Raw genomic sequence first — 114814 nt, 5'->3', positions numbered from 1 at the left:
ACGCGCGCTCGACCACGTCGCAGAGATGGTCGGGCAGGGTGCCGACATCATCGACATCGGTGGGGTCAAGGCCGGCCTGGGCGAGGACGTGACGCCCAGCCAGGAGATCGCACGTGTCGAGCGGCTGGTCGCCGCCGTGCGGTCGGCCCATCCCGACATCGTGATCAGCGTCGACACCTGGCGGGCCGAGGTCGCACGTGTCGCACTGCCCGCCGGTGCCGACCTCATCAACGACGCCTGGGGCGGGTACGACCCCGGGCTGGTGGACGTCGTGGCGGAGTTCGACGCCGCGGTCGTCTGCACCCATACGGGTGGTCTCACCCCGCGCACCTATGCCCGCCGGGTCCGTTACCCCGATCTCGTCGGCGACGTCACGAGCTACCTCGTCGGCCTCGCCGAGCGCGCCCTCGCCGCAGGGGTCCGCGAGGACGGGATCATCCTCGACCCGGGCCACGACTTCAACAAGAACACCTGGCACTCGCTGGAGATCACCCGCAGGCTCGACGAGCTGGTGGGGCTGGGCCGTCCGGTGCTCGTGGCCACGTCGAACAAGGACTTCATCGGTGAGACCCTCGGGCTCCCGAAGTACGAGCGCCTGGAAGGCACGCTCGCCACGCTGGCCATCTGCGCGTGGCACGGAGCGCAGATCTTCCGGGTGCACAACGTCATGGAGGCGCGGCGCACCGTCGACATGGTCGCCTCGATCACCGGTCATCGTGTGCCGGAACGGGTCACCCGGACGTTCGCCTAGGGCAACCACCAGCAGATCGCAAACCTGCCTCAACCGGAAACGTGTTCGTAGCACGAGGTTGCGGTTTCGCCACCTAACGTCGGCATGACCGCTCCGATCGCGGGGTATCAACCCGTTCGTTCGAAGTGCTCGCGCTCCGCGCGACCGGCCGCGTCGTCCGCAACCGGCCGTCCGACCGGCATCGACCGCGTCATGGCAACGAGGCTGCCCCTTCGACCGTGCAGGAGGGTCCAATGGACCGCATCACCGAGGAGTGGTTCGTCCGTCGTACGTGGCAGGAACCGGCCTGGCGCATCGACGAACTGGTGGCCGCGAAGGCAGGCCGGCGGGTCTCCGTCGTGCTGCCCGCGCTCGACGAAGAGGCCACCGTCGGAGCGATCGTCGCCGCGATCGTGCCGCTGACACTGGGCCAGAGGCCGCTGGTGGACGAGCTGGTCGTCGCCGACTCCGGGTCGACCGACCGCACAGCCGAGGTCGCGGCAGCGGCTGGAGCCACGGTGGTGCTGCGCACCGACGTGCTCCCGGACCTGACACCCGTGCCGGGCAAGGGCGAGGTGCTGTGGCGTTCGCTCGCCGCCACCACGGGCGACATCATCTGCTACCTCGACTCCGATCTGGTCGACTTCGACGCCGGCTTCGTTCCGGCGCTCCTCGGCCCACTGCTCACGGAGCCCGGCGTCGCGCTGGTCAAGGGTTTCTACCGGCGTCCGCTGCGGCTGGAGACCACGGAGGTGGACAGCGGCGGCGGCAGGGTCACCGAGCTCCTCGTGCGGCCGCTGCTCGCGGCGCTGCGACCGGAGCTCGCCGGTGTCGTCCAGCCGCTGGGCGGGGAGTACGCCGGTACGCGGGAGCTGCTCGAGTCGGTTCCGTTCGCCGCCGGGTACGGCGTGGAGATCGGGCTGCTGCTCGACACCTACGCCACGGCAGGCCTCGATGCGCTGGCGCAGGTCAATCTGGGCGTGCGCAAGCACCGCAACCGATCGCTGCTGCAGCTCGGGGTGATGGCGCGGCAGATCCTCGCGGCCGCGCTGACCCGCTGCGGCGTGCCCGACACGGGTGCGGCGATCACGCAATTTCTGCAGGTCGACCGCGAATGGTTGCCGTCCGTTACGGAAGTCGGCCTTACCGAGCGACCCCCGATGCGTGAGGTGCTCGTGCGCTGACCGGGCCTGCGTGGTCTGATTGCCCGAGTGGGGACCGCGCTCATCTATCTGTTGGTCGTCGCCGCGGTGGCCGCGGCCGTGTTCGGGCTGGCCGCGGTCGTGTTCGGACGTGGCGAGGAACTGGCCCCGCTGCCTCCCGGCGCCACGCCCACCCGGTTGCCTGCCGGTGAGCTCGACGGTGAGGACGTCCGTGAGCTGAGGTTCCAGCAGGCGCTGCGTGGCTACCGGATGGACGAGGTGGACTGGGTGCTCGACCGGCTGGCCGACGAGCTGGACCGCGCCGGGGTGGAACGCGACGGGCTCTTGGCCCGGGTCGCCGAGCTGGAAGCGGAGCTGGCCGGCAGCGGGCTGTGGGCCGACGGGGACCGGTGAGCGAGCTTGCGAGCGAAGCATCGATACGGCGCCACCGCGGAGCGCGAGCGGTGAGTTCCCGGAGAGAGCTGACGGTTCCGGTCGACGTCGAGGCGCCGGCCGATGCGGTGTGGCGTGCCGTCACGGACTGGGAGGCGCAGGGCGAGTGGATGCTCGGTACGAGGGTCCACGTCACCAGCGGAGGTGACGGCCGGGCGCAGGGTGCGCGGTTGAGCGCGGTCACCGGTGTCGGACCCCTCGGGTTCACTGACACCATGGAAATCGTCGAGTGGACCGAGCCCCCTGGGAACGGGCCCCGCCGCTGCGTCGTGCGGCACACCGGCAAGGTGGTGCGTGGCGACGGGGTGTTCGAGGTCATCGCGCTGTCACCCACTCGATCCAGGGTCCTGTGGTCGGAGCTGCTCGACCTGCCGCTGGGCGCGCTCGGCCGGTGGGGCTGGCCGCTGGTGCGGCCCGCGTTCCGCGCAGGTGTGGCCCACTCCCTGCAGCGGATGGCCCGGCTATGCGAGGCGAGGTATCGCACCGGTGCCTGAGCTGGACGAACGGGTGCGCTGTGGCTGGGCCGGCAGCGCCCCGGAGTACATCGCCTACCACGACGACGAGTGGGGCTGCCCGCTCCACGGCGTCCACGCCATGTTCGAGCGGCTGAGCCTCGAAGCGTTCCAATCCGGGTTGTCCTGGCTCGTCATCCTGCGCAAACGGCCCGCGTTCCGCCGCGCGTTCGCCGACTTCGACCCCGCTGTGGTGGCACGGTTCGGCGATGCCGACGTCGCCCGCCTCCTGGCCGACGCCGGCATCGTCCGCAACCGGGCGAAGATCGAGGCCACCGTGCACAACGCGCGCCAGGTGCTGGAGCTGGACCAGCCGCTCGACGAGCTGCTGTGGTCGTTCGCACCCGAACCGGGCGTTCGCAGTCGCCCGGCCACGCTGGCCGAGGTGCCCGCCACCACGCCGGAGTCGACGGCGATGGCCAAGGAACTCAAGAGGCGCGGGATGCGCTTCGTCGGGCCCACCACGTGCTATGCGCTGATGCAGGCGGCCGGGCTCGTCGACGATCATGTCGCAGGGTGTTGGCGTGCCTCGTCCCTGTGACCACACCGGGCACACATAGGGGAGTTGATCGCTCCGGTTACACCCCTGTCCGGCGGATGAGGAAAGATGTTCGCAGCATCCCCGCCGCGCGCTTCCCCCGGCGCAGCGGCGCACCCTGCAAACGACGACGGAGGGAGCAGGAGATGGCGGCGATGAAGCCCCGGACCGGCGACGGTCCCCTGGAGGTGACCAAGGAGGGTCGGGGCATCGTGATGCGCGTCCCCCTCGAGGGTGGCGGCCGCCTGGTCGTCGAGATGTCGGCCGAGGAGGCAAGCGACCTCGGCGACGCGCTGAAGGCCGCATCTGGCTGACGAGCACGAGCCCCGCGCAAAGGGGGGTGCCCGGATCTCGAACGGCACCGGCGAACGGCCCGCACCCGTCCGCCGGTGCCGTTTGCGTTGTGCAGGTCGGTGACCTCGGATGCGGTGCTACCGCCGGCCCGCCGCCTCGGCCAGCGTGCCGCTCTGTCCGTCGAGCGTGACGAGCTGGATCGAGACTGTGCCGCAGACGCAGCGCCGATAGCGCACCCACCCCTGTGACGTCGAGTGGGTGGACAGGATCACCGCCTCGTCGACCGGCCATCCACAGCTTTCGCACTGCATCGGCGCCGCCTTCCTGTAATAGGTATCCTCGTTTGACAGGTTACAGCGGATTCGGGTGGGGTGTAATAGGTCAGTGAACTTCATCGGTTACCGCAGTGACGCGCTGGGCGCGGCCGTCGAGCTCGTCAACGAGGTCACCGCGAGCGGGGCGGAGGAGCCGGAGGCCGACGAGGAGTCGCCCGACCGGATGAGGACGGTGCTGGTGGCCAACGGCTACCTCGCAGGCGGAGCGCCGGCATCGGTGGAGCCCGCTCTACGCGCGTGGGCGCGCAGGCTGCGCACGGTGTTCGACGTGTCGGACGTCGAGGAGGCCGCCGTCGCGGTCAACGCGCTGCTCGCCGACGTCCGGGTCGAGCCGCACCTGTCGAACCACGACGGACAGGGTTTCCATCTGCACTACTCGCCGCCCGAGGCGGACCTCGTGGACCGGTTGCGCGCCAGCACCGCGTTCGCCCTGGCGATGCTCGTGTCCGAGTACGGCATCGACCGGCACGGGCGCTGCGCTGCCGAGGGCTGCATGAAGGTGTTCGCCGACACCTCGCGCAACGCGGCTCGCCGCTACTGCTCGCCGGCGTGTGCCAACCGTTCCGCGGTGGCCGCGCACCGGGCCCGGGCGCGCGCCGCCGGCACCCGCTCGCGCTGACGACGGCCGGCCTACAGCCCCTGGTAGATCTCCACGGTGCGTGCGGCGGCCTGCTCCCACGAGAACTGCCGCTCGGCCCGCGCCCGGCCGGCCGCTCCCATCGCCGCAGCCCGGTCCGGGTCGGCCAGCAGCGTGTTCACCGCCCCGGCGAGACCCGTGCGGAACTTCTCGACCTCGTGCTCGTCGAAGTGCACGAGCAGGCCCGTCTCGCCGTCGGCCACGACCTCAGGGATACCGCCGACGTCCGAGGCCACCACGGCGGTGCCGCAGGCCATCGCCTCCAGGTTCACGATCCCGAGCGGCTCGTACACCGACGGGCAGACGAACACCGTGGCGGCGGAGAGCAGTTGGCGCACGTCGGCAGTGGGCAGCATCCGGCGCACCCACACCACCCCGGAGCGCGCCGCGCTCAGCTCGGCGACGGCCTTCTCGGTCTCCTCGGCGATCTCCGGTGTGTCGGGGGCTCCGGCGCAGAGCACGATCTGGGCGTCCCGGTCGATCTCGTGGGCAGCGGCCACGAGGTGGACAAGACCCTTCTGCCGGGTGATGCGCCCGACGAACACGACGCTGGGCCGGTCGGGGTCGACGCCTGCCGCGCGGACCGCGTCGCGGGCGGGATCAGGGTGGTAGAAGACGGTGTCGATGCCGTTGTGCACCACGTGCACACGCGCCGGGTCCAGCGCCGGGTAGCAGTCGAGGACGTCCCGGCGCATGCCGTCGCTCACCGCGATCACGGCGTCGGCGTTCTCGTAGGCCGTGCGCTCCACCCACGACGAGAGCCGATACCCGCCCCCGAGTTGCTCGGCCTTCCACGGCCTGCGCGGTTCGAGCGAGTGCGCGGTGACCACGTGCGGCACACCGTGCAGCACCTTCGCCAGGTGCCCGCCCATGTTCGCGTACCAGGTGTGGGAGTGGGCGAGGTCGACCTCGGAGAGGGCCGCGACCATCGACAGGTCGACGCCGAGCGTCTGCAGAGCGGGATTCGCTCCGGCGAGCCCACTCGGCACCTCGTGCGCGTACGTGTCCGGCCGACCGGCGCGCGGCTCGCCGAAGCAGTGCACGTCGACGTCGACGAGCTCGCGTAGCGCCGGCACGAGGTGCTCGACGTGCACGCCGGCTCCTCCGTAGACGTCAGGGGGGTACTCGCGGGTGAGCAGGCCAATGCGCACACCCGGGACGTTAGGCCATTCACCGGCAATCGGAATGGGTCCATCCGAGGCATGAATGTTCGCTCGTTCGACGCTTCCACCGGTGGCCCGCCACGGTGGGAGAGCACTAGGGTCGGCGGCGTGACGATGCTGCCGGCAGGCCAGGGCCCTGTGCCCTCCCACGGAGCGCCGAAATGACCGCCGCCCGCCTGTCACTCGCCTCGCCGCGCGCGATGTCTGCCAACGTGCTCGGCATCGTGCTCGCCGGTGGCGAGGGGAAGCGGCTCTGGCCGCTCACCGCCGACCGCGCCAAGCCCGCCGTCCCGTTCGGGGGCCATTACCGGTTGATCGACTTCGTGCTGTCGAACCTGGTGAACGCGGGCATGCATCGCATCTGCGTGCTGACGCAGTACAAGTCGCACTCGCTGGACCGCCACATCTCCACGACGTGGCGCCTGTCCAGCGTGCTCGGGCAGTACATCACCACCGTGCCTGCGCAGCAGCGGCTCGGACGGCGTTGGTACACCGGCAGCGCCGACGCCATCTTCCAGAGCCTCAACCTCGTCTACGACGAGCGTCCGGACTACATCGCGGTCTTCGGCGCCGACCACGTCTACCGGATGGACCCGGGCCAGATGCTCGCCCGCCACATCGAGAGCGGTGCAGGGGTCACGGTCGCGGGCATCCGGGTGCCGCGCGCCGAGGCCAAGGCGTTCGGCGTGATCAAGTCCGACGCCAACGGCCGCATCACCGACTTCCTGGAGAAGCCGTCCGACCCGCCGTCGGTTCCGGACGACCCGGATGTCACGTTCGCCTCGATGGGCAACTACATCTTCACCACGGAGGTGCTGCTCGACGCCCTGCGGGCCGACGCCGAGGACGGCGACTCCGACCATGACATGGGCGGCGACATCATCCCCAGGCTGGTGGGCCAGGGTGACGCCGCGGTCTACGACTTCGCCGACAACGTGGTGCCCGGCGCCACCGACCGCGACTCCGGCTACTGGCGCGATGTCGGCACCGTCGACGCGTACTACGAGGCGCACACCGACCTCGTCTCGGTGCACCCGATCTTCAACCTCTACAACGACCGGTGGCCCATCCGCACGGCGATGGCACCCCTGCCGCCTGCCAAGTTCGTGGAGGGCGGCATCGCCCAGGACTCGATCGTCGGGGCGGGCACGATCATCTCCGGTGCCATCGTCCGGCGCTCGGTGATCAGTCCTGGCGTGCGCATCGACGCCGGTGCCGAGGTGTCCGACTCGGTGGTGCTGCCCGGGGTGCGGGTCGGGCGCGGAGCCGTGGTGCGGGGAGCGATCCTCGACAAGAACGTCGTGATCCCCGACGGGGCGCTCGTGGGCGTGGACCTCGGCCTGGACAGGGCCCGGTACACGGTCAGCCAGGGCGGGGTCGTCGTGCTGGGCAAGGGCGCCACCGCCCTCTGATCCCCCAGCTCAGGCGTGCGGTGTGGCTTTCACCGCCGCCAGCAGACCTGCGCCGAGGGGGAGCAGCACCGGCACGAGGCGGTCGTCGTCGCGCACCTGACGGGCCACCTCGCGCAGCGCCACCGTGGCAGCGTCGGTGGCGTCGGGCTCGAGCACGCCCGCGGTGAGCACGCCGTGGAGCGCGACGATGCCACCGCCGCGGAGCAACCGGACGGCCTCGTCGAGGTAGCGAGGCTGGTCGGCGGTGCCGGCGTCGACGAACACCAGGTCGTACGCGCCGTCGGTGAGCCGAGGCAGCACCTCGAGGCCGAGCCCGTTGATCAGCCGGAGCCGGGACGGCCCGTAACCGGCGGCCGTGAACGCCTGCCGGGCGGCACGTTGGCACTCGGGATCGATGTCGATCGAGGTGAGCACACCATCGGGGGCCATTCCGCGCAGCAGCCACAGCCCGCTGACGCCGACCCCCGTGCCGATCTCGACGACCGCTCGGGCGGCGGTGCTGGCGGCGAGGAAGCGCAGCCCGGCGCCCACCCCGGGCCCCACTGGGGCGCTCCCGCGGCGTGCCGCAGAGGCCCGCGTGGCGATGAGTACGTCGTCCTCGGTGAGGTACCCCTCGACGTGCTCGCGCAACGCCCACGGGTCGGGAGCGCTGTCCGGGCGGCCGGTCATGGTCAAGAGGCTACTGTGCTGGCTCTTTCCCGCGGTGTGGGCCCGACCGTCGGGTGTGTCGGCCTCCGGGGCGCCTGAAGTTTCACAGGTTTCTCTCAGTCGACTCTCACACCCTCTTCAAGGCCATCAGGCACGGTAGGTTGCATCGGTCGGGGTCGTCGACCGATGGGGGGCCGGGGAATGCACACGTCCGGCGCTTCGTTGGTCGGAGGCACACCCGCCGCAGGAGGTTGACCCACGATGACCGACGGCTCCGCCACGCTGATGAGCGGTACGGTGCTGCCTGGTGAAGGTGTCGACTGGACCCCGCCCAGCTGGGATGACGTCGTCCGGGAGCACGCGGATCGGGTCTACCGCCTCGCCTACCGGCTCACCGGCAACCCGCACGATGCCGAGGACCTCACCCAGGAGACGTTCGTCCGGGTGTTCCGGTCGCTCGCGGCCTACAAGCCCGGCACGTTCGAGGGCTGGCTGCACCGCATCACCACCAACCTGTTCCTCGACATGGTGCGGCGTCGGTCGCGCATCCGTATGGAGGCACTGCCCGAGGACTCCGACCGGCTGCCCGGCCGGGGCCCGGAGCCGGAGCAGGTCTTCTCCGAGACTCACCTCGACCCGGTTCTGCAGGCCGCGCTCGACGAGCTGCCGCCCGAGTTCCGCGCCGCTGTCGTCCTGTGTGACGTCGAGGGACTGTCGTACGAGGAGATCGGTGCCACCTTGGGCGTAAAGCTGGGTACGGTGAGAAGCAGGATCCACCGTGGACGGGCCGCTCTCCGCAGCGCCTTGGAACGCCACCGCGCGCTCGGGGTGCGTGACGGTTCCGCTGTCGCGGGGGACTCCAACGCAGGAATGCTGGAGGAGGTTCACGGGTGAGTGAAGGGCGCTGGCGCATCACGGTGACGCCCCCGAACTGGGGGCAGGATCATCTGTCGTCGGACGCCATCGTCGCCTACGTGGACGACGAGCTCTCCCACGGTCCTCACGAGCGGGCCGCCCAGCACATCGCCCGGTGTGCCGAGTGCGAGGCCCAGGTCATCGCCCAGATGCAGACCCGCTCGGCGTTGCGTACCGCGGGCGGGCCCGTGCTGCCGTCCGCGCTGCTACGCACCCTGCGCTCGATCCCGGAGAGCGCCACGCTCCCGCCTGCCCCGCCCGGGCTCGCCGTCACCTCCGACGGCCAGTTCGTCTCCGTGCTCCGCCCCATGCCCGACCACACGCAGATGGCGGCCGAGGCCGACCCGGCCCGGGGCACGTCCACTGCACACAGCGTCCACCGCAAGTCCGCCGGACGGTCCCCGGTCCAACGCCGCATCCGCGTCGGCACGGGCGTGGCGGTGTCCGGTCTCGCCCTCGGTGCGCTCGCCTACGGCCTGCCCTCCGCGTCCAGCAGCCCGGCAATACCCCCGGTGAGCGGCGCCTTCGGCGGCACGGTGCTCAGTGGCGGCACCACGAGCGTCGTCGACACGGAGGGCGCCGGAGTGCTCGACGCTCAGATGCGGCTGGAGCGTGCCGTCCCGCTGGGGCCCGAGAAGACGTCGGAGACCGACGGCGACTACCTCCGCAACCGGCTCGACGTGCTTCCTCGTTCCTTCCACGGCCTGCCCTGACCGCTCCTCGGCGACGTGACCCGTCCTGGCTACGCGGACTTCACCGCCGCTGGGGCAGGGTGGTGAGCGGTACGGTCGGCATACATCAGGAGCCTGCAGCGCGATGGACGAACGCAGCCCGGTGACGCGTTCGAATGATCGCGCGGGCGACGAGCCCCCACGGCTCGGGCCACGCCCGCTTGAACGCGTCCCCGTCGATCCCGGCGCAGCCGCGGTGTTCGGGCGCCCGGACGGCGTCGACGGTGGTTTCGCGGCTCCGCGGTCCGACTCGTCGAACGGCTCGTCCGCCACCCTCGCCACGCCTCCTCCCGCCGCTCTGGCCAGCGCCTTCGGTCGGCCGGCACCGGACTCGCCCACGTTGCAGCGGCCGCCGGGCGCGAGTGGGAACGGTTCGCGACCGGACGATGCCTTCTGGGCCGACGGCGCCGATCGCGATCCGTGGCGCGACCCGGAGAGCTCCGTCGCGCTCGGTCCGCCCGCCGCATCGGAACAGGCGGCACTTCCCGCGCCTGCCGGTGAGGGTCCGCGGCTCAGCCTGCGGGAGCTGTTGTTCGGCAAGCGGGTGGATCCGCGAGCACTGGCGGGCCTCGCCATCGTCGCTGTCCTGATCGGTGCGGCGGGCGGGTTCGTGGGCCGGTTGACGGCCGACGGCGCCAGCGGCCTCACCGATGCCGACCCGACGATCACCCAGACAGTCCAGGCGAAGGAGCGTCCGCCCGGCTCGGTGGCCGACATCGCGGCCCGCACCGTGCCCGCCGTGGTGTCGATCGAGATTCGTGTCGGCCAGGAGGGTGGCACGGGCTCCGGCGTCGTCATCGACCCAGCGGGCTACGTGCTCACGAACAACCATGTGGTCGCCCCCGCCGCCGACGCGAACGGCGCGCAGATCGAGGCGATCTTCCACGACGGCACGCGCAGTGCCGCGCGGATCGTCGGGCGGGACCCCAAGACCGACCTCGCCGTCGTGAAGGTGGATGTCGCAAACCCGGTGGTCGCCACGATCGGTTCGTCGGCCGGGCTGGTCGTCGGCGACGGCGTGATCGCCATCGGTTCACCGTTCGGGCTCGTCGGCACCGTCACGGACGGCATCGTGAGTGCCCTCAACCGCCCCGTCCGGCTCGACGGCAGCGGAGCCGACGCCAATGCGGTCATCGACGCGATCCAGACCGACGCCGCCATCAACCCCGGCAACTCGGGTGGTCCGCTCGTCGACTCCACCGGCGCTGTCGTAGGCATCAACACAGCGATCCGGAGTGTCGGGATGGGCGAGGGCGGGTCGATCGGCCTGGGCTTCGCCATCCCCATCGACGACGCCCGCGTGATCGCCGACGAGCTGATCCGCACGGGAGTGGTCACCCACGCCGACATCGGGATCAATGCCCGGTCGGTCACCGACGGCACCACCGACGGCGCCCAGGTGCAGAACGTGCAGCAGGGCGGGGCAGCCGCCGCCGCGGGCATCGTCGAGGGCGACGTGATCGTCAAGGTGGGGAACCGGCCGATCGCCGGGGCGGACGAGCTCGTGGTCGCTGTACGGGAGCACAACCCGGGCGACACGGTGCCGGTCGAGCTGATCAGGGAGGGCAGGCCGCTGACCGTGTCGGTGGTTCTCGCCTCCGATTGACCGTAAAGGCCGTGGTGCTCACATCGTGTTCGCCCGCCGGACGTATGGCGCCCGTACGATGGTCTCGTGTTCGACAGCGTCGGCTGGGGCGAGATCCTCGTGTTGGTTGTGGCCGGGCTGTTCATCCTCGGTCCCGAGCGGCTTCCGTCCGCCGCGGCCTGGGTGGGCCGCTCGGTGCGGCAGGTCAGAGAGTTCGCGAACGGGGCGCGTGATCAGCTCCGTGGCGAGCTCGGTCCGGAGTTCGACGAGCTGCGCAAGCCGCTCGAGGAGCTGCGCGGGCTGAGGGATCTCCATCCCCGCAACGCAATGCGGCGCGCCCTCTTGGACGACCCGGATCCCAAACCCAATGGATTCGCGCCTGCGCCGGGCCTGTCGGCGAGCAACGGCACCCCGCAGCCTCATCCGGCCGCGCCTCCGTCGCGTCCCACGCTGTCGAAGAACGAGCGACCCCCGATCGACCCGGACGCCACCTGAGCACCCGTTGATCCCAGCCTCGGGGATCAGCTTGCTCGGTCCCGAGAGCTGAGCGTCATGTCCCTTGCGGGGTCACGGCGTCGGCGATCGCGGCGGTGTCCCAGTAGAACGGGCGGATCTCGGTGATGCGGCCGGCTCTCACGGAGATGGTCTGCAGGATCGGGAAGCGGAGCTCGCGGCCGGTGGCGCGGGCTCGTGCCTCGACCTGAGTGAGCACGATGATCGGTGCTTCCACGGCCAGGAAGTCCTGCTGGAGCATCTCGAACACCTCCCAGGTCGTGCTCATCGCGACGAAGAACCGCTCGATGCCCTCGTAGCCGCGCCAGGTGCCGCCGTACGGGAGCCCGTCGGCCTGATACAGAACGACGTCCGGGGCGAAGAACGGTTCGAGCGGCTCGAAGCTCGCCGCGCCCGCCCCGCCTGCGGCGAAATACTCCGCTTCAGCGGCGTACATCCCCGTCAACACGGTCATGGCCTCGCTGGTCGCCGTGGTACCCATGGCGCCAGCGTGGCGGCTGCGGCAGGGCAGATCCGGCGGTAATCGGACGTCGCGGCGTTCAGCCGGTGGAGCGGCCCTGCCCCTGCTGGTCTGCCTGCTGGAAGGCATGGGCGGCCGCCAGCACCGCGTTGTCGGCGTGGCGCGGCCCCACGATCTGCAGTCCGACGGGCAGGCCGTCCGAGGTGAATCCGCACGGCACGCTCGCCGCGGGCTGCTGGGTCATGTTGAACGGGTAGGTGAACGGCGTCCACGACGTCCAGCGCTTGTGCGGCCACCCCGATGGGACCTCCACGCCTGCTTCGAAGGCGGGGATCGGCAGCGTCGGGGTGAGCAGGAGGTCGTAGCGCGAGTGGAACTCGCCCATCAGCGTGCCGAGCTCGTTGCGCACGGCCATGGCGTCGACGTACTCCAGGGCCGTGGCACCGGCCACCTGCTCGGCGCTCTCGACCAGCCCGGGGTCCATCGTCGCCCGCTCCGCCAGCCCCAGGTGCGCCATGGACTTCGCGGCGCCGACGAACCAGAGCAGTTCGAAGGCCTCCACCGGGTCGCCGAACCCTGGATCGGTCTCCTCGACCACGGCTCCCAGGGCGCGGAACACCTCGACCGCGGCGGTGAACGCCGCCGCGACCTCGGGGTGCAGGTCGACGTACCCGAGCGTGGGGCTGGCCGCCACCCGCAGGCCGGCGAGGGGCGTGTCCAGTGCGGCGACCGCCGAGTCGGTGGGCGCGAGTGCCCAGGGATCGCGTGTGTCGACGCCCGACATGACGTCGAGCAGCAGCGCTGCGTCGGCGGCCGTGCGTGCCATCGGCCCGACGTGGGCGAGCGTGCCGTACGGGCTCGCGGGGTGGGCCGGGACCCTGCCGTAGGTGGGCTTGTGCCCGGTGATGCCGCAGAACCCGGCCGGGATCCGCACCGAGCCGCCGCCGTCGGTGCCCAGGCTGAGCGGCCCCATCCCGAGCTGGATCGCGGCTGCGCTGCCGCCGGAGGAGCCGCCCGCGGTGCGGGCAGGATCCCACGGGTTGCGCGTCACGCCGGTGAGAGAGCAGTCGGTGACGCCCTTCCAGCCCAGCTCCGGCGTGGTGGTCTTGCCGAACAGCACGCCTCCGTGGGCACGCACGCGGGCCACCGGTGGCCCGTCGACCGTCCACGGACCTTTCGGGTCGATGGTGCGCGAACCGCGCAGCGTCGGCCATCCGTCGGTGAGCAGGACGTCCTTGATCGAGACCGGCACGCCGTCCAGCAGGCCGACGGGCTCACCCCGCGCCCACCGCTCCTCGGACCGGGCGGCGCTCGCGAGCGCGGCGTTCTCGTCGATCAGGCAGAAGGCGTTGACCTCGCCGTCCCGCTCCGCCACACGGTCGAGGACCGCCCTGGTCGCCTCCACCGGGGACAGCTCGCGTGCCCGGTAGGCAGCCAGCAGCTCGGTGGCGGTGAGGTCGGCGGCAGAGCGCGGCCGATCACCGATCGCCCCGCTGCCGACGGCGCCCGCGGTCGCTCCGCTCATGAGGTTCCTCCGGTCACGTAGCCCAAGGTCTTGTCGACGACGTTGCGCAGCGGTTCTCCCGCGCGGTAGCGGGCGAGGTTCTCGGCGAACACCTCCATGAGCTCCTCGCGCCACCCGAGCACGTCGCCGGACATGTGCGGCGAGACGATCACGCCGGGGAGATCCCACAGCGGGCTGTCCGAGGCGAGCGGTTCACGGGCGAAGACGTCGAGGGCGGCGCCGGCGAGGCGTCCGCTGCGGAGTGCGTCCACCAGATCGGGCTCGACGACGAGCCCACCGCGTCCCACGTTTATCACGCGCGTGGACGGGCGCAAAGCGGCGAGCGCGGTGGCGTCGAGCATGCCGCGGGTGGCTTCTGTGAGCGGTGCCGCGAGCACGAGCCAGTCGGCGCGGGGCAGCAGGCCGGGGAGCGCATCCGCCTCGTGCACGCCCTCCGACGCGCGCCGGCCGACCAGTTCGACCCGCATGCCGACGGCCGTGAGCAGCCGGGCTATCGCGCGTCCGATCGGTCCGCCGCCCACCACGACGGCGCAGGTGCCGGCCACACGCTCGCTGTCGCGGTGGCGCCATTCGTGCCGCTGCTGGGCGGCGAGGGTGGTGGGCAGGTCCTTGGCCATCGCGAGCACGAGCCCGAGCACGTACTCCGCCATGGGCACGTCGAACACGCCGCGGGAGTTGGTGAGCGTCACCGTGGAGTCGAGCAGCTCGGGGAAGATCAGCCGGTCGACGCCGGCGCTGGCGGTGTGCACCCAGCGCAGTGCGTCTGCTGCGTGCCACACGTGGCGCACGGCGTCCGAGGTGAAGTCCCAGACGAGCAGCACCTCGCTGCCGGGAAGCGCGTCGCTCAGGGTCTTGTCGGTCGCGAAGCGAACCTCGTCGCTTTCGAGGCCGGGCGGGCGATCCTCCGCGTGCAGTACGGTGATCGTCGGGTGCGGCCGCTGACCTGGGGAAACGGGCAAAACGGATACCTTCCCAGTCGGAGGCCGACTGTTGACACGCTAGGAAGCTCTCGTATTATTGTCAACAATCCGCGGTGTTGCGGGACCCGTCGGATGGAGTCGCTCATGACGAAGTTCCTCCGCATCACTCTGGCTCGCCGCGGCGTCTCGTGCGTGGCCGAGCTGCTCGAGAAGGATGCTCCGCGCACCTGCGCCGCGGTCTGGGACGCGCTGGCCGACGGGCCGCTCGGCGGCGAGGCCCAACACGCCAAGTACGCACGCAACGAGGTCTACACGATGGTGCCTCGCTTCGCGCAGATCGGCCGCGAGAACCCCACGGTCACCCCGATCCCGGGCGACGTCTGCCTGTTCGACTTCGCCGGCGGGATGCTCGACGCTGCGTTCAAGGCCGACCAGGGAATCGACGCCGAGGACGGCGCGATCGACCTCGCGATCTTCTACGGCCGCAACAACCTCCTGATCAACGGCGACGTCGGCTGGGTGCCGGGCAACGTCTTCGCCACGATCGTCGAGGACCTCGCGCCGATGGCGGAGGCGTGCCACGACGTGTGGCGCTCGGGCAGTGCCGGCGAACGGCTGACGTACGAACGCTTCGATCCGGACGTCCGGTAGGCAGCCGTGCCCACCGAGCTGTCGGTGGGGCTCGCCGAGCCTGCTCATCAGCACGGCATCGGCGTGGTCGCACCCTTCGACTTCGCGCTCGACCGCGAACTGTGGCGATGGGTCCCCGAGGACGTCTCGCTCTACCTCACGAGGCTCCCGTTCTTCACCACGCCGGTCACCGTCGAGATGGCGGTGGCGTGCGGCGACCGGCGCGCACTGCGCCGTGCCACGCGTGACGTCCTCACCCCGGAACCGGCCGTGGTCGCCTATGCGTGCACGTCGGGGAGCTTCGTCGACGGAGCCGCGGGCGAGGAGGTGCTACGCCGCACGATGATGGGCGCGGGAGCGCCCACGGCCTGCACCACGTCGGGAGCGCTGATCGACGCGCTCAAGGTCCTCGGAATCACGCGACTCGCGATCGCCACGCCGTACGTCGAACCGGTCACGCGCCGGCTCGTGAACTACCTCGCCGAGCACGGCGTGCAGACGGTGTCCTGCGAAGGGCTGGGGCTGCTCGGCAACATCTGGCGGGTCAGCTACGCCGAGATCGTCGAGATCGTGCGCTCCGTCGATGCCGACGACGCCGACGGACTGTTCATCAGCTGCACCAACCTGCCCAGCTACGACCTCATCGAGCCGCTCGAGCTCGCGCTCGACAAGCCGGTGCTCACCGCCAACCAGGTCACCATGTGGGCTGCGCTCCGGTCGATGGGCCGGGAGGCGATCGGCGGTGGACGTCTGCTGCGCGCCGAGGTGCCCCACCTGGAACCGGGAGCGGCATGACCTCACCTACACCGGCAGTGACTGTCGGCATCCTCTACCCCGGCTACTCGGCTGAGGACGACTACCCGTGCGCGGAGACGCTGCTGGGAACGTCGGCGGTGCGGCTGCCGCTCGTCCACACCGAGATGCGCGAGGACGCCCACCGCGTCGACGCGCTGCTGGGCATCGGCGCTGACGACGTCCTCGCCGCGGGGGTCAGGGCGCTGCAGCAGAGCGGAGCAGGTCCGCTCGACGCGGTGATGTGGGCCTGCACCAGCGGGAGCTTCGTGTTCGGCCGTGAAGGTGCGGCCGCGCAGGTCGCTGCGTTGGAGGCGGTGGCAGGCGTACCGGCGTCGAGCACCTCGTTCGCCTTCGTCGACGCCTGCGCGCGCCTCGGCGTCACCAGGGTCGCAATCGGCGCCACCTACCCCGACGAGGTGGCGGAGCGGTTCGTGGTGTTCCTCGCCGGAGCCGGCATCGACGTGCTCTCGCTGTCGACGCGCGGGATCGTCACAGCGGCCGAGGTCGGCACGCTCCCGCCCGCCGCTGTGCTGGAGTTCGCGGCGGCAGCCGACCACGCCGACGCTGAGGTCGTGCTGCTGCCCGACACCGCGCTGCACACGATCGCGCAGCTCGACGCGCTCGACGACCGCGTCGGCAAGCCGGTGCTCACGGCCAACCAGGTGAGCATCTGGCAGGGTCTGCGGCTCGCGGGTGCCGACACCCCGCGCGCCGGGCTGGGTAGCCTGTTCGCCCACACCGCCACCGGTTCGACCAGCCGGGCGTGATGGGGAGGACCGGGTGGACCTGAGTGATCTGGAGCCGGTGGAGCGCCGCTCCACCGCCGCGATCGTCGCCGACCGGATCCGGGAAGCGATCATGCGAGGCGCCCTGCCGCAAGGCGCCCAGCTGGGGGAGGTCGAGCTCGCCACGCGGCTCGGCGTGAGCCGGGGCCCGCTGCGAGAGGCCATGCAGCGGCTGGTCGCGGAGGGGCTGCTGCGCAGCGAACGCCACCGCGGGCTCTTCGTGCGTGACCTGGACGAGGCGGACGTGCGCGACGTCTACACGGCCCGCACCGCCGTCGAGCGCGCCGCGGGGCTGCTCGTCATGGCCGGTGACCGCACCGCCGCCGCTGACCGCCTGACCGCGGCCCTGGACGCGATGGAGGAGGTCGCGGACGACCCCGTCGCGCTGGCGGACGCCGACCACGCGTTCCATGCCGAGCTCGTCGCGGCGTCCGGCAGCCCGCGGCTGCTGAGGATGGCCGACGCGCTGCTCGTCGAGACCAGGATGTGCCTGGCCGCGCTGCAGGACACCGCGCCACCGGCCGACGCGCTGCTGGCCGAGCACCGCGAGCTGCGCGACGCCGTGCGCGACGGCGACGCCGAGCGACTCGCCGTGGTGCTGGAGGAACACATGGCCGACGCAGTGGCGCGCATCCTCGCGCCACGTGCCGCGGCGCCGTCGCTCGCCCAGGCCAAGCCGCCGTCGATCGCCACGGCCACGCCGCCGCCCGCGGTTCCCGCCTGACCTCTGCCGCTCGGTGACGGTCGACATCCCGGCGAACGCTCTCTTCGTCGGAGAGTGGCTGTAGCAGCGCTCCCGGATTCCGGGTGGGAGGACTATGCTCACTGATTGTCGACAATCGACAATTCTTGAGGAGGGCGCATGGCTCAGCTGTCCCCGGCTCTGACGCAGGCCACCCCGGTGCTGGCAGCCCGAGGTGAGGGCGTCCATCTGATCGACACGGAGGGGCGTCGCTACCTGGACTTCACGGCCGGCATCGGCGTCACCAGCACGGGCCACTGCCATCCCCGTGTGGTCGCGGCGGCTCAGGAGCAGGTGGCCACCCTCATCCACGGCCAGTACACCACCGTGATGCACCAGCCGCTGCTGCGGCTCACAGAGCGCCTGGGAGACGTGCTTCCGGCGGGGCTGGACAGCTTGTTCTTCGCGAACTCGGGCAGCGAGGCCGTCGAGGCGTCGGTGCGGCTGGCCCGCCAGGCCACCGGCAGGCCGTTGATCGTCGCCTTCGAGGGCGGCTTCCACGGGCGCACGATGGGCGCGGCCGCGCTCACGACGTCCGGGGCGAAGATCCGGGCCGGCATCGGGCCGATGATGGGCGGCGTCGAGTTCGCCCCGTTCCCCTACGCCTTCCGCTACGGCTGGAGCGAGGAGGAGACCGTCGCGTTCTGCCTGCGTGAGCTCGACCGGCTCCTCGTCACCGCGGCTCCCGCTGCCGACGTCGCGGCCTTCGTGATCGAGCCGGTGCTCGGGGAGGGTGGCTACGTACCCACGCCACCTGCCTTCCTCGCCGGCCTGCGAGAACGGGCCGACGCACGCGGGATCCTGCTGATCGCCGACGAGGTGCAGACCGGCTTCGGCCGGACCGGCCGGTTCTGGGGCCACGAGCACACCCCGGGCGTCCGTCCCGACATCCTGATCACGGCGAAGGGCCTCGCCAGCGGTTTCCCGCTCTCCGGGATCGCGGCCTCCACCGAGCTCATGAGCAAGGCGTGGCCGGGCTCGCAGGGCGGCACGTACGGCGGCAACGCGGTGGCCTGCGCCGCCGCGCTCGCCACCATCGACGTGATCGAGGACGAGGGGCTCGTCGCCAACGCCGCCGAGCAGGGAGTGCGCCTGCTCGAGGGAGCACGCAAGGTGGCGGCCGACCACGCAGGGATCGCCGACGTCCGGGGGCTGGGCCTCATGGTGGGCAACGAGTTCTGCACGGCGGACGGCTCGCCCGACACCGCAGCCGCCACCCGCGCCCATGCCGCGGCTGCCGAGGCGGGGCTGCTGCTGCTGACATGTGGGCCGTACACGAACGTTGTGCGGATGATCCCACCGTTGATCGTCACCAGTGAGCAGGTCGACGACGCGATCGGGATGTGGGCCGAGGCGCTGCGCTCTGCCACGTAGCGTTCCCTGCATGTGTGACGAACACGGTGGTCCGGCGGAGGCGCTCGCTGCCGCTCCGCGGCTCGCCGAGGGAGCCGCAGTCGATCCGATCGCCCTGCAGCCGGTGGACGAGGTGCGGATCACCACGCTCGTCGACAACGTGTTCGACGCACTGCTGAGCAGCGACGAGCGGGTCTCCCGGGTGAACCCTGGTCTCACCTGGGAGACCGCCGCGCAGTTCGAGGACAGCCGCACCGACCCGGGCCTGTGTGCCGAGCACGGGTTCGCCGCGCTCGTCGCGGTGCGCCGTGGCGCGAGCACCACCACCCTGCTGTTCGACACCGGGCTGAGCGTCGACGGCATGGTCACCAATGCGTCGCGGATGGACATCGACCTGTCCGACGTGCACGGGGTGGTCCTCAGCCACGGCCACTTCGACCACGCCGGGGGCCTGGTCGGGCTCGCCGGGCGGCGCGGGGCGCGGACACTGCCGATGGTGCTGCACCCCGGCGCATGGACGCGCAGGCGGCTCGCGCTGCCGAACAACCACACCTTCGAGATGCCGACGCTGAGCAGGCGCGCCCTGGAGGGTGAGGGTTTCGGAGTGGTCGAGCGCCGGGAGCCGTCGCTGCTGGTCGACGACTGCGTGCTGATCACCGGGGAGGTCGACCGCACCACGGAGTACGAGCGCGGGATGCCGCCGTCCCACCAGGCGTGGACGGGTTCCGGCTGGGAGCACGACGCCCTCGTGCCGGACGACCAGGCTCTGGTGGTGAACGTCCGCGACCGCGGGCTCGTGGTGCTCACCGGCTGCGGGCACGCCGGGGCGATCAACATCGTGCGGCATGCGCAACGGCTCACCGGGGTGGACCGCCTGCACGCGCTGCTCGGCGGCCTGCACCTGAGCGGCCCGTTCTTCGAGCCGGTGATCCCGCCGACGGTCGCCGCGCTCACCGAGCTGGCCCCGGCGATGGTGGTGCCGGGCCACTGCACGGGCTGGCGGGCGCAGCACGCGCTGGCCGCGGCTCTGCCCGACGCCTGGCTTCCTGGCAGCAGCGGAAGTACCTACCGCCTCGCGGCGTGAGCATCGCGGCCGCTGTGGTGTAGATCACAGTTGCTCGGTTACGGTGGCGCTTCCACTCCGGGAGGTGCCCGATGACCAGCAAGGACGCCGAGGTGCCGATGCACCGGGTCGCGGTCGCGTCGTTCGCCGGCACGACGATCGAGTTCTACGACTTCTTCATCTACGGCACCGCGGCCGCGCTGGTGTTCGCACCGGTGTTCTTCCCCGCGCTCGGGACGGCAGCGGGCACGGTGGCCGCGTTCGCGACGTTCGGCGTCGCGTTCTTCTTCCGGCCGGTCGGCTCGATCCTCTTCGGCCACTTCGGTGACCGGCTCGGGCGCAAGCGCACCCTCGTCGCCACCCTGCTGCTGATGGGGCTGTCGACGTTCGCCATCGGCCTGCTGCCCTCCGCCGAGACGATCGGCGTGCTCGCGCCGGTCGTCCTCGTGGTGCTGCGTGCCCTGCAGGGTCTCGCCGTGGGTGGCGAGTGGGCCGGTGCCGCGTTGCTCACCACGGAGTACGCCCCGGCGCACAAGCGTGGGCTCTACAGCATGTTCCCGCAGCTGGGGCCGGGTATCGCGCTGGCCCTTTCCTCGGTGACCTTCCTGGTCACCACACTCGCCATGAGCCCGGAGGCGTTCCGGGAGTGGGGTTGGCGGCTTCCGTTCCTGATCAGCATCCTGCTCGTCGCCGTCGGGCTCTACATCCGTTTGAAGGTCGACGAGACGCCGGTGTTCCGCCAGGTCGAGTCACGTAACGAGCAGGTTCGCCTGCCGTTCGTGACGGCGCTGCGCCACCAGTGGCGCGAGGTCCTGCTGACCGGCGGCACGCTCACCATGATCTTCGCGTTCTTCTACATCGGCTCGGTGTACCTCACGAGCTACGCGAGCTCCGCCCCCGGTCACGGTGTGCTCGGGCTCTCCCGGCCGACGGTGCTCGTCGGCGGGCTCATCGGCGCTCTGGTGTTCGCCGGGACGTGTGTGCTCTCGGCGTTGTGGTCGGACCGGCACGGCAGGCGGCGGGTGATCCTCGTCGGCAACGTGCTGGCCGTGGTGGCCGGACCGCTCGCGTTCGCGATCATGCAGCCGGGAAATGCGGTGTCCTTCGTGGCCGGAATGGTGCTGCTGATGGTGGTGGTCGGCATCCCCTACGGGCCCGCCGCCGCCTACCTGCCGGAGATCTTCGCCGCCCGGTACCGCTACACCGGGGCCGGGATGGGCTACAACCTCGCGGGGATCCTCGGCGGCGCCGTTCCGCTGATCGTGGCGCCGCCGCTGACCGCGGCGTTCGGCGGCATCGGCGTCGGGGTCTACCTGGCAGCATTGGGCCTGCTCAGCGTGCTGTGCGTCCTCGCCCTTCCCGAGACGAAGGACGAGGTGCTGGACGGCACGGTGCCGGCATCTGCTCCGGTCTGAGGGCTCCTACTTGCGGACAGGGCTGATGTTCAGGCTCATCCCCGCGAGTCCGCGCGCACGCGTGGTGAGCCTGTCGGCCACCCCGCGCAGGGCGACGGCCGCCGGCGACTCCGGCTCGGCCAGCACGATCGGGGTGCCGGAGTCGCCGCATTCGCGCAGGCGCGTCTCCAGCGGCACCTGACCGAGCAGCGGCACCGGGGCGCCCAGGGTGCGGGTGAGGGAGTCGGCCACCGTCTGGCCGCCGCCGGCACCGAAGACCTCCATGCGGGTGCCGTCGGGGAGCTCCATCCACGACATGTTCTCGACGACGCCGGCGAGCCGCTGGCGGGTCTGCAGGGCGATCGACCCCGCCCGTTCGGCCACCTCGGCCGCAGCCATCTGCGGTGTGGTGACCACGAGCAGCTCCGCGTTCGGCACGAGCTGGGCCGTGGAGATCGCGATGTCACCCGTGCCGGGGGGCAGGTCGAGCAGCAGGACGTCGAGGTCGCCCCAGAACACGTCCGCGAGGAACTGCTGCAGCGCGCGGTGCAGCATCGGGCCGCGCCACACCACCGCGTCGTTGCCGGGGGTGAACATGCCGATCGAGATGACCTTCACGCCGTGGGCCTGCGGTGGCATGATCATGTTCTCGACCTTGGTGGGCCGCGCGGACGTGCCGAGCATCCGGGGCACCGAGTGGCCGTAGATGTCGGCGTCGACCACACCGACGGAGAGGCCCTTGGCCGCCATCGCAGCCGCCAGGTTGACGGTGACGGACGACTTGCCGACGCCGCCCTTGCCGGAGGCCACGCAGTACACGCGGGTGAGCGAGCCGGGCTGCGCGAACGGGATGACCGGCTCGGCGGAGTCGCCACGCAGACCCCGGCGCAGCTGGGTGCGCTGCTCGTCGTTCATCACGTCGAGCTCGACGTCGACACCGGTGATGCCCTCGACGGCGGACACCGCTGCGGTGACCCGCTTGGTGATCGTGTCGCGCATCGGACAGCCCGCGACCGTGAGGTACACCCCGATCTGCGCACGACCGTCGGCGAGCACCACGACGCTCTTCACCATGCCGAGCTCGGTGATCGGGCGGTGGATCTCCGGGTCGTCGACGGTGGCGAGCGCCGCATGCACGGCCTGCTCCGTGGTGGTGGTGTTGCCGGTGGTGGACATCAGAGGTTCCGCTGCACCTTCCTGCGACTTTGCTTGCACGTGACCTTGCCACGACCATTTACATGTTACGTCTGTGCTCTTGCGGTGCGACGTCCGTAGCATCGTCCGCCGTGACGGACACCGCCGCCCACGCACCGCCCGCCGAAACCCCTGCGCGGACGGGCCGACACTCACCGACCCGCGAGCAGCTCGACTCGTGGCGCACGTTCCTTCGGGCACACGCCACGATCACCCGCGCCCTGGAGACCGAGCTGGTGGCGGAGCAGAAGCTCTCGCTCGCGGCGTACGACGTGCTGGTCCAGCTCGCCGAGGCCCCCGACCGGCGACTGCGGATGACGGAGCTGGCCGATGCCGTGCTCCTTTCGCGTTCCGGCGTGACGCGGCTGGTGGACAGGCTGGAGAAGTCCGGCCTGGTCGCGCGCTGCCCGGTGGAGAGCGACGGGCGTGGCGTCGCCGCCGAACTCACCCAGGCGGGCCTGCTCCGCCTGCGCACGGCGTCGCGCACCCATCTCTACGGGATCGTGCGGTACTTCGTCGAGAAACTGGACGGTGAGGAGCTCGGCGCACTGGAACGGATCAGTCGTCGGCTGGCCGAGTGACCGTGGCCGTGGCCCCATCGGTGTCCGGGCCACGGCCGGATCGGTCCGTGCTCGTCCTGCCGGGGCGGGCGTTGTCGGGGTGAGCCCTGTCCGGGTGGGCCTTTCCGTTGATCTTCTCGGCGAGCCTTTCCAGCTCGCTGCGCAGGTAGTCCCTGGTGGCCACCTCGCCCAACGCGATCCGCAGGGCGGCGAGCTCTCGCGCGAGGTACTCGGTGTCGGCCTTCGTCTGTGCCGCGCGAGCGCGGTCCTCATCGAGTGACACGCGGTCACGGTCGTCCTGCCTGTTCTGCGCCAGCAGGATCAGGGGCGCCGCGTAGGCCGCCTGGGTGGAGAAGGCCAGGTTGAGCAGGATGAACGGGTAAGGGTCCCAGCGCCAGGCGACGGCGCTGAGATTCAACGCGATCCACACGAGCACGATCAGGCTCTGGATCACGAGGAAGCGGCCGGTGCCGAGGAAGCGGGCGATGCGCTCCGACAGCCGGGGGAACCAGTCCGGGTCGACCTCGAACCTGGTCCGGCTGCTGCGCGGCTGGTCGAGCCTGCGGGACGTGATGATCTCAGGCATCCGCCACCTCGGAATCAGCGTCGTCGGGCTCCCGGTCCGACGCGACGTCGGGGTCGTTCAGCCGGTCGCGCCAGTCGGGTGGGAGCAGGTGGTCGAGCACGTCGTCGACGGTGACGGCCCCGAGCAGGTGCTCCTCCCTGTCGACCACAGGTCCCGCCACCAGGTTGTACGCGGCGAAGTAGCGGGTGATCTCGCCGAGTTTCGCGTCCGGGGTGAGCCGTGCCAGCTCGGCGTCCACCACCCCGGCGACGAGCTCGGACGGGGGCTCCCGCAGCAAGCGCTGCGCGTGCACGCACCCCAGGTAGCGCCCTGTCGGGGTCTGGGAGGGGGAGCGGCAGACGAACACCATGCTCGCCAGCGCGGGCGGAATGTCGGGGTTGCGGATCCGGGCCAGGGCCTCGGCCACCGTGGCGTCCGGGCGCAGGATGATCGGTTCGGGGGTCATGAGGCCACCCGCGGTGTCGGACAAGTAGCACATCAGCCTGCGCACGGGGGCCGACTCGTCGGGCTCCATCAGTGCCAGCAGCGCGTCGGCGTCGGCGTGGGGCAGCTCGTGCAGCAGGTCGGCTGCGTCGTCGGGTGACATCGCCTCGAGCACGTCGGCGGCGCGCTCGGCGTCGAGGTGCTTGAGCAGCTTGCGCTGCTCGTGCTCGGACATCTCCTCGAACACGTCGGCGAGCCGTTCGTCATCGAGGCCGTCGATCACCTCGTGCTGGCGTTTCGCGGGCAGCTCGGAGAGAGCGGTCGCGACGTCGGCGGGGCGCATCGTCTCGAAAACTGCCAGGAGGCCGGCGGTGCCCTGCCGGTCCGATAGCGACAGGCCGGTGACAGCGCTCCATTCCACGACCTGGACCGGTCCACGCCGGGCGAACCCGTGCCGGCGCGCGCGCACCGCGAGCCGCCCGACCACCCAGTCCCGCCTGCGGTTGGGCTCGATCGCGGCGTCGACGACGACGGCTTCCTCACCGCTGTCGGCCAGCTTGACCGGGGCGTCGATCAACTGGCCGACGAGCAGCGTCTCGTTCGGGCGCTGGGCGAAGCGACGCAGGCTGACCCGACCCGTGGCGAGTGTGACGGCGCTCGGGTCGATGGTGGTGACCCGCAGCATCGGGACGAAGATCCGCCGCCTGGTGGCAAGCTCAACCACCATGCCGAGCACGCGCGGCGGACTGGCGTCGACGCGCAATGAGGCCACGAGGTCACGCACCTTGCCGATGCGCTCGCCGTCGGGCCCGAAAACGGCCAGCCCGCTCAGGCGTGCGACGAAGATGCGTTCGGTGCTCACAGGGAAAGACTAGGGCGGATTCCGGATCCCGTTTCGGTACGACGTGCTCCACGTGCTCCTCGACAGGGGTTGAGCGCACGGTCACGCACCGTCGGGCCTGGTGCGGTGGGCTCGAATACCTCGATTCGCAGACGGGCGAAAGGCGTGCCGTCAGCACATTTCGAGGGCTTTGATTGCCGATCTCTTCCGCGCCCGGCGTCGCCCCGCGCTGTATTCGGCCCACCGGGCTTTCCGCCGGCGCCGGGTGGGCGTCGGCCAGACTGCACGCATGATCCCCATGCGGTACGACGTGCTCGACGTCTTCACCGACGCCGCGTTCGCCGGCAACCCCCTCGCGGTCGTGCACGGCGGCGTCGACCTCTCGTCCGTTCAGATGCAGGCGATCGCCGCGGAGTTCGGCCTCTCGGAGACCGCGTTCCCGCTCCCGCCGACCACCGCAGAGGCCGACTACCGGTTGCGCATCTTCACGCCCGCGCGGGAGTTGCCCTTCGCAGGCCACCCCAGCGTGGGCGCGGCATGGCTGCTCGCGCAGAAGGGCCTCATCAGCACCGGAGACGTCGTGCAGGAGTGCGGGGCCGGGCTGCTGCCGGTGCACGTGGACACGCACGGCGCGCAGGTGAGCGGCGGCGCTCCGGTCGTCGGGCCGGTGCTGGACGCTACGGCGCTGGCGGCCGCGGTCGGCCTGCGCGCCGAGGACGTCGAGCCCGGCGTGCAGGCCGGTGTGGCCGCGGCAGGCGTGCCCTACGCCGTTCTTCCCGTGCGTGCGGGCGCCGTGGTGCGTGCCGGCGTGCCCAACGCCGCCGCCCTGCGCGCCCTCGCGTCGGACCTGGTGGGCGTCGCGGTCGTGTCCTACGACCGCGCGGCCTGGCAGGCCCACATGCGGATGTTCGCCCCCGAAGCCGGCGTCACCGAGGACCCCGCCACGGGGTCGGCGGCCGTGGCGCTCGGTGTGTTCCTCGTCGATCGCGGGGTGCTCCCGGCCGACGGGCAGTCCGGCTTCCTCGTGGCGCAGGGCGTGGAGGTCGGACGGCCGTCGCACCTGGCGGTCGTCGTGCACGCAGCCGGTGGTGTGGCGCAGACGACGTCCGTGCGCGGCGGAGTGGTGGCCGTCGCCCGTGGTGAGCTGCTCGCGCTTCCCTGACAGGTATCAGCCACCCGACCGGTGAGAACCGGATCACCCCGCCCCGCACATCCGGCGGGGACGTGCCAGCATCGTCGGAACCCGGCCGTCTCAATGCCGACGTCGACAAGGAGTCGCCCGTGAACGAGCCCGCGAACGCAGGAGCCACTCCGGTTCGGTCCGGCGAGGGTGTGGCCGGCACGGGGATCCGGGCCCGCCGGTCCTGCCTCGCCGTGCCCGGCTCCAGCCAGAAGTTCATCGACAAGGCCCGCACACTGCCCGCCGACCAGGTGTTCCTCGATCTGGAGGACGCGTGTGCGCCGCTGGCCAAGCCGGAGGCCCGCAAGACCATCGTCGCGGCCCTCAACGAGGGCGGGTGGGGCGAGCGGCTGCGCGTGGTCCGGGTGAACGACTGGACCACCGAGTGGACGTACCGGGACGTCACGGAGGTTGTCGAGGGGGCGGGCGCCAACCTCGACGCCGTCATGCTGCCGAAGGTGCAGACGCCCGAGCAGATCGTGGCGCTCGACATGCTGATCACCCAGATCGAGAAGACCATGGGCTACGAGGTCGGGCGGATCGGTATCGAGGCGCAGATCGAGAACGCGCTCGGGCTCACCAACGTCAACGCGATCGCCACGGCGTCGCCGCGGGTGGAGACGATCATCTTCGGCCCGGCCGACTTCATGGCGTCGATCAACATGAAGTCGTTGGTGGTGGGGGAGCAGCCCCCCGGTTACGACGTGGGCGACGCCTATCACCACATCCTGATGAGCATCCTCATGGCGGCCAGGGCGCACGACAAGCAGGCGATCGACGGCCCGTACCTGCAGATCAAGGACGTCGACGGGTTCCGCCGGGTGGCCGGGCGGTCCGCGGCGCTCGGGTTCGACGGCAAGTGGGTGCTGCACCCCGGCCAGATCGACGCTGCCAACGAGACCTACAGCCCGCGGCAGGAGGACTACGACCACGCCGAGAACATCCTCGACGCCTACGACTGGTACACCTCGGAGGCCGGCGGGAAGCGGGGGGCCGCGATGATCGGCGACGAGATGATCGACGAGGCCTCCCGCAAGATGGCGCTGGTGATCTCCGGCAAGGGCCGCGCCGCAGGCATGCAGCGCACCGACCGCTGGACCCCGCCGGAGTCCTGACCAGGTCGGCCGCCCTCATCCGGACTCTGGTGAGGACGTTCACATCCCGACCATGTGCTCGGTATGTCATGCAGGGGGATACTTCTTCACCACCAGCCCAGCGCCGGGACGTCTGCATCCCCGGTGGCCCGAGACGCCTGCCAGGAGGAACGCCATGGCCCGGCTCGCCCAGACCGCCGGTCTCACCGAGATCCAGCAGGAGATCCTGTCCACCGTCAGGACGTTCGTGGACAAGGAGATCATTCCGCACGCCACCGCGCTCGAACACGACGACACCTACCCGCAGGAGATCGTCGACGGGATGAAGGAGATGGGCCTTTTCGGGCTCACGATCCCGGAGGAGTTCGGCGGGCTCGGTGAGTCGCTGCTGACGTATGCGCTGGTGGTGGAGCAGATCGCCCGCGGGTGGATGAGCGTCTCCGGGGTGATCAACACCCACTTCATCGTGGCGCACATGATCGCCCACCACGGCACCGACGAGCAGAAGCAGCGTTACCTGCCCCGGATGGCGACGGGGGAGGTGCGCGGGTCGTTCTCGATGTCGGAGCCGGATCTGGGCTCCGACGTTGCGGCGATCAAGACGAAAGCAGTGGCGGACGGCCCGGGCGACGACGCGGACTTCGTCATCGACGGCGCCAAGATGTGGCTCACCAACGGTGGCACGTCCAACCTCACCGCCGTGCTCGTGCGCACCGACGAGGGCGCTGACCGCCCCCACCAGAACCTCACCTGCTTCCTGGTGGAGAAGCCGGAGGGCTACGGCGAGGTCGCTCCCGGTCTCATCGTGCCGGGCAAGATCGACAAGATGGGCTACAAGGGCGTGGACACCACCGAACTGGTGTTCAAGGGCCACCGCGTGGCAGCAGGCCAGATCCTCGGTGGCAAACGCGGAGGCGGCTTCGCCCAGATGATGGACGGCGTCGAGGTCGGACGGGTGAATGTCGCGGCCCGCGCGTGCGGCATCTCGATCCGTGCCTTCGAGCTCGCCGTGGAGTACGCGCAACAGCGCAGCACCTTCGGCAAGCCGATCGCCGAGCACCAGGCGATCGCCTTCAAGCTGGCCGAGATGGCCACGAAGGTCGAGGCCGCGCACCTGATGATGGTCAACGCCGCACGGCTCAAGGACTCCGGGGAGCGGTTCGACGTCGAATCCGGCATGGCCAAGCTGCTGGCCAGCGAATACTGCGCGGAGGTCACGCAGGAGTCGTTCCGCATCCACGGTGGTTACGGGTACTCCAAGGAGTACGAGATCGAGCGGCTCATGCGGGAGGCGCCGTTCCTGCTGATCGGCGAGGGCACCTCGGAGATCCAGAAGACGATCATCAGCAGGGGGCTGCTGAAGGAGTACAAGCTCCGCTGATTCTGCAGTTGTGGCAGGGTCGGCGGAGACTTGAGGTGGTCGTCGAGACCACGTCGTGACACTCCAGGGCACCGGCCGCCCCGGTTTCGTGTGATCATCCGGGGAACGGGCACTTCGTCCCTGGTTCTGGCGTTGGCATGCTGTGGACCCATGACCGCCAGGAGTCCCGACATCGAGCTAGAGGAGGCCCCGTGACCACACCGTTCGGCGGCCCCGCGCGCACCGCGCCCGGCCTGCCCAATCTGCCGACCCCGCCCACCGGATGGCCGGTGGGTTCCTACGCCACGTACGAGGAGGCACAGCGGGCCGTCGACCATCTCGCCGATGCGGACTTCCCGGTCCGGGACGTCACCATCGTCGGTGTCGATCTGATGCTCGTAGAGCGGGTGATCGGGCGTCTCACCTGGGGCCGGGTACTCGTCTCCGGCGCCGCGTCCGGTGCGTGGTTCGGTCTGTTCGTCGGCCTGCTGCTCAGCCTGTTCACCGCAGGCGGCTCGTCCTTCGGGCCGATCCTGGTGGGTCTGGCCAGCGGTATCGTGTTCGGCCTCGTTTTCGCAGCGGTCGGCTACGGCGCCTCGAAGGGACGCCGCGACTTCACCTCGGCCAGCCAGATGGTCGCCGGCCGATACGACGTGCTGTGCCAGCCGCGCAACGCCGAGAAGGCCCGCGAACTGCTGGCCAAGCTGGCGATGGGCACCAAGCCCGCCTGACCTCCGCGGGCACATATCGTTCCCGTCTCGGAGCGCGTCCCCCGTTTGCGGGCTGCGCGTCACGCGCCTAGGTTCGGATCATCCGGTGCGCAGGGTGACCGGCATCACACGTTGGGCGACGTGGCCGACATCGACCGTCGGCCGGGACGGGAGCACGAATGCGGTATCCGGTGCGTCCGGAGTCGCGACGATCACGGCGCCGACCACTCATCGCCGGGGTCTGCGCTGTGCTGGCGGCAGCCGCGGTCGCGGGGTGCGGTTCGGGAACGACCGGCCCCCCGGTTCTGAACTTCTACGGTCCTGCCGACGGCGCCACGCAGTACGGCGAGGCGGCGCAGGACTGCACCGCCCAGTCCGGGGGCCGCTACTCCGTCGTCTACAACGGGCTCGCCAAGGGCGCTGACGACCAGCGACTCCAGCTCGCCCGGCGCCTTGTCGCAGGCGACCCCGAGGTCGACATCGTCGGCATCGACGTCACCTGGACCGCGGAGTTCGCGGCGGCCGGGTGGATCGAGAAGCTCCCCGAGGACGTCGCCGCGCAGGTACGGCAGGGCACGCTGGAGGGGCCGCTGCAGACGGCCACTTACCAGGACGCACTGTGGGCGGCGCCGCTCAACACCAACACGCAGGTGCTCTGGTACCGCAAGGATCTCTCGCCCACACCGCCCGCCACGTGGGACGAGATGATCGCCGCCTCCGAGCGGCTCGCTCAGCAGGGCCTCCCGTCCTACATCGAGGTGCAGGCCGCCCAGTACGAAGGCCTCGTGGTCTGGTTCAACACGCTGCTGGCCAGCGCCGGGGGCCAGATCGTCGACGAAGAGGGCAACGTGCTGCTCGGCCAGGGCGACGCGGCGCAGAAGGCGTTGTCGATCATGCAGCGGGTGGCGTCGGCGCCCGGCTCGGACCCGTCGCTGTCGGTCAACAAGGAGAACGACGGACGGCTGGCAATGGAAGCAGGCACGGCCGCCTTCCAGGTCAACTATCCGTTCGTCTACGCCTCCATCCACACTCCGCCACCCGACGGCGGGGGCGGAGGCACCTTCATCGACGCACAGGGCAAGCCCACCACTGCCGACACCGGCCGCCGTGTGGTCGACGAGTTCGCCTGGGCCCCCTACCCGAGCGTCGTCCCCGGCCAACCGGCCAAGCCCACGATCGGTGGCATCAACCTCGCCGCCAGCACCACCGGTGAGCACCCCGATCTGGCGTTCGAGGCCATCCAGTGCCTGCGCAACCGCGACAACCAGCTGCGCAACGCGGTGGACGGCGGTGTGCCGCCCACCCTCGCCGATCTCTACACCGACCCCGCCTTCCAGGCCAAGTACCCCGCGTGGGAGGCGATCAAGAACTCGCTCGACAACGCGAGCGTCCGCCCGCTGACGCCGGGCTACACGAGCATCTCGATCGTGCTCTCGGACCTGCTCAACCCGCCTGCTGCGATCGACCCGGCCACCGCCGTGCCGGAGCTCGTCGACAAGGTCCAGGGCGCGGCCAACTCCGAAGGGCTGGTGCCATGACCATCCAGAGTGGTGCTCTCGCGGCGGCCACCGAGCAGGAGACGCGCCGCCCGCAGAAACCCACCAAGGCGCAGCTGTCGGAGGGCAAGCGCGCGGAGCGGAACCTCGGGCTGCTGCTGTGCGCCCCGGCGGTGATCATCATCGTGCTGGTCGCCGCCTACCCGATCGGCTACGCGCTGTGGCTGTCGTTGCAGCGCTACGACCTGCGGTTCCCCGCCGAGCAGGCCTTCGTGGGGCTCTCCAACTACGTCACCGTGCTCACGTCGGGCTACTGGTGGCAGGCGTTCGGCGTCACCATGCTGATCACGGTGGTCTCGGTGGCGATCGAGTTCGTGCTGGGGCTCGCACTCGCGCTGATCATGCACCGCACGCTCGTCGCTCGTGGTCTTGTACGTACGGTCGTCCTGATCCCGTACGGGATCGTCACGGTGGTGGCGGCGTTCAGCTGGCAGTTCGCCTGGACGCCGGACAAGGGGTACCTGGCGGCTCTGCTCCCCGGCGGCAGCGCGCCGCTCACCGAGTTCGGGTCGGCGCTGGCGATCGTGATCCTCGCCGAGGTCTGGAAGACCACCCCGTTCATGGCTCTGTTGCTGCTCGCAGGCCTGGCGCTCGTGCCCGACGACCTGCTCAAGGCCGCACAGGTGGACGGCGCCGGCCCGTGGCAGCGGCTGACGCAGATCATCCTGCCGATGATGAAGCCCGCGATCCTCGTGGCGTTGCTCTTCCGCACGCTCGACGCGTTCCGGGTGTTCGACAACATCTACATCCTCACCCAGGGCTCGAACGGCACCGGATCGGTGTCGATGCTCGGCTACGACAACCTGTTCAAGGCCTTCAACCTCGGCATCGGATCGGCGATCAGTGTGCTGATCTTCATCTGCGTCGCGCTGATCGCCCTGTTGTTCATCAAGCTCTTCGGCGCTGCGGCGCCGGGCTCCGAGCCCAGCGGGAGGCGGTAGAGATGGCCACCACGACGACGGGCGATCCGCGCGCGAGGGTCTGGTGGGGGATCGCGGGTTTCGTGGTCGTGCTGTACGCACTGATCCCGGTGCTGTGGATCCTGAGCCTCTCGTTCAAGACCACCGACACGATCACCGACGGCAACTTCATCCCGCGCAGCTGGACTCTGGACAACTACGCGCAGATCTTCTCGCTCGACATCTTCACCAGGGCGCTGGTGAACTCGATCGGCATCTCGATCATCGCCACGGTGCTCGCCGTGGTGATCGGCACGATGGCGGCCTATGCCATCGCCAGGCTCGACTTCCCCGGCAAGAAGGTGCTGGTGGGGGTGTCGCTGTTGATCGCGATGTTCCCGCAGATCTCGCTGGTCTCACCGCTGTTCGACATCGAGCGTGCGGTGGGGCTCTTCGACACCTGGCCCGGGCTGATCCTGCCCTACATCACGTTCGCGCTGCCGCTCGCGATCTACACGCTCTCGGCGTTCTTCCGTGAGATCCCGTGGGAGCTCGAGAAGGCCGCCAAGATGGACGGTGCCACGCCGCTCCAGGCGTTCCGGTCGGTGATCGTCCCGCTGGCCGCGCCGGGCGTGTTCACCACGGCGATCCTGGTGTTCATCTTCTGCTGGAACGACTTCCTGTTCGCGATCTCGCTGACCTCGACGCTGCGGTCCCAGACCGCCACCGTGGCAATCGCGAACTTCACCGGTGCGTCGCAGTTCGCCGAGCCGACGGGCTCGATCGCGGCTGCGGCGGTGCTCCTCACCATTCCGATCATCATCTTCGTCCTGTTGTTCCAGCGGCGCATCGTCGCCGGCCTGACCTCCGGCGCAGTGAAGGGCTGAGATCTCGTGGCTGACATCGTTCTGGACCACATCACCAAGCGCTATCCCGACGGCACGGTCGCCGCGGACGACATCAACATCGAGATCGCCGACGGCGAGTTCATCATCCTGGTGGGACCGTCCGGCTGCGGGAAGTCCACGGCGCTCAACATGATCGCCGGGCTGGAGGACATCAGCGAGGGCGAGCTGCGGATCGGTGGCGAGCGGATGAACGAGCGCGCGCCCAAGGACCGCGACATCGCGATGGTCTTCCAGTCCTACGCGCTCTACCCGCACATGACCGTGCGCGAGAACATGGGCTTTCCGCTCAAGATCGCCAAGGTGGACAAGGCCGAGATCAACCGCAAGGTCGAGGAGGCCGCGAAGATCCTCGACCTCACCCAGCATCTCGACCGCAAGCCCGCCAACATGTCCGGCGGTCAGCGCCAGCGCGTGGCGATGGGTCGCGCCATCGTGCGCAGCCCCAAGGCGTTCCTCATGGACGAGCCACTGTCCAATCTCGACGCCAAGCTGCGGGTGCAGATGCGCACGATGGTCTCCAAGCTCCAGCAGCGGCTGGAGACCACCACCGTGTACGTCACGCACGACCAGACCGAGGCCATGACGCTCGGCGACCGCATCGTCGTGATGCGCGGTGGGAGGGTGCAGCAGGTCGGGTCGCCGCAGACGCTCTACGACGTGCCGGCCAACCTGTTCGTCGCGGGCTTCATCGGCTCGCCCGCCATGAACTTCCTGCCCGCGAAGCTGGAGGAGGGCTCGTTCCGCACCGCGCTGGGTGACCTCGTCCTGAGCGACGAGTTGCGCCGCACCCTCGAGGACGCCGGCTCGGCGCGCGAGGTGATCGTCGGTATCCGGCCTGAGCACTTCGAGGACGCGTCGCTGGTCGAGGACCACCAGCGCGCCCGCGGGTCGGTCTTCACCGCCCAGGTCGACGTGCTGGAGTCCATGGGCTCGGACAAGTTCGCCTACTTCAGCATCGAGGGCGAGCAGGCGATGTCCGACGACCTGGCCGACCTCGCGGCCGACGCCGGCACCGCCGACGTGCCTGGCGGCGACACCGGCACGCTGGTCACGCGCCTGTCGGCCACGTCCGGCGTCCGTGAGGGCGAGCAGGCCGAGGTGTGGGTGGACACGGGCAAGATCCAGGTCTTCGACCCGTCCAGCGGGAAGAACCTGACCGCGGGCACCGCCACGGCGCAGCCGGCGGCGGCCACGGCTGAGAGCACGGTCGCCTCGGACGCCGGGAGCTGAGGCCACCACACGGCGGAGCGGCCGGCCCGGTCACCGTCCCGGGTCGGCCCGCAGCCGGTCGAGCACGTCGTCGTCCCAGCGGTGCGTGCGCATCAGGCGGTAGCGCTGGCACGCCAGGTGCAGGTACGCCTCCGTCTCCGTGCGGTCGCCGATGAGGTCGGCATGTTCGAGCATCCGCACGACCGGGCGGTACTCGTCGGCGTACCAGCGGCGGGCCACGGTCGCGCGGTCGAGGTAGCGGGCCTCCTGCTGCATCAGCCGGAAGCCCCACGCCTCGACGGTCTCGCTGAGCTCGGCATAGGACCAGGCGTCCGTGACGAGGATCGTGCAGAGCGCCGGGCCGGGCAGGGGAACCCGGTCGAGGAAGACCCGCCGGAGGTCCTTGGTGATGAGATCACCGCGCCGGGAGATCCCGGTGGCGTCGATCTTCGTGGTGATCTCGGTGACGAACGCGTCGATCGACCGCAGTCCCAGTGCGTGGGCCACCGAGACGCGGTGGTGGCCGTCGCGCACGAAGTACAACTCGCCCACCTTGTAGGCGTCGATCGGCGGGATCGCCTCGCCGCGCCGCTGCGCCCGCGCCAGCCGCTCCCACCGCTCCCGGGTGCGCTGCGAGCGCGGCCGGAACAAGCGATCGAAGTCACGCGTCCTGTCGACGCTGCCGACGATCGCGTCCAAGGGCACGACCTGCAGACCGAGCCGGCGTTCGCCGGTGCGGCCCAACGCCGCCACGACCTCGTCGAAGGGCAGGATCTCGTTGACGTCGTCCGGCTCGCGCCGCAGCCATGCCGCGAGGCGGGAGAGCACCTGCCTCCGGCGGACGCGCAGGAAGTCGTTCTCGGCGTCGGCGGTGGGGAAGCCGGTGGCGGGCATTCACGCCTCCTCACGCGGGGGTCGCTGCTGCCCGGCCTCGACGCCGTCGACCGTCGCCGGTGCCCGGGCCGCGCTGGCAGCCTACGGGTCGTGGCCACGGTGGGGCCGTATGCACGAAGATGCTGAGTGTGTCCTCCTCGTCGAAGCCGAGTCCCGTCGAGCGCGGAGGTGTACCGCGCTCGTTCGACGCCCATGCCCGCTCCTACGACAAGCTCGTCGCCGCGAACCGCGGCTACCACGAGCACCTGCGGATGTCGGTGAGACGGATGGGAATTCCGAATCAGGGGGCCGGGTTGCGGCTGCTTGATCTGGGCTGCGGCACCGGCGCATCCACTGCGGCGCTTCTCGAGGGGGCACCGGAGGCGCAGATCACCGCTGTGGACGCGTCGGCCGAGATGCTGGCACAGGCCCGGGCGAAGACCTGGCCGTCCAATGTGGAGTTCGTGCACGGCAACGTCGAGAACCTGGCGATGACCGGGATCATCGGGCCCTACGACGGCATCCTGGCGGCCTACCTGGTGCGCAACCTCGTGCACCGCGACGCCGCGTTGCGTCAGTTCTATCGACTGCTGCGGCCGGGCGCGCCGATCGCCGTGCACGAGTACTCGGTGCGCGACTCGCTGCGCAGCCGCGCGGTCTGGACCGCGGTCTGCTGGGGCGTGATCATCCCGATGGGGAAGATCCGCGCGGGCTCCGCCGACCTGTATCGGTACCTGTGGCGCAGCGTCATGCAGTTCGACGGTGTGCCGGCGCTCTCCCAGCGGCTGGCCGCGGCCGGTTTCGAGGACCTGCGGGTGCAGACCGTGCCGGGCTGGCAGCAGCACATCGTGTACACGTTCCTCGGACGGCGGCCCGCCGTCGACGAGACGGCGATCGACGACGCCGCTGCCCCTGCGGCCCCCACCCCATCGGTCGATCCCGACGCCGCCACACCGCCCTCAGGCATCGAGGTGACGACGCCCACGACGGGCACCTGAGGCCGATATCGGCGTGCCCCTGCGGCTTCGCGTCGCTAGCGTGGCGCTCGTGCATCGCATGTTCCCGATCACCCCGCCGCCCCGCTTCTAGCGGGGCCGCCTCGGTATTCGCCCCTCCGGGGCGACGTGCGCTCCACGGTCGTCCGGCCACCGGCGCCTCGCGCCGGTAGCGCGCCTGGATCGGCCCCGCTTCCGCGACCCCTTCCTTCCTCTGTCGCAGGAGCGCAGCACAGTCATGCCCATCGTTCGCACCACCCGGGTTTCCGGGGTGTCCTTTCTCGTTGTCTCCGGGGTCCTCTGGGGTACCGGCGGGTTGCTCGGTCGCATGCTGGCCGACACCGCAGGCCTCTCGTCGTTCGCGGTGGCGACCTACCGGCTCGGCGTCGGGGGGCTGCTGATCGTCGGATACCTGCGGGTCACCGGGCGCCCGCTGCCCCGCCGCCGCGCCGCTTGGCGACGCATCGCCGTCACCGGTGCACTCGTGGCGGTCTTCCAGGCCGCCTATTTCACGGCCGTCACCCTGACCTCGGTCAGTCTCGCCACGCTCGTGACGATCGGCTCGTCGCCGGTGTTGGTGCTGCTGGCCCGCCGCCGCTCGGCGGGCCGGCGTCAGGTCGCGGGGGTCGTTCTGGCGATGCTGGGTCTGGCCATGCTCGTCGGGCTGCCCGCCGGCCACGGCACGACGACCGCAGGCCACGTGCTGATCGCCGCCGCGTTCGCGGTGCTCGCCGCGGCCGGCTTCAGCGTGATGACGCTCATCGCGGAGCGACCGGTTCCCGACCTGGACGATGCGGCCACCGCCGGTCTCGCGTTCACCGTCGGTGGGGCGTTGCTCGTCCCGGTCACCCTCGCCACGTCCGGGCTGTCGTTCGTGCCCGACGCCCGTTCCGTCGGCCTCCTCGTCGCGCTCTGCATCGTCCCCACAGCGGTCGCCTACACGTGCTATTTCCGCGGGCTGCGCACCGCGCCTGCTGCACTCGGCGCGTTGATGGCTCTGCTGGAACCACTGACCGCTGCTGTGCTGGCCGCGGTACTGCTCGGTGAGCGGCTGGGTGGTGCCGGTATCGCGGGAGCGCTGCTCCTCGGGGCCGCGGTCGTGCTGGCCGGAGCGGGTAACGGAACCGAACGGAGCCGCAGCCCGGCGGCGCGTGAGCGGTGCGGCGTCGCATCGTCGAGAAGGGTCGATGTCGCACAGCGGGACGGTCAAAGGGAGTTGGCACCGCTCTGACCTGCACTTTGTGTTGCTCACGGGTATTGACGCGTGGGTCTATCTACAGGACTCTCGGTGCGAGGGGGCTGTCCAGAGGGGTCGGAACCCACGGGTCCCGGAGGACAGCCCCCTCGGAACCGGCGCCGAACCTGTGGCTGCCGGATTCGTCTGCACTGGAAACCAGCGTCGCCATCAGCGAGGGCCGCGGCCGATCTCCACGGCTCCTGCTGTGTCCAGTTCGCAGGCGAGGCCACGACCCGGACCGGCTCGATCGCAGGAGGAAGCAGCAGTGATCTTCCGCAGCCCGTATCCCGATGTGGACATCCCGGACGTCGCACTCCCGGAGTTCCTGTTCGGTCAGCTCGACCCCGCGGACGCCGGCCGCCCGGCGGTGCTCGCCGCCGACACGGGGCGGGGATACACCTTCGGAGAGCTCACCCGCACCGTCTCGGGTGTGGCGGCGGCCCTCGGTGAGCGGGGACTGGGACGAGGCGACGTCGCCGCGATCTTCGCCCCGAACACGCCCGACTTCCCGGCTGCCTTCCACGGGGTGCTCGGGGCGGGTGCGGTGGCGTCCCCGGCCAACGCGCTCTACACGCCCGACGAGCTCGCCCACCAGTTGCGCGACTCGGCGGCACGCATCCTGTTCACCACGCCCGAGCAACTGGACCGGGCACGGGCGGCCGTGGCGCACGACGGCGTGCAGGTGAGCGAGATCGTGGTGCTCGGCGAACCGACCGGGCGTGGCGGGGCGGTGCCGGAGACGTCGCTCGACGAGCTGGTCGGCGGTGCGGACACCAGCCGTCCCGCCGCGGCGGTCGTGCCGGACGATCTCGCCGCCCTGCCCTACTCCTCCGGTACGACGGGGCTGCCGAAGGGTGTGCAACTCACCCATCGCAACCTCGCCGTGAACCTGCTGCAGGCGAATCCGATCGACCGGGTCGGGCCCCACTCACGTCTGATCGCGGTGGTGCCGCTGTGCCACATCTACGGGATCACCGCGATCATGAACCAGGCGCTGCAGCACCGTGCCCTCGTCGTCACCATGCCGCGGTTCGACCTGGCGACGTTCCTCCAGGCGATCGCCGAGCACCGTATCGACCACATTCACGTGGTTCCACCGATCATCCTCGCGCTCGCGCGCAGCCCGCTCGTCGACTCCTACGACCTGAGCAGTCTCGACCTCGTCGTGTCGGCCGCCGCGCCACTCGACCGGAATCTCGCCGATGCGGTCGCCGACCGGCTGGGTGTCACTGTCCTGCAGGGCTACGGCATGACCGAGTCCAGTCCCTGTACCCACGGCATTCCCCTCGACCGGCCCGACATCGACCGCGGGAGCATCGGCGTGGTGATGCCGAACATCGAGGCCCGGGTCGTCGACACGATGACGGGCACGGACGTCGCCGCGGGTGAGCCCGGCGAGCTGATCTGCCGTGGCCCGAACATCATGCGCGGCTACCGCAACAATCCCGAGGCCACGGCGGCCACGGTGGATGCGGACGGGTACCTGCACACGGGGGATGTGGTGACTGTCTCCGAGGACGGCGTGTTCCACGTGGTCGACAGGGTCAAGGAGCTCATCAAGTACAAGGGCCATCAGGTCGCGCCCGCGGAGCTGGAGGCCCTCCTGCTCAGGCACGAGGGGATCGCGGACGCGGCGGTGGTCGGCCTGCCCGGCCCGGACGGCGATGAGTGGCCCACGGCGTTCGTCGTCCGCCGGGAGTGCACGGAGCAGCTCCCACCGGAGAAGTTCGCCGAGGACGTGATGAACTTCGTCGCCGACCGTGTGGCGCCCTACAAGAAGGTGCGCGCGGTCGAGTTCGTCGACCTCATCCCGAGGTCCGCAGCCGGCAAGATCCTCCGGAAGGCGCTTCGCGCCGCCTCCCGCGGGTCCGAGTAGCGAATCAGCCGCGCGCCCGCAGCGTGTAGCGGCGTTCGGCATAGGCGATGTCGTCACGCCAGAGCCGGCGGGCGGCCACGGCGATGAGCGGGCGCAGCGCGCCGACGACGTGGCGTGCGTGGCCGAACCCGGGACGGTCGGAGTGGGCGACCACGGCCTCGATCACGGCGGTACGGGGGAGCCCGTCGGCATCCGGCCGCAGCGGCGTCGCGTGCGTCTCGACGACGCTCCCGGCGCCCTCGCCGTCGACGATCTCCATCGTGATCGTCCGCGCGTCGGGGCAGCTGAACTCCGCGCGCACCGGAACACCGAGGCGCTTGCCCACTGTGAACGTCACTTCGACGAGGAAACGGTCCTCGGCAGGCGGAGCGTCGAGCGGTGGTGCGCTGAGCACGCGCAACGCCGTGAAGGAGTACGGGTGGAGCCAGGCCCCGTGCCACGGGTCGAGCCGGTTGGCGATGACGTCCTCCGGCTCGCACCGGCCGATCACGGTGGCGACGGCGGCGAGTCCCTGGTCGGCGGGACGGGGGCCGAGCACGGGCGCGTCCGACGGGCGCTCGTCCGCGCCGAGCGTGTCGTCCAGCCGCACCCAGGCGAGGACACCGTCGTCGTGGGCCGGTGCGGGTCGCCAGCCGGGCCGCCCGGACGGGCCGAGTGCAAGGCCGTGCCAGCGGCAGACGAGCCGCCCCTCGTGCACGGGGGCGTCGCACAGCGGGGCCCCCAGGTGCGGGCAGGCTCCCGGTCCGACGTGCAGCGCCCCCGCGTCGTCGCGCCACGCCACGAGCTCGCGACCGGCGACGAACCGACCGAACGCGCGCCCCGGACGGATCTCACGGCTGCCGGCGAGCACGAACCACCCGCCGGGCGAACGGCGTTGCGCCCGCTGCAATGCGGCCGCGATGAGCCCGGGCGCCGCGTCGCTCCACGTCGGCCGCTGCTCGGCCCACGGGGGGCGGTGCAGCCGGCGCAGCGGATTGACGGAACGGTGCTCGTTCACCGCCTCAGGCTAGGACCGGCAGGCCGAGCCCGCCGGTCGATCGCCCGGCCCGGTCGAGTGGTGGGTGTGTGGCGGTCTCACAGCCATTCGTTGCGGCGGAACACCCGGAAGAGCCCCAGACAGGTGAAGCCGATCACGAGCAGCACGAGCGGGTAGCCGAAGCGCCAGTGCAGCTCGGGCATGAACTCGAAGTTCATCCCGTAGATGCCGGCGATCATCGTGGGCACCGAGATCATGGCGGCGTAGGCGGTGATCTTGCGCATGTCGTTGTTCTGCCGCATGGTGATCTTCGCCAGCGCCGCGTCGACGAGCGTGGTGAGCAGCTCGTTGAAGCCCGCGATCCGCTCCGTGACCGTGACCATGTGGTCGTCGACATCACGGAAGTAGGACCGCACGTCGTGCGGCACGAGTGAGCTGTAGCCCTCGGTCAGCTTCCGCACCGGCGCCCCCAGCGGCACGACGGCGCGTCGCAGCTCGAGCACCTCGCGCTTCATGACGTAGATCTGCTCGGAGTCGACCGCCGACCGGGGTTCGAAGACCTCGGTCTCGAGCTCCTCTATGTCGGTCTCGATCGCCTCCGTGACCTCGAGGTAGGCATCGACGATATGGTCGGCGATCGCGTGCAGCACCGCAGCGGGCCCGAGCGCCAGCTGCTCGGGATCGGTCTCCAGCTGGGCCCGCACGTCGCTCAGGGACGAGTGCTCGCCGTGGCGCACCGTGATCACGAAGTCGGGCCCGAGGAAGACCATCACCTCGCCCGTCTCGACGATCTCGTGCTCCGGTAAGTGCTGCGGCGTGTAACAGACCGTCTTGAGCACCATGAAGAGCATGTCGTCGTAGCGCTCCAGCTTCGGACGCTGGTGGGCGTGCACAGCGTCCTCGACGGCGAGCTCGTGCAGGCCGAAGACGTCGGCGATGCCGGTGATCTGCTCCTCGTCGGGCTCGTGCAGGCCGATCCAGACGAAGGCGTTGTCACGCATGCGCACCTCGTCGAGCGCGCGTTCGTGCGTCCAGCGGCCGGGGAGGCGCTTGCCGTCGACATAGACGGCGCAGTCGACGACGTACGCCGAGATCGGGACGTGCAACTTGGGCAGCAACGACTCGCTGCCCTTCACGGACGACAGGCGGCCGGCCGCACGGATGGCGGGCCGGAGCGAGGACAGGGGCGGCACGAGGTACCTCCGGGAGGTTCGGGACGCGCGTGCAGTGCTCGTACGCGCGAGCGTGGAGCGTGCGTCCCGACCGGGGTGACCGTCAGCAGGTCGCCATGTCGGGAACGCGGCGACTACTACAACCGGGTGCCGTCGGCACCGCGCTCACCTCCTGGTCCTCTGCTAGCCGGTGGTGATGACCGTCCGCGTTCGACCCTCTGGGTCGACTGGGGGGCTCGCGGCTGGCCGTACGGCTAGATTACTCCCGTCCTGATATCGACGACGGAGGCGGCGGCGTTGCAGTTCGGTCGGTACTACGAGGAGTTCGAGGTCGGGGCCGTGTACAAGCACTGGCCGGGCAAGACGGTCACCGAGTACGACGACCACCTTTTCTGCCTCCTGACGATGAACCACCACCCGCTGCACCTCGACGCGAACTACGCCGAGGAGACCACGGAGTTCAAGCGCAACGTCGTGGTCGGCAACTACATCTACTCGCTGCTGCTGGGCATGTCGGTGCCCGACGTCTCAGGCAAGGCGATCGCCAACCTCGAGGTGGAGTCGCTCAAGCACACCCGCCCGACGTTCCACGGCGACACGATCTACGGCGAGACCGAGGTGCTGGGCAAGACGGAGTCGCGGTCGAAGGACGATCGCGGCGTCGTGCACGTCGAGACCAGGGGTTACAAGCAGGACGGCACGGTCGTCTGCACGTTCCGGCGCAAGGTGATGGTGCCGAAGCGCTCCTACGGCGAGGCGCGCGGCGGGGAGCAGCCGGGCCGGCCGGAGCCGCAGACCTGAGCGCCGGCAGGAAAGTCAGCGGGGTAGAACTCCCCATTCGGACAGTGTCTCCATGAGGAGCTCGGCGAGCGGCAGTTCGGCGAACGCCGCGGCGTCGCACCATCGGGCGTCGAGCGCGTCGTCCCCGGCCCGTAGCTCACCGCCGACCACGGTGCAGTGGTAGTCGGCGATGGAGTAGCGCCCTCGCTGCACGCGGCCGACGAGTGTTCCTGGACACACCACGAGCCCGGTCTCCTCGGCCATCTCCCGCACGAGCGCGGTGGCGTCATCCTCTCCGGGCTCGACCCGGCCACCAGGGAGGGACCACAGCCCTCGACCTGGCTCGTTACGCCGCTGGATCAGCAGCAGTCTGCCATCGGCGTCGAAAGTCAAGCCCCCCACACAGGGGATTTGTTCACCTTCTCGGGTCATCGCCATCGACCATACGGCCCCGCGTGCCGGATACCCTGGGACACGCGGGTGCGGTACAAATCAGTGGCAACCGGTCCTTCTACGCCAGAACGGTGGGTGTGGTGAACCTCAAGAAGATCGTCGGGTTCCTGGTGATCGCGTTGGTCGTCTTCTATATCTTCACCCAGCCGGATAGCGCTGCCGGTTCGCTAGAGAGCATCGGCACCACCCTCCGTAACGGAGCCGAGTCCGTAATCCGCTTCTTCAACCAGCTCGTCCAGTAGTCCGATGCTGGCCCCCCGTGAGATCGACGAGTACCTGCTCCCGACCGAGCGTCGGGTCATCCGTGTGCGGCAGCACTGGGCCTTCATGTGGAAGCCCGTCGCCCAGACCGCCCTGTTCCTCGTCGCGATGGTGGTGCTGGAGCGCTTCCTGCCTGACAGCGTGCTCATCGACAACCTGACGTTCTACCTGGCACTCGTGGCGGTGCTGCGGTTCACGGTGCTCACCATCCTGTGGTGGATCGAGCGCATCGTGATCACCGACAAGCGCGTGATGCTCGCCCAGGGCATCGTCGTGCACAGCGTCGGCATGATGCCGCTCGGCAAGGTCACCGACCTCACCTTCGAGCGCTCGCTCGGTGGCCGGATCATGGGCTACGGCACCCTGATCGTCGAGTCCGCCGGTCAGATCCAGGCGCTCAACCGCATCGACTACATGCCCCGCCCCGAGGAGGTCTACGAGGCGCTCTCCGAGCTGGTGTTCGGCGAGAAGGGCAAGACGCGGGCCACGGGCATGCTGTCCCGACCGCGGGGCTGGCGGCGGTAGCCAGCGGGTTAGCCTCGGGCGTGGCCAGCCTTCGCATCGACCTGCACACCCACTCGACCGCCTCCGACGGCACGGACAGCCCTGCGGGGCTCGTCACGGCCGCGGTGGCCGGGGGTGTCGACGTCATGGCGATCACCGACCACGACACCACCGGGGGCTGGGCGGAGGCGGCAGGCGCCCTACCCAACGGATTGACTCTGGTACGCGGCGCAGAATTCTCGTGCATCAGCCCAACGGGCCGGGGCGACCGTGACGTGTCGGTGCACCTCCTCGGCTACCTCTTCGACCCGGAGCACCCCGCGATCGTCGCCGAGCAGACCAGGCTGCGGGCGGAGCGCGTCGAGCGGCTCCACAAGATGATCGAGAAGATGGCCGCCGACGGCTACCCGGTCGACGTCGAGACGGTGTTCGCGCTGCTGCCTACCGGTGCCAGCGCCGGACGGCCGCACCTGGCGCGCGCACTCGTGACGGCCGGCGTGGTGGAGTCGGTGAACGAGGCGTTCGCGACGCTGCTCTACAACGGAAGCCCCTACTACGCGCCCAAGGCCGACACCCCGATCCGTACCGCGATCGAGATGGTGCGAGCCGCGGGTGGCGTCACGGTGTTCGCGCACCCACTGGCCCGCAAGCGCGGACGGGTGGTGGAGCCATCGGTCCTCGTCGAGCTGTCGGCGGTCGGGCTCACCGGCGTCGAGGTGGATCATCCCGACCACGTGGGCGAGGACCGCGACCTCCTACGCGGCCTCGCCGCGGACACCGGGCTCGTGCCCACCGGCTCCAGCGACTACCACGGCACCAACAAGACCATCCCGATCGGCGCCGAGACCACCGGCGAGGACGCCTACGCGGCGCTGATCTCCAGGGCCACGGGGGCCGAGATCCTCACCGGCTGACCACGCTGGGCGAGGAGAGGTTTACGGTGCTCGGCGTGAACGGCGGTGTGCAGCTCGGGTTCGACTTCGCGGCCACCCGGCTCGTGCGGGTGACGCCGTCGCGCCTGGCCACCTGGCGCGACTGCCCCCGTCGGTACCGGATGACCTATCTCGACCGCCCGGCCCCGCCCCGGGGCGGCGCGTGGGCGAACAACACGCTGGGCGCAGTCGTGCACCTCGCGTTGCGGGCGCTGTTCGCGCTGCCGGCAGCGGAGCGCACGCCGCGGGTGGCGGCGGCGCTGGTCGGCCGCCACTGGACGAGCGAGGGCTTCCGCGACGCCGCCCAGGCCGCGGAGTACCGCGGCCGGGCCAGGGACTGGGTTGCCGACTACGCCGTCCGGCACGGATCGGACCCGGACGGTGCCCCGGTCGGGTTGGAGCAGTGGGTGTCGGTCGCGACCGACAAGATCGTCGCCGAGGGGCGGGTCGACCGCATCGACCGTCGCGGAGCGGAGTTGGTGGTCGTCGACTACAAGACGGGGCGGCGCACCCCCACCGACGAGGAGGCCAGGTCCTCCCAGGCGCTCGCGCTCTACGCCGTCGCCACCGAGCGCACCTTGCGCAGCCCGTGCACTCAGGTGGAACTGCACCATCTGCCCAGCGGCGAAGTGCTGACCTGGCGGCACGATCCCGCCTCACTCGGCGAGCACGTCCGGCAGGCCGAGGCGACGGCGGGAGAGCTCGCCGCGGCCACCGACGAGCTTTCCGCCGGCGGCGATGCCGAGGCGCTCTTCCCGCCCCGCCCGGCGCCCCGGTGCGGCACGTGCGACATGCGACGCAACTGCCCCGAGGGCCGGGCCGCCGCTACGGAGCCGGAGCCATGGGCTCTCCTCGCGCCGTGAGCACCCGCGCCGGGCGGCTGCTGCGCGGGCTGTCCGGCCTGCTCGCCGGCGGGCTCGTCGTCCTGGCGGTGGCGCTGGGGGTCGCCTGGTACGTCGCGGATCGGGCCGGGTCGTTGGGGCCCGGCGCACAGACGCTCGTATGGCACGCCGTTGCGGCCGTCGGCGCCGTGCTCGCCCAGCGGTATGCGGACCGTCACCGGGACATGGGAGGTGTGCTCGCCGCCTGCGCGGTGATCGTGATCGCCGCGGTGCTGCTGACCGTCGAGTGGCTCGCCTGACCGTCGCTCGTCGTCGGAGCAGGTCACCCGGTGGGGCGCAGGGCGACGACCTCGGTGCCGCGTTGCTCGATCAGCATCTCGCCTGCGGTGGAGAGCCGGACGGGTGCCGCTCGATCGGAGCGGCTCACAGGAATCGTGCGCAGTACCGTGCCACTTGCGGCGTCGAGCACCAGAAGCCCGGCCGGGGAGGGCACGAGGAGGCCGCCCCCGTAGGGCTGGGCGGGCCCGAGCGTGCCGTCGACCGTCCACAACGGGGTCAGGTCGCTGTTCAGGGCGATCGTGCGGGAGCCTGTCCACCAGTAGATGCGGTCGTCCTGCCCGTCCGTGCCGTTGGTGGTGCCTTGGGCGGTGCCGATCGTCGCGGTCGGGGCGGTGGCGTCGGCCGTGAGGTCCGTGTCCGGGACGGCGAGGGGGATCAGACCGACCTGCACTCCGGCGGCGTCGAGCAGGAGCAGGCGCGGAGGGCCCGGCAGCGCGACCGCCGCTCGGCCTTCCGACAGCGCCACCAGCGTCGCTCCGGCGGTGGGAAGCGGCATGGAGTACTGCACCTGCGGCGTCTCCGCGCCGTCCTGACCATCGGCGGTGAGCACGGTGAGCCGATCGGTCGGTTCCCCCGGGCAGCGTTCGATGACGCCGATGCGGCCGAAGGCGACCGCGGCCGAGCCGTAGGTGCAGTCCGGCCGCGGCTGCCGGGCCGGCTGCGCGGGAGTGACGACGTGGCCGTACTCGAGGGTGCGTACGAGGTCGCTGCGCCAGACCTCCAGGTAGTCGGTGCCCGTGGCGAGCACGTAGGTGTGGTCGGCCAGCAGCCTGGTGCCCGGCTTCAGGTCGGGGTTGCTCGCGCCGATGCGTGTGCCGGTCTCCGGGCTCAGCGCGGTGAGCTCGCTGCACCAGCCCGTGTTGCTGTCGTAGAGCGCGAGGACCCGTCCCGTGCTGCCCTCGGGGAACCCGGAACCGACCGTGCAGAGCCGCCGGTTGCGGGTGTAGCTCCAGCTTTCGGCGCCGGTGGTCGCCGTGCGGCCGACGACCTCGGAGCCGTCGGCCGTGATCACGGCCGGACCGGCCACGACGGGATGGTCGGTGGCGCCGCTGGGCGCTTTCCACGCCTCCGCGAAGCCGGCCGGCACACCGATGGCCGGTGGCGGAGGCGCGATCGGGGTGGCGGCCAGCACGTCGGTGGTGCCCTCGACGCCGCTGGTGCGCCACACGGCGACTCCGGCGCCGACGAGCAGCAGCGCCAGCACCGCCGCCGCCACGACGTCGCCGCGGCGACGACGCTCGGGCGGCAGGCGCACCCGTTGCGGCTGCGGTGACCGCAGCCGCTCCCTGGGCTGGAGAGGCACCTGGGCGCCGGTCAGCTGGCGGCGGCGGTGTCCGCTGCGGATGTCTCGCCGCCGTCGGCGTTCTCGCGACGACGGGCACCGCCACGCCGACGCCGACGGCGGGGGCGGTCGTTCTCGTTGCGTGGACCGGCAGCGTTGTCCGGACCGGTGCCGGACGGCTGGGCGGTGGCCGCCTCGGTGGCGGTGGCGGCCTCGGAGCCGGTCTCGGTGGCGGCCTCGGTGGTGGACGCGCTGCCACCGACCGTGACACCGGACCTGCTGCGGGTGCGGACGCGGCGCGGCCGTGGCGCCTCGACCACGCCGTCGCCTGCGGGGCCGGACCGCCCGCGGCTGCGGGACCGGTCGTTGCGCTTGCGGCTGCCCTGGTGGTCGCCCTCGGTGTCGACGTACTCGGCGTCCAGCCCGGCGCGGGTGCGCTTGGAGCGGGGCAGCCGGCCCGTGGCACTGGTCGGGATGGTGAGGTCGGAGTACAGGTGGTCGGACGTCGAGTAGGTCTCGACGGGCTCCGGCATGTCGAGAGAAAGCTCGTCGCTGATGAGCTTCCAGCGCGGGATCTCGTCCCAGTCGACCAGCGTGACCGCCACGCCCTCCTTGCCTGCGCGACCGGTGCGGCCGATCCGGTGCACGTAGGTCTTGGAGTCCTCCGGGCACTGGTAGTTGACCACGTGGGTGACATCGGAGACGTCGATACCGCGCGCCGCGACATCGGTGGCCACCAGTACGTCGACCTTGCCGGAGCGGAACGCGCGGAGGGCCTGCTCGCGCGCGCCCTGGCCCAGGTCGCCGTGGACGGCCGCGGCCGCGAAGCCGCGCTCCGCCAGGTCGTCGGCCACGCGCTGCACCGTGCGCTTGGTGCGCGCGAAGATCATGGTGAGACCGCGCTCGTCGGCCTGGAGCACGCGCGTGAGCAGCTCCACCTTGTCCATCGCGTGGGCGCGGTAGACCAACTGCCGTGTGCGCTCGTGAATGGAACCCTGGTCGGCCTCCTCCGCCCTGATGTGCGTGGGCCGGTTCAGGAACGCTCTGGACAGGGCGATGATCGGGCCGGGCATGGTGGCGGAGAACAGCATGGTGTGCCGCTTCTCGGGCAGCATCCGCATGATGCGCTCGACGTCGGGCAGGAAGCCCAGGTCCAGCATCTCGTCGGCCTCGTCGAGCACGAGCGCGTTCACGCGTCCGAGCACGAGGTGGCGCTGTTCGGCCAGGTCGAGCAGGCGGCCGGGCGTGCCGACCACCACGTCGACGCCCTTGCGCAGGGCGGCCAGCTGCGGCTCATAGGCACGGCCGCCGTAGATCGCGGTGACCCTCACTCCGAGGTGCTTGCCGGCGTCGGCGATGTCCTTGGCGACCTGGACGCACAGCTCGCGCGTCGGCACCACGACAAGCGCTTGGGGCACGTCCTTCGTGCGGTCGGCGGCCTCTCCGTCGGCGTCGGCCGCGGGCTGCTCCGCAGGCGGGACGAGGCGCTGCAGGAGCGGAACTCCGAATCCGAGCGTCTTGCCCATACCGGTGCGGGCCTGGCCGATGATGTCGTCGCCTGCCAGCGCGAGCGGAAGCGTGAGCTCCTGGATGGCGAACGTGCGCTCGATGCCGGCCTCGGCCAGCGCTCGCACGATCTCCGGGCGCACCCCGAGCTCGGCGAACGTGGGGGAGTCGGACCGAACGGGCGCGCCGGCCCTGAGCGGGTGCGCGTCGACGACCTCGTCGACGGCGGCGGCTTCTGTGGAACTGTCTGCGGTCTCGGGGGACTCGCTGGATGTGTCGTTCTGAACGGTCAGGATGATCGCCTCTCTCCGCGCACAGAAGCCGGGGCCGGCTCATCGACCGTCGGCTGCGTTGTTCCGTGCGGATCACAGCGCGCACTGACGGGAGAACCGACGAGGCGCTGCACGCACCAGGTCGTTGCGGCTCCGCTGCTGCTCCCCGTGAAATGGGAGCTGCGGTCGGTGGGCCGCGGCTAGACGCGCACCCCATCTGGGCGCTGCGCTGCTGACATCTTACCGGGTACCCGTCGCGGGGGGCAGTCCGGCGCGCCGACCGGTAACGGTGACGTACACCGCCCGATGGAGTCGCTTGACCTCTAGGCTCAGCGCATGGTGACTGCGCGGGCGACGGAACCCGCCGGAGCGGGCCAGGCGACGATCGACCTGCTCGGCGTGCTGGCCTACGGCGAGCTCTCCGCGTTCGACCGGTTGGCCGAGGACGCCCGCACCGCGCCGACGCTCAGTGGGCGGGCCGCGCTGTCGGCCATGGCGGCCGCGGAGATCGGGCACTTCCGGATGCTCGAGGAGCATCTACACGGGCTCGACGTGCCGATCGAGGACGCCATGCGGCCCTTCGTGGCGCAGTGGGACGCCTACCATGCGTCCACCGCGCCCCGCACGTGGCTCGAGTCGTTGGTGAAGGCCTACCTCGGCGACGGGCTCGCGGCCGACTTCTACCGCGAGATCGGCGGCTGGCTCCCCGGACCAACGGGGGAGTTGGTGCAGCAGGTCCTGGCCGACACCGGGCACAGCGCGTTCGCCGAGCGCGAGGTCAGGGCGGCGTGCGCGAGCAGCAGGCAGGTGCACGACCGGCTCGCCCTCTGGGGCCGGCGGTTGCTCGGGGAGGCCGTCACACAGGCGCAGAGCATCGTCGCCGAACGCGACGAGCTCGCCGAGTTCATCGTCACCGGCTCCGGTGATCTCTCCGGGCTCGCCGCCCTGCTGCGGCGGCTGCAGTTCAACCACGGCAAGCGCATGGCCAAGCTCGGGCTGAACTAGCGTCCTCCGCCCTCGTTCGCCGAGGGCGGAGCGCCCGTGGCGGCTCGTGCCCGATTGCTGCACTAGCCTTGGCCAGGCCAGTTCGACAACGTGACCAGGAGGTCAACCGGTGGAGGTCAAGATCGGCATCGCGGAGAGCGCGCGCGAGCTCGTGGTGTCCAGCGACCAGACGCCGGACGAGGTCCAGGCTCTGGTCGACGATGCGCTGAAGAGTGACGACGGGCTCCTGCGACTCGTCGACGACAAGGGCCGCCGCTACCTGGTGCGCTCCTCACAGATCGCCTACGTCGAGATCGCGCCCGCCACCGCCGGGCGCGTGGGCTTCGCGATCGGCTGAGCCGTCGTGACCGGCCGCGTGCTCCACGTCGGGCTCGCGGCCGAGTCAGTCCTCGTCGAGGGGCGGCTCGTCGAGCGGAAACGGGGGAGTGCCCAGCCCCGTCACCCGGTAGCGACCCCACGGATCGACGTCGCCGATCCTGGCTGACGCCCGGCGCTCGTCCCCGACACGCAGTTCGATGCGGCTCGTCGCCGTGGTGAGTGCTCTGTGCAGCTCAGGGCCTGCCGCGGCGTCGAGCACGGCCCGTCCGAACCAGTGCAGGCGGCCGTCCTGCGGCTCGTGCCGAGCGTCGAGCACCACCTGCACCGGCAGGTCGCGCCCGTCGACGCTGAGTATCGCGGGCCCGCGGTAGCCCTCGTCGTGATCGTCAGCCACGGCGTCCTCCTTGACCGCGTTCGTCGTTCGCGCGAGGGATCAGCCGAAGTGCCGACGGCGCGTCGGACGCCGCGCCGAGCACGCCGGACACCCCACCCCAGATCAGGGTGGTCAGGTAGTCGGTGAGGGCGTGCCTGCTCATCGTGCGCCGCTCGAGCCACCAGTCCCCTGCGCTCTGCACCATCCCCACGAGGCCCTGCGCCCACGCCTCCGCCCCACCGGAATCCAGGCCGAGGCCGCGCAGCCGCTCCCCGAGGAGCGCGGTCAGCATCCGCGCGATCTGTTCACGCGCGTCGTCGACGACCTCGGCGCCCGGTGCCCGTTCGATCGGGTGATGCACGACGAAGCGCCAGAGCTCGGGCTCGTCCTCGATGCCGGCGAGGAACGCGTCGACGACCCCGCGGATGAGCTCGACGGGCTCGCGCTCCGGGTCCAGCTCCGGGGCCATCCGTGCCATCAGGCGCGCGGCCGCCTCCTGGCCGACGGCGCGCTGTAGGTCGGCACGATCGGTGAAGTGCCGGTAGAGCACGGGTTTCGTGATTCCGGCCTGTGCGGCGATCTCGGCTACGGAGACGCCGGGGCCGAGCGTGCGGACGGCGTCGATCGCCGCCGCGACCATCTCCGCACGTCGTTCGGCACGGCGCAGCTGCCGGTCCGGCCGGGGTGCGCGCTTGACAGCGGGCTCGTCGCGAGGCACCGTACCAGTGGTAACAGTTACCGCCGGTAACAGCAACCGTCGAGGGGGCACGATGGCCGCTACCGGGACGTCAGCGAGCACGGGGCCGGGTATCGGCGCAGGCAACCGGGTGATCGTCACCGGTGCCGCGGGGGGCCTGGCCTCCCCGGCGGTCGCCCGATTGCGCGAGCGGGGCGTGCAGGTCGTCGGGCTCGACGTGATCGGCGACGAGCACACCATCGCCTGCGACATCACCGACGACGCCGCTGTCTCGCGAGCCGTCGCAGAGGCCGCGCAACGACTCGGCGGCCTCGACGCCGTGGTGCACTTCGCCGGCATCGGCACACCGAACGACGCGGGCGCGTCCCTCGTCCCCGACGCCCTCCGGGTGATCGACGTCAACCTGCTCGGCGCCTGGCGCGTCACCGCGGCCGCGCTGCCCGCTCTGCTCGACGGGCGCGCCACACGTGGCGGCCGCAAGGGCCGGGTCGTCTTCGTCGCCAGCGAGCTGGCCTACCTGACGCTGCCGTTCGTGTCCGCCTACAGCGTGGCCAAGCGGGGGATGACGGCCTACGCCGACGCGCTGCGGCTCGAGTACGGCACCGACCTGCACGTCACCACCGTCTGCCCCGGCTACGTCCGCACCCCGATCCACGACGCGGGCAGGCAGGTCGGCCTGGCGCTGGAGGGTCAGGTGCGCCGCGAAGAGGTCGAGGACGTCGTGGCCACCGTGCTGCGGGCGCTCACCGCGGCCAGGCCGCGCCGGGAGACCGCATGCACCCCCGGTGGGGCCGTCGAGCTGTGGGTGGGGCGGCACCTGCCGGGCCTCCTCGGGTCCGCCGTCGCCCGGCGCATCCGCAGGCGTGCCGCCGCGGGCCACTTCGACAGCTCACCGGCCGCCGCGGGCCTCGTGCGCAGACTGACCGGCCGCGTGAACGTTCCCGCCACCAGCACCGACACCACCGCCCCGGCCACCGAGAGGAGCGCGTCGTGAACGTGAAAGCCCGCAGCGACCGGGAGGCCACCGCCGAGCGGTTGCTCCGCTCGTCACTGGACCACTCGTACGAGCCGGGCATCGACATCGACTGGGATGCCCCGCTCGTCGACGGAGCGTGGGGCATCCCGCCGCACCGCGTGTCGCTCTACGGCACCGAGCTGTGGGACGGCCTCAGCGAGGAGCAGCGACGCACCCTCTCGGTACACGAGCTGTGCAGCATCGCCCGCATCGGCATCTGGTTCGAGATGATCCTCATGCAGATGCTCCTGCGGTACTCCTACGACCGCGACCCGCGCCGCCGGCACATCCAGTACGCGCTCGTCGAGATCGCCGACGAGTGCAGGCACTCCGTGATGTTCGCGAAGATGGCCGAGCGCTACGGCGTGCCCGACTACGCGCCCCGCCGCCTCACCCACGAGCTCGGCAGGCTGTTCAAGACGGTCGCCACGGGGCCCGCGATGTTCGCCGGCACGTTGTTCGTCGAAGAGATCCTCGACCAGCTGCAACGCGAGGCCATGCGCGACGACACGGTGCAGCCGCTGACCCGGATGGTCAACAAGATCCATGTGACGGAGGAGGCGCGGCACGTGCGCTACGCCCGTGAGGAGCTCATGCGGATCATGCCGCATACGAACGCCCCGCAGCGCGCCCTTGCCCGTTACCTCTCCGCCCGCGTCGCGTTCGTCGTCGCCCGCAACCTCGTCCACCGCGACGTCTTCCGGTCCGTGGGAGTCGACCCGGACGCCGGGCACGAAGTCGCCCTGCAGAACCCACACCATCAGGCGATGCTGCGCTGGTCAGCCCGCAAACTGGTGCCGTTCCTGCGTGAGCAGGGCATCATCGGAGGGCCTACGGAAGCTCTCTGGCGGAAGGCGCATCTCATCTGATGTCCATACGGCGATCCGTACCGGCAGCCGACGGCGCGGTCCTGAACGTCGAGCTCGACGGGCCGGCCGACGCGCCGGTCTCCATCGTTCTCGCCCACGGTTGGACGCTGGACGTCCGCCTGTGGGGACCGGTTGCCCGCTTGCTGGTCCAGGAGCGCGGCCCGGTCCGGGTCGTCCGCTACGACCACCGGGGCCACGGATGGTCCGCGGCTGTGGACCCGGCTTCGATGACCATCGAGCAGCTCGCCGACGACCTCGCCGCCGTGATCGCCGCGGTCGCACCGGACGGCCCGCTGGTGCTCGCAGGCCACTCGATGGGCGGTATGACGCTGATGGCGCTGGCCGAGCGGCATCCGTCCATTGTGGAACGCGCTGCCGGGATCGCGCTGGTGTCCACCGCCAGCGGTGGTCTGGCCGGCCGTGTTCCCGGCATTCCAGCGCCGGCGAGGACGTTGTGGCGCCCGCTGGAGGAGCGGCTGTACGCGTCACGCCCGTGGTGCACGCGGCCCCGGCTGGGCTACCGCCGGCTCCTCGCGCCCGCGCTGCGCCGGCTGCTGCTGGGGCCCGACGCGAGCCCGGAGGCGCGGCGGATCACCAGCGAGATGATTGCGGCCTGCCGTCCACTCACGATGTCCGGCTTCCGGCCCACCCTGGAGGCTCACGAGCGGGACGCCGCGCTGGAGGCGTTCGCGCCGATCCCGACGGCGGTGCTCGTGGGGTCCCGCGACCGGCTCACACCGGTGGCGGCCACCCGGCGCATAGCGTCCGCGCTGCCTTCGGCCGGGCTGACGATCTTCCCCGAGGCGGGCCACATGCTTCCCGTGGAGCGGGCCGCAGGCGTGGCCGGACGGATCAGGGCACTGGCGGCAGGGGCGGTGCCGGCCACCCGCTGAGCCGTCGCACCGTGTTCACCAGCGTGTTCGCTGTGGGCGAAGGTTTTCGCCCGCCGTGAAGAAACGGTCTAGGGACCGAGCGTCGCCGTTAGCGTCCGCCGCCATGACCACTTCGAACGGAGCTCTCACCCTCGACGACTCGGTGTACGACCGGCTTCTGCAAGAGCGGATCGTGTTGCTCCGCGGCGAGATCGACGACGCGGTCGCCACGAGGGTCGTCGCTCAGCTCCTGCTGCTCGCCGCCGAGGACCCGACCGAGGACATCACGCTCTACATCAACTCGCCAGGAGGCTCGGTCTTCGCCGGCCTGGCGGTCTACGACACGATGCACGCCATCGAGCCCGACGTGTCCACTGTGGCCACGGGCATGGCCGCCTCGATGGGACAGTTCCTGCTCACCGCGGGCGCACCCGGCAAGCGCCTCGCCCTTCCGCACGCCGACGTGATGATGCACCAGCCGTCGAGCGGCGCGGGCGGCACCGAGTCCGACATCGTGATCCGGGCCGGGATGCTGACCGTCCTCAAGCGCCGGATCGCCGAACTCACCGCCCGGCACAGCGGCCAGGCCCTCGAGAGGGTCGAGGCGGACTTCGACCGTGACCGATGGTTCACCGCGCGGGAGGCAGCCGACTACGGCCTCATCGACCGCGTGATCGCCCGGCACTGAACGGACGAGGGCGTGCCGGGCGGGCGACTCGCGGCGCTGGGGCGACTCGCGTCCGGAAGCGGGCGACTCGGGGGGCCGGGGGCGGCTCGGCACGGGAAACGGGCGACTCGCGGACCCGAGGATGACTCGCGCACGGGAGCGGGCGGCTCACAGGCTCGGCGCGGACGATTCGGGCGCGGAAGGCCGGCGGCTCGCGGGCCCGGGGGGCGATTCCCGCACGGAGGGTGGGCGACTCGCGCAATCGGAACGGGCGGCTCGCGGTTCCGAGGTGCGGGGCCGGGCGGAGGGCGAGGTCGCCGGGTTGATCACCGCTTCGGGACCGCAGACGGCACCATGTGCCGCTGCCGGGCCCGAAGTGTCGATCATGGGCGCTGGAGCCCCTCGGGACGGCCAACCAGCTGGCCAGGCACACGGCTCCGTGATCATCGTTCTGGTGCCGAGGACCGTGCGGTGCGCCGTTGCCGGGTCCGAATCGTTGATCATGGGGAGTCCCGGGTCCCCGGGGCCGGCGGGCGGCGCGGCTTCGGTGGGTGATCATCGCTTCGGGGTCGCGGACGGCAGCATGGGCCGCTGCCGGGCCCGAAGTGTCGATCATGGGCACGCGAGCGCCCTCAGGGGGAGGTCAGCCGCGGGGCCGCCGGGATGATCGCCGGTTCGGCGCCGCGAGCCGCGCCCTGCGCCGCTGCCGGTCCCAAAGCGGTGATCATGGGTCCGCGCCATCCGGTTCATGGGCGCGGCTACGTGATCACTGTTTCGGGACCGAGGACCGGGCTCTACGCGGCTGCCGGGCCCGAGTCGTTGATCATGGAGACGGCGATGGGCGTACGGGACCGGCGGAGCACGAGGCCGCAGGCATGATCATCGCTTTGGGGTCGCGGACGGCAGCATGGGCCGCTGCCGGGTCCGAAATGTCGATCATGGGCTGCCCCCGGGGCGGGCGCCCAGGGGTCAGCTCTGTACCAGTGGGAAGCCTGCGAGGCCGCGCCAGGCCAGGCTGGACATCAGCGCGACGGCCTCGTCACGCGGCACTGCCTGGTCGGAGTCGAGCCAGTACTGGGCCGCCACCTGGCTCAGTCCGACGAGGCCCACGGCCAGCATGCGGGCGCGGGGTGTGTCGAGCCCGGCGTCGGTGGTGACGGCTTCGGCCACGATGTCGATGCAGCGGGTGAGGGCGGTCTCCACCACCGCCGCGGCCTCCGGCTCGCCGCGCAGGTCGGACTCGAAGATCAGACGGTAGGCCTGGCCCTCGCCCGCCACGAAGTCGAAGTACGCGGCGACCGCGGCGTCGACGCGCTCCTGGTTGTCGGTGGTGCCCCCGATGGCCTGCTGCACGCGGTCGACCAACTCGTCGGCGTACGTGGTGAGCAGCGCACGGTAGAGCTCGAGTTTGCCGGGGAAATGCTGGTAGAGCACCGGCTTGCTGACGCCGGCCCGCTCGGCGATGTCGTCCATCGCTGCGGCGTGGTAGCCGTGGGCGGCGAACACGTCGCGGGCGGCCACCAGTAACTGGGCCCGCCGGGCTGTGCGGGACAACCGGCTACCGCGCTGCACCGGCGCCGACGTCTCGGACATGCGGATCCCCTCCGTTCGTCCACCCTGCTGGGCGGAGTGCACACCCTACCGGTGGGTAGGCAGAAAACTACGCAACCGAAGGCTGTTGGTCACCACGAACACAGAGCTGAACGCCATCGTGGCACCCGCGATCATCGGATTGAGCAATCCGGCCGCAGCCAGCGGCAGCGCTGCGACGTTGTAGGCGAACGCCCAGAAGAGGTTGCCCTTGATCACCGCGAGCGTGCTCCGGGCCAGCCGGATCGCGTCGACGGCGGCCAACAGGTCGCCGCGCACAAGGGTGAGGTCGCTCGCCTCGATCGCCACATCGGTGCCGGTGCCCATGGCGAGTCCGAGGTCGGCGGCGGCCAGCGCGGCCGCATCATTGACGCCGTCGCCGACCATGGCGACCACCTTGCCCTCGCCTCGCAGCCGTTGCACTACCGCGGTCTTGTCCTCGGGCGCCACCTCGGCGATCACCGCATCGGCCTCGATGCCCACCTCGGCTGCCACGGCCAGGGCAACGGCCGTGTTGTCGCCGCTGACCAACATCACCGCGAGCCCCAGCTTCTGCAGTCCGCGCACCGCGTCCGCGCTGGTGGGCCGGACCGCGTCGCCGACGAGGACCAGTGCCCGCGCGACGCCGTCCCAGGCCACCGCGACGGCCGTGTGGCCCTCGGCCTCGGCAGCCTCCTGAGCCGTCACGAGGTCCGCAGGCAGCGCGATGTCGTGCTCCGCGAGCAGCGACGGCCTGCCGACGAGCACCGCGTGCGCCACCACCTCCTCCGCCGTGTCCCCGGTGACGAGCTCGGCGACCACGCCGCGGACGCCGAGCCCGGGAAGGCTGTCGAACTCGGCCACTCCGGGGAGTGCTCCGGTGGCGGCCTCGGCGGCCGCGGCGATCGCCCGGCCGATCGGGTGCTCGGAGGCGGCCTCGACCGCCCCGGCGAGACGCAGTGCGGTGTCGGCGTCCACGCCGTCCGTGGTGCGTACCGCGTGCACCTCCATGACGCCGGTGGTGACCGTGCCGGTCTTGTCCAGCAGCACGGTGTCGACGCGGCGGGTCGACTCCAGCACCTCCGGGCCCTTGATGAGGATGCCGAGCTGCGCGCCACGGCCGGTGCCGACCAGCAGCGCCGTCGGCGTGGCCAACCCCAGCGCGCAGGGGCAGGCGATGATCAGTACGGCGACCGCTGCGGTGAGTGCGGCCGCTGTGCCGCCGCCCGTGCCCAGCCAGAACCCCAGCGTCGCCGCGGCGATGGCGATCACGACCGGAACGAAGTACCCGGAGACACGGTCGGCGAGGCGCTGCATCTCCGCCTTGCCGTTCTGCGCGTCCTCGACGAGCCGGGCCATCCTCGCCAGCTGGGTGTCGGCGCCTACGCGCGTGGCCCGCACGACGAGCCGGCCCCCGGAGTTGACGCAGCCGCCGATCACGGTGTCGCCGGGCCGCACCTCGACCGGCCCGGACTCCCCGGTGACCATCGAGGCGTCGACGGCGGAGCTGCCGTCCTCCACCGCGCCGTCCGTGGCGATCGTCTCTCCCGGCCGTACGACGAAGCGGTCGCCGACGGCGAGCCGGTCGATCAGGACGCGAACCTCGGACCCGGCCCGGAGCACGGCGACGTCCTTCGCACCCAGATCGAGCAGCGCCCGCAGGGCGGCCCCCGCCCGGCGCTTGGAACGGGCCTCGATGTAGCGCCCGGCGAGGATGAAGGTGGTGACCCCCGCGGCGACTTCGAGGTAGATCGCACCGGTCCCGCCGCCAGGCGCGATGGTGAGCGTGAACGGGTGGGTCATACCCGGCACGCCCGCCGTGCCGAACAGCAACGCGTACACGGACCAGCCCAGCGCGGCGAGCGTGCCCACCGACACGAGCGTGTCCATCGTGGCGGCGCCGTGGCGCAGGTTCGCCAGGGCCGCGCGGTGGAAGGGCCACGCACCCCAGGCCACGACCGGCGCGGCGAGCGTCAGCGAGATCCACTGCCAGTAGGTGAACTGCAGCGCCGGCACCATCGAGAGCGCGATCACGGGTACGGCGAGGACCGTGCACAGCACCAGCCGCCGGCGCAGCGCGCGCGCCGGGTCGGTGCCCTCCGCCGGCCGTGCGCCGGGCTCGGACGCCGGAGAGGGAAGCCGCGCGGTGTAGCCGGCCGCCTCCACCTGCGCCACCAGCTGGGCGGTCTCCAGCCCGGCCGGGTAGTCGATGCGGGCCTTCTCCGTGGCGTAGTTGACCGACGCCGTGACACCGTCGAGCTTGTTGAGCTTGCGCTCCACCCGGTTGGCGCAGGACGCGCAGGTCATGCCCCCGATGCTCAGCTCGATCCTGCGGATCTCGGCAGGAGCTGCGACGGCGGCCGCGTCCTCCGCGGTGGCACTCATCGCAGTTCCTCGCTGCGCCGGCGGGGGCTGTGTCGAGAGCTCGCTCACGGCACATCCCTCGTCATGACGGTGAACTCCACGGTGCGGACGGTGCCTGCGTGCCGGAAGTCCAGGAAGAGCCGGTAGGTGCCCGCCGAGGGCACCTCGGTCGTGAAGGCGATGCCCGGTCCGGAGCGGTCGGTGGGAGCCGGGGTGGCGGCGTCGGGATGGACGTGCAGGTACGTGAGGTCGCTCTGGCGCAGGGCGACGAGGTGGCCGAAGGCACCCAGGTAGGGCTCGAGGTCGGTGACGGCGGCGCCGTCCCGGCTGACCGTGGCGAAGATCTGCGACGGGCTGCCGGGGATGAGCTCGCCGTCGAGACGCACCTGGTAGTCGCCCACCTGCGCTACCCGGGACGGCGGGAAGGAGACCGGGTCGAAGTCGCCCGGCGCGAACATGTCGGTGCCGAGCACGAGCGGGGGGCCGCCGGTGGGGACGAAGTCGGCGTACACGCGGTAGATCCCGGGCACGGGGAGTATCAGCGGCACGCGCCAGACCCCGTCGGGGGCGAGCGTGGGGTGCAGGTGCTGGAACCAGGCGCTGTCGCGACGCACGAGGATGAGGTGCATCTGCTTCTCGTGCTCGACGTCGAACCTGGTGACGGGCCTGCGGTCCGAACCGGTGATCGTGAAGGCGAGCTCCGCGGGCACCCCGGGCCGATAGGTCGTGAGCTTGGGGACGAACGTGTAGCCGGCCGCCGTCGCCACGAGGCCTGCGGAGTCGACCTCATCGGCGCCGTGCCGGTGGGCATGTCCGTCGTCGGCGGAGCCGGCTCCCATGCCGTCGTGGGGAACGGCAGATGCCACGGGAGCCGCGGGCGGGGGTGCGATGGCGGGCGCGCCCACGGCCGCGCCGACGCCCCATGCCGCCGCGAAGACCAGCGCCAGCACTGCCGTGTAGCCCGACAGCCGCAACGCTGCGTTCATCCGCCGCCTCCCCTCGCTTACGTCCGTACAACGGCTGGGGGCCGATTGGGTAGCGCCACTGATCCGAAAATACCAGCGGGGGGTATGGCACCCGGGCTGTTCTGTGCCCCTCGCCGGTGGAGCCGTCCTTCTCTGGGGTGGTCACGGCGGGGCGCGTCAGGTATTGCTCGACTGGTGTCCTCCGCCGTGTACGCACTTGTTCGCCCGCTCGTTACCCGGGCGACCCCCGCCCGGGTGGTCCCGGACGGACTCCCGCTGGCCGACCCCGCCACGATGCCCGCGCGGGATCCGCTACGGCGGCCGTGGCCGGGCCGCGAAGTCACATCCGGCGGCGTGACACTGCACGTGCGCGAGACGCCGGGCCCTGACGACGTCGACGCCGTGTACGTCCACGGGCTCTCCGGTTCGGCCACCAACTGGACGGACGTCGCGGGCCTCCTGCGCACCCGGGCCGCCGGCACCGCCGTCGACCTGCCCGGATTCGGGCTGTCCCGCCCGCTCGCCTCGCGCGACTACACCCCGGCAGGCCATGCCGACGCGCTGCTGTGCTTCCTGGCCGGGCGTGGCCGTCCGGTCCACCTGCTCGGCAACTCCTTCGGTGGTGCCATCGCGCTCACCGTCGCGGCGCGGCGCCCGGAGCTCGTCCGCACGCTCACCCTGATCTCTCCGGCGATGCCGGACCGCAGGCCCGACCCGCGGCGGGTCTCGGACCCCCGGATGCTGCTCGCGCTGCTGCCGGGGATCGGCAGATGGGCCAGGGCGGGAATGACGGTGCCGAACGCCCGCGACCGTGCCGAGCAGATGGTCCGGTTGTGCTTCGGCGACCCGAGCGCGGCGTCGGAGCACCGGCTCGCCGAGGCCGCCGAGGAGTTCGAGGCGCGTGCCCGCCTGGAGTGGGCGAAGGAGGCCACGGAGCTCACCGGGAAGGCGATGGTGGCGAGCTGGCTGTACGGCGAGTCGCTGTGGGCGAGGGCGGCCCGGGTGCAGGCGCCGACGCTGGTGGTGTGGGGCGATCGGGACAAGCTCATGGCGCCCCGGCTCGCCCGTCGCACGGTGTCTGTCATGCGGGGATCGCGGTTGTTGATGCTCCCCGGCGTCGGCCACGTCGCGCAGATCGAGGCTCCGGACGCTGTGGCCCAGGCCGTTGCGGGCATGTGGGACGCGGTAGAGGCCGGTCGGTGGCAGGCTGGACACCGGGAAGACAGCACCCGGTCGTGACGTTGTCACAGGACGGGAACCACCGCTGACGCACGACGACCGAACCGAGGAGTTCGAACCATGGCGCTTCCGCCGCTCGTTGAGCCGGCCGCCGAGCTGACCAAGGAGGAGGTGGAGCGCTACAGCCGCCACCTCATCATCCCGGATGTCGGGATGGCCGGTCAGAAGCGGCTGAAGAACGCGAAGGTCCTGGTGATCGGGGCCGGTGGGCTCGGCAGCCCCGCGCTGCTGTACCTGGCCGCGGCAGGTGTGGGCACGCTCGGCATCGTCGAGTTCGACGTGGTCGACGAGTCGAACCTGCAGCGCCAGGTCATCCACGGCCAGTCCGACGTCGGCCGCTCGAAGGGCGAGTCGGCGCGCGACTCCATCAAGGAGATCAACCCGTTCGTCGAGGTGCGGCTGCACGAGACGCGGCTCGAATCGTCGAACGCGCTCGACATCTTCCGCGACTACGACCTCATCCTCGACGGCACCGACAACTTCGCCACCCGGTACCTGGTCAACGACGCCGCGGTGCTGCTCGGCAAGCCGTACGTGTGGGGCTCGATCTTCCGCTTCGAGGGCCAGGCTTCGGTGTTCTGGGATGACGCCCCGAACGGCAAGGGCCTGAACTACCGCGACCTCTACCCCGAGCCCCCGCCGCCCGGAATGGTGCCCTCGTGCGCCGAGGGTGGCGTGCTGGGCGTGCTGTGCGCGTCGATCGGCTCGATCATGGTCAACGAGGCCATCAAGCTGATCACCGGTATCGGCGAGCCCCTGCTCGGGCGCCTGATGGTGTACGACGCCCTCGAGATGAGCTACCGCACCATCAAGATCCGCAAGGACCCGAACTCCCCGAAGATCACCGAGCTCATCGACTACGACGCGTTCTGCGGCGTGGTGTCCGACGACGCGCAGTCGGCCGCGGCGGGCAACACGATCACGGCGCTCGAGCTCAAGGAGATGATCGACGCGGGCAAGGACTTCGCGCTGATCGACGTCCGTGAGCAGAACGAGTACGAGATCGTCAGCATTCCGGGCGCCAAGCTCATCCCGAAGGACAGGATCCTGTCGGGGGAGGCCCTGTCGGAGATCCCGCAGGACAAGCCGGTGGTGCTGCACTGCAAGTCGGGTGCCCGGTCCGCCGAGTCGCTGGCCGCGCTGCACAAGGCGGGCTTCAAGGACGCCGTGCACGTCGGCGGCGGTGTGCTGGCGTGGATCAAGCAGGTCGACCCCTCGCTCCCGACGTACTGATCGGGCTGTTCGTCCACAGATCGTGACTGCGGCACCCGGGGCATTGCCCCGGGTGCCGCAGTCGTTTCGGGCCGGCTTTGTGACTGATGGGCCGTGAGCTACGGAGAGTGACTACTCGCTGGCGCTGAGCGCCGGATGGAGCAGTGACAAAAGATCGACTTCCCCGGTACCGTGCCGATCTTGAAATGATCAAGGCGGATCCTGCGGTGCCGCGGCGTGGGGTGCGCGAGCGTGCGCCAACGGTGGCCTGACGGAGCGGCGCCGGGCTGAGGTGCGCCGCCCGTCGATCCAGCGATGGGGGTCGCACTGGTGGACGACAACGCGAGACTCTGCGCCCTGCCCGGGTGCGACATCGCGATCGAGGACATTCCGGGGCGTCCTGCCCGGCGTTACTGCTCAGCAGCGCACCGCTCCGCTGCTCGGCAGGCCAGGCGGGCAGCGTCGCTACGGTCCGAGCAGAGCTCGCGTCTCGCGGAGACCTTGCCATGGCTCATCGAACCCGCCGACGAGCAGCCCCGCGCTGACGCGCCCCCGCGCGCCGTCCACGTCGAGGTGGTCCCCGCGACCGCCGACCCGACGCACGGCACGTGGCGGCGCAGCGGCATCGCGCGGGTGCTGGCCGGAAGGGGCCGCAGCACCGAATCGGCCGGACCGCCGACGCGCAGGCGGCGGGCCGTGGCGGTGCTGGGGGTCGCCGGGATCCTGGCCGGCGGCTACGCCGTCACGGCTTCGGAGCCGGTCGGCTCCCTTCCGACGTCCGTGCCGGTACCCGGGCCGGAGTCGGAGGCCGAGTGGGCGGCCCGCGCCCAGGTCACCCTGACCTCGCTGAACCGGCAGCTCGACACCATCGCCCAGACCGAGGAGGCCTGGAGCCGGCAGCCGCAGGAGCTCCAGGCGACCGTGCCCCCCGCCCCCGTCCTTGCGCTGCGGGATCGCAAGGCGCTGCTCGAGCGCCGCAAGGCCACGCTCCAGTCCCAGATCGACACCTACCGCTCGCTCGACCGCACGAAGGGCGACCTGGAGGTCACCGAGCAGCACCTCGAGGCCGTCGAGAGGGCCTTGGAGGACGCTCCGACCGACCCACGGCGCTCGCCCGAGCAGGCATTGGTGCTCGCAGCGCTCGATGAGCAGCGGGACCTGCGCCTGCGCCAGCGCGACGCGAAGCGCGAGGAATTGGAGAACCTCGAGCGAGGCGTGAAGAGCGCCGTGCGCACGCCGTTGCCCGACGACGGCCAGGAGACGGCGGCGGTGAGCAACCAGGTTCTCGAGGCCATCCGGGCCGACCGCCGCAGCGACGAGCGCGACGAGCGCGACGAGCGGAAGCGGAGCGCGGCCCCCAGCAGGCCCGACGTGCTCGCCCGTGAGGAGCGGCAACAGCGGGAACGACAGGACATCTACACCGGCGGCCCGCCCGACCCGCGTGGGCCTGGCGACGACGCGGTGAAGTACAGCCACGACCCGGACCGCCGGTCCGCGGGTGGCGACCGTGTCCCCCGGGAGCCGGCTGGTGGATCGAGCTCGCTGGCCCAGGTCGGCGGCACGGTGGTGGATCTGGTGACCGGCGGCGACGGCCCCCGCGACAGTGCCAGGCCGGGTCGCGGCGGCGATTCGCGTGGTGGGGGACCTGCCGCGGACGCATCGCGCAGTCGCGGCGGCAATGGCACCGATCGTGCCGGCGGCGGGGACGGTGGTGCGCAGTCGGTCGCGGGTGGTGTTGTGAGTGAGGTGGTCGGCTCGGTCGGCGGTGTGCTCGGCGGGGGCGGGGCTCGGGCCGACGATGCAGGCCGCGCCGATTCCGGTCGGGATGCCGCCGACCGGGAAGACAGCGGGTCCGACCGTGCCGAGGACGATCGGGCTCGTGGGGGTTCGGGGTCGTCGGGTGGCGACAGCGGCACTCGCTCCGGCGTGGTGGGTGACGTGGTCGGCTCTGTCGGCGGCGTGCTGGCCGGGGGCGGCAGTCGTGCCGAGGACGCCGGCGCCGGGGACGGCCGCGACAGCAGCGGGAGCCGGAGCGGCGAAGCTCGGGAGGACAGCGGGAACGGCGGCTCCTCGGCCGGCGGCGAGCGCGGCAGCGGCCTGATCCGGCGGGTCAGCCAGGTGGTCGACGGTGCCGGGGGAGGCGGCTCCGACGCGGGGCGATCCGGTGGCGATCGATCCGGCGGCAGCAGCGACGACCGCAGCGGCAGCGATCGCGACGACAGCAACCGGAGCAGCGGTAACCGCTCCGGTGGGCTGCTCGGTCTCGGCGACCGGAGCGACAGCGAGGACAGGAACGGCGGCGAGGACGGGAGCGACAGCGACCGGAGCAGCAGCACCGAGCGGAGCGGCGGCAACCGCTCGGGCGGCCTGCTCGGCGTCGTCTCACGCAACGGTGGCGACGACGGCGACGGCTCTGACGACGACCGCAACAATGACCGCAGCAATGACGACCGTAGTAACGACGACGACCGCAGTGACTCCGGAGGGGAACGGAGCAGCGGCCGGTCCGCTGGCTTGCTCGGCGGCAGCAGCCGGAGCGACAGCGATGACGACGACGGTGACCGCAGCAGTAGCGGCCGGTCCGGTGGGTTGCTCGGTGCCGGCGACCGGAACGACAGCGGCGACCAGGACGATGAGCGCCGCGACGACAGCGACGACGGCGACCGCGACGGAAACAGCGGTTCCAGCAGCGAGCGCGGCAGCACGAAGCGGTCCGGCGGGGACCGCAGCGGTGGCGAGTCCTCGAGCGAAAGCAGGTCAGGGGGCGGACCGTCGGCGTCGCGCAGCTCGGACGGGAGTGGCGCTCGCGATGGAGGGTCGTCCTCCGACGCGCGCAAGGCCCGGGCCGCGCTCGGGATGGTCGCGGCAGCCTTGCGCAGCAGCGGGGAGTCCGGTGGCTCCCAGAAGTCGGATCGCTCCAGCGGCGGCGGTGACAGCGACCGGTCGGGGCGGAGTGGGAGCGGCAAGGAGTCGTCGTCGAAGTCTCCGCAGTCCAAGTCCCAGCGGCTGAAGTCCCAGTCCCAGGAGTCGGGTTCGCAGGGGAAGTCGTCGGATCGGAAGTCGGATCAGCGCAGCGAATCGAGTCGCAGCTCGCGCAGCAGTGGCTCCGACGACGATGGCGGCGGCTCCGGTACGAGCAAGCGGTCCTCGTCGGCGAAGTCGTCCGAGAACGGGAAGTCGTCCCAGAAGTCGGATGGCGGCGGCGGTTCGCGGTCCTCTAACTCCGGCGACTGAGGGTAGGCCGGGATCGTGACATCGCTGCCACGACGTCCGTTTCCCCTCCGCGTGGCGGCCCCGATGACGGACGGGGCGCAGGTAGCGTGCGGAGCGTGACAGGAGTCCCCGTCCTTCCGCAGACCGCGATGGCCGGGACGGTACTTCCGCAGCACGTCCGCACCGCCTTCGGAGTGGGCAACGAGGAACCACGGCCGGTCGTTTGGGCAGGTCGGCGGGCGTGGCACTGCGGAGACGTCCTCGTGAGGCCGGTTCCGGACAACGCGGTCGCCGCCTGGTCGGCCCGCGTGCTCGACGGGCTCGAGGTCGAGCGGTTGCGCCTGGCTCGGCCGATCCGCTCCTCGGACGGGCGGTGGGTCGTGGCGGGCTGGGCCGCCTGCCGGTTCGTGTCGGGCACCATCGAGCCGCGGCACGACGCGGTGCTCGAGGTGGCCGGTCGCCTGCACGCGGCCACGGCATCGCTGCCCCGACCGGCCTTGCTCGACGGCCGCGACGACCTGCTCACGCGTTCCGCAGCGGCGGCGTTCGGCGAGCGCAGGCTCGTGCTGGACCCCACCACGGGCGGTGAACTCTTCACCGGGCTGGCTCCCTACCGCTCGCCCATTCGCAGCGAGCCGCAGATCGTGCACCCGGAGCTGTTCGGCTCCGTGCTCTTCGACGACGACGGCACACCCGCGCTGATCGAGCTGACCCCGTGCTGGCGCCCGAAGGCGTGGGCCGCCGCCGTGGTGGTGGTCGACGCGCTGGCGTGGGGCGGTGCCGACGACGGCATCCTGCAGAGGTGGGCCGACCAGCCGGAGTGGCCGCAGATGTTGTTGCGTGCCCTGCTGCACCGGCTCGCGTTGCACGCCCAGCACCCGGAGGCGTCGGTCCGCACACTGGCCGGGCTGGAACGGGTGGCCCGGCTGGTCGCGCCCCTGCTTTGATCATCCGCACTCAGCGGGTCAGCACCTCCCGCGAGGTGGCGAACCGGATGATCGTGCCCGCCATGGCGTCGGTGAAGTCGTCGAGCGCGGTGCGGTTGATCGTATCGACGCGGTCGCAGGCCTGGTGGTAGCAGACGTCGAAGACCACCCCGGGTTGGCCGCCCCACGCCGCGGCCTGCTCGGGCGTCTTGGTCTCCCCGTCGCCGGCGTAGACGCCGCCGGTGGGGATGTTCGCCTCGACGAACGGGACGTGATCCGAGCCGCGGTCGAAGCGGACGAGCTCCGCCGCGACGCCCTTGGCGGTGAGCTCCTCCATGAGCACGCGCCCCACGGTGGCGGAACCGGGCGGGCCTGAACGGCTGCCGCGACCTGCGGCTCCGCCGTTCACGAAGTAGCCGGCGTTCGGCGAGGCCGCCATGTCGATGTTGATGTAGAGCGCGATCGCGTCCCGCTCCGCCGGAGTGAGCGCCTCAACGTAGGCAGTGGACCCGTTCAGGTCGATCTCCTCGGCGCCCCAGAAGCCGAAGCGCACGGCGTTGGTGATCGGCGGGGATCCACCCATCCGGGTGCCGATCTCCAGGAGCGAGGCCACGCCGGTGGCGTTGTCGTTGATCCCCGGGCCCTCCGGCACGGAGTCGAGGTGTGCTCCGGCCATCACCACGTGGTCGGGCGAACCCGTACGCGTCTGCGCGATCACGTTGCGGACGGTGAACTCCTGACCGCGGCGGCGCATCGTGAAGGTCGGCGTGGTCACGTCGAACCCGGCGTCCCGCAGCACGCCCGCCACGTAGTCGACGCTCGCGTCGTAGCCCGGTCCGGGGGTGGCCCGGTTGCCGCCGTTGTTGTCGGCGATGCGCTGCAGCGCCTCCAGGTGGGGCATGGTCCCCGCCCCGCTCACGCCCGCGACGAGTTCGGAGTGCAACGGGCTCGTGACCGGCGGAAGCTGGATCTCCGTCGGCTCGCTCGAGGAGCAACCCGAGAGAACGGCGCCGGTGGCGGCCGTGACGGCTGCGGCCATACGCCATCTGACGTGGCGGCGCCGGGGTTTCGCCGGGCGCACCTGCACCCGTTCATGGTCGTCGGTCGGTAGACGCACTGTGCCTCACATCCGCGCCCGGGGTCAGTGAGCGCTGCTTTGCGTTCATGTCACACGGAACCGATTGGCGGTAACGCGCTCTTCCTAGCGTTGCTGCGACGGCAGCGACGCCTTCACGCACGCCGCTCGACGGCGACGTCCACACCCCCTCGATGAGCCCCCCGGAGGCCTGGCGTGACGACGTCACCTGACGAACATTCTGCCCGATTCGGGCTTGCTGGGCGGTGGATCGATCATTGGGAGCCCGAGAATTCAGCCTTTTGGGAGCGTGTCGGGTCGAGAATCGCCAACCGGAACCTGTGGTACTCGATCGTCAGCGAGCACATCGGTTTCTCGATTTGGTCGATCTGGTCGGTGCTGGTGTTGTTCATGGGCCCGGAGTACGGCATCGACGCGGCGGGCAAGTTCGTCCTGGTCGGGGTGCCGACGCTGGTGGGGTCGGTGTTGCGGCTGCCCTACTCGTTTGCCGTCGCGCGTTTCGGCGGCCGGAACTGGACGATCATCAGTGCCGCGCTGCTGCTGATTCCCACGATCTTCGCCGCGATCGTCATGCATCCGGGCACATCATTCTCGACCTTCCTCGTGGCAGCCGCCGTCGCCGGGGTCGGCGGGGGCAACTTCGCATCGTCGATGACGAATATCAACACTTTCTTTCCCGACGCCCGCAAAGGGTGGGCGCTCGGGCTCAACGCGGGTGGCGGGAACATCGGGGTACCGGTGATCCAGCTCGTCGGCCTGCTGATCATCGCAACGGCGGGTGCGGGCGCACCTCGAATCCTGCTCGGCGTCTACATTCCGCTGATCGTGGTGGCCGCAGTGCTCGCCGCGCTGAACATGGACAACCTGACGTCGGTGCGCAACGACACCGGCGCCTTCCGGGAGTCGATCCGGGAGCGCCAGACCTGGGTGATGTCGCTGCTCTACATCGGGACGTTCGGCTCGTTCATCGGCTTCAGCTTCGCGTTCGGGCTGGTGCTGCAGAACCAGTTCGGTCGCACGCCGCTACAGGCCGCGGCGGTGACGTTCATCGGCCCGCTGCTCGGATCGGTGATCCGTCCCTACGGCGGGAAGCTCGCCGACGCCCACGGGGGCGCCTGGATCACGTTCTGGAACTTCATCGCGATGGCCGTGTCGGCCGGCCTGGTTCTGCTGGCCTCGGCCATGCACTCGCTCGGGCTGTTCACCGCCGGTTTCGTGCTGCTGTTCGCGTTCAGCGGGCTGGGCAACGGTTCGACGTACAAGATGATCCCGGCGATCTTCCGCGGGCAGGCAGGCACGGCGATCGCCGCCGGAGCCGACGAGGAAGAGGCCCTGCTGCGGGCCCGGCGAATCTCGGGCGCGGTGATCGGCATCGTCGGCGCGATCGGCGCCATGGGTGGGCTGTTCATCAACCTCGCGTTCCGCGAGTCGTTCCTCACCGCGAAGTCCGGCGATCCCGCGTTCTGGTCCTTCCTGGCCTTCTACGTCGTGTGCACGGCGGTCACGTACGTCGTCTACCTGCGTCCGGCCGCGCCGGCCACCACCAGCGCGCCACTCGCGCACGCCGGGGTATGAGCCTTCTGCCGGTCGTGGGGGGATCGACAGGAGTGGCCACGAGGGTGGCCACCCACTGCCCGTACTGCGCGCTGCAGTGCGGGCAGTGGGTCGGCCCCACCGGCGACGTGGACGCGCGCGAGTTCCCGACCAACCGTGGAGGGCTCTGCCAGAAGGGGTGGACGGCGGGCGCGCTGCTCAACCACCCGGAACGGCTCACGGCGCCGCTGCTGCGGGAGTCACGGTCCGCCGAGTTCGCGACCGTGGGCTGGGACAGAGCACTCGCGTACGTGGGACGGCGGCTCGCCGATCTGCGGGCCGAGTACGGCCCCGACTCGGTCGCGGTCTTCGGCGCAGGCGGCCTGACCAACGAGAAGTCCTATCTGCTGGGCAAGTTCGCCCGGGTGGCGCTGGGCACGTCGCAGATCGACTACAACGGCCGGTTCTGCATGTCCTCGGCAGCCGCTGCGGGCAACCGCGCCTTCGGCGTCGACCGTGGGCTGCCGTTCCCGGTCACCGACCTGGACGACGCCGAGGTCGTGGTGCTCGCCGGGGCGAACGTCGCGGAGACGATGCCGCCGCTCATGGGTCACCTGGGCGGGGCGCGGCTCGTGGTCGTCGACCCACGGCGCACGCCCACCGCCGAGCGGGCGATCGCGTCCGGCGGGCTGCACCTGCAGCCGGTGCCCGGCACCGATCTCGTGCTGGCCCTGGGGATGCTGCATGCCGCCGTCACCGACGGGTGGCTCGACACCGGCTACCTCGCCGAGCGGACCTCGGGCTTCGACGACGCCTGGCGGGTGGCCGCGCAGTGGTGGCCCGAGCGGGCCGAGCGGGTCTGCGGGGTGCCGGCAGCCGACATGCGCACGGTCGTGGCCTGGCTGGCCGCGACGTCGCGGCGCTACGTGCTCACGGCCAGGGGTGCGGAGCAGCATGCGCACGGCGTCGACACCGTGACCGCGTGGATCAACCTGGCGCTCGCGCTCGGCCTGCCGGGCCGTCCGGGCTCGGGGTTCGGGACGATCACGGGGCAGGGCAACGGGCAGGGCGGGCGCGAGCACGGCCAGAAGTCCGACCAGCTTCCCGGCTACCGCTCGATCAGCGACCCGGCCGCCCGGGAGCACGTCGCCGGCGTGTGGGGCGTGGCGCCCGACGCGCTACCGGGACCGGGACGCAGCGCGACGGAGCTGATCGCGGCGCTGGGGCGCCCCGACGGCCCGCGCGCGATGCTCGTGTTCGGCTCGAACCTGCTGGTCTCCGCGCCCGACGGGAACGCGGTGGCCGAGCGGCTCGCGGCGCTCGACCTGCTCGTGGTCGCCGACGTCGTGCCCGGCGAGACGGCGATGGCTGCCGACGTCGTGCTTCCCGTGGCGCAGTGGGCCGAGGAGGAGGGCACGATGACCAACCTGGAGGGCAGGGTGCTGCGGCGGCGCCGTGCCCTGCGGCCACCCGAGGGCGTGCGCACCGACCTGGAGGTGATCTCCGGGCTGGCCGCGGAGCTGGGCGCCGCTGGGTTTCCCGCCGATCCGCGTGCCGTGTTCGACGAGCTGCGCGCGGCTTCGGCGGGCGGCCCGGCCGACTACTCCGGGATCAGCTACGACCGGCTCGACGCGGGGGAGGCCCTGCACTGGCCGTGTCCGGCTCGCGCGCCCGGCGAGACCGCCCACCCCGGCAGCCCGCGGCTGTTCACCGAGCGGTTCGCCCACGCCGACGGCCGGGCGCGGTTGGTGGCTGTCGATCACACGGATGCCGCCGAGCTGCCCGACCCCGAGTATCCGCTGCGGGCGACGACAGGCCGGGTGCTGGTGCACTACCAGTCCGGCGCGCAGACCCGTCGCGTTGCGGAGCTGGCCGGGATCGCGCCGGAGTCGTTCATCGAGGTGCACCCGGACACGGCCGCCCGCGCCGGGCTCGCCGACGGCGACTGGGCACGGGTGGTGTCCCGGCGGGGCAAGGCGATGGCCAGGGTGCGCTGCGTGCCGACGCTGCGACCGGACACCGTTTTTCTGCCGTTCCACTTCGGCGCAGGGCAGGCCGCGAACCTCCTCACCAACCCGGCCCTGGACCCGATCAGCCGCATGCCGGAGTTCAAGGTGTGCGCGGTGCGGCTCGAACGGTCGTCGTGACGTGTGGCTCGGTCACGGCCTTCCCGCCGCCGGTGGCTCCCCGGCCTGCTCACGGCTGCAGCCTGGCGATGTGCGATCCGGTTTACGCATGCGTCACGCAGCGTCCCGCCGGTGTAACTGGGGCTACTTACCGTCGGGTGCCGTGAGTAGACGCGTGGTCGTCGTGGGGCACGGCATGGTCGGTGCCCGGTTCGTCGAGGAGGTGCGGCGCCGGGACCCGAAGGGTGCCCGGATCCGGCTCACCGTTCTCGGCGCGGAGCCGCGCCCGGCCTACAACCGTGTGTTGCTGTCCACGGTGCTGGCCGGTGGGCTCTCGGCGCCTGCGGTGGAGCTGCACCCGGCCGGATGGGCGGCCCGGTTGCGGGTCGACCTGCGTACCGGCGTCACCGCCACCGCGATCGACCGCGAGCGCCGCATCGTGCGCACCGACGCCGGCAGCGACGTGTCCTACGACGAGCTCGTGCTCGCCACCGGCAGCCGTGCCTGGCTCCCCCCGATCGACGGGATGGCAGATCCGAACGTCGTCACCTTCCGCGATCTCGCCGACTGCGAGCGGATCATCGACCTCGCCCGGCCCGGCGCGCGGTTCGCCGTGCTCGGCGGTGGGCTGCTGGGATGTGAGGCGGCGCGGGGGCTGGTCGCGCGTGGTGTGGACGTGACGCTGGTTCACCCGAAGCCGCACCTGATGGAGCGCCAGCTCGACGGCGGGGCCGGCGAGGTGCTGGCAGGCACGCTGCGCAGGCTCGGCGTCGACGTGCTGCTCGGGCGTACCGCCGTCGCCTGGGAAGCGGGCGCCGGGCTGCGCTGCACCGGTTCCGCCGTGCCCGGGGGCGAGCTCGTGGCCGCCGACGCGCTGGTCGTCGCGGCGGGGGTGCGGGCCGAGACGGGCCTCGCGGCCGATGCCGGTATCGCCGTGGACCGCGGAGTGCTCGTCGACGACCGCCTCGGCACGTCGGACGTGCGGGTGCACGCGATCGGCGACTGCGCCCAGCACTCCGGCGCGGCGGCAGGCCTCGTGCAGCCCGGCTGGGAGCAGGCGGGCGTGCTCGCCGACCTGCTCACCACGGAGGATCCCGGTGCCCGTTATCGCGGCACCCCGCCCGTCACCCGGCTCAAGGCCCGCGATGTCGATCTCGCCACCGTGGGCGAACCGGGCGCTCTCGACGGCCCCGGGGCGGAGGTGCTGCGCTTCGCCGATCCGGTCGGCGGTCGTTACGCCAGCCTCGCACTGCGCGGCGACCGTGTGGTGGGCGGCGCCATGATCGGGCTTCCCGACGCGGCCGCGTCGATGATCCAGTTCTACGACACCGGCATGCCGGCCCCCGCCGACCGGCTCGGGCTGCTGCTCGGCAGGGCGCTCCCCGGCGCACCCGAGACCGCGGACCCCGGACATCTCCCGGCATCCGCGGTGGTCTGCCGCTGCAACACGGTGACGAAGGGCGCGCTCGTGACCGCGTGGCGCGCGGGCGCCACCGACGTTCCGGCGCTGAGCCGCGCCACCCGCGCCGGCACCGGTTGCGGGAGCTGCGGCGACACCGTCCGCGGGATCTGCGCGTGGCTGGCCGAGAGCGACCCGCCGGTGATCAGCCCCGTTCGAGAGGAGGGAGCCGCATGAACAGCGTCAACCGCCGCGATCTCGTCGTGGTCGGCAACGGGATGGTCGGGCACCGGCTGGTCCAGGTCGTGCGGGACCGCGACACCGAGGCCACCTGGCGGATCACGGTGCTCGGCGAGGAGCGCAGGCCGGCCTACGACCGTGTCGCGCTCTCGTCCTACGTCGACGGGGTGAGCGCCGAGGAGCTGACGCTGCCCGTACTCGACCCGCTGGTTGACCTGCATCTCGGCGACGCGGCCGTCGAGCTGGACCGCGACGCGCGGCTCGTGCGCACCGCGTCGGGCCGGGAACTGCCCTACGACGCCCTCGTACTGGCCACCGGCTCGGTTCCGTTCGTTCCGCCCGTCCCTGGGCGCGACCTGCCGGGCTGCTTCGTCTACCGCACGCTCGACGACCTCGACGCGATCACAGCAGCCGCCCGCGACGCCATGGCTGCAGGCCGGCCTGGCCGCAGGTCGGCCGTCGTGGTCGGGGGTGGCCTGCTCGGGCTCGAGGCGGCACGGGCCTTGCGATCGCTCGGGCTCTCGCCGCAGGTCGTCGAGATCGCTCCGCGACTCATGCCGGTGCAGGTGGACGAGGGCGGCGGAGCGCTGCTGCGGCGGCTCGTGGAGAACGAGGACCTGGCAGTCCGGTGCGGGGTGTCGGTCACCGGGATCGCGGAGCACCGTGGCCGGCTCGTCGCGACCCTCTCCGACGGCATCGAGCTCGACGCCGACGTCGTGGTGTTCTCCGCCGGGATCCGCCCGGCCGACGCGCTGGCCCGCGCCGCCGGCCTGCCGATGGGGGAGCGCGGCGGGGTGCTGGTCGACAGCCGGTGCCGCACCGCCGACGAGCACGTCTGGGCGCTCGGTGAGGTGGCTGCGCTGGAAGGCCGCACCTACGGCCTGGTCGCCCCCGGGTATGCGATGGCCGAGGTGGTGGCCGACCGGCTGCTCGGCGGGTCCGCCTCGATGACAGCGGCTGCCCTGGACATGTCCACGCAGCTCAAGATGCTCGGCGTCGACGTCGCGAGCTTCGGCGACGCCCACGCCACCAGCGCCGGTGCGCTGGAAGTGGTGGTCAACGACCCGGTGGCCGGCACCTACGCGAAGCTCGTGGTGAGCGACGACGCGCAGACGCTGCTGGGCGGCGTGCTGGTCGGCGACGCGTCCAGGTACGCCACGCTGCGCCCGCTCGTCGGGAGCCCGCTGCCGGCCGATCCCGTCGCGATGATCGCGCCGGGCGGGGTGGAGCTGGGCGCCGACGCGTTGCCCGACACCGCGCAGATCTGCTCGTGCAACGCGGTCACCAAGGGAGCGATCTGCGGCGCGATCAGCAGTGGCGCTCACGACGTCGGTGCTCTCAAAGCGTGCACCCGGGCCGGCACGAGCTGCGGGTCGTGCGTCCCGGTCCTGAAGAAGCTGCTCGCGCAGGCGGGCGTCGAGCAGTCGACGGCGCTGTGCGAGCACTTCGCCCACAGCCGCGCCGAGCTGTTCGAGATCGTCGCGGGTGCCGGAGTCCGGACGTTCTCCGAGCTCGTCGAGAGGCATGGGACGGGCCGTGGCTGTGACATCTGCAAGCCCGCCGTCGCGTCGATACTGGCGTCGCTGGGCCGGGGCCACGTCCACGACGGCGAGCAGGCCGCGTTGCAGGACACCAACGACCACTTCCTGGCGAACCTGCAGCGCAACGGCACGTACTCGGTGGTGCCGCGGATCCCGGGCGGTGAGATCACGCCGGAGGGCCTGATCGTGATCGGCGAGGTGGCCCGCGACTTCGGCCTCTACACGAAGATCACCGGCGGGCAGCGGATCGACATGTTCGGTGCGCGTGTCGAGCAGCTCCCGGCGATCTGGCGCCGGCTGGTCGACGCGGGGTTCGAGTCCGGCCACGCCTACGGCAAGGCGCTGCGCACGGTGAAGTCGTGCGTGGGCACCACGTGGTGTCGCTACGGTCAGCAGGACTCGGTGGGCCTCGCCGTCGAGCTGGAGCTGCGTTACCGGGGGCTCCGGGCCCCGCACAAGTTCAAGTCAGGTGTCTCGGGCTGTGCGCGTGAATGCGCGGAGGCCCGGTCGAAGGACTTCGGGATCATCGCCACCGAGCAGGGCTGGAACCTCTACGTCGGCGGCAACGGCGGCTTCACTCCGCGCCACGCCGAGCTGCTCGCCTCCGACCTCGACACCGAGACGCTCGTGCGGCTGATCGACCGGTTCCTCATGTTCTACATCCGCACCGCCGACCGGCTGCAGCGCACGGCGGCGTGGATCGAGGCGATGGAGGGCGGCCTCGACCACCTCCGCGCGGTGATCGTCGACGACTCCTTGGGGATCTGCGCTGACCTGGAGGAGGCGATGGAGGCACACATCGAGGGCTACGCCGACGAGTGGCGCGGCGTGCTCGACGACCCTGCGAAGCTCGAACGGTTCGTCTCCTTCGTCAACGCGCCCGACGCGCCGGACCCGACGATCAGCTTCGTCACCGAACGGGGGCAGCCGGTGCCGGCACCGCGCGAACCGGTCGTCGTCGGGATGCCGGGGGTGCGAGCATGACCCACACGGTGGAGATCTCGACGGCCGTCGCACTGCGGTGGCGGGCGGTCTGCCGGTACGAGCGGCTGCAGCCCGAGCGCGGCGTCGCCGCTCTGTTGGACGATGTGCAGGTGGCCCTCTTCCGCACCCACGGTGGCGTCGTACACGCCATCGGCAACATCGACCCGTTCTCCGGTGCCGCGGTGCTCTCGCGCGGCATCGTCGGCGACCGCGGCGGTGTGGCAACCGTCGCATCGCCTGTGTACAAGCAGGTGTTCGACCTGGTCACGGGCCGATGCCTGGATGATCCACGGATCACCGTGCCGGTCTATCCCGTCCGGGTCGCGGACGGGCTGCTCGAGGTCGGACTAGCGTGAGCAGCGCTGTGACCACCGTGCCTCCTCGCGCCGAGGTGCCGCCCCTGGCGGGCTTCACCATCGGTGTTACGGCTGCGCGCCGCGCCGACGAGCTCGCCACGATGCTGGAGCGTCGGGGAGCCGTCGTGCAGCACGGTCCCGCGTTGCGCATCGTCCCGGTGGCCGACGACACGGAGCTCGCCGACGCCACGCGCGGCCTCATCGCCCGTCCCCCCGACATCACGGTTGCCACCACCGGCATCGGCTTCCGGGGTTGGGTGGAGGCGGCCGACGGCTGGGGGATCGGTGAGGACCTTCTGGCCGCGCTCGGCTCCGGCAAGCTGATCGCCCGTGGCCCGAAGGCTCGCGGCGCCATCCGCGCGTCCGGGCTGGTGGACACCTGGTCGCCGCCATCGGAGTCGTCCGCCGAGGTGCTGGACTATCTGCTCGACGGCGCTTGCGACGGCCGCGGCGTCGACGGGCTGCGCATCGCCGTCCAGCTGCACGGCGAGCCTTTGCCCGACGTGGTCGAGGCGCTCACGGTGGCGGGCGCGGAGGTGGTCGAGGTCCCCGTCTACCGCTGGATGCCGCCCGTCGACATCGGGCCGCTCGACCGGCTGATCGACGGGGTGCTCGCCTCCTGCGTCGACGTCCTGACGTTCACCAGCGCCCCTGCCGCGGCAAGCCTGCTGGCCAGGGCCACCGAGCGCGGGGTGCGCGAGGAGCTGCTCACCGCCCTACGGGGCCCGGTGCTGTCGGTGTGCGTCGGTCCCGTCACCGCGGCACCGTTGGAGGCCGTCGACATCCCCACCGTGCAGCCGCAACGTTCGCGGCTGGGCGCCATGGTGCGGCATCTGGAGGCCGAGATGCCCGGGCGGGTGCGCAGCCTTCCCGTGGCCGGGCACTGGCTGGAGCTGCGCGGGCACGCCGTGCTCGTCGACGGGGCGCTGCGTGGCGTGCAGCCCGCCGGGATGGCGCTGCTGCGTGCGCTCGCCCGCCGGCCCGGCCGGGTGGTGGCGCGATCCGAGCTGTTGCAGGCGCTCCCCGGTGGGAGCGGCGACGAGCACGCCGTCGAGACGGCGATGGCACGCCTGCGCACCGCGCTGGGCGAACCGAAGCTCGTGCAGACCGTGGTCAAGCGGGGATACCGGCTGGCCCTCGACCCGGCCGTCGGCGCCGGCCCGGGCGGGGGCCACTGCCTGAACGGGGAATCCCGGTGAACCTCCTGCTGGTCGCGCACGGCACGCGGGATCCGGCGGGTGCGGTCGTCACCGAGCGGGTGGCGAGGCAGGCCGCCACAGCGCTGGGGGTGCGGGTGGCGTCCTGTTTCGTCGACGTGCGGAGGCCGAGCCCGGCCGACGCGCTCGCCGAGCTTCCGGGCCCCTGCGTCGTCGTGCCGATGTTCCTGGCCGCGGGCTACCACGTGCGCGTCGACGTGCCGGCGCAGCTCGCCGCCACCGGCCGCCGGGACGTGCTGCTCGGCCCGGCGTTCGGCCCCGATCCCGCGCTGGTCGCCGCGGCCGCCGACCGGCTCGCCGAGGCCGGCGCAGGCCCGGACGATGCCGTGGTGCTGGCCGTGGCCGGATCCAGCGACCCGTACGCACAATCCGACGGTGCGAAGGCCGCGCGCCGGCTCGGGCTCGTGCTCGGGCGTCCCGTCACGCTCGCCACCATCGCGACCGGCGGGCCCCGGGTGGGCGAGGCCGTTGCCGCGCTGCGGGCCGGCGGCGCGCAGCGCGTGGCGGTGGCGTCCTGGCTGCTCGCTCCGGGGCTGTTCCAGCGGCACCTGCACGAGTGCGACGCCGACGTGGTCGCCGCGCCCCTGGCCGACCACAAGGCGGTGCTGAACCTGGTGATGAACCGCTACCGCGCGGCACTGTCCGCGCGTCCCCGCACCGCCTGACCCTCCGCGCCGCCGCCCCACCCCACGACATGGACACATGTCTCTGGTTCACGCGCGTCCGAACAGCGACACGTGTCCATGTCGCGCCGGGAGGATGGTCAGCGGGCGCGGCGGGCAGGGCGGGGCAGGCGGCCGTCCACCAGCAGGACGCCTTCGGCGCGGAGCCGGGCGCTCTGCTCCACGGCGATGTGCGGCGCACACGTCCCGTCCGCGCGGAGCACGCGGTGCCAGGGCAGGTCGTGGCCGTCCATCGCGAGGATGCGGCCCACGAGCCGGGGCGAGCGCAGGCCCGCGCGGGCGGCCACCTCGCCGTAGCTCGCCGTCTCACCCGGCGGGATCGCGAGCACGATGGCCCGTACCCGCTCGACGGTCTCGTCGTCCACGCGATCAGGGTGTCAGGAACGCGCGCATCGCGTCGGCGACCTCGGCGGTGCGTTCCAGGTAGACCATGTGACCTGCGTCGATCTCGGTGACGGTGAGTGCATCGCCGAGCTCGGCGCGGCAGGCGTCCACCCAGGACGGGCTGACGAAATCGGCCTTCGTGGCCGGCAGCAGGAGGGTCGGCGTGCCGGCGGGCGGAGTGAGCGCCGCCCTGGCCATCTCGCTCCAGGCGACGACCACAGCCGAACCGCAGTAGCGGTACCGGAAGCGGTCGCCGTCGGCCACGAGGTGCTCGGCGAGCTCTGCGTCGACGAGCTCGTCCGCGATGCCTTCCCAGCGCTGCGCCCGGTCCGCCCGCGCGGAGGCGAGGTCGGGGAAGGACTGGTCGGCGCGGCTCTCCTCGGCCGTCTCCAGCATGTCTTGGGGGTCGAGGCCGATCGCCGGGTCGAGCAGCACCAACCGCTCCACCCGCTGCGGCGCGGTGCGGGCCAGGTGCACGGCGATCGCGCCGCCGAAGGAGTGTCCGGCGACGGCGACGCGCTCGAGTCCCAGGGCGTCGAGCACGGCCAGCGCGTCGGCGACGTGCTGCTCGATGTGCCACGGCGGCGTCCAGGGGGAGCGCCCGTGGCCGCGCAGGTCGACCGCGATCAGCCGCAGCTGTGGCAAGGCGTCGGCGAGTACCTGCCAGCGCGCGGAATGGCCGGTGACGCCGTGGAGGGCGAGCACGGGCACCCCGTCGGAGGGGCCGAAGGCGCGGACGTGGAGCGGCGCGGTGGTCACACCCTGATCGTGCCAGCCGCCCTCCCCACCGGCGGAGCTCGACCCGGCCCCGGTTGGTGCGACGGTACTCGCCGTGCGTACCGGCGATCCTGTCGGAAACGTCGATGATCTTGTTCATTCTCGGAGCGGCCGTTTCGAAGATGTGGAACCGCCGCCACGACAGATATGCCGGGGGGAGGCACTCCTATCTGGGGGGACGGCACTCCGCTCCTCGGGGGTTCACACGATTGTCCGCCGCTTCCGCTGGCTGCACTGTATGGCCGTAGCCGTGGTCCTTCGACCGGCGCCACCCATGTTTCAGAGGAGCGCACGAGTGAGCAAGTTGAAGATCCGGACCCGTGTATTGCTGGGCCTCGCCAGCCTGATGACGGTCGGCGGTGTGATCGCTGCCCCGAGTGCTTCCGCTGCACCCTGCGCCGCGGGCACGCCAGGACAGTACGTCGATGGCTTCGCGACCGAGGGCCAGGAGATCCCAGGTTCTCCGAAGCGGTACGAATTCGGGGACAGTCCATATGTCGGCGTACGGTACGACAGGTGCTTGCAGACAATTAAGGTCTACTTCGGCGGATACACGGGAATCACCCACTACAACATCAGTCCGGGATGGGGACCGCAGCTCGAGCTCGCACCCCTTGAAAGGGGTGTGTGGACGGCTGGAAGGAATTTCCGGCCGTTGCCGCCGAGAGATACGCTGCACTTCTCGGTCCAGGCCTGTAAGCGCGGGGGCTTCCTGGGGAGATCCACGTGCACCGCGTGGTCTCCTGTGGTTTGGCTTGAACCCTGACACCGACAGACGGCGCCGGCGGCCCGTCGCGGCGGTGGGTCTCCGAGCCCTCACGGCGCCGCGGGCCGTCGTGATGGAGGCGCCGATCGAGGTGGCGCAGGTGACATCGAACGAGGGCGAGCAGCGGTAGAGGGCTTGCCGTGCGGTAGCGCCGTGGTCGATGTCGCCTCACTGCCAGACGCCACTGAAGGTGCCTGAGCCGCGATCAGAACGACGGAGCCGCGGAACTTGTCGTCGGGGGTTCGTGGTTGCATCGCTCGCGTGTCCCGTCCTGATCGCCCCGCCGGGGCCGCCGCGCTCGCGCTCGCGCCCGGGCTCGTCCGCAGGCCGCGTGTGGCGCCGGGTGAGCTGGTCTGGGACGACGCCGCACGGCGGGTGCTCGGCCACGCTTCGGGGCCGTTGCGGGTGGTCGGCGGACCGGGCACGGGCAAGACCACGCTTCTCCTGACGAGCATCGCCGCGCGGATCAAGGCGGGTGCCGATCCCGAGCGCACGCTCGTGCTGGTCGGGAGCAGGCAGGCGGCAGGGGATCTGCGCGAGCGCCTCGGCGAGATGATCCACGGCGACGGCGGCGAGGTCGAGCGCACTTCGCGCGAGCCGCTGGTGCGCACCGTCCACTCCTACGCGTTCGGGGTGCTGCGGCTGCACGCAGCACGCAACAGCGACCCGCCACCGCGGCTGCTGGCGAGCGCCGAGCAGGACGCGGTCGTGCGCGATCTGCTGGCGGGCGAGATCGCCGGTCCGGACCACGGGGGAGTGGCCCACTCGGGCTGGCCCGTGCGGCTGCGTCCCGCTCTCGGTCTGCCGGGCTTCGCCGCCGAGCTGCGGGAGCTGCTGCTGCGGGCCGCCGAACGCGGCCTCGGGCCGGACGAGCTCACCGAGCTGGGCACGCGCCACGACGTCGCCGAGTGGGCCGCGTCGGGCCGGTTCTTCCGTACCTACGAGCACGTGATCCTGTTGCGCGGGGCCGCGGGCCGCGGCGCGCCTCAGGCCACCGCCCCCGCGCTCGACGCCGCCGAGCTGGTGTCAGCGGCACTGGACGCACTCGCGTCCGACCCCGAACTGCTCGCGGCGGAGCGGGAGCGCGTGCGCCACCTGGTCGTCGACGACGCCCAGGACCTCGACCCGCAGCAGATGGAGCTCGTGCGCGCCCTGGGCGCCACGGCGAGCAGCGTCCTGCTCGCCGGCGACCGGGACCAGGCCGTGCTCACCTTCCGCGGCGCCGACCCCGACGGGTTGCGAGCCGTCGACGCCGAGACGGTCGTGCTCACCGCCGACCACCGCAGCGCACCCACCGTGCGGGCCGCCGCCACGCGGTTGGCCGCGAGGCTGCCCGGCTCCGGTGAGGGGCGCGGCCGGTCCGCGCCCCCCGGGGAGCCCGACGGCCCGGAGGGGTCGGTGCTGGTTCGGGTGTTCGGCTCCGCGGCCCAGGAGGCGGGGTGGGTGGCCGACCAGCTGCGCCGCGCCCACCTGACCCAGGGCGTTCCGTGGTCGCGCATGGCGGTGCTGGCGCGCTCCACCCGGCTGTCGCTGCCCACGCTGCGGCGGGCGCTGCTGGCCGCCGGCGTGCCGGTCGCCGCGCCGCCCGACGAGCTACCGCTCGCCCGCCAGCCCGCCGTCGTCCCGCTGCTGATGGTGCTGCGTTGCGCCACCCGTCCCGACGAGCTGGACGCCGACGCGGCCACCGCCCTGCTCACTTCCCCGCTCGGGTCGGCGGATCCGATGCGGCTGCGCCGGCTGCGCCGCGGGCTGTTGCGGTTGCACGCCGGGAGCCGGCCCACGGCTTCCGCGCCGGCGTCCGACCCCGATGCGGAACAGCCCCAGCGCCCGGTCGACGTCGAGCGGTCCGGGAGCGACCCGCTGCTGGTCGAGGCGCTGCAGTCGGCGGCGCACGGGCGTCCCGACCCACTCGTCGCGCTCCCGCCGCAGGAGACGGCGCCGCTGCGCCGGGTCGGCACGCTGCTCGCCGTCGCCGGGCACGCAGCCCGCGACGGGGAGAGCGCGGAGGAGGTGCTCTGGCGGGTGTGGCAGGCCTGCGGGCTGGGGCCGAGGTGGAGCGAGGCGAGCGCGCGCGGCGGCCCGGTCGGCGCGGCGGCCGACCGCGATCTCGACGCCGTGCTCGCGCTGTTCGACGCCGCCGCGCGGCACACCGACCGGCTGCCCGGGGCCGGTGTGGCGAGCTTCCTCGAATACCTCGCCGACCAGCAGCTTCCCAGCGACACACTCGCTCCGCGGGCCCCGCGCGGGGAGGCGGTCGCGCTGCTCACGGCACACGCCGCACGCGGGCGTGAGTGGGACGTCGTCGCCGTGCCCGGGGTGCAGGAGGGCAGCTGGCCTGATCTGCGGCTGCGGGGAAGCCTGCTCGGCAATGAACGGTTGGTCGACCTCGTCGCCGGCGTGGCCGAGCCGGGCCGGGAGACGGTGTCGCGGCTCGCGCCCCTGCTCGCGGAGGAACGGCGCCTGTTCTACGTCGCGTGCACGAGGGCGCGGCACACGTTGCTGGTCAGCGCCGTCCAGGGTGATGACGAGCAGCCCTCGCGCTTCCTCGACGAGCTCGACCCCGTGCCGGCCACCCAGGCCGACCGGCCCGTGCACCGGCCGGGCCGCTCGCTCGTGCTCGCCGAGCTGGTGGGCGAGCTGCGCAGGGCCGTGTGCGAGCCGGACACCGGTGACGACCCGGCGGTCGCCGAGCGGCGGCGCCGTGCGGCCGTCCAGCTGGCCCGGCTCGCCGCCGCCGGCGTACCCGGCGCACATCCCGACGACTGGTACGGGCTCGTTCCCGTCTCCAGCGACGCCCCGCTGCGCACGCCGGGGGAGATCGTGCCGGTGTCGCCGTCGGACGTGGAGAAGATCGTCCGGTGCCCGCTGCGGTGGGTGCTGGAGCGGCACGGCGGCAGCGAGGTGGGCGCGCTGGCCGCCGTCACGGGTTCGCTCGTTCACGCACTGGTCCAGGCGAGCGCGGCAGGCGCCGACGGCGCCGAACTGGAGGGTGCGCTGCGCTCGGCGTGGTCGCGTCTCGACGCCGGGGCGCCCTGGTACGGCCGCCGGGAGCTCGCCAGGGTCCGCGGAATGCTGGCGGCGTTCGACGGCTGGGTGCGTTCGAGCCGGGCCGAAGGGTTGCGGCTGCTGGCCGTCGAGCAGCCGGTGCAGCTCGACCTGGCGGGCGACGAACCGGGCGGCGACGGGGCAGGCGCCGTCGGGCCGTGGCTTCGGCTGCGCGGGCGCGTCGACCGGCTCGAGGTCGACTCCGCCGGGCGTCCGGTGGTGGTCGACGTGAAGACCGGCCGCACGGCAGTGAGCGGGCGGGTGGCCGCCGGGCATCCGCAGCTGGCCGTCTATCAGCTCGCCGCCGCGCTCGGTGCGTTCGGCGAGCTGCTCGAGCCCGGGGCCCGCCCGGGTGGAGCACGGCTGGTGTACCTGGCCGACCAGAAGGCCGACGGGCAGGCGAAGGAGCCGGTCCAGCCACCGCTCGACGACACCGAGCTCGCCCGCTGGGAGGACGTGCTGCGCCACTGCGCCGACGAGACGTCCGGGGCGCAGTTCATCGCCCGCATCGGCCCCGACTGCGACCGCTGCCCGGTGCGGGTCGCGTGCCCTGTCAATGGGTCCGGCCGCCAAGTCACCCAGCCGTAGTTCCGTCCACCGAATGCCGCGCTGACCTGGACACACGCAGTGAGGTAAGTGGTACATCAGGGGCCCCTGTGACTCTCTCGGGTGGGTGCTTCGAGGAAGATCGCCACTCCCGGTAGGGTCGTCCAGCACGCTGGCGCTCTTGATCGCTCCCCTCTCCCGCGTGCCGCAGGAGGTGCGGTGTCCCGGTTAGCGAGACGGATTCGGCTTTTCGTCGTTTGGGCCGGGCTTGCCGTCCTGCTGGCGGCGTGCGCGAGCGGCCCAGGGCCGAGCACCGCCGCACCCGACAACGCGCCCGACCTGTTCGAGGCGCTGCCGACCACCACCGTGGCTCCGACTCCGACGGCCGCCCCCACCACCACCCCGGCGCCCGACGCCGCCCGGCCCGCGGCCAGTCAGGGCCGCGCAGGCGGCCACGGCGAGGGCTCGGGGTCCGGCGGCTCCGGTGCGGGAGGCAAGGACCCCAAGTGGGCATCGTCCGGGGGCGACGAGTTCAGCGGCTCCGAGGTGGACCTGAAGAACTGGACCCTCTACGACAGCGAGGGCGGCTTCGGCAACGGCTACCGCAGGCCGGAGGCGATCAGTCAGTCCGACGGCTCGCTCAAGATCACTGCCAAGGATGATGTCTCCGGGGGCATGGCCCAGAACGTCGGGCAGCTCTACGGGCGCTGGGAGTTCCGGGTCCGCACCGAGAAGGGCCGGGGTTTCGGCTCCGCGATCCTGCTCTGGCCCGACTCCGAGCAGTGGCCGGCGGACGGCGAGCTGGACATCATGGAGGTGCCGGGGGAGAACCGGGATCTCGCGCACTTCGTGGCGCACTGGGCCGACGCGAACGGCGACGACACCGTCAACGGCAAAGCGATCCCCGGCGACTTCTCGCAGTGGCACACGTTCGCGCTCGAGTGGCTGCCCGACCGGATCACCTGGTACGTCGATGGCGTCAAGCAGTACGAGAACAAAGACAAGACAGTGATCCCGACGAAACCCATGCACCTCACGATCCAGCTGGACCAGGGCCCCAAGAAGGACTGGATCATGGCCCCCGACGACACCACCCCGGACGAGATCAACCTCGAGGTCGACTGGGTGCGCGTCTACAAGGCAGACCTCCCGACCCCGTAAGGGACGGGCCGATCCGGCTGGGACCGTACGACCGGCGCGCCGGTCCAACGCTATGGGACGAGCGTGCCGCTCGTCCGGAGCGGGATAAAGGCCCCGGGGCGTGCCTGAGGCGGATCCGCTGCGCGAGCGGCCCGTTCGTGCGGACCCATCGTGCGGCTGCGCCGCTCGTCCGACGTGGGACGACGGGGGCTCCGCCTCCGGGGGTGTCGGAGCGCTGAGGTAGAACACGGACGTGGAGCTCACCCCGCATGCGCTGGCCGTCGCGCTCGGGGTGCCCCCGCCCACCGAGGAGCAGGCCGCGGTGATCGCGGCGCCTGCCCGTCCGGCGTTGGTCGTCGCGGGGGCAGGGGCGGGCAAGACCGAGACGATGGCGGCGCGGGTCGTCTGGCTCGTCGCCACCGGCGAAGTGCTCCCGGAGCAGGTGCTCGGCCTCACGTTCACCCGCAAGGCCGCCCAGCAGCTCGGCGCGCGCGTGCGTTCCCGGCTGCGCCGCCTCGCCGGCTCCCGGCTGCTCGACGAGCTCGACCCGAGCGGCGAGCGGCGGGTGGCGGTGCTGGCCGGCGAGCCCACCGTCTCCACCTACCACGCCTACGCCGGGCGGCTGGTGGCCGAGCACGCCCTGCGGCTGCCGGCCGAGCCGGCAGCGCGCCTGCTCGGCCAGACCGCGTCATGGCAGCTCGCGCACCGGGTGGTCACGAGCTGGGCGGACGACCTCGAGGTCGACCTCGTGCCGGCCACCGTGACCGAGCGGCTGCTCGCGCTGGCCGGAGAGCTGGGAGAGCACCTGGTCGACCCCGAGGCGGTGCGGCTGCATGCCGAGCGGCTGGTGTCGGTGCTCACGGCGGCCCCGCCGGGCAAGCGGCAACGGGCAGAGCCGTCGCAGACCTACCAAAGGTGGGTGGCCGCCCAGCGGCAGCGTGCGGCGCTGCTGCCGCTCGTGGAGGCGTTCGGAGCGCGTAAGAGGGCAGAGCGGGCCGTCGACTTCACCGACCAGCTCGCGATCGCCGCGCACGTCGCCGCCGAGCATCCCGAGGTGGGAGCCGCCGAGCGGGCCCTCTACCGGGCGGTGTTGCTCGACGAGTACCAGGACACCGGCCACGCCCAGCGCGTGCTGCTGCGTTCGTTGTTCGGCACCCCAGAGGGGGAGGAGGTGCGGGCCGGCGGGCCCGCGGTCACCGCCGTGGGCGACCCCTGCCAGTCGATCTACGGCTGGCGCGGGGCCAGCGCAGGCAACCTCGTCAGGTTCCGCACCGACTTCCCCGCCCCCGACGGCCTGGCGGACGAGTACGGGCTGCTCACGAGCTTCCGCAACCCGGCGGAGGTGCTGGCGCTGGCCAACAGGGTCTCCGCGCCGCTGCGCTCCGCGCCAGGGGCGGTCGGCGTGGGGGAGCTGCGGGCCGGACCTGCGGCGCGAGCCGGGCACGTGCGGGTGGCGCTGTTCCCCGACGTCGCCTCCGAGATCGACTGGATGGCCGACGGCATCGCCGACCAGTGGCGCCACGCGGAGGACGCCGGTGAGCAGCCGCCCACGTCCGCCGTTCTGGTGCGGCGCCGCGTCGACATGGACCCCATCGCGGCGGCGCTGCGGGCCCGCGGGCTGCCGGTGGAGGTCGTCGGGCTCGGGGGGCTCCTGGACACGCCCGAGGTGCGCGACCTGGTGAGCGCCCTGCGGCTGGTCGCCGATCCGCTCGCCGGTGCGGCGGCCGTCCGGCTGCTCACGGGGGCGCGCTGGAGGCTCGGCGTCGCGGATCTCGCGGCGCTGTGGCAACGGGCCCGGGAGGTCGTCCCCGCGCAGCCGCCGCGTCCCGGCCCGCTCTCTCCCGCCGAGCTGGCGCTCGGGGCGTTGCCCGGTGAACAGGCCGAGCAGGCCGGCCTCGTCGATGCCCTCGACGACCCCGGTCCCGCCGCGCGGTACACACCCGAGGGCTTCGAGCGGATCACCCGGCTGGCGCGTGAGCTCGGCTGGCTGCGGGCCAGGGCGGCCGCCCCGCTGACCGACCTCGTGGCCGACGCCGAACGGGTGCTGCTGCTCGACGCCGAGAGCATGGCGCGTCCCGGGCCGGTCGGCCGCGCGCACCTGGACGCGTTCGCCGACGTCGTCGCCGACTTCACCTCCGGCGCCGAGGTGGCCACCCTGCCCGCGCTGCTGGACTTCCTGGAGACGGCCGAGAAGGCCGAGGAGGGGCTCACGCCGGGCGAGGTCGAGGTCGCCCCGGACCGCGTACAGGTGCTCACCGTGCACGCGGCGAAGGGGCTGGAGTGGGCGGTGGTCGCCGTCCCGCACCTGGTCGGGCAGGTCTTCCCCGGACGCAAGATCAGTGGCATCTGGCTGACCAACGCGGCGGAGCTGCCCGTCGAACTGCGTGGCGACTCGGCCGACCTGCCCGAGCTCCATCTCCCCGAGGGGGGCGACCGCAAGCAGCTCGAGGACGCCCTCAAGGCGCACTCCGAGGCCCTCGACGAGCGGCGGCTCACCGAGGAGCGCCGGCTGTTCTACGTGGCGCTCACCCGCGCCGAGCACGTCCTCCTCGCGTCGGGACACCGGTGGGGCCCGACCGGCGATCGTCCGCGGCAGCCCTCGGAGTTCCTCGAAGAGATCGCAGCGGTCCACGAGGCGGAGCACTGGGCCGAGGAGCCGGGGCCGGGTGAGGTCAATCCGGCGAGCATCGAGCAGCCGGCAGGGCTCTGGCCCGACGACCCGCTCGCCGCGCGAGCGGAGGCGGTGCACGCCGGGGCGGCGCTCGTGCGGTCGGCCCTGCGCGAGCTCCACGACGTGCGATCCGCCAGGGCCGCGGCGGTCGAGCCCGGGGCCCAGCTGGCGTTGCTGGCGTCCACGGACCTGCCCGACGAGCCTCCGGAGGACGAGGAGTCGGCCGACCCCGAGGGTTGGGCCGCGGACGTGGACGTGCTTCTTGCCGAGAGGGCGGCGGCCCGGGCCCGGCCCACCGCAGCACTGCCGCCGCAGTTGTCCGTGAGCCAGCTGGTCGAGCTCGCGGCCGACCCCGCAGCGCTGGCCGCCCGGTTGCGCCGTCCCCTCCCGCTTCCACCCAATCCGCACGCGCGCCGCGGCACCGCGTTCCATGCGTGGCTGGAGCAGCGGTTCGGGGCAGCGCAGCTGCTCGACATCGACGAGCTGCCCGGAGCGGCCGACGAGGGCGCCGCTCCCGACGACGCGCTCGAGGAGCTGCAGGCAGCGTTCCTCAGCTCGGAATGGGCGGACCGGCGACCCGTCGAGATCGAGGTGTCCTACGAGACGGTGGTGGCGGGCATCGCGGTGCGCGGCCGGATCGACGCCGTGTACGCCGATCCGGACGGCGGCTTCACGGTGGTGGACTGGAAGACGGGCGCACTTCCCGACGAGTCGCGGATGCCGGCGCTCGCCGTGCAGCTGGCGGCGTACCGGCTGGCGTGGGCCGCGCTGGCGGGATGCCGGCCGGAACAGGTCAGGGCGGCGTTCCACTTCGTGCGTCATCACGTCACGCTGCGACCGGTCGACCTGCTCGACGCCGCCGGCCTGCGGGAGCTCGTGCTGTCGGTTCCGGCCGTGCCGGTGTGAGGCCGAGCCCCCCGGTTTTCTGAATCATCAGTAGCGGGCCGGCGCCGCGTGTGATCGACGCGCCCCCCGCCCGGCGTTGTCGTGGCCGCCGTTCGGGCGTCGATCGCTGCCGACAAATGCGCGCTCGATATCCGCCGGCTGCGCAACGACTTGCACGTCCGTCAAGGAAGAGTAAACATGTGGGGTGTCACCAGGGGGGACGACCATCAGTAGTGCGTCTTTCGCTGTGGGTTATGCCGAGTAGCTCGGAGCGACCGACACACCGAAAAGATCACGAGACGTCCAGGGTGGGGAGCAAAGCGAACTCCACGGATCGCGATTCGGTCAGCCATCATATCGCCGATCGCGAGCCGGACATCTGACGAGATCGCGGCGGTCGGCGCCCCGAGTGGCGGGCCGTGCGCGTCCGATTCAGCAAGATTCACCGATACCGCCGCTCGCAGCAGTTCATGCACATTGGCGTCGCAAGCAGGGCCGCTGCGGCTTCGCAAGTAGTCGATATTGGCCACGCCCTGTGGCGGAAGCCGGTTTCGACCACCTGTCCGAGAGGTATGGATGCAACAGCTTGGGAATATCAATTGTGGTTGTCGCACCTGCGGCGTGGTCGATCTCGGGTTGTCGCCCGCCGGGCTGACATGACCCGCGCGGCCGTCTATCTACCCGACGGGTACGGAGCGTCCGAGGGGCGCGCCGGGCCGGGACGGCTCGGAGAGGTCGAGTTGGATGTTCTGGAGGTCGGGTCGGCGCAGGTGGTGATGCGCGAGGCCACGGTCCGAGACGAGCGCGACGGGGCGTTGTTCACCGGCGGCAGCGGAGGGTTGGTGTTCGATCCCTCCGCCGGAGGTGGTCCGTGGGCCGATGCGGCGGCCGAGCGGGCGGCGCGGGCGTTCGGAGTGGTCAACACGGCGTTCCACACCCAGCGGGCGCTGCGGTATGTCAGCGGGTTGCTGGGGCATCCGCTGCCGCATCTGCTGGTTCGCATCGGAATGCACGAGCAGTCGCGCCCGTGGGGTGGCGGGCACTACCGGCTGCCCGGCCAAGGGGTGGGGGCCGACCCGGACGCGACCAGCCCGGCCGGAGAGGTACATATGGGTGGCGGCGCGGGCTTCGTTTCCCGCCCCGGCGTCGACCGGTATTTCCGCGTGCCCGCCCACAACCCCGCCATCATCTGCCACGAAGCCGGCCACCACGTGTGTCGGCACACCGCGGATTTCCGGCTGAACCGGTTGCGCTCATCCGGGCGGCATACCAACAAGAAGACCGCCCTGGACGAAGGCACTTCCGACGTCATCACCGCGATCCTGCTGGGCACTCCCGACATCTACGGCTGGCACCGCCACGCCGTCCCTGTGACCGAACAACGACGCCGCAGGCTCGGCTCCCGCTGGACGATGGCCCATTTCCAAGGCGGCCCCGGGAGTGACCCCCACGCCGATGGCACGGTCTGGGCCTCTGCCTGCTGGAGCGCCCGCCGGCGCGTCACCGAGGCGGGCGCCGACCCGGTCCGCTTCGACACGCTGCTACTACTCGGGATGGAACTGGTCGGACGTGACCATCCTGCAGACCTGTCCACCGACGCCCTGCGCGAACGGCGCCACTTCTCCTGGCTCTTGGCCGCAATGGCGCAGGCCGACACCGCCCTCGCCCCCCACGTTCTTGCCGCCATGGCCGAGCACGGCATTCATCTCGGCGTCAGCAACAACGACCTGTCCCGAGCCGCCCGAACCGGCCCCACCCGGCTGGTGGACGCATGAGTGGCGGCGTGTCGAGCACAAGGGAACCGGGGGTTTCCGTGACGGAGCAGTGCCACCCCACGGCGGATGAGAACCATTCCGACGAGTACCTCGGGCTGGCCGACGGTTGGCTGCGAGAGTATGTCGCCGTTGCCGATCGGAGAGTCGGACGGTCCGGGCCGGTGTGCCCCTTCATGCCTCGGGCACTCGATCAGCAGGCGGTGGAAGCCCGCGTTCGATACGACATCAACGGATCCAGCGAGCAGGAACTCATCAACGAGCTGGGAACCGAGATCAGTGAGTTCGGCAGCACGGGCCGACCCGCACGTAAGAGTGGGGTACTTCTCGACAGCAGGCTGATAGTCATGCCGAACCTGGGTCCCGAGGGGTGGGAGCGTCTGGATGCTGCGTATGCGCATTTGAAGGGCTTCGCTGTCGAGTTGGGATTGATGGTCGGGCAGTTCCATCCGCGTTGCGACGAGCGAGCAGTCCGAAACTCGGATTTCCGCGTCTCCGTCGCTCCGGTCGCCATGTTCGCGATAAGGCACATGGCGCCGCATGACGTCCTCTTCCTGCATCGTTCCGAGCAGTGGTTCAAGGAATACGACTCGCACTTCCGGTCACACTTCGAACGGGGCCGGATACGTGACTCGCTGCTGCTCTCGCTGTATGGCAGTGCACGTGATCGTTTCGATGCCACCGGGTGGCCGACAGATGTCTGACGAGCTTCCCGACTTCACGATCCACGATGTCTGGGATGCGCTGCCCACGGGGCTTCGGGACGAGTTCCTCGACCGCCGCTCCGCGTCGACCGGATGGAGAACCCACCCGCGCCGGGAAGTGCACGGTAGACGCTGGGAACCGCTCCGGCCGATGGTGATCGGAGAACGGGACTACCACGGCCTGGAGTACGTCGCCGCTCGGCTGTTGCACCTGGCCGTGGACGCGTGCCGTCGCCGTGCCTCGACGCTGGGCGAACTCCACCAGCTACTCCGCTTTCCCCATGAGCTCCCCCTGATGGATCCTGATCGCCCGCTGGTGACCGAAGAGCTCACCCGGTTCGCGCGCCCCGATCTCCTGATCGAGCAGGCACGGCCCCGGCTTCTCGAGTTCAACAACAGCACCCGGCTCGGTGGCGGCACTACGACGCCCAAACTCGCGGAGGCCTACGCCCAGCTGTGTCCGCAGAGCGGAATGCGCCCGCCGCCCTCCACAGTGACCGCGCGTTCCGCCGCGCTGGCCCGGACACTCCGAGCCGGGAACGGGAACGGCCACCCGGGCCGGCTGCTCATGCCCGCGTATCGGGCGATCAACAGAAACACCGGCACGGTTCAGCGCGGCAAGACGGTCACGCGAGTCATCCTGGCCGATGCCCAGCGGGTGGGTATCGACGTGGTGCAGGCCGACCTCGCCGACCTACGCCTCGACGCCGCTGGTCGACTGCTCGCCGCCGATGAGCCGGTCGACGTCGTGCTGCTCCGGTGGGGCAGTGACCGCATCGTGGACGACGGAGGCGGACTCGCGGCGCTGCGCAGCGCCGACGATGCCCGCACGGTCGTGTTCTTCCCGCGCACGGAGTCGGCGCTCATCTCCTCGAAGGCGATCCTGTCCTGGCTTCACGAGGACTGTGATGCGGGCTTGCTCGCGGCGGCCGATCGCGCGTTGGTGCGCGCCCACGTTCCGTGGACCACATGCCTGGGCCTGGACGGCGATCCGGCCGCACAGCGGAGATTGCTCGGCATCGCGATCGACGAGCGTCATCGGCTGGTCGCAAAGCCGGCCGTCGGCAGGTCTGGCACGAATGTGTTCTTCGGAAGCCAGATGTCGAAGCAGGACTGGGCGTCACGCGTCATCGATGCCGCCCGCGAGTCGCCGGTTGTCCTGCAACAACGCGTCGTATCCGACCGCATGACGATGCCGTTCCACGATCGGGACTCCGGACGGCAGGTCACCGCGCAGGTGCCGTTCGTGCTCGGCCCGTACCTCATCGACGGCGCGGCAGCCAGCGTCGCGGTACGCCACATGGGCCCGGACGTCCCTTCTCGGGACGTGGTGATCGGTGCGAGTCGAGGCGGATACCAGAGCGCGGCCGTGCTCGTGCCGGACGTTTCGACGGATCGACCGACGCAGCGTCACGAGCAACCAAGCGTCCTGAGTCACTAGAGAAGCTCGACGAGCCTCGTCATCGTGTTCCAGTTGCGGGCGGTGGCTGTGATGGGGAAGCGCTTCTCCGGGAAACCGACCGGTGGTGCAGCCATCAGGCCGTCGGGGCACCACTGGTAGATCACGCGCTCACCGAGCCGCGCATTCTCGGGGTCGAGCGCGATCGGGTCGTGCTCGGCGAGCAGAGCCGGGCCGGGAACGGGCTCCAGGACGTGCACCATCATCCGCGACCCGTTCGTCACCACGTCGGCGAGCGGGTTGCCGTCGACGATCGTGCGAAGGTCGTCGGCGGTGAGCACGACGCACCGCACGTCGAGCCCGAGCCGCTCGGTGATGGCCGCCTCGATCCGCGCCGCGTGCTCGGCCGGATCGGCGTCCCCGCCGGTGAACAGCGCGTTGCCGCTGTTGAGGTGCGTGCGGACGTCCGTGTAGCCCACGGCGCCGAGGAGTTCGCGCAGGTCGGCCATCGCCACCCGCTTGGCCTTGCCCAGGTTGATCCCGCGCAGGAGTGCGACGTATCGGGGCACGCAGGCACGGTACCGGCGATCACGGCGTATACACCGGCGATCTGCGGCAGGATCGGTGGGTGCAGCTCATCGATCTTCCGGTGCCCGACTCCGCGGCGGCCGTGGCGGCGCGCGAGGTCGCCGCCCAGTACTGCTCGACCGCCCTGCTGAACCACTCGGTGCGCGCCTACCTGTGGGGAGTCTGGTACGCCCGCGACCAGGGCATCGTGGTCGACGAGGAGCTGCTCTACGTCGCGGCGATGCTTCACGATCTCGGCCTGGTGGACGCCTTCGACAGCCACCGCGTCGACTTCGAGTACGCGGGTGGGCACGTCGCCTGGGTCTTCGCCGCAGGAGCCGGCTGGCCGGTGCGCCGCCGCGAACGGGCAGCGGAGATCATCGTGGCGCACATGCTCGCCGAGGTGGACCCGGCGATCGACCCGGAGGGCCACGTGCTCGAGGTCTCCACCGGGATCGACATCTCGGGCCGCTCGATCGCGGTGCCGAGCGGGCTGCGGGCGGAGGTGCTCGAGGCCTACCCGCGGGCCGGTCTGGCGCAGGAGTTCACCGCGTGCTTCGCCGATCAGGCCGCCCGCAAACCGGCCAGCACGGCCGCGGCCGCGATGCGCAGCGGGCTCGCCGAACGGATCGCGACCAACCCGCTCGACGCGGAGGAATGAAGACGACCTCGTTTCCTCGGCACTAGGGTCCGGGCGTGACCGCGAGGATCGCCCTGTTCGGCGCCACCGGCTACACGGGACGGCGCACGGCTCAGATGATGGTGCAGCGGGGACTGCGGCCGGTGCTCGCCGGGCGCGACCCGGCGCGGCTGGCAGCCCTCGCCGAGCGGCTCGGGGGCCTCGAAACGGCCCGGGCGGACGTCACCGAGGAGAGCTCGGTGGCCGCACTCGTAGGCCGGGGCGACGTTCTGGTGAGCACGGTCGGGCCGTTCCTGCAACTCGGCAGGGCCGCAGTGGCCGCCGCCGTCGGTGCGGGTGCGATCTACCTGGACTCCACCGGTGAGCCCACGTTCGTCCGTGAGGTGTTCGAGCGGTACGGCCCCGAGGCGGAGCGTTCGGGAGCGGCGCTGATCACCGCGTTCGGTGTCGACTACGTGCCAGGCGTGTTGGCGGGGGCGCTGGCGCTGCGGGCGGCGGGCGCAGCCGCCTCGCGCGTGGACATCGGCTACTTCATCCTCGGCGGCGGACGTGGTCAGGCGTTCTCGCGGGGCACGCTCCGCTCGGTGATGGGTATGGCGCTCGAGAAGAACCACGCCTGGCGCGACGGCGAGTTGCGGACCGAGTCCGCAGGCGCCCGGCTCCGCACGTTCGACGTGGCCGGCAGACCGCGTCCAGGTGTGACGATCGGCGGCAGCGAGCAGTTCGCGCTGCCCCGGTTCGCGCCCGAGTTGCAGTCGGTGGACGTCTACCTCGGCTGGTTCGGCGCGGCGAGCCAGGCCCTGCACGTCGCCTCGCGGGTCACGCCGATGCTGGGGCGCGTGCCGGGCGCCGCGCGGGCGTTGGCCGCGGTGGCCGGGCTCGTCACCCGCACGGCGTCGGAAGCACCGTCGGAGGAGGCGCTGGCGGGGATGCGCTCGCACGTCGTGGCCGAGGTGTTCGACGGCTCCGGCACGCTGCTCGCCCGCACTCGCCTGGTCGCGCCGGACGCGTATGCGCTCACCGCGAACCTGCTGGCCTGGGCGGCGGGCCGGGCGGCCGAGCACGGTGTGCGGGGTAGCGGGGCTCTGGACCCGGTTGCGGCCTTCGGTCTCGACGAGCTGAGGGCGGGCGCCGCGGAGTCCGGGATGGTCGAGGAGACGTCCTAGAGGGGCACGATCCGGTCGAACTTCTGCAGCCCGGCGACGTGCGAGGTGCCCACGCACCGATGACGCGTTGCCGCATGTCGCGGTCGTCCTCGCATCGCCAGATCGTCCCGTAGCAGCACGATGACCCTGGACACGGCGGGGTCGGTCGCCGAGCGTGTCCCCACCTCCTGCGGCTACTCTCCGCGCCGTGACCGATCAGCGCCGGCCGCTGGCCGACCCCTCGCTGGTGGGGCTCATCCGGATGCCCGACACCTCCGCGAGCCCGGTGGTGTCGCTGCTCCGCAGGCTCGCCATCGCGTTCGGGGCCCTGGCCGCCGCTGCGCTGGTCGTCTACTTCAGCGGCGACGGGTACGTCGACAACAACAGCAGCACCCCGATCTCGCTGGGTGACGCCTTCTACTACGCCACGGTGTCGCTGTCGACCACCGGCTACGGCGACATCGTTCCCGTCACGCCGGAGGCGCGCCTGCTGACGACGGTGGTCATCACGCCGCTGCGGCTGCTGTTCCTCATCGTGCTGGTCGGTACCACGGTGGAGCTGCTCACCGAGCGTTCCCGGCAGTCAGTTCGCATCGAACGCTGGAGGTCTCGCGTGCGCGACCACACCGTCGTCGTCGGTTACGGCACCAAGGGCCGGGCCGCCGTCGAGACCTTGCTGGGGGACGGGGCAGAGCCCAAGGACATCGTCGTCGTCGACACCGACCGCACGCGCCTCGACCAGGCATCGGCGCTGGGGCTGGTGACGGTCACCGGCAACGCCACCCGCTCCAGCGTGCTCCGGATCGCAGGCCTGCAGCAGGCCTCGGCGATCGTGGTGGCCACCAACCGCGACGACACGGCGGTGCTGGTCACCCTCACGGCCCGCGAGCTCGCACCGGACGTCCGGATCGTGGCGGCGGTGCGGGAGTCGGAGAACGTGCACCTGCTGCGCCAGTCCGGCGCCAACTCGGTGATCGTCTCCGCGGAGACGGCCGGGCGCCTGCTCGGCATGGCCACCACCACCCCGAGCGTCGTCGATGTGGTGGAGGACCTGCTGACCCCGGACGCCGGTTTCGCCATCAGCGAGCGGCCGGTCGAGGAGTCGGAGGTCGGCGGGTCGCCGCGGCACCTGCCCGACATCGTGCTCGGCGTGGTCCGGGGCGACAACCTCTTCCGCGTCGATGCCTCGGCCGTCGACGCCCTGGAACGCGGCGACCGGCTGCTCTACGTCCGCAAGGCCACGCTGCCCGACGAGCGCTGATCCTCTTCTAGCCCCTGGGGAGGGTGAGGGCGAACGCCGCGCCCGTACCGGCGGGGGGATCGACGCAGCGCACGTCGCCCCGGTGCGCCCACGCGATCCCGCGGGCGATCGCGAGCCCGAGCCCGGCGCCGCCGTCGTCGCTCGTGCGGGCCTCGTCCAGGCGGACGAGCCGGTCGAAGATCCGTTCCCGGTCGGCGGGCGGCACCCCCGGGCCGGTATCGGTCACCAGCACCGTCGCGTAGGCCGACGCCGTCACAGAGACGGTGATGCGGCCGCCGGCGGGCGTGTGGCGCCGCGCGTTGTCGAGAAGGTTCCCGAGCACTTGGCCGAGGCGTGCGGCGTCACCCGGCACGACGACGGCCTCGCCGCTCACCTCGATCGTCCGGTCGGGCGCGAGCAGCTGCACCCGTTCCGCCTCCGTGCGGGCCAGATCCAGCAGGTCCACCGGTTCCCGGCGCAGCTCGATCCCGGCGTCGATCCGGGCCAGCGCGAGCAGGTCGTCCACCAGCCGGGCCGCTCGGCGGCTCTCCCGGAGCAGCAGGAGGTTCAGCCGGTCACGCTCCTCGCCGCCGAGGTGGGGGGCGATCGAGGCCTCGGCCACGGCCTGCACTCCGGCGAGCGGGGTGCGCAGTTCGTGCGCAGCGTCGGCGACGAACTGCCGCGTGCGTGCCTCGGACGCGCGCGCCGTGGCCTCCGCGCCCTCCAGCTCGTCGAGCATCGCGTCGAACGCGGACGCGGTGCGCCCCAACTCCGTGTCGGTTCGCGACGGGGCGAGCCTGCGGCCGCGGTCGCCACGGGTGATCGAGCGGGCCAGCGCGGTCATCGAGTCGAGAGGAGCGAGCGCGACCCGGGTGGTGAGCAGTGTGACCACCCCGGCGACGGCCAGTGCCCCGAGGCTGAGCAGCAACAGCGTGCGCCGCAGCAGGTTCTGCGCCGCGGTGCTCGGGCCGGCGTCGGCCACGAGAGTGAGCCGCGACCCGTCGGCCAGCGGCTGCTGCAGCACCTGGTCGCCCCGCCCGCGGTCCTCGCCCTGGCCGCCACCCCAGCGGCCGGGGAACCCGCGTTCTCCGGGCCCGTGCCGCCACGGTGGGCCGGGGGGTTCGTCCTCGTCCGCCTCACCGTCGTAGACATGACCGTCGGGTGCGACCACGACGGCCCGGACCCCGGGTGCCTCGACGCGCCGGGCCACGTCCTGAGACGGCACCCCCTGTGCCACGAGCTGGCCGGCCAGTGCAGCCCGGACGGTGAGCTCGTCGCGAAGACCGGCGCGGGTCTGGGCGGCGAACACGACGTCGGTGAGCACGGTGACGACCACCAGCACCGTGGCCAGCACCAACATGCTCAGCGCCGTGACGCGCCGGCGGAGGGAGACGGTGCGCAATCGGGACCCGGCGGGTGGCCTGCCCCTCACTCGGGCGCCCCCGGCCGGTCTGCGCCCGCGTCGGCGGCAGGGGCGGTCCGCAGCACGTACCCGAGGCCCCGCACGGTGTGCACCAGCCGCGGCTCGCCCAGCTTGCGGCGCAGCGCCGAGACGTGGACCTCCACCAGGTTCGGGTCGTAGTCGGTGTAGCCCCACACACGGGTGAGGATCTGCGCCTTGCTGACGACCCGGCCGCGTTGTGCCGCGAGGTAGTCGAGCAGGCGCAGCTCCGTGGCCGTCAGCTCGATCGCGACACCGCCGCGCCGCACCGAACCCGCGGTGGCGTCGACCAGGAGGTCGCCGACCTCCACGGTGGACGGGGTGCGTCCCGTCCTGCGGAGCACGGCGGTGACCCGTGCGACCAGCTCGGCCAGCGCGAACGGCTTCACGACGTAGTCGTCGGCTCCGCCGTGCAGACCACGCAGGCGGTCGTCGACGGCGTCCCGGGCGGTGAGCATCACGACTCCGGCGTCGCTGTGCCGGCGCACCAGGTCGAGCAGCGCGAAACCGTCGCGTCCGGGAAGCATGATGTCGAGTACCACCAGGTCGGGCCGGAAGGCCTCGAGTTCCTCCTCCAGCGCGCGCCCGTCGGCGCGTCCGCGCGCCACGAAGCCCGCTTCGGCGAGTCCGGCGAGCACCGCGGTCCGGATCGCCTCGGCGTCCTCCACCACGAGTACGCGCGCGGTCACCGTCCCATTCTGCGCTGACCGTCCAGTTGCCCCGCTGAAGATCGGCTGAAGGTGTGGTCCGGCTTCAGCCCCGGTTCAGCATGCGCCGCGACCGTCGGTGGTGTCAGACCGATCCGATCCGAGGAGGAATCGTGAGCACTTCGGAACCCCCGACCGTCCAGGATCCGCCGCCACAGAGCCCGCCGCCGCCCGCCGGAGGGCCTGCCCCGCGCCGTCCCTGGCGTTCCCGGCTGCGCAGCCGTGGCGTGATCATCGGCGCCGTGATCGTGGCCGTCCTGGTCGCCGGAGGTGTGGCGGCGGCGCTCCTGATCCCCGATCGGCACCGCGGCTTCGACCGCATCGGGCCGGTCGGGGAGCGTGGCAGCTGGGGCGCGCCGTGGCAGGGCTCGGGCGGACCGGGGGAGGGGCCGGGGGGCGGCGTCGGTCCCGGCTGGGGCCCGTGGGGGCACGGCGGCCGGTTCAGCGCTCCCGGCGGTCGCGGCGATGAGCGCGGCCCGCGCGGCATGGGGGACGCGCCGGTGCTCACCGGCACCGTCGCCTCGGTCGCCGACGGCACCCTCGTGGTGAACGTCGACGGCAGCGGCCAGCGCTCGTTGCGTACCGACGGCGACACCCGCGTCCGCGGCGGGCAGAACAGCGGGCTGGGCGACCTGCAGACCGGCGAGCGTGTCGTCGTCCAGGTGCAGGGGGCGGGCGCGACCGCCACGGCCCGTGAGGTCTGGACTCCGCAGGCCCGTGTCGTCGGCACCGTGACCGCACTGACCGGCGACCGCGCCACCCTGACCTCGATCGACGGGCTCACCGTCACCGCGGATGTGACCGCGCTGTCGCAGAAGCCGGTGGTCGGCGACGTCGTTGTGCTGACGGGTGTGGCCGCCGACCCGAGCACGATCCGGGCGGACGGCATCCGGGTGCTGCCGCGCGCTCAGTGATCGCCACGAGATCCGTGTCAGCGCCCCGATAAGGGCGGATGCGCGGATCTCGCGACGATCATGGGGTCGGCCAGCAGGTCGTGCACCACCGCCGTCGCGGCGCCGCGCAAGGCCGCGTCGGCGCCGAGTGCGGAGAACCGGACGTCGACGGCCGGGCGGGAGACGACCCGCACGGCCAACTCGGCGCGCACCGCGTGGAGCAGCGGCTCTCCGCACCGCGGGTAGATGCCGCCCAGCACCACCGCGGGCACGTCGAGGAGGTTGACCGCCCCGGCCAGTGCCACCCCCAGCGCCCGTCCGACGGTCGCGAGCACATCCTGGGGACGGGCGGCGACCAGATCCTCGAGGTCGGTCGTGCCGGCAGCGCGCAGCAGGGCCGTCAGGCCGGCCACGGTCTCGAGACAGCCGCGGCCGCCGCAGCTGCACGGCCGGCCGTCCGGCTCGACGACGACGTGGCCGATCTCGCCTGCCCGGCCGCTCGCGCCGCGGAAGAGCCGTCCGCCCAGTAGGATGCCCGCCCCGACCCCGATCCCGCCCGAGACGTGGACGGCGTCGGCGGGGCCGCCCGACCACAGCTCGGCCAGCGCCGCCAGGTCGGCCTCGTTCCCGGCCTGGACGCGCAGCCCGAGGCGCCCGCCGAGTTCCTCGCCCACCGCGACGTCCACCCACCGGGGCAGGTTCGGCGCCCGTACGAGTACGCCGTCCGCCCCGACGACGCCGGGCAGTGCGACCGCCGCCCCGGCGATCGGCAGCCTGGCCTCGGCAACCACCTCCGTGGCGAGCGCTTCGGCCGTCGCGAGGCCGGCGGCGGGCAGCTCGTCCCGGTGGTCCGAGTTGGCCACCCGACGGGCGCGTACTGCCCCGGTCAGGTCCACGACACAGGCGCCGACGGCGTCCACCCCGATCTCGACGCCCAGCCCGGCCGGGCCGGAAGGATCGAGCTGCAACGGGCTCGCCGGCCGTCCGGTGGCACCTCGGGCGGCGGCGAGCTCCGTGACGAGCCCGGCCGAGATCAGCTCTTCCACCAGCGACGACACGGTGCCGCGGGTGAGCCCCGTGCGCGCCGCGACCGCCGCCCGCGACACCGGGAGCGGCCCGGCGACCTCTCGCAGCACGAGCGCCAGGTTGTGCCGCCGCACCGTGTGCTGCCCGGCCCCGTGCCCGCGCCCCGGCCCGCGAGCCGCCCGTTCCCACCCGGCGAGTAGCCCGCCGGGTAGGTGCGGGTCACCCGTCCCGCCGGGGGTCGTGCTCACGCGAGTTGGTGCGCCGTCAGCTCGCGGACCTGCGCGTACCGCTCCCGCACCGCAGGCGTCGGCTCCGCCTCGAACGTGACGGTATCGGCCGCGGCCCAGCGCGGAGGGGCCGAGGTGCCTGCCAGTACCCACGCCGCCTGCCGGGCCGCGCCGTCGGCCACGTAGTCGCCCGGGGTGGGCAGCAGCACCGGCCTGCCGAGCACCGCGGGCGCGATGCGCGCCACCGCGTCCGACCGCGCCCCGCCGCCCACGAGCAACGCCCGCAGCACCGGAACCCCGGCCGCGACCAGCGCGTCCAGTGCGTCGGCGAGACCGCAGAGCAGCCCCTCGACGGCGGCACGGGCGATGTGGGCAGGTGTGGAGTTGGTGAGCGTGAGCCCGTGCAGCGCGCCGGTGGCGTCCGGCCGGTTGGGTGTGCGCTCGCCCTCCAGATACGGCACGAGCACCAGCCCGTCCGCCCCGGCCGGAGCGGACAGCGCGAGCCGGGAGAGCTCCGCGTGGTCCACGCCGAGCATCCGCGCGGTGGCGTCGAGCACGCGTGCGGCGTTGAGCGTGCAGACCAGCGGCAGGTGCTCGCCGGTGGCCGAGGCGAAACCGGCGATGATCGCGGTCTCGTCGGCCGTGGTCGTGGTGGTCACCGCGGAGACCACGCCCGACGTGCCGATGGAGATCACCACGTCACCGCGCTCGGCGGCCAGGCCCAGCGCCGCCGAAGCGTTGTCGCCCGCCCCCGGGCCCAGCAGCACGCCGTCCGGTGTGCGGCCCGCGGGCTCGGCAGGACCGAGCACCCGCGGGAGGATCACGTCCGAGCGGCCGAGCGCGCGTTCCAGCAGGTCCGGCCGGTACTCCCCGGTGCTGCCGGAGAAGTAGCCCGTGCCGCTGGCGTCGCTGCGGTCGGTGACGAGGTCGCTCAGCACCCCGGTGCCGCGCAGCTTCCAGGTGAGCCAGTCGTGCGGAAGGCAGACCGCAGCCGTGGCGGCGGCGTGCTCCGGCTCATGGGTGGCGAGCCAGCGCAGCTTCGTGACCGTGAACGACGCCACCGGCACGAGGCCCGTTGCCTCGGCCCACTCCTTCGCACCCAGCTCGGCGACGAGGTCGGCGGCCGCGCCTGCGGAACGGGTGTCGTTCCACAAGAGCGCGGGCCGCACGACCTCGCCGTCGGCGTCGAGGCAGACCATGCCGTGCTGCTGCCCGGCAACGGCCATCGCCTCGACGCCATCGAGACCGCCCGCGTCGGTGATCGCGCCCTGTAGGGCGTCCCACCACGCGTTCGGATCGACCTCCGTGCCGGGCGGATGTGGTGCCCGGCCGGAGCGGATCAGTTCGCCCGTCGTCGCGTCGCGGATCACGACGGTCGACGACTGCGTCGACGAATCGACACCCGCGACGAGGCTCATGACCGGGCGCCCAGCAGGTGCTCCACCGCCAGCTGGTTGAGCCGCACGAAGCCGTAGCCGCGCTCGCCCGCCTTGACGGCGTCGTAGTCCTCGTACGCGGAGCGGTCGGCCTTCAGGTCGGCCACGGTCTCGCCCGCGTTCAGCGTGGGCTTCGCGAGGTCGGCCACGCCGGCCACGGCGAGTGCCTCGGCGACCTCCGGGTCGGCCCGGAACGCCGCAGCGCGCTCCTTGAGCAGCAGGTAGGTGCTCATGTTGGCCGCCGCCGACGCCCAGACGCCCTCGACGTCCTCGGTGCGCAGCGGCTTGTAGTCGAAGTGGCGCGGGCCGTCGTAGCGCGGGCCGCCGCCGGGGGCGCCGTTCTCCAGCAGGTCGACCGTGGAGAACGCGTTGAGCAGGTCGCCGTGGCCGAACACGAGGTCCTGGTCGTACTTGATGCCGCGCTGGCCGTTCAGGTCGATGTGGAAGAGCTTGCCCGCCCACAGCGCCTGGGCGATGCCCGCGGTGTAGTTGAGCCCGGCCATCTGCTCGTGGCCGACCTCGGGGTTCACACCCACGATGTCGCTGTGCTCCAGCTCGGCGATGAACGCGAGCGCGTGGCCGAGGGTGGGCAGCAGGATGTCGCCCCGGGGCTCGTTCGGCTTGGGCTCGATGGCGAAACGGATGCCGTAGCCCTGCTCCTTGACGTACGCGGCGAGCAGGTCGATGCCCTCGCGGTAGCGGTCCAGCGCGGCCGCGATGTCCTTGCCCGAGTCGACCTCGGCGCCCTCACGACCGCCCCAGAACACGTAGGTCTTCGCGCCCAGCTCGGCGGCGAGGTCGAGGTTGCGGATCACCTTGCGCAGCGCGAAGCGGCGCACGCCCCGGTCGTTGCTGGTGAAGGCGCCGTCCTTGAAGACGGGGTGGGTGAAGAGGTTGGTGGTCATCATCGGGACGACCAGCCCGGTCTCTTCCAGAGCGGCCTTGAAGCGCGTGACGATGCGATCGCGCTCGGCCGCGTCGGCGCCGAAGGGGATGAGGTCGTCGTCGTGGAAGGTGACGCCCCATGCCCCCAGCTCGGAGAGCTTGTGCACGGTCTCCACCGGGTCGAGCGCGGGCCGGGTGGCGTCGCCGAACGGGTCGCGGGCGGGCCAGCCCACGGTCCAGAGTCCGAAGCTGAAGCGGTCCTCGCGAGTGGGCTGCGGCATCGCCGGCTCCTTTTGTTCGGGCATCGTACAAACTCGATCACGGTAGCCTCCCCGAGGTGCGTCTGGCTACGTGGAACGTGAACTCCGCCCTCTCCCGGCTGCCCCGGCTGCTGCCGTGGCTGGATGAGCGCGCTCCCGACGTCGTCTGCCTGCAGGAGACGAAGCTCTCCGACGAGGCGTTCGCCGAGGCGTTCGCCGAGCCGCTCCGGGAGCGCGGCTACGCCGTTGCCCACCACGGGGAGGGCCGCTGGAACGGCGTGGCGCTGCTCTCGCGCGTCGGGCTCGACGACGTGATGCGCGGGCTGCCGAGCGAGCCGCGGTTCCCCGCGCCCGACTCGCCCGCCGAAGCACGGGCGATCACCGCCACCTGCGACGGCCTGCGGATCACCTCGGTGTACGTGCCGAACGGCCGCACCCCCGAGGACCCTCACTACCTCTACAAACTGGAGTGGCTCGCGGCATTGCGGGAGTCGATCGGCGCGCCCGCCACGGCCGTCGTCGCGGGGGACATGAACATCGCCCCCACCGACGAGGACGTGTGGGACCCATCGCTGTTCGTCGATTCCACACACGTGACGCCCGCCGAGCGCAAGGCGCTGGCGGAGATCAAGGGCCGCGGGCTGCACGACGTGGTGCGCGACCGGTGGCCGACCGAGCGCGTGTTCACCTATTGGGACTACCGCGCCGGCCGGTTCCACAAGGACCTCGGGATGCGCATCGACCTCGTGCTCGCCGGTGCCGACCCTGCCGGGCGGGTCGCGGCCACGTGGGTGGACCGCAAGGCACGCAAGGGCAGCGGGCCGAGTGACCACGCTCCGGTGATCGTCGACCTGGACGTCGCACCCGACGGCGACATCGGCCCCGTCGTGCCTCCGCCCTCGACGCCGGCGCGACTGCCGCACCGCTCCTGAGTTCCTCCAACTTTGCCGGTCACCGCCCCGCCTGCGACACTCGACCGATGTCGGGGCCGTACGCACACCCGCAGACCGGCCCGCCACCGCCCAGTCTCGGGGCTCCGCGCCTGATCGCCGCGGCGTTGCTGGTGGTGGCGGCGGCGCTAGCCGTGGGCGGAACCTTCCTGGCCCTGTCGGTGCGTCGCTACGACTTCGGCCTCCCCGGCGACACGGTCGTCTCCACCACCGGGTGGGCCGTCACCATCGAAGGCGCCCCGGGGATGACGAACCCGCCGGGCGCGGCTCCCCTCGGCATTCCGGTCGTCGTGGCTGCGGGGCTGGCGGCGGTGGCCGCGATCCTGCTGCTGCTCTCCGTACGCAGATCGGGTGACCACGTTCTGGCCCGGATCGCCGGCATCGGCGCGGTGGGGCTGCTCGTGGGCAGCGTCTGGATCATCTGGATCGAGCTGTTCACCCTTGCCAGCAATGCAGCGGTGGCTGTGAGGGACGGTTCGGACGGCGGGTTCCACCCCGTCGTCGTCTTCGGTGCGGGGGCCTGGCTCCTCCTTGCGGCCGCGCTGCTGGCGCTCGCCTGCATCCCGCTGCTGGCGATGCCCCCCGCCGATGCCGTTTCCGCGCAAGGCCGCGTCCCGTACGGGGTGGACCAGGAGCCCACCTCGCCGTGGTCCCGGTCGCCGGCTCCCGCCGCCGCGCCGCCGGTGACCCCGCCGGCCGGCGTCCCGTCGGCCTCGCTGGAGACCCCGCCGGCCGGTGCGCCGCCGATTCCGCCGGACACCCCACCGGGTGACGTTGCGCCGGTCCCGCCGGGCACCCCTCCGACCGGTGCTCCGCCGGTGCCCGGCGACTCGCCGGCGCACGAGCCGCGTCAGCCCTGACCGAGCCTGTCCGGCGCGACATGGACACGTCTCGCTGAACCGACGCCCGCGGAACAGCGACGTGTGTCCATGTCGCGGCCAACGCGCCTACGTCAGCGCGGGGCGCCTGCTCGGCCGGCTACCAGCGTGCCCAGCACGCCCATCACGGTCAGCACGGCGACCAGCAACGGGAGTGCTGCCGCCGGCGTGCCGAGCAGCGCGAGGAGCGCACCGCCCGCCCCGATCATCGCCGCGGTGGTGAGCTGGTCCGCGATCTGGGCCGCCGACGAGTGGAAGCCCACCTCACCCGCCGCCGACTGCTGCAGGAGCAGGAAGGACATCGACGAGAAGCCCAGCCCCATCCCGGTCCCGGCCACCACCCAGAACGGGAGCGCGAGCCACGGCAGCCCCCACGACGGTGAGACGAGCAGCATGCCCGCCGTTCCCACCGCGAGCAGGAGGAAGCCGATGCGCAGCAGGACGGTGCGGGACAGGTCCGGGTGCCGTCCCTGCCACGCCGAGGCTGCCGACCACCCGAGCGACCCCACGATCAGCGGGACACCCGCCATCGCCAGCGACCAGCCGTGGGTCCCGTTGAGCATCAGCGGCAGGTACGCGTTGACGGTGAAGAAGATCCCGGCGAGCAGGCCGCGCGAGAGCACGACGGTCGGGATGCCGCGCCCGGCGCGGAACACCCCACGGGGGAACAGGCGAAGCAGGGCCGGCGCCAGCACCACGATCGCGATTCCGGCGACGACCGCGGCGATCACGCCACCGTGCTGGGAGGCCCAGCTGAGCGCGGCGACACCGGCGGCGGCGCCCAGTGCGGCGGGCACGAGTCCGCGTCGCACCGGGGCGACCTCGCGCTCCGGGTCGGGCGGCTCCAGCCGGCGCACGGCCGGCACGACGAGGGCCACCGCCAGCAGCACGAACGGCACCAGACCGAGGAACACCCAGTGCCACGACACCGTCTCGGTCACGAGGCCCGAGATGGGCGGGCCGAGCAGTGCGGGCAGCACCCATGCCGAGGAGATCAGCCCGAAGACGGCCGGCCGGGCCCGTTCGGGGTAGACGGCAGCGACCAGGACGTACACGGCCACCGCCTGCGTGCCGGCGCCGAGACCCTGCAGGACACGTCCGATGAGCAGCTGGGTCATGCCGGTGGCCGTACCGGCGACGAGCAGACCGAGGCCGAACAGCAACGGCGCCCCGACCAGCGGGACCCGTGGGCCTGCCCGGTCGCACCACCGGCCGCCGAGCACCGTGGCGAACACGGCGGCTGCCATGAACGCGACGAAGGGCCATGCGTAGAGGGACACGGCTCCGATGTCGGCGACGAGCGCGGGCATCGCCGTGCCGACGCCCATCGACTCGAATGCCACCAGGCTGATCAGCAGAACGATGCCGATGGTGGTGGCACGACGGTCAGGTCCGAACAGCTCGGTGCGGACGGCGCTGGGCGCGGCGGCTGTGGTCACGGCGAGAATCGTGCAACCTCACCTCGGGTTCAGGTCAACAAGGTTGGTGTGGCCCACAATCGGACGAACGGCATTTCGTGCCGTGAACCATGGCGGATCCACCGTTCGCGCGGGCCGGGTGAATTTCGCTACCCCCGCGTGGCAACCTTTCCCCGTGAGTACCGGCACCGCAGCGCACCGAGAGACCGCCGAGGCCACCTCCGTGCGGGAGGCCGCCCTGCGTGCCGCCGCCGCGGCACCGGGTGTCCGCGCGGCAGGCGCCGCGGCTGTCGATGCTGCGCTGCGTACGGCAGCGGAGCTCATCCGGGAGCGCAGCGCCGAGCTTCTCGCCGCCAACACCGCGGACGTCGAGGCCGCCGAACGGAACGGGATGGCCGCCGGCCTGCTCGACCGCCTGCGCCTCGGTCCCGAGCGGCTCGCCGACATCGCCCACCAGCTGGAGGTGCTCGCGAGCACGCCGGAGCCGCCCCTGCAGCGTGAGGTCCGGACCCTGCCGAGTGGTGAGCGCGTGTTCGAGCGGCGCGTGCCGGTCGGCGTCATCGGTGCGGTGTTCGAGGCGCGCCCGAACGTCACGGTCGACGTCGCCTCGCAGGTGCTCAAGGCGCGCAGCGCGGCGGTGCTGCGCACGGGGTCGGCAGCGCTCGGGTCGGCCCGTGCTCTCGTCGATCTCGTCATCGCGCCCGCGCTCGAACGGCACGGTGTTCCGGCGGGCGCCGTGCAGCTCGTCCCGACGCCGGGGCACGCGGGGGCAGAGGCGCTGGTCGGGCTCCCCGATCTCGTGCCGCTCGTGGTGGTGCGCGGCAGCGGCGAGGTCACCCGCAAGCTCTCCGCGCTCGGCGCGGCCGCGGGCACACGGGTGTTGGCCCACGCCGACGGCGGCGGCGTCCTCTACCTCGACGCCAGCGCCGACGAGGCCGAGGTGACGCGGCTGGTCACCGAGAGCACCGACCGGCTCGGCGTCTGCAACCGGCTCAACCTGCTCCTGATCGACCGTCCTGCCTACGACCGGTTGTGGCCCGTGGCCGAAGCCGCGCTGAAGGCCAGGGAGATCACCCCGAGCCTCCCTCCGTACGAACACCCCCTCGGCCACGAGTGGGCGCTCGACTCCGGAGCCGAGGCCCACGTCACGGTCGCGGCGGTCGACGGGCCGGTCGACGCCGCCACCACCGCGGCGCGGGAGACGTCCGGGCTCGCCGCCACCGTGTGCGCCGCCGACGAGGCCGCCGCCACGGCGTTCATCGACGCCTACACCGGCACGGGCGTGTTCTGGAACGCCACCACCCGGCTGCTCGACGGCTACAAGCTCCTCGGCCTGCCCGAGACCGGCATCAACGTCGACCACACGCCTGGCCCGCGCGGGCCGGTCACCTACCTCGACCTGTCGTTGCGCCAGTTCGTGGTGCTGCCCCCGGCCTGACCGAGGCGGACGTCGCGGGCCGTGCAGCCGAACCGCGCCTTGAAGGCCCGGCTGAAGTGCGACGCGTCGACGAACCCCCACGAGAACGCGAGGTCGCCGATCGTGCGATGGCGCAGCGCGGGGTCGCAGAGATCGGTGCGCACGGCATCGAGCCGTTGCGCCCAGATCCACTCCGAGATCGAGCACGGTTCGCCGGCGAAGGCTCGGTGCAGGGTGCTCACCGACGTGTGCAGCCCCGCTGCGATGGCGGCCACGGTGAGGCCCGGGTCGCGTAGCCGGGCACGGACGCACGCTTTGATCTGCTCTCGGCGCGCCGCCAGTTCGGGTTCCGGCACGGGCGCGTCCGGGGCGAGGGAACTGAGGCCTGCCACCACGATGTGCTCGACGCTCTGTGCGACCGCCGCCGCCGCGGCCGGCTCGAGCACCCCGATGTCGTCGGCGAGCGTCCGGATCATCTCGATCATCAGGTGACCGGCGCCGCGTGAACCGTGGACTCCTCGCGCCGTGAGCTCCGGTGCGGCGCGCAGCTGCGAGCGCAGCGTCGGACCAGGAAGCATGAGCACGTACTGCTGAAAGTCGGAGTCGAAGCGCAGCTCGTACGGACGGGTCGAGTCGTAGAGCGCGAAGTCGCCCGGCCGGAGAACCGCGGTGCGCCCGTCCTGGACGATCGCGCCGACGCCCTCGGTCTGGATGCTCACCAGGAAGTAGTCCTCGGCCGCGGTGGCGATGAGCGACGGCGTGCGCCGCACGTGCTGCGCCGTGGCCGAGACACGGGAGAGCTCCAGGGTGGCGAGGGAGTCGACCCGGATGTCACCGACGACGTCGCGGCCCGGGGCGTCGCAGGTGAGCCGCACGTAGGCGTCCGAGACGGCCTCGTTCCAGTACTCCAGCCGTTCGCGTGCGTGCACCGTCTCGGTGGTCAGCACCCGCGCCATGGTCCGACGGTAGGGAGGTGCGGGGGACCGGACAAGATACTGCGCCGCAGAGTCAACACAACGGACACGCACGAACCATCGCAGTGCCGCCGGAGTCGGCACTCTTCGCGGCATGAGCATCGAGCACCCGCGCTTCCGCGCCGCCGCCGTGCAGGTCGCGCCCGCATTCCTCGACCTGGACGCCGGCGTGGACAAGGCGGTGTCGCTGATCGGGGAGGCCGCCGCGAACGGAGCGCAGCTCATCGGCTTCCCGGAGACCTGGCTCCCCGGCTACCCGTGGTTCATCTGGCTCGACTCGCCGGCCTGGGGCCTGCAGTTCTTCCAGCGCTACCACGACAACTCCCTGGCCTACGGCACGCCGCAGGCCGACCGGCTGGCCGCGGCGGCCCGCGAGCACGGGATCACGGTCGTGATGGGTCTCTCCGAGCGCCAGGGCGGCAGCCTCTACATCGCCCAGTGGATGATCGGGCCCGACGGCGAGACGATCGCGAAGCGCCGCAAGCTCAAGCCCACCCACGTCGAGCGCACCGTCTTCGGTGAGGGTGACGGCAGCGACCTGTCCGTGTACGACACCGCGCTCGGCCGGCTCGGTGGGCTCTGCTGCTGGGAGCACCTGCAGCCACTGTCGAAGTACGCGATGTATGCACAGAACGAGCAGGTCCACATCGGGGCGTGGCCGAGCTTCTCGGTCTACACGGGTGCCGCGTACGCGCTCGGCCCGGAGGTGAACACCTCGGCCAGCCGGATCTACGCCGTCGAGGGCGGGTGTTTCGTCGTCGCCCCGTGTGCGACGGTGTCGCCCGAGATGGTCGAGCTCCTGTGCACCGACGACACCAAGAGCGCGCTGCTGCAGCCCGGCGGCGGTTACGCCCGGATCTTCGCGCCGGACGGTCAGCAGATGCACGAGTCGCTCGCGCCGGACGTCGAGGGGATCGTCTACGCCGACCTCGACCTCGGCATGATCTCGCTGGCCAAGGCAGCAGCCGATCCGGCCGGGCACTACTCCCGTCCCGACGTCACGCGTCTGCTGCTCAACAAGACCCCTGGTGATCGCGTCGTCCCGTTTGCCGCGCCGGGTGTGGAGATCGAGGCAGAGCTGCCGCTTCCGTCCACCCGGACCTCCGTGGAGGTGTGACGTGGAGTCCGCGATCCCCGCACACCTGATCACCGAACGCAGCCGCCCGCGCCGGGTGCCCGACGACTACGCCCCGCCGTACCCGTCGTTCGTGGCGCGGTCGCGGCCGCAGGTCCAGCAGGTCGTGATGGCCTACCTCGGGCTGCAGTTCCGCGGCGACGAGCCGACGGGCGCGCTCGACGTCCTCGACACGGCGTTCGCGGACTCCGACGGGCCGGGCCATCACGACCGCGCCCGCCAGGTTGCCCCCGACGGCACCACCGACATCGTCTCGATCGCGTACTGGGACGACCCGGCCGCCTTCGAGCGCTGGTTCGTCACGCACCGCGAGTCCTGGCTGGGCGACGCGGTGCGCGACGGTCTCGGACGGTGGGCCGAGGTGCTGCGGCCGACCGTCGAGGAGCACGAGACGCTCTCCTCCTCCCTCGGCAGGCCGGAGGGTGTCGCCGTGCTCGCCGACGGCTGGAGCGGCGAGGTGCAGGAGCACGGGTACTGGGGCGGGATGCGTGACCGGATCCCGCTGTCGCAGACCGACGCGCTCGCGCCCGTCGGCTCCCCGGTCGTGGAGCGTGACGGCGGACGTGTGCGGATCCGGCCGCACGGGGGAATCTGCCTGATCCGGTCCGGCCAGGACTGGGGTGACACCGAGGGCACCGAGCGCTTGATGTACCTGCAGGACGTCGAGCCGGTGCTGCGTGCCGGGATGGAGTTCCTGCGGGACGACGGCCGCACGATCGGCTGCTTCAGCAATCGCTACCTGACAGTCGTGGAGAACGGTGAGCCCGTCGACAGAAGCTTCGGGATGAGCTGGTGGCGCAGCCTGGACGTGCTGGAGCGCTGGGCGGAGTCGCACCCGACGCACGTCGCGATCTTCGGGGCCGCCATGCGCTATCTCTCGACGCTCGGGCCGGCGGCCCGCCTGCGGCTCTACCACGAGGTGTCGGTGGTGCGGGCCGACGAGGCCTCCTTCGAGTACGTCGACTGCCGGGAGGGCACCGGCCTGCTCGGCGCGTTCGCTGAGGATCCGCTGTGACCGATCGTGAACGGTGGGGAAACCCGCATTCCGGACGGATCGCGCTCCTGTCAAGCTGATCGCATGGCGACGACGGTGGGGACACAGCCGACCTGGTATCTGTTGCGCAACTCGGGTGAGGCGCGCCCGCGGGCCTCGATGCGCACCAACGTCGTCACCACCGTGCTGTCGGTGTGGTTCACGCTCGGGCTGTTCCTCGACGCCTACGCGCACTCCACCTTTCCGCAGCTCGAAAGCTTCTTCACGCCGTGGCACGCGGTCTTCTACAGCGGGTTCGCGGTCACGGCCGGCTGGATCCTGTGGACGGTGTGGGGCCACGTGCAGGAGGGCAGGCGCGGCATCGCCGCGGTGCCGGGCGGCTACGGGATGACGATCGTGGCGCTGCCGGTGTTCGCGGTGTCCGGCGGTGCCGACCTGGTGTGGCACGAGGTGATCGGCATCGAGACCACCACCAACATCTTCTTCAGCCCCAGCCACCTGGGCCTGATCGGCAGCATGGTCGTCATCCTCACGAGCCCGCTGCGCGCCGCGTGGTCCGATCCGGATCTCCCCGCGCGCCCGTCGCTGCGGGCGCTGCTCCCGGCCGTGCTCACGCTGTCGTTCGCCACGAGCCTCGTGCTGCTGTTCCTCACCTACGGGAATGCGCTGCTGATGTCCCCCACCGGGGTCGTGGCCATGTTCTCCAGCGTCGAGGACGGCAACTCCGGCATGCTCGCCACGCGCATCGTGCTCACGAGCCTCGTGCTGCTCGCGCCCCTGCTCCTGCTCGCCCGGCGCTGGCACCTGCCCGTCGGCACAGCGACGATCGGGTTCGCCATCGCAGCGCTGATCTCCGCCGTCCTCATGTCGTTCGAGCGCTTCACCATCCCGATCGCGATCGTCGCCGCCGGTGTCCTCGTCGACCTGCTGGCGCTGTGGCTGCGCCCGAGCGCCGACCGACGTGCGGCCTTCTGGCTGTTCGGCGCGCTCGCTGCGCTCGTCACGTGGGCGGTCTACATCGGGGCGGCAGCGGTCACCACCGGCAGGTTGCCCGCGATCGTGGAGTTCTGGACCGGCATGCCGGTGATCGCCGCCCTGCTGGGCTGGGCGCTGGCCGCGCTCATGCTGCCGAATGCGATCACCACGTCCGAGCGGGTCGCCGCCACCTCCGACTAGATTCGGGGCGTGCCTGCCGTAGAGCTACACAGGACGACGCTGCCCAATGGCATGCGGGTCCTGGTCGTCCCGGATCCCGCCACCCCCGTCGTCGGCGTCGCGGTGCACGTCGACGTCGGTTTCCGCTCGGAGCCGGAGGGCCGCACCGGGTTCGCGCACCTGTTCGAGCATCTGATGTTCCAGGGCAGCGAGAGCCTGGAGAAGCTCGCCCACTTCCGGCACGTGCAGGGTTCGGGCGGAGTGTTCAACGGCTCCACCCACCAGGACTACACCGACTACTTCGAGGTACTGCCGGCCGCGGCTCTGGAGCGGGCGCTGTTCCTCGAGGCCGACCGGTTCCGGGCCCCGAAGCTGACGGACGAGAACCTGCGCAACCAGGTCGACGTCGTCAAGGAGGAGATCCGGCTCAACGTCCTGAACCGGCCCTACGGCGGATTCCCGTGGATCCTGCTGCCGCCGGTCCTCTACGACACCTTCCCCAACGCCCACAACGGCTACGGCGACTTCTCCGAGCTGGAGCAGGCCTCGGTCGAGGACGCCGCCGCCTTCTTCGACACCTACTACTCGCCGGGCAACATCCAGGTGACCGTGGCCGGCTACCTGGACGTCGACGAGGCGCTGCGGCTGGTCGAGAAGCACTTCGGGGACATCCCGGCCCGGCCCGCCCCGGTCCGCCGGTCGTTCGCGGAGCCGCTGCCCACCGGTGAGCGCCGCCAGGTCGTCACCGACGCCCACGCCCCGCTGCCCGCCTTCGCCCTCGGCTACCGGCTGCCCGACCCGGGTGCCGACCTCGAGGGCTACCTCGGCCACGCGCTGCTGGGCTCCGTGCTCGGCGCAGGTGAGGCCGCCCGGCTGCAGCGACGGCTCGTGCACGTCGACGGGCTCGTCACCGACGTCTCGGCCAGTGCCGGACTGATGGGCCCGCTCGACGCCCGTGATCCCGACACGTTCACGATCACCGCGGTGCACCCCGCGAACGTCGATCCCGACCGCGTGCTCGCCGCCGTCGACGAGGAGCTCGACAAGCTCGCCGCAGAGGGACCGAGCACCGAGGAGCTCGCCCGGCAGGTGGCCCGCTGGTCGGCAGGCCTGCACCAGGAGAACGACCGCGTGATGTATCGGATGCTCGGCCTCGGCGCCCGCGAGCTGCTGTACGGCCGCGCCGAGATCGCCGTCGAGCTGCCCGACCGGCTCGCCGCCGTCACGCCCGAGCACGTGCGCGCGGCTGCGGAGGCGCTGCGCTCGTCGGGGCGCGGTGTCCTGCTCGTCGAGCCGACCGCCGCCCAGGAAGGCACGAAATGACCGCCACCGAGCAGCACACCCCCGGGCAGGCCGTCCCCGGCGAAAATCCCCGGCACCGCAGCGCGGAGGAGATCGGCCGCACCGCCGCCGGCCCGCGCCCGCTGCCGCCTCTCGGTCCCACCCGCGCCGTTCCGCTTCCCGACGTGGAGGAGCGCACCCTCGACTCGGGGCTCCGGGTCCTCGTCGCGCACCGTCCGGGCGTGCCGATGGTCGAGCTTCGGCTACGCGTCCCGTTCGCAGGCGACGAGCCCACGCACCCTGCGGTGAGCGAGCTGCTGGCGTCCACGCTGCTCACCGGCACCACCACACGGGACCGCGTCGGCATCGACGACGAGCTGGCGGCCGTCGGCGCCGATCTCGGCGTGAACGTCGACCCGGAACGACTCCAGATCGGCGGCCACGGGCTCGCCGACGGCCTGCCGGATCTCCTCGCGGTGCTGGGGGACGTCCTCACCGGGGCCACACATCCCGATGCCGAGGTGACGCGCGAGCGCGCCCGGCTCGTCGAGCGGATCTCGCTGGCCCGCTCCCAGCCGCGCACGATCGCCCGGGAGGCGTTGCAGCGCAAGCGGTTCGGCGACCACCCGATCACCCGCGAGATGCCCACGGGGGAGGAGGTCACGGCCGTCACGGCCGAGGAGGTGCGCGCTCTGCAGGCCGCGTCGCTCGTGCCACGGGGGTCGATCCTCACCCTGGTCGGCGACATCGACACCAGCGCGGCGATCGCGCAGGTCGAGAAGGCGCTCGGCGGCTGGACGTCGGACGCCTCCGCTCGCGAGCTCTCCCCACCGCCTGCCATCCGAGCCGACGACCTGCAGCTCGTGCACCGCGCGGGATCCGTGCAGTCACAGCTGCGGCTGTCGGCGCCCGGGTTGCGCCGCCACGATTCGCGCTACGCGGCGCTCCAGCTGGCCAACCTCGTGTTCGGCGGCTACTTCTCCTCCCGCCTGATGGAGAACATCCGCGAGGACAAGGGCTACACCTACGGCGCCCACTCCGGCATCGAGTTCGTCCCCCAGGGGGCCGTCCTCAGCGTCGAGACGGACGTCGCGAGCAACGTCACCGCCGCAGCGCTGCTCGAGACCCGCTACGAGCTGGGCAGGATCACCGCCGTTCCGCCCACCGACGCCGAGGTCGAAGCCGCCCGCAGCTACGCGGTGGGGTCGCTGCTCATCTCCCTGGACAACCAGGGCGGCCTGGCGTCCACTCTCGCTGCGCTGGCGGCCGACGGGCTCGGCATCGACTGGTTGCGCGCCCACCCCGCGCGGCTGGAGTCGGTCACCACGGCACAGGTCGCTGAGGCCGCGCTGGAGTTCTTCGCACCCGCCGCGTTCACCGGGGTCGTCGTCGGCGACGCAGACGTGATCGGGGCCGGCGTACGGGCGCTCGGAGGGATCTCCGACTGATGACCGCGTTCGCCGGCTTCCGGTTGCTCTCCCCACCCATCCTCTCCCGGTCGGCCGTGCTGCGTGACGAGCCGCTGCGCACCGACGTCGAGCGCCAGCTGCGCGGCTGGCACGCGGCGCAGCTCGTCGTCGTGGACGACAAGGGCCGCACTCCCGTCGACTGGGGCGGCGGGGAACCACCCACGGGGCCGTGGGACTCCGTGCGGGACCAGGTCGCCCGCCTGCGAACGCGCCCCACCACGGGCGACGCTCCGCCCGAGAACGCCGTGCTGCTCGGTGAGGCCGACGACGTGCAGTACTGGGCGGAGCGCGGTCAGCCCGACCTCGCCGCGGGCGACGACCCCGCCGAGTGGGCCGACCTGCGCACTGCCGGAGCGGCGCTCGACGCTCTCGGCGCAGGCCTGCTCACCGGCGCCGTCGCCGTCCTGAACTGGCACGACGCCGCCCGCTTCTGCACCCGTGACGGATCGCCGATGCACCCCGGCCACGCCGGCTGGCACCGGGTCTGCGAGGCGAGCGGCCACGAGGAGTACCCCCGCACCGACCCCGCCGTGATCTGCCTGGTCCACGACGGGGCGGATCACGTGCTGCTCGCGCGGCAGCCGGTCTGGCCCGAGGGCCGGTTCTCGGTGCTCGCCGGTTTCGTCGAGGCGGGCGAGTCGCTCGAGGCGTGCGTGATGCGGGAGATCCACGAGGAGGTCGGGGTCGTGGTGCGGGACGTCCAGTACCTGGGCAGCCAGGCCTGGCCCTTCCCACGTTCGCTCATGGTGGGCTTCCACGCCCTCGCCGACCCCGACGCCCCCCTGGTGCCCGCCGACGGCGAGATCGCCGAGGCGATGTGGGTGAGCCGCGAGGACCTGCGCGCCGCACTCGACCACGGCGACTGGAGCGCCGAGCAACGGGAACCGACGAAACGACTCCTGCTGCCAGGCCAGGTCTCGATAGCAAGATCAATGCTGGAAAGCTGGGCAGCCCTGGACTGACCGTGCACACCAGGTGGCCCCGGTGCACACGTCCTGACGTGGGCACCGGGGCCATTTGATGTGTGCGGCCGAGGTTGTCCACAGATGCCGCGGATCGGGCCCGCGCCGACGCATCGGCGGGCGAGGCTGGCGATCGTGGATCCTCTCGTGCACCGCCGTGCCCAGCTCCTCGCCGCGGGGTTCTCGCCGAAGGAGCTGCGGCGGTTGCTTCGCACAGGTGAGCTGAGTGCGGTGCGGCCGGGCGCGTACGTCCAGGGCGCCCCGCCCGAGAACACCGTGGCCCGGCACCTGCTGCTCCTGTACGCCGCACTGGACGAGCTCGCTGCCGACGCAGTGGTGAGCCACGCCTCGGCCGCGATCCTGCACGGGCTCCCGGTGTGGGGCATCCCGCTGGAACGTGTGCACGTCACGCGGGGGAGCCGCTCGGGCGGCCGGCGTGGCCGCCGGGTCCACGTGCACGCCGCTCCGCTCGAACCCGACGAGATCGTCATGGTCGGCGGCCTCGTCGCCACGTCACCGGCACGCACCCTCCTCGACCTGGCCCGTGCGGTCCCCTTCGAGCAGGCCGTCGCTGTCGCCGATGCGGCGCTCCACCGCCATCTCGTCCACCCGCCGGATCTCGCCGCTGCCGTGGCTCGCAGGCCCCGCTGGCCAGGCCTGCCCGCGGCGCGCCGGGCGCTTGCTTTCGCCGACGCCCGCAGCGAGAGCGTGGGGGAGTCGCGCAGCCGGGTGGCGATCGCCCGGGCCGGCTTGCCGGTACCGGTGCTCCAATGGGAGGTGAGGCGCTCCGACGGCCGGTTCGTCGGAGAGGTGGACTTCGGCTGGCCCGACCTGCGGACGGTCGGGGAGTTCGACGGCCGCGCGAAGTACGGCGCGCTCGTGCGTCCGGGTCAGGACCCCGCCGAGGTGCTCTACCGGGAGAAGCTGCGCGAGGACGAGCTGCGGGCCGAGGACCTAGCCGTCGTGCGGTGGGGCTGGCCGGACCTCGACGCCTTCGTGGCCGTGGCCGAGCGTCTTCGGCGCCGATTCCGCGGCGGGTGACCGCCACGGT

The 114814-nt window shown here is 71.8% G+C and carries 105 protein-coding genes (1 of these 105 only partly in view); 74 read left to right on the top strand and 31 right to left on the bottom strand.

All coding sequences use genetic code 11. From position 1 onward, the window contains the following. The 6 genes from folP to ABD743_RS12125 form a co-directional block, all read left to right on the top strand. Window positions 1-751 carry the 3' portion of a dihydropteroate synthase gene (gene folP / locus ABD743_RS12150; protein WP_344721815.1) on the top strand. The gene continues 107 nt to the left of window position 1, outside the view, so 751 of the gene's 858 nt are visible here — the last part of the coding sequence; the start codon falls outside the window, past its left edge; the stop codon is at window positions 749-751. Window positions 752-984: 233 nt separating this feature from the next. After that, window positions 985-1914 (top strand): glucosyl-3-phosphoglycerate synthase, encoded by a 930-nt coding sequence (locus tag ABD743_RS12145; protein ID WP_344721813.1) that lies wholly within the window; start codon window positions 985-987, stop codon window positions 1912-1914. 27 nt (window positions 1915-1941) lie between these two features. Further along, window positions 1942-2286, top strand: a complete 345-nt coding sequence (locus ABD743_RS12140) for a DivIVA domain-containing protein (RefSeq protein ID WP_344721811.1) — start codon at window positions 1942-1944, stop codon at window positions 2284-2286. Window positions 2287-2336: 50 nt separating this feature from the next. Then, window positions 2337-2819: an SRPBCC family protein gene (locus tag ABD743_RS12135; RefSeq protein WP_344721809.1), complete on the top strand. Its 483-nt coding sequence runs from the start codon at window positions 2337-2339 to the stop codon at window positions 2817-2819. Next, window positions 2812-3378 carry a DNA-3-methyladenine glycosylase I gene (locus tag ABD743_RS12130; RefSeq protein WP_379659231.1) on the top strand — a complete coding sequence of 189 codons (567 nt, stop codon included), beginning with the start codon at window positions 2812-2814 and terminating at the stop codon, window positions 3376-3378. The genes ABD743_RS12135 and ABD743_RS12130 overlap by 8 nt, the downstream gene beginning before the upstream one ends. A gap of 143 nt (window positions 3379-3521) precedes the next feature. Further along, entirely contained in the window at window positions 3522-3689 is a 168-nt protein-coding gene (locus tag ABD743_RS12125; protein WP_084211001.1) for a DUF3117 domain-containing protein, read from the top strand. A gap of 117 nt (window positions 3690-3806) precedes the next feature. Here ABD743_RS12125 and ABD743_RS12120 read toward each other — a convergent pair whose 3' ends face one another. Further along, window positions 3807-3980 (bottom strand): hypothetical protein, encoded by a 174-nt coding sequence (locus ABD743_RS12120; RefSeq protein WP_344721807.1) that lies wholly within the window; start codon window positions 3978-3980, stop codon window positions 3807-3809. Between the two features lie 73 nt (window positions 3981-4053). Between ABD743_RS12120 and ABD743_RS12115 the strand changes: the two genes are divergently transcribed. Then, the gene (locus ABD743_RS12115) at window positions 4054-4623 is read left to right on the top strand and encodes a CGNR zinc finger domain-containing protein (protein WP_344721804.1); all 570 of its coding nucleotides are present in this window, start codon (window positions 4054-4056) and stop codon (window positions 4621-4623) included. An 11-nt stretch (window positions 4624-4634) separates the two neighbouring features. Here ABD743_RS12115 and glgA read toward each other — a convergent pair whose 3' ends face one another. Beyond that, window positions 4635-5792, bottom strand: a complete 1158-nt coding sequence (gene glgA / locus ABD743_RS12110) for a glycogen synthase (protein WP_344721802.1) — start codon at window positions 5790-5792, stop codon at window positions 4635-4637. 173 nt (window positions 5793-5965) lie between these two features. Between glgA and glgC the strand changes: the two genes are divergently transcribed. Beyond that, complete coding sequence (glgC, locus tag ABD743_RS12105; RefSeq protein WP_344721800.1) at window positions 5966-7216, top strand: glucose-1-phosphate adenylyltransferase; 1251 nt, start codon at window positions 5966-5968, stop codon at window positions 7214-7216. 9 nt (window positions 7217-7225) lie between these two features. Here the strand turns inward: glgC and ABD743_RS12100 are convergent, their stop codons facing one another. Beyond that, a complete protein-coding gene (locus ABD743_RS12100; RefSeq protein WP_344721798.1) occupies window positions 7226-7885 on the bottom strand; it encodes an O-methyltransferase in 660 nt (219 codons plus the stop codon). A gap of 240 nt (window positions 7886-8125) precedes the next feature. Between ABD743_RS12100 and sigE the strand changes: the two genes are divergently transcribed. The 4 genes from sigE to tatB all read left to right on the top strand — a co-directional run bounded on the left by sigE (window position 8126) and on the right by tatB (window position 11590). Further along, entirely contained in the window at window positions 8126-8758 is a 633-nt protein-coding gene (gene sigE, locus ABD743_RS12095) for an RNA polymerase sigma factor SigE (protein ID WP_344721796.1), read from the top strand. Further along, on the top strand, window positions 8755-9492 hold the full coding sequence (locus ABD743_RS12090) for an anti-sigma factor family protein (RefSeq protein WP_344721794.1): 738 nt from the start codon (window positions 8755-8757) through the stop codon (window positions 9490-9492). Before sigE ends, ABD743_RS12090 begins: the two co-directional genes overlap by 4 nt. A 103-nt stretch (window positions 9493-9595) precedes the next feature. Then, window positions 9596-11116: a trypsin-like peptidase domain-containing protein gene (locus ABD743_RS12085; RefSeq protein WP_344721791.1), complete on the top strand. Its 1521-nt coding sequence runs from the start codon at window positions 9596-9598 to the stop codon at window positions 11114-11116. Window positions 11117-11182: 66 nt separating this feature from the next. After that, window positions 11183-11590: a Sec-independent protein translocase protein TatB gene (tatB, locus tag ABD743_RS12080; RefSeq protein WP_344721788.1), complete on the top strand. Its 408-nt coding sequence runs from the start codon at window positions 11183-11185 to the stop codon at window positions 11588-11590. Between the two features lie 55 nt (window positions 11591-11645). On the opposite strand, the gene ABD743_RS12075 is transcribed toward tatB, so the two are convergent. Genes ABD743_RS12075 through ABD743_RS12065 form a run of 3 tightly spaced genes read right to left on the bottom strand, consistent with a single transcriptional unit; the run spans window position 11646 to window position 14552 of the window. Beyond that, on the bottom strand, window positions 11646-12089 hold the full coding sequence (locus ABD743_RS12075) for a nuclear transport factor 2 family protein (RefSeq protein WP_344721785.1): 444 nt from the start codon (window positions 12087-12089) through the stop codon (window positions 11646-11648). A gap of 58 nt (window positions 12090-12147) precedes the next feature. Then, window positions 12148-13593 carry an amidase gene (locus tag ABD743_RS12070; protein WP_344721783.1) on the bottom strand — a complete coding sequence of 482 codons (1446 nt, stop codon included), beginning with the start codon at window positions 13591-13593 and terminating at the stop codon, window positions 12148-12150. Next, on the bottom strand, window positions 13590-14552 hold the full coding sequence (locus tag ABD743_RS12065) for a D-2-hydroxyacid dehydrogenase (RefSeq protein WP_344721781.1): 963 nt from the start codon (window positions 14550-14552) through the stop codon (window positions 13590-13592). Before ABD743_RS12065 ends, ABD743_RS12070 begins: the two co-directional genes overlap by 4 nt. Before the next feature lie 105 nt (window positions 14553-14657). Here ABD743_RS12065 and ABD743_RS12060 point away from each other — a divergent pair, with 105 nt between their 5' ends. The 7 genes from ABD743_RS12060 to ABD743_RS12030 all read left to right on the top strand — a co-directional run bounded on the left by ABD743_RS12060 (window position 14658) and on the right by ABD743_RS12030 (window position 21296). Next, window positions 14658-15164 (top strand): DUF3830 family protein, encoded by a 507-nt coding sequence (locus tag ABD743_RS12060; protein ID WP_344721778.1) that lies wholly within the window; start codon window positions 14658-14660, stop codon window positions 15162-15164. A 6-nt stretch (window positions 15165-15170) separates the two neighbouring features. Continuing rightward, the gene (locus ABD743_RS12055) at window positions 15171-15938 is read left to right on the top strand and encodes a maleate cis-trans isomerase family protein (RefSeq protein ID WP_344721775.1); all 768 of its coding nucleotides are present in this window, start codon (window positions 15171-15173) and stop codon (window positions 15936-15938) included. Beyond that, entirely contained in the window at window positions 15935-16705 is a 771-nt protein-coding gene (locus ABD743_RS12050) for a maleate cis-trans isomerase family protein (protein WP_344721772.1), read from the top strand. Before ABD743_RS12055 ends, ABD743_RS12050 begins: the two co-directional genes overlap by 4 nt. 13 nt (window positions 16706-16718) lie before the next feature. Then, window positions 16719-17447, top strand: a complete 729-nt coding sequence (locus ABD743_RS12045) for a GntR family transcriptional regulator (RefSeq protein ID WP_344721769.1) — start codon at window positions 16719-16721, stop codon at window positions 17445-17447. A 138-nt stretch (window positions 17448-17585) separates the two neighbouring features. Further along, window positions 17586-18839, top strand: a complete 1254-nt coding sequence (locus ABD743_RS12040) for an aspartate aminotransferase family protein (protein ID WP_344721766.1) — start codon at window positions 17586-17588, stop codon at window positions 18837-18839. Between the two features lie 10 nt (window positions 18840-18849). Continuing rightward, window positions 18850-19902, top strand: a complete 1053-nt coding sequence (locus ABD743_RS12035; RefSeq protein WP_344721764.1) for an MBL fold metallo-hydrolase — start codon at window positions 18850-18852, stop codon at window positions 19900-19902. Between the two features lie 71 nt (window positions 19903-19973). After that, window positions 19974-21296 (top strand): MFS transporter, encoded by a 1323-nt coding sequence (locus ABD743_RS12030; RefSeq protein ID WP_344721762.1) that lies wholly within the window; start codon window positions 19974-19976, stop codon window positions 21294-21296. A 6-nt stretch (window positions 21297-21302) separates the two neighbouring features. Here ABD743_RS12030 and ABD743_RS12025 read toward each other — a convergent pair whose 3' ends face one another. After that, window positions 21303-22451, bottom strand: a complete 1149-nt coding sequence (locus ABD743_RS12025; RefSeq protein ID WP_344721760.1) for an Mrp/NBP35 family ATP-binding protein — start codon at window positions 22449-22451, stop codon at window positions 21303-21305. Window positions 22452-22561: 110 nt separating this feature from the next. Between ABD743_RS12025 and ABD743_RS12020 the strand changes: the two genes are divergently transcribed. Continuing rightward, window positions 22562-23050 carry a MarR family winged helix-turn-helix transcriptional regulator gene (locus ABD743_RS12020; RefSeq protein ID WP_344721757.1) on the top strand — a complete coding sequence of 163 codons (489 nt, stop codon included), beginning with the start codon at window positions 22562-22564 and terminating at the stop codon, window positions 23048-23050. Here the strand turns inward: ABD743_RS12020 and ABD743_RS12015 are convergent. Then, a complete protein-coding gene (locus ABD743_RS12015) occupies window positions 23028-23615 on the bottom strand; it encodes a DUF1003 domain-containing protein (protein WP_344721755.1) in 588 nt (195 codons plus the stop codon). The two genes, ABD743_RS12020 and ABD743_RS12015, sit on opposite strands and share 23 nt — an antisense overlap. Beyond that, window positions 23608-24900 carry a magnesium transporter MgtE N-terminal domain-containing protein gene (locus tag ABD743_RS12010; RefSeq protein WP_344721753.1) on the bottom strand — a complete coding sequence of 431 codons (1293 nt, stop codon included), beginning with the start codon at window positions 24898-24900 and terminating at the stop codon, window positions 23608-23610. The genes ABD743_RS12015 and ABD743_RS12010 overlap by 8 nt, the downstream gene beginning before the upstream one ends. Before the next feature lie 268 nt (window positions 24901-25168). Here ABD743_RS12010 and ABD743_RS12005 point away from each other — a divergent pair, with 268 nt between their 5' ends. From ABD743_RS12005 to ABD743_RS11970, 8 genes are all read left to right on the top strand, one after another. After that, the gene (locus ABD743_RS12005) at window positions 25169-26041 is read left to right on the top strand and encodes a PhzF family phenazine biosynthesis protein (RefSeq protein ID WP_344721751.1); all 873 of its coding nucleotides are present in this window, start codon (window positions 25169-25171) and stop codon (window positions 26039-26041) included. A gap of 170 nt (window positions 26042-26211) precedes the next feature. Then, a complete protein-coding gene (locus ABD743_RS12000) occupies window positions 26212-27174 on the top strand; it encodes an HpcH/HpaI aldolase/citrate lyase family protein (protein ID WP_344722159.1) in 963 nt (320 codons plus the stop codon). Between the two features lie 154 nt (window positions 27175-27328). Beyond that, complete coding sequence (locus ABD743_RS11995) at window positions 27329-28534, top strand: acyl-CoA dehydrogenase family protein (protein ID WP_344721749.1); 1206 nt, start codon at window positions 27329-27331, stop codon at window positions 28532-28534. Between the two features lie 191 nt (window positions 28535-28725). Next, on the top strand, window positions 28726-29244 hold the full coding sequence (locus ABD743_RS11990; protein ID WP_241038855.1) for a general stress protein: 519 nt from the start codon (window positions 28726-28728) through the stop codon (window positions 29242-29244). A gap of 158 nt (window positions 29245-29402) precedes the next feature. After that, a complete protein-coding gene (locus tag ABD743_RS11985; RefSeq protein ID WP_344721747.1) occupies window positions 29403-30761 on the top strand; it encodes an ABC transporter substrate-binding protein in 1359 nt (452 codons plus the stop codon). Continuing rightward, window positions 30758-31720 (top strand): carbohydrate ABC transporter permease, encoded by a 963-nt coding sequence (locus ABD743_RS11980; protein ID WP_344721745.1) that lies wholly within the window; start codon window positions 30758-30760, stop codon window positions 31718-31720. Before ABD743_RS11985 ends, ABD743_RS11980 begins: the two co-directional genes overlap by 4 nt. 2 nt (window positions 31721-31722) lie before the next feature. After that, window positions 31723-32565, top strand: a complete 843-nt coding sequence (locus tag ABD743_RS11975) for a carbohydrate ABC transporter permease (RefSeq protein WP_241038858.1) — start codon at window positions 31723-31725, stop codon at window positions 32563-32565. Window positions 32566-32571: 6 nt separating this feature from the next. Further along, window positions 32572-33816 (top strand): ABC transporter ATP-binding protein, encoded by a 1245-nt coding sequence (locus ABD743_RS11970; protein ID WP_344721743.1) that lies wholly within the window; start codon window positions 32572-32574, stop codon window positions 33814-33816. A gap of 30 nt (window positions 33817-33846) precedes the next feature. Here the strand turns inward: ABD743_RS11970 and ABD743_RS11965 are convergent, their stop codons facing one another. After that, on the bottom strand, window positions 33847-34689 hold the full coding sequence (locus tag ABD743_RS11965; protein ID WP_344721741.1) for a ParB N-terminal domain-containing protein: 843 nt from the start codon (window positions 34687-34689) through the stop codon (window positions 33847-33849). Window positions 34690-34808: 119 nt separating this feature from the next. Between ABD743_RS11965 and ABD743_RS11960 the strand changes: the two genes are divergently transcribed. The 3 genes from ABD743_RS11960 to ABD743_RS11950 all read left to right on the top strand — a co-directional run bounded on the left by ABD743_RS11960 (window position 34809) and on the right by ABD743_RS11950 (window position 38776). Next, entirely contained in the window at window positions 34809-35666 is an 858-nt protein-coding gene (locus ABD743_RS11960) for a class I SAM-dependent methyltransferase (protein ID WP_379659230.1), read from the top strand. Between the two features lie 235 nt (window positions 35667-35901). Continuing rightward, window positions 35902-36894, top strand: coding sequence for a DMT family transporter (locus tag ABD743_RS11955; RefSeq protein ID WP_344721737.1), 993 nt, complete (start codon window positions 35902-35904; stop codon window positions 36892-36894). Window positions 36895-37165: 271 nt separating this feature from the next. Then, on the top strand, window positions 37166-38776 hold the full coding sequence (locus ABD743_RS11950; protein ID WP_344721735.1) for an AMP-binding protein: 1611 nt from the start codon (window positions 37166-37168) through the stop codon (window positions 38774-38776). 4 nt (window positions 38777-38780) lie between these two features. On the opposite strand, the gene ABD743_RS11945 is transcribed toward ABD743_RS11950, so the two are convergent. Continuing rightward, entirely contained in the window at window positions 38781-39773 is a 993-nt protein-coding gene (locus ABD743_RS11945) for a Rieske (2Fe-2S) protein (RefSeq protein WP_344721733.1), read from the bottom strand. A 77-nt stretch (window positions 39774-39850) separates the two neighbouring features. Continuing rightward, on the bottom strand, window positions 39851-40945 hold the full coding sequence (gene corA / locus ABD743_RS11940) for a magnesium/cobalt transporter CorA (RefSeq protein WP_379659229.1): 1095 nt from the start codon (window positions 40943-40945) through the stop codon (window positions 39851-39853). A 276-nt stretch (window positions 40946-41221) separates the two neighbouring features. Between corA and ABD743_RS11935 the strand changes: the two genes are divergently transcribed. Next, a complete protein-coding gene (locus ABD743_RS11935; protein WP_344721731.1) occupies window positions 41222-41725 on the top strand; it encodes a MaoC family dehydratase in 504 nt (167 codons plus the stop codon). A gap of 15 nt (window positions 41726-41740) precedes the next feature. On the opposite strand, the gene ABD743_RS11930 is transcribed toward ABD743_RS11935, so the two are convergent. Further along, window positions 41741-42136, bottom strand: a complete 396-nt coding sequence (locus ABD743_RS11930; protein WP_344721729.1) for an NUDIX hydrolase — start codon at window positions 42134-42136, stop codon at window positions 41741-41743. 23 nt (window positions 42137-42159) lie between these two features. On the opposite strand from ABD743_RS11930, the gene ABD743_RS11925 reads away from it, so the two are divergent. Genes ABD743_RS11925 through ABD743_RS11905 form a run of 5 tightly spaced genes read left to right on the top strand, consistent with a single transcriptional unit; the run spans window position 42160 to window position 44995 of the window. Further along, window positions 42160-42399: a hypothetical protein gene (locus tag ABD743_RS11925; RefSeq protein WP_344721727.1), complete on the top strand. Its 240-nt coding sequence runs from the start codon at window positions 42160-42162 to the stop codon at window positions 42397-42399. Window positions 42400-42403: 4 nt separating this feature from the next. Then, window positions 42404-42943, top strand: coding sequence for a PH domain-containing protein (locus tag ABD743_RS11920; protein WP_344721725.1), 540 nt, complete (start codon window positions 42404-42406; stop codon window positions 42941-42943). A 20-nt stretch (window positions 42944-42963) separates the two neighbouring features. Beyond that, a complete protein-coding gene (locus ABD743_RS11915) occupies window positions 42964-43836 on the top strand; it encodes a PHP domain-containing protein (protein WP_344721723.1) in 873 nt (290 codons plus the stop codon). A 35-nt stretch (window positions 43837-43871) separates the two neighbouring features. Beyond that, window positions 43872-44717: a RecB family exonuclease gene (locus ABD743_RS11910; RefSeq protein ID WP_344721721.1), complete on the top strand. Its 846-nt coding sequence runs from the start codon at window positions 43872-43874 to the stop codon at window positions 44715-44717. Next, the gene (locus ABD743_RS11905) at window positions 44714-44995 is read left to right on the top strand and encodes a hypothetical protein (RefSeq protein WP_344721718.1); all 282 of its coding nucleotides are present in this window, start codon (window positions 44714-44716) and stop codon (window positions 44993-44995) included. The genes ABD743_RS11910 and ABD743_RS11905 overlap by 4 nt, the downstream gene beginning before the upstream one ends. Window positions 44996-45018: 23 nt before the next feature. Here ABD743_RS11905 and ABD743_RS11900 read toward each other — a convergent pair whose 3' ends face one another. Next, complete coding sequence (locus ABD743_RS11900) at window positions 45019-46338, bottom strand: Rv3212 family protein (RefSeq protein ID WP_344721716.1); 1320 nt, start codon at window positions 46336-46338, stop codon at window positions 45019-45021. 11 nt (window positions 46339-46349) lie between these two features. After that, complete coding sequence (locus tag ABD743_RS11895) at window positions 46350-48122, bottom strand: DEAD/DEAH box helicase (protein ID WP_344722155.1); 1773 nt, start codon at window positions 48120-48122, stop codon at window positions 46350-46352. Window positions 48123-48431: 309 nt separating this feature from the next. Here ABD743_RS11895 and ABD743_RS11890 point away from each other — a divergent pair, with 309 nt between their 5' ends. Beyond that, a complete protein-coding gene (locus tag ABD743_RS11890) occupies window positions 48432-49100 on the top strand; it encodes a ferritin-like fold-containing protein (RefSeq protein ID WP_344721714.1) in 669 nt (222 codons plus the stop codon). Window positions 49101-49209: 109 nt separating this feature from the next. Continuing rightward, complete coding sequence (locus ABD743_RS11885; RefSeq protein ID WP_241038874.1) at window positions 49210-49437, top strand: DUF3107 domain-containing protein; 228 nt, start codon at window positions 49210-49212, stop codon at window positions 49435-49437. Window positions 49438-49482: 45 nt separating this feature from the next. On the opposite strand, the gene ABD743_RS11880 is transcribed toward ABD743_RS11885, so the two are convergent. Together ABD743_RS11880 and ABD743_RS11875 are read right to left on the bottom strand one after the other, a co-directional pair. Further along, entirely contained in the window at window positions 49483-49812 is a 330-nt protein-coding gene (locus ABD743_RS11880) for a DUF4873 domain-containing protein (protein ID WP_344721712.1), read from the bottom strand. Beyond that, on the bottom strand, window positions 49805-50509 hold the full coding sequence (locus ABD743_RS11875) for a TetR family transcriptional regulator (protein WP_344721710.1): 705 nt from the start codon (window positions 50507-50509) through the stop codon (window positions 49805-49807). Before ABD743_RS11875 ends, ABD743_RS11880 begins: the two co-directional genes overlap by 8 nt. A gap of 52 nt (window positions 50510-50561) precedes the next feature. Here ABD743_RS11875 and ABD743_RS11870 point away from each other — a divergent pair, with 52 nt between their 5' ends. The 4 genes from ABD743_RS11870 (at window position 50562) to ABD743_RS11855 (ending at window position 53932) form a co-directional block, all read left to right on the top strand. Continuing rightward, window positions 50562-51482, top strand: a complete 921-nt coding sequence (locus tag ABD743_RS11870) for an SDR family NAD(P)-dependent oxidoreductase (RefSeq protein WP_344721708.1) — start codon at window positions 50562-50564, stop codon at window positions 51480-51482. Next, window positions 51479-52372, top strand: a complete 894-nt coding sequence (locus tag ABD743_RS11865) for an AurF N-oxygenase family protein (protein ID WP_344721706.1) — start codon at window positions 51479-51481, stop codon at window positions 52370-52372. The genes ABD743_RS11870 and ABD743_RS11865 overlap by 4 nt, the downstream gene beginning before the upstream one ends. Next, the gene (locus tag ABD743_RS11860) at window positions 52372-53265 is read left to right on the top strand and encodes an alpha/beta fold hydrolase (protein ID WP_344721704.1); all 894 of its coding nucleotides are present in this window, start codon (window positions 52372-52374) and stop codon (window positions 53263-53265) included. The genes ABD743_RS11865 and ABD743_RS11860 overlap by 1 nt, the downstream gene beginning before the upstream one ends. 103 nt (window positions 53266-53368) lie before the next feature. Beyond that, window positions 53369-53932 carry a ClpP family protease gene (locus ABD743_RS11855; RefSeq protein ID WP_344721702.1) on the top strand — a complete coding sequence of 188 codons (564 nt, stop codon included), beginning with the start codon at window positions 53369-53371 and terminating at the stop codon, window positions 53930-53932. 948 nt (window positions 53933-54880) lie between these two features. On the opposite strand, the gene ABD743_RS11850 is transcribed toward ABD743_RS11855, so the two are convergent. The 3 genes from ABD743_RS11850 to ABD743_RS11840 are packed head-to-tail and all read right to left on the bottom strand — an operon-like array spanning window position 54881 to window position 58830. Further along, window positions 54881-55504 (bottom strand): TetR/AcrR family transcriptional regulator, encoded by a 624-nt coding sequence (locus ABD743_RS11850; protein WP_241038906.1) that lies wholly within the window; start codon window positions 55502-55504, stop codon window positions 54881-54883. Window positions 55505-55549: 45 nt separating this feature from the next. After that, on the bottom strand, window positions 55550-57865 hold the full coding sequence (locus ABD743_RS11845) for a heavy metal translocating P-type ATPase (protein WP_344721698.1): 2316 nt from the start codon (window positions 57863-57865) through the stop codon (window positions 55550-55552). 44 nt (window positions 57866-57909) lie between these two features. Further along, window positions 57910-58830, bottom strand: a complete 921-nt coding sequence (locus ABD743_RS11840; protein ID WP_344721696.1) for a hypothetical protein — start codon at window positions 58828-58830, stop codon at window positions 57910-57912. Window positions 58831-59163: 333 nt separating this feature from the next. On the opposite strand from ABD743_RS11840, the gene ABD743_RS11835 reads away from it, so the two are divergent. From ABD743_RS11835 to ABD743_RS11820, 4 genes are all read left to right on the top strand, one after another. Continuing rightward, complete coding sequence (locus tag ABD743_RS11835) at window positions 59164-60048, top strand: alpha/beta fold hydrolase (RefSeq protein WP_344721694.1); 885 nt, start codon at window positions 59164-59166, stop codon at window positions 60046-60048. A gap of 60 nt (window positions 60049-60108) precedes the next feature. Then, window positions 60109-61281, top strand: a complete 1173-nt coding sequence (gene moeZ, locus ABD743_RS11830; protein ID WP_344721692.1) for an adenylyltransferase/sulfurtransferase MoeZ — start codon at window positions 60109-60111, stop codon at window positions 61279-61281. A 294-nt stretch (window positions 61282-61575) separates the two neighbouring features. After that, on the top strand, window positions 61576-64494 hold the full coding sequence (locus tag ABD743_RS11825; protein ID WP_344721690.1) for a hypothetical protein: 2919 nt from the start codon (window positions 61576-61578) through the stop codon (window positions 64492-64494). Window positions 64495-64589: 95 nt separating this feature from the next. Then, on the top strand, window positions 64590-65420 hold the full coding sequence (locus ABD743_RS11820; RefSeq protein ID WP_344721688.1) for a TIGR02569 family protein: 831 nt from the start codon (window positions 64590-64592) through the stop codon (window positions 65418-65420). A 10-nt stretch (window positions 65421-65430) separates the two neighbouring features. Here ABD743_RS11820 and ABD743_RS11815 read toward each other — a convergent pair whose 3' ends face one another. Continuing rightward, window positions 65431-66486, bottom strand: coding sequence for a M28 family metallopeptidase (locus tag ABD743_RS11815; RefSeq protein WP_344721686.1), 1056 nt, complete (start codon window positions 66484-66486; stop codon window positions 65431-65433). A gap of 204 nt (window positions 66487-66690) precedes the next feature. Here ABD743_RS11815 and ABD743_RS11810 point away from each other — a divergent pair, with 204 nt between their 5' ends. The 7 genes from ABD743_RS11810 (at window position 66691) to ABD743_RS11780 (ending at window position 76556) form a co-directional block, all read left to right on the top strand. Then, a complete protein-coding gene (locus ABD743_RS11810) occupies window positions 66691-68070 on the top strand; it encodes a nitrate/nitrite transporter (protein WP_344721684.1) in 1380 nt (459 codons plus the stop codon). After that, window positions 68067-70175, top strand: a complete 2109-nt coding sequence (locus ABD743_RS11805) for a molybdopterin oxidoreductase family protein (protein ID WP_379659224.1) — start codon at window positions 68067-68069, stop codon at window positions 70173-70175. The genes ABD743_RS11810 and ABD743_RS11805 overlap by 4 nt, the downstream gene beginning before the upstream one ends. Before the next feature lie 142 nt (window positions 70176-70317). Next, window positions 70318-71790: an FAD-dependent oxidoreductase gene (locus tag ABD743_RS11800; RefSeq protein WP_344721680.1), complete on the top strand. Its 1473-nt coding sequence runs from the start codon at window positions 70318-70320 to the stop codon at window positions 71788-71790. Continuing rightward, entirely contained in the window at window positions 71787-74318 is a 2532-nt protein-coding gene (gene nirB, locus ABD743_RS11795) for a nitrite reductase large subunit NirB (RefSeq protein WP_344721678.1), read from the top strand. The genes ABD743_RS11800 and nirB overlap by 4 nt, the downstream gene beginning before the upstream one ends. Further along, complete coding sequence (nirD, locus tag ABD743_RS11790; protein WP_344721677.1) at window positions 74315-74674, top strand: nitrite reductase small subunit NirD; 360 nt, start codon at window positions 74315-74317, stop codon at window positions 74672-74674. Before nirB ends, nirD begins: the two co-directional genes overlap by 4 nt. Beyond that, on the top strand, window positions 74671-75873 hold the full coding sequence (locus tag ABD743_RS11785) for a uroporphyrinogen-III synthase (protein ID WP_344721675.1): 1203 nt from the start codon (window positions 74671-74673) through the stop codon (window positions 75871-75873). Before nirD ends, ABD743_RS11785 begins: the two co-directional genes overlap by 4 nt. Then, a complete protein-coding gene (locus ABD743_RS11780) occupies window positions 75870-76556 on the top strand; it encodes a sirohydrochlorin chelatase (protein WP_344721672.1) in 687 nt (228 codons plus the stop codon). Before ABD743_RS11785 ends, ABD743_RS11780 begins: the two co-directional genes overlap by 4 nt. 98 nt (window positions 76557-76654) lie before the next feature. Here the strand turns inward: ABD743_RS11780 and ABD743_RS11775 are convergent, their stop codons facing one another. Together ABD743_RS11775 and ABD743_RS11770 are read right to left on the bottom strand one after the other, a co-directional pair. Beyond that, window positions 76655-76939 carry an MGMT family protein gene (locus ABD743_RS11775; protein WP_344721670.1) on the bottom strand — a complete coding sequence of 95 codons (285 nt, stop codon included), beginning with the start codon at window positions 76937-76939 and terminating at the stop codon, window positions 76655-76657. 4 nt (window positions 76940-76943) lie between these two features. Beyond that, window positions 76944-77717 carry an alpha/beta fold hydrolase gene (locus ABD743_RS11770; protein WP_344721668.1) on the bottom strand — a complete coding sequence of 258 codons (774 nt, stop codon included), beginning with the start codon at window positions 77715-77717 and terminating at the stop codon, window positions 76944-76946. A 1045-nt stretch (window positions 77718-78762) separates the two neighbouring features. On the opposite strand from ABD743_RS11770, the gene ABD743_RS11765 reads away from it, so the two are divergent. The 6 genes from ABD743_RS11765 to ABD743_RS11740 all read left to right on the top strand — a co-directional run bounded on the left by ABD743_RS11765 (window position 78763) and on the right by ABD743_RS11740 (window position 90705). Continuing rightward, on the top strand, window positions 78763-82134 hold the full coding sequence (locus ABD743_RS11765) for an ATP-dependent helicase (RefSeq protein WP_344721666.1): 3372 nt from the start codon (window positions 78763-78765) through the stop codon (window positions 82132-82134). 177 nt (window positions 82135-82311) lie between these two features. Further along, on the top strand, window positions 82312-83253 hold the full coding sequence (locus ABD743_RS11760) for a family 16 glycosylhydrolase (protein ID WP_344721664.1): 942 nt from the start codon (window positions 82312-82314) through the stop codon (window positions 83251-83253). A gap of 232 nt (window positions 83254-83485) precedes the next feature. Then, window positions 83486-86809 (top strand): ATP-dependent helicase, encoded by a 3324-nt coding sequence (locus ABD743_RS11755; RefSeq protein ID WP_344721663.1) that lies wholly within the window; start codon window positions 83486-83488, stop codon window positions 86807-86809. Between the two features lie 635 nt (window positions 86810-87444). Beyond that, a complete protein-coding gene (locus tag ABD743_RS11750) occupies window positions 87445-88563 on the top strand; it encodes a hypothetical protein (protein ID WP_344721661.1) in 1119 nt (372 codons plus the stop codon). Further along, complete coding sequence (locus tag ABD743_RS11745; RefSeq protein WP_344721659.1) at window positions 88560-89264, top strand: DUF6875 domain-containing protein; 705 nt, start codon at window positions 88560-88562, stop codon at window positions 89262-89264. Before ABD743_RS11750 ends, ABD743_RS11745 begins: the two co-directional genes overlap by 4 nt. Next, on the top strand, window positions 89257-90705 hold the full coding sequence (locus ABD743_RS11740) for a hypothetical protein (protein ID WP_344721658.1): 1449 nt from the start codon (window positions 89257-89259) through the stop codon (window positions 90703-90705). Before ABD743_RS11745 ends, ABD743_RS11740 begins: the two co-directional genes overlap by 8 nt. Here ABD743_RS11740 and ABD743_RS11735 read toward each other — a convergent pair. Beyond that, entirely contained in the window at window positions 90702-91232 is a 531-nt protein-coding gene (locus ABD743_RS11735; RefSeq protein WP_344721656.1) for a DUF1697 domain-containing protein, read from the bottom strand. The two genes, ABD743_RS11740 and ABD743_RS11735, sit on opposite strands and share 4 nt — an antisense overlap. A 59-nt stretch (window positions 91233-91291) precedes the next feature. On the opposite strand from ABD743_RS11735, the gene ABD743_RS11730 reads away from it, so the two are divergent. The 3 genes from ABD743_RS11730 to ABD743_RS11720 all read left to right on the top strand — a co-directional run bounded on the left by ABD743_RS11730 (window position 91292) and on the right by ABD743_RS11720 (window position 94276). Continuing rightward, a complete protein-coding gene (locus tag ABD743_RS11730; protein WP_344721655.1) occupies window positions 91292-91891 on the top strand; it encodes an HD domain-containing protein in 600 nt (199 codons plus the stop codon). Between the two features lie 35 nt (window positions 91892-91926). Further along, window positions 91927-93036, top strand: a complete 1110-nt coding sequence (locus ABD743_RS11725; RefSeq protein ID WP_344721653.1) for a saccharopine dehydrogenase family protein — start codon at window positions 91927-91929, stop codon at window positions 93034-93036. A gap of 241 nt (window positions 93037-93277) precedes the next feature. After that, window positions 93278-94276 (top strand): potassium channel family protein, encoded by a 999-nt coding sequence (locus ABD743_RS11720; protein WP_344722153.1) that lies wholly within the window; start codon window positions 93278-93280, stop codon window positions 94274-94276. A gap of 7 nt (window positions 94277-94283) precedes the next feature. Here ABD743_RS11720 and ABD743_RS11715 read toward each other — a convergent pair whose 3' ends face one another. Further along, entirely contained in the window at window positions 94284-95615 is a 1332-nt protein-coding gene (locus ABD743_RS11715) for a sensor histidine kinase (protein WP_344721651.1), read from the bottom strand. A 68-nt stretch (window positions 95616-95683) separates the two neighbouring features. Then, window positions 95684-96385, bottom strand: a complete 702-nt coding sequence (locus tag ABD743_RS11710) for a response regulator transcription factor (protein WP_344721649.1) — start codon at window positions 96383-96385, stop codon at window positions 95684-95686. Between the two features lie 131 nt (window positions 96386-96516). On the opposite strand from ABD743_RS11710, the gene ABD743_RS11705 reads away from it, so the two are divergent. Further along, window positions 96517-97317, top strand: coding sequence for a single stranded DNA-binding domain-containing protein (locus tag ABD743_RS11705; RefSeq protein WP_344721647.1), 801 nt, complete (start codon window positions 96517-96519; stop codon window positions 97315-97317). A gap of 17 nt (window positions 97318-97334) precedes the next feature. On the opposite strand, the gene ABD743_RS11700 is transcribed toward ABD743_RS11705, so the two are convergent. From ABD743_RS11700 to xylA, 3 genes are read right to left on the bottom strand one after another with little or no spacing between them, the layout of a single operon-like run. After that, window positions 97335-98570, bottom strand: coding sequence for an ROK family transcriptional regulator (locus ABD743_RS11700; protein WP_344721645.1), 1236 nt, complete (start codon window positions 98568-98570; stop codon window positions 97335-97337). Beyond that, a complete protein-coding gene (gene xylB, locus ABD743_RS11695; RefSeq protein ID WP_344721644.1) occupies window positions 98567-99967 on the bottom strand; it encodes a xylulokinase in 1401 nt (466 codons plus the stop codon). The genes ABD743_RS11700 and xylB overlap by 4 nt, the downstream gene beginning before the upstream one ends. Then, window positions 99964-101151, bottom strand: coding sequence for a xylose isomerase (xylA, locus tag ABD743_RS11690; protein ID WP_344721643.1), 1188 nt, complete (start codon window positions 101149-101151; stop codon window positions 99964-99966). The genes xylB and xylA overlap by 4 nt, the downstream gene beginning before the upstream one ends. A gap of 56 nt (window positions 101152-101207) precedes the next feature. Between xylA and ABD743_RS11685 the strand changes: the two genes are divergently transcribed. Both ABD743_RS11685 and ABD743_RS11680 read left to right on the top strand, forming a co-directional pair. Next, window positions 101208-102062: an exodeoxyribonuclease III gene (locus ABD743_RS11685; protein WP_344721641.1), complete on the top strand. Its 855-nt coding sequence runs from the start codon at window positions 101208-101210 to the stop codon at window positions 102060-102062. 47 nt (window positions 102063-102109) lie between these two features. Further along, complete coding sequence (locus ABD743_RS11680) at window positions 102110-102940, top strand: hypothetical protein (RefSeq protein WP_344721640.1); 831 nt, start codon at window positions 102110-102112, stop codon at window positions 102938-102940. Between the two features lie 92 nt (window positions 102941-103032). Here the strand turns inward: ABD743_RS11680 and ABD743_RS11675 are convergent, their stop codons facing one another. Then, window positions 103033-104397, bottom strand: a complete 1365-nt coding sequence (locus ABD743_RS11675) for an MFS transporter (protein ID WP_344721638.1) — start codon at window positions 104395-104397, stop codon at window positions 103033-103035. A gap of 154 nt (window positions 104398-104551) precedes the next feature. On the opposite strand from ABD743_RS11675, the gene ABD743_RS11670 reads away from it, so the two are divergent. Beyond that, window positions 104552-105814 (top strand): aldehyde dehydrogenase family protein, encoded by a 1263-nt coding sequence (locus ABD743_RS11670; protein ID WP_344721636.1) that lies wholly within the window; start codon window positions 104552-104554, stop codon window positions 105812-105814. Here ABD743_RS11670 and ABD743_RS11665 read toward each other — a convergent pair. Further along, window positions 105766-106749: an AraC-like ligand-binding domain-containing protein gene (locus ABD743_RS11665; protein ID WP_344721634.1), complete on the bottom strand. Its 984-nt coding sequence runs from the start codon at window positions 106747-106749 to the stop codon at window positions 105766-105768. The genes ABD743_RS11670 and ABD743_RS11665 overlap by 49 nt on opposite strands. 112 nt (window positions 106750-106861) lie before the next feature. Here ABD743_RS11665 and ABD743_RS11660 point away from each other — a divergent pair, with 112 nt between their 5' ends. The 7 genes from ABD743_RS11660 to ABD743_RS11630 all read left to right on the top strand — a co-directional run bounded on the left by ABD743_RS11660 (window position 106862) and on the right by ABD743_RS11630 (window position 114804). Continuing rightward, on the top strand, window positions 106862-107884 hold the full coding sequence (locus ABD743_RS11660) for a carbon-nitrogen hydrolase family protein (protein WP_344721632.1): 1023 nt from the start codon (window positions 106862-106864) through the stop codon (window positions 107882-107884). Between the two features lies 1 nt (window position 107885). Next, window positions 107886-108917, top strand: coding sequence for a phenylacetaldoxime dehydratase family protein (locus tag ABD743_RS11655; RefSeq protein ID WP_344721630.1), 1032 nt, complete (start codon window positions 107886-107888; stop codon window positions 108915-108917). A gap of 63 nt (window positions 108918-108980) precedes the next feature. Next, complete coding sequence (locus ABD743_RS11650; RefSeq protein ID WP_344721628.1) at window positions 108981-110072, top strand: hypothetical protein; 1092 nt, start codon at window positions 108981-108983, stop codon at window positions 110070-110072. A gap of 51 nt (window positions 110073-110123) precedes the next feature. After that, on the top strand, window positions 110124-111374 hold the full coding sequence (locus ABD743_RS11645) for a M16 family metallopeptidase (protein ID WP_379659354.1): 1251 nt from the start codon (window positions 110124-110126) through the stop codon (window positions 111372-111374). Next, window positions 111371-112780 carry a M16 family metallopeptidase gene (locus tag ABD743_RS11640; RefSeq protein ID WP_344721624.1) on the top strand — a complete coding sequence of 470 codons (1410 nt, stop codon included), beginning with the start codon at window positions 111371-111373 and terminating at the stop codon, window positions 112778-112780. Before ABD743_RS11645 ends, ABD743_RS11640 begins: the two co-directional genes overlap by 4 nt. After that, complete coding sequence (nudC, locus tag ABD743_RS11635; RefSeq protein WP_344721622.1) at window positions 112780-113763, top strand: NAD(+) diphosphatase; 984 nt, start codon at window positions 112780-112782, stop codon at window positions 113761-113763. The genes ABD743_RS11640 and nudC overlap by 1 nt, the downstream gene beginning before the upstream one ends. Before the next feature lie 135 nt (window positions 113764-113898). Continuing rightward, entirely contained in the window at window positions 113899-114804 is a 906-nt protein-coding gene (locus ABD743_RS11630) for a type IV toxin-antitoxin system AbiEi family antitoxin domain-containing protein (RefSeq protein WP_344721620.1), read from the top strand. Window positions 114805-114814 lie beyond the last annotated feature (10 nt).

The organism is Pseudonocardia yunnanensis (assembly GCF_039534065.1).
Lineage (GTDB): Bacteria > Actinomycetota > Actinomycetes > Mycobacteriales > Pseudonocardiaceae > Pseudonocardia > Pseudonocardia yunnanensis.
This window is presented reverse-complemented; position numbering and strand designations above follow the sequence as displayed.

Coding starts and splice junctions, on each gene's coding strand:
- ABD743_RS12145 (WP_344721813.1), top strand. CDS start 985: ATGGACCGCATCACCGAGGAGTGGTTCGTCCGTCGTACGTGGCAGGAA.
- ABD743_RS12125 (WP_084211001.1), top strand. CDS start 3,522: ATGGCGGCGATGAAGCCCCGGACCGGCGACGGTCCCCTGGAGGTGACC.
- ABD743_RS12120 (WP_344721807.1), bottom strand. CDS start 3,980: ATGCAGTGCGAAAGCTGTGGATGGCCGGTCGACGAGGCGGTGATCCTG.
- glgC (WP_344721800.1), top strand. CDS start 5,966: ATGACCGCCGCCCGCCTGTCACTCGCCTCGCCGCGCGCGATGTCTGCC.
- ABD743_RS12100 (WP_344721798.1), bottom strand. CDS start 7,885: ATGACCGGCCGCCCGGACAGCGCTCCCGACCCGTGGGCGTTGCGCGAG.
- sigE (WP_344721796.1), top strand. CDS start 8,126: ATGACCGACGGCTCCGCCACGCTGATGAGCGGTACGGTGCTGCCTGGT.
- ABD743_RS12085 (WP_344721791.1), top strand. CDS start 9,596: ATGGACGAACGCAGCCCGGTGACGCGTTCGAATGATCGCGCGGGCGAC.
- ABD743_RS12075 (WP_344721785.1), bottom strand. CDS start 12,089: ATGGGTACCACGGCGACCAGCGAGGCCATGACCGTGTTGACGGGGATG.
- ABD743_RS12070 (WP_344721783.1), bottom strand. CDS start 13,593: ATGAGCGGAGCGACCGCGGGCGCCGTCGGCAGCGGGGCGATCGGTGAT.
- ABD743_RS12060 (WP_344721778.1), top strand. CDS start 14,658: ATGACGAAGTTCCTCCGCATCACTCTGGCTCGCCGCGGCGTCTCGTGC.
- ABD743_RS12050 (WP_344721772.1), top strand. CDS start 15,935: ATGACCTCACCTACACCGGCAGTGACTGTCGGCATCCTCTACCCCGGC.
- ABD743_RS12040 (WP_344721766.1), top strand. CDS start 17,586: ATGGCTCAGCTGTCCCCGGCTCTGACGCAGGCCACCCCGGTGCTGGCA.
- ABD743_RS12035 (WP_344721764.1), top strand. CDS start 18,850: ATGTGTGACGAACACGGTGGTCCGGCGGAGGCGCTCGCTGCCGCTCCG.
- ABD743_RS12030 (WP_344721762.1), top strand. CDS start 19,974: ATGACCAGCAAGGACGCCGAGGTGCCGATGCACCGGGTCGCGGTCGCG.
- ABD743_RS12025 (WP_344721760.1), bottom strand. CDS start 22,451: ATGTCCACCACCGGCAACACCACCACCACGGAGCAGGCCGTGCATGCG.
- ABD743_RS12015 (WP_344721755.1), bottom strand. CDS start 23,615: ATGCCTGAGATCATCACGTCCCGCAGGCTCGACCAGCCGCGCAGCAGC.
- ABD743_RS12005 (WP_344721751.1), top strand. CDS start 25,169: ATGATCCCCATGCGGTACGACGTGCTCGACGTCTTCACCGACGCCGCG.
- ABD743_RS11995 (WP_344721749.1), top strand. CDS start 27,329: ATGGCCCGGCTCGCCCAGACCGCCGGTCTCACCGAGATCCAGCAGGAG.
- ABD743_RS11985 (WP_344721747.1), top strand. CDS start 29,403: ATGCGGTATCCGGTGCGTCCGGAGTCGCGACGATCACGGCGCCGACCA.
- ABD743_RS11980 (WP_344721745.1), top strand. CDS start 30,758: ATGACCATCCAGAGTGGTGCTCTCGCGGCGGCCACCGAGCAGGAGACG.
- ABD743_RS11975 (WP_241038858.1), top strand. CDS start 31,723: ATGGCCACCACGACGACGGGCGATCCGCGCGCGAGGGTCTGGTGGGGG.
- ABD743_RS11965 (WP_344721741.1), bottom strand. CDS start 34,689: ATGCCCGCCACCGGCTTCCCCACCGCCGACGCCGAGAACGACTTCCTG.
- ABD743_RS11960 (WP_379659230.1), top strand. CDS start 34,809: ATGCTGAGTGTGTCCTCCTCGTCGAAGCCGAGTCCCGTCGAGCGCGGA.
- ABD743_RS11955 (WP_344721737.1), top strand. CDS start 35,902: ATGCCCATCGTTCGCACCACCCGGGTTTCCGGGGTGTCCTTTCTCGTT.
- ABD743_RS11930 (WP_344721729.1), bottom strand. CDS start 42,136: ATGACCCGAGAAGGTGAACAAATCCCCTGTGTGGGGGGCTTGACTTTC.
- ABD743_RS11920 (WP_344721725.1), top strand. CDS start 42,404: ATGCTGGCCCCCCGTGAGATCGACGAGTACCTGCTCCCGACCGAGCGT.
- ABD743_RS11890 (WP_344721714.1), top strand. CDS start 48,432: ATGGTGACTGCGCGGGCGACGGAACCCGCCGGAGCGGGCCAGGCGACG.
- ABD743_RS11870 (WP_344721708.1), top strand. CDS start 50,562: ATGGCCGCTACCGGGACGTCAGCGAGCACGGGGCCGGGTATCGGCGCA.
- ABD743_RS11860 (WP_344721704.1), top strand. CDS start 52,372: ATGTCCATACGGCGATCCGTACCGGCAGCCGACGGCGCGGTCCTGAAC.
- ABD743_RS11855 (WP_344721702.1), top strand. CDS start 53,369: ATGACCACTTCGAACGGAGCTCTCACCCTCGACGACTCGGTGTACGAC.
- ABD743_RS11850 (WP_241038906.1), bottom strand. CDS start 55,504: ATGTCCGAGACGTCGGCGCCGGTGCAGCGCGGTAGCCGGTTGTCCCGC.
- ABD743_RS11845 (WP_344721698.1), bottom strand. CDS start 57,865: ATGAGTGCCACCGCGGAGGACGCGGCCGCCGTCGCAGCTCCTGCCGAG.
- ABD743_RS11840 (WP_344721696.1), bottom strand. CDS start 58,830: ATGAACGCAGCGTTGCGGCTGTCGGGCTACACGGCAGTGCTGGCGCTG.
- moeZ (WP_344721692.1), top strand. CDS start 60,109: ATGGCGCTTCCGCCGCTCGTTGAGCCGGCCGCCGAGCTGACCAAGGAG.
- ABD743_RS11825 (WP_344721690.1), top strand. CDS start 61,576: ATGGGGGTCGCACTGGTGGACGACAACGCGAGACTCTGCGCCCTGCCC.
- ABD743_RS11805 (WP_379659224.1), top strand. CDS start 68,067: ATGAGCCTTCTGCCGGTCGTGGGGGGATCGACAGGAGTGGCCACGAGG.
- nirB (WP_344721678.1), top strand. CDS start 71,787: ATGAACAGCGTCAACCGCCGCGATCTCGTCGTGGTCGGCAACGGGATG.
- nirD (WP_344721677.1), top strand. CDS start 74,315: ATGACCCACACGGTGGAGATCTCGACGGCCGTCGCACTGCGGTGGCGG.
- ABD743_RS11750 (WP_344721661.1), top strand. CDS start 87,445: ATGACCCGCGCGGCCGTCTATCTACCCGACGGGTACGGAGCGTCCGAG.
- ABD743_RS11745 (WP_344721659.1), top strand. CDS start 88,560: ATGAGTGGCGGCGTGTCGAGCACAAGGGAACCGGGGGTTTCCGTGACG.
- ABD743_RS11740 (WP_344721658.1), top strand. CDS start 89,257: ATGTCTGACGAGCTTCCCGACTTCACGATCCACGATGTCTGGGATGCG.
- ABD743_RS11720 (WP_344722153.1), top strand. CDS start 93,278: ATGCCCGACACCTCCGCGAGCCCGGTGGTGTCGCTGCTCCGCAGGCTC.
- ABD743_RS11715 (WP_344721651.1), bottom strand. CDS start 95,615: ATGTTGGTGCTGGCCACGGTGCTGGTGGTCGTCACCGTGCTCACCGAC.
- xylB (WP_344721644.1), bottom strand. CDS start 99,967: ATGAGCCTCGTCGCGGGTGTCGATTCGTCGACGCAGTCGTCGACCGTC.
- xylA (WP_344721643.1), bottom strand. CDS start 101,151: ATGCCGCAGCCCACTCGCGAGGACCGCTTCAGCTTCGGACTCTGGACC.
- ABD743_RS11680 (WP_344721640.1), top strand. CDS start 102,110: ATGTCGGGGCCGTACGCACACCCGCAGACCGGCCCGCCACCGCCCAGT.
- ABD743_RS11665 (WP_344721634.1), bottom strand. CDS start 106,749: ATGGCGCGGGTGCTGACCACCGAGACGGTGCACGCACGCGAACGGCTG.
- ABD743_RS11660 (WP_344721632.1), top strand. CDS start 106,862: ATGAGCATCGAGCACCCGCGCTTCCGCGCCGCCGCCGTGCAGGTCGCG.
- ABD743_RS11650 (WP_344721628.1), top strand. CDS start 108,981: ATGGCGACGACGGTGGGGACACAGCCGACCTGGTATCTGTTGCGCAAC.
- ABD743_RS11645 (WP_379659354.1), top strand. CDS start 110,124: ATGCGGGTCCTGGTCGTCCCGGATCCCGCCACCCCCGTCGTCGGCGTC.
- ABD743_RS11640 (WP_344721624.1), top strand. CDS start 111,371: ATGACCGCCACCGAGCAGCACACCCCCGGGCAGGCCGTCCCCGGCGAA.
- nudC (WP_344721622.1), top strand. CDS start 112,780: ATGACCGCGTTCGCCGGCTTCCGGTTGCTCTCCCCACCCATCCTCTCC.